This window comes from Pedobacter westerhofensis, assembly GCF_900182595.1.
Taxonomy (GTDB): Bacteria; Bacteroidota; Bacteroidia; order Sphingobacteriales; family Sphingobacteriaceae; genus Pedobacter; species Pedobacter westerhofensis.
This window is the reverse complement of sequence record NZ_FXTN01000003.1, coordinates 115,343-230,685: the sequence shown is the minus strand read 5'-3', so window position 1 is coordinate 230,685 and position 115,343 is coordinate 115,343. Positions and strand designations below refer to the sequence as shown.

Sequence of the window (115,343 nt, the reverse complement as noted above, 5' to 3'; positions counted from 1 at the left end):
AAGAGAAATCATACTTTATCATGGAGCTGCCTGTGTACAGGATGCCGCGCTGGAAAAACGTGCTGTATACCATGTATGAGAAATCCAAAACTTTTGTATTTGAAGCCGGTAAAGTAATTATTGCCATATCGATTGTTTTATGGGTGCTGGCAAGCTATGGCCCTTCTGATAAATTCCAGGCAATAGAGAAAAAATATGCGCAGATCGAAAGCCGGCAGGACAGTGCCAGGGTAAGTACGCTGGAAAGAGATAAATCTGCTGAAAAGCTGGAAAATTCTTATGCGGGTATACTGGGGCATACGATTGAACCTGTAATCAGGCCCCTGGGTTTTGACTGGAAGATAGGGATTGCACTGATTACCTCTTTTGCGGCACGTGAAGCCTTTGTAGGAACAATGGCTACAATTTATAGTGTAGACGGCGGTGCGGATAATGAAGGCACGATAAGGGATAAAATGCGGGTTGCTGTAGATGCAAATACCGGGCTCCCTTTGTTTACCTTTGCTACAGGATTTTCACTAATGCTGTTTTATGCTTTTGCGATGCAGTGTATGAGTACGGTGGCCGTAGTATACCGTGAGACAAAATCATGGAAATGGCCGCTGATCCAGACGGCTTACATGACGGTAATGGCCTATGTTGCCAGTTTAATCGCCTACCAGATTTTAAAGTAAATCCTTATCTTAGGACTGTGGAAAAAGTAAATGTTTTAGCACAGTATATGCCTCCTGAAGCTGCTCCGGTAATTGCTAAATGGATTGACTACTTTCAGTGCGAATTTAAGATTTCTAAAAGCAGGGCTACCAAACTGGGGGACTATAGACACCCCTTTAAGCAACTGGGGCATAAAATATCAGTCAACAATAATCTGAATACCTATGCCTTTCTGGTGACCACGGTCCATGAGTTTGCACATTTGCTTACCTGGAACGATCACCGCAATAAGGTGAAACCACATGGGGAAGAATGGAAGGTCAACTTTAAAAGAATGATGAAGCCTTTTCTCGAAAAACAGGTTTTCCCTGCGGATCTTGAGCTGGCAATCACCAGCTATCTGAATAATCCTTCTGCCTCCAGCTGTACTGATCTTAAATTATCACGGGCGTTGAAACGCTACGATATGCTGGCAGATCATACGCGTCTGGAAGAAATCCCGCGCCATAGTGTTTTTAGCATTAAGGATGGCCGCAGATTTAAAAAGGGTGAACAATTGAGAAAGCGCTTCAGGTGCGAGTGCCTGGATAATGGCAATATCTATCTTTTTAGTCCGCTGGCAGAAGTGCTTGTACTGTCTACCGGTACATAAATCGCCTCTTTATCTTTAATTGTCCATCTTAAACTCAGTTTCTCATCTTTAAATACGGCAGGGTAGTTAAGCAGGCTGTCGATAAAAGCATCTCTGGTGTTTACGAGCAGACTGGCTTTATAGTTACTGGGCCCTTTACTCTTGAGGAAGATGTAATGTGCATCGGGATAAGTTGTAATATTATCAAACACCATTTCAAATTTGTCCGTACCAGCGATGGCATCATCCATGCTTTTGATATCGCCTGCATAATCTTCTTCAGGATATTTGTTTTCGGCAGGCTGAATCAGAAGGTAAGGAAGTTTGGATAGCGCTTCGCCGGAGCTGGCTGTACGGCTATCCATTTTGAAGGTTACATTGTTACGCAGGTAGCTGCGGATATTCTTGTAGACTTCTACACCTTCGTTCATGATCTTATCCTGTTCTTTGACCAGAATGAGGCTGTCGTTTTTAAAATAGTAACTTTTGACACTATTACTGATACTGCCGTTTGCTGTGTAGGTTTTGTATAATTTACCGTCACCATAAGTACTGTACTTTTCTGCATACACGGACAAATCGCCGGAAAGATAGATCAGGCTGAATTGTTTTTTGTAATTGCTTAATGTTCTGTCGATTGTGGCGGAGTAATTCAGGATGGATTTATCCGTCATTCCCGTAGCTCCTTCTTCTCCGGGCAGCGCAGCCTGAGGGTGGTCCGATTTAAAGTAATTACAACTGTAAAGTGTAAGCAGTAAAATTACTGAACATAAAAATCGGATCGTCTTCATAGGTTTCTGGTGAATGGTTTGATTAGCGATCAGGCTATTATCGTGCCAATGAAGACCTTAGTAAGCCAATAATTTTTGAATGGTCTGGTGGAGCCTGCTTTTGGCAAGAAACTGGTCTTCGAGTGCCTTGCTCATCGGGATGGCGGTATCCAGGCTTGCACAGCGCATCACAGGAGCGTCCAGCTGGCTAAAGCAGTTTTCTCCTATCCAGGCAGATATTTCTGCCCCAAAACCACTGCTGAGGGTATCTTCATGTAAAATAAGGATCCTTCCGTTTTTTTTGACAGCCTCTGCAACTGTGGTTTTATCCCAGGGCTGCAAACTGCAGAGATCTATCAGTGTAGCGGATAACTCGGGATGTGCGGCAAGATAGTCCAGTGCCCAGTGAACGCCCATGCCATAAGTAATGATGCTGAACTGCTCGCCCTGTTTCAATACATTGGCTTTACCGATTTCCACGGTATAATATCCGGTAGGTACCTGCCCGCTGATATTTCTGTACAGGTACTTGTGCTCAAAATATAAAACCGGATTTGGGTCTTCCAGTGCTGCAAGCATCAGTCCTTTGGCATCGAAAGGAAAAGCCGGATAAACGATTTTGAGCCCGGGAGTTTTGGTAAACCAGGCTTCGTTGCTCTGCGAATGGAAAGGTCCTGCGCCCGTTCCTGCTCCGGTGGGCATTCTGATGACCACATCGGCCTTTTCTCCCCATCGGTAATGGGTTTTTGCGAGGTTGTTTACGATCTGGTTGAAGCCGCAGGTAACGAAATCTGCAAACTGCATTTCTATCACGGCCTTATATCCATTAATAGACAGGCCAAGGCCGGCGCCTACAATGGCAGATTCACAGATCGGTGTATTCCTGACCCTTGCTTTTCCAAATTCGTCTGAAAAACCCTGTGTGATTTTAAAGGCGCCGCCATATTCGGCAATATCCTGGCCCATTAGAACAAGGTTGTCATACTTTCGCATTCCTGTTCTTAAGCCATCGCTGATGGCATCGAGGTAGCGCATCTTTGTACTTACCCTTGATGCGGTAATCACTTTCTGGTGATGTGCGGCGTACATATCTGCTACTTCTTCTTCAGCATCAGCTACCGGATCTGCATCGTTAAAGGCGATCTCTACTTCCTGATCGATTTCGGTCTTAATCCCGGCCCTGATTCTCTGAATGGATTCTGTAGTCAGTAGTTGCTCGTTGAGCAGATAATCTTCAAAGTTCTGCAGCGGATCTTTGAGCTGCCATTCTTCGAGCAGTTCTGCCGGGACATATTTTGTTCCTGAAGCTTCTTCATGTCCCCTCATTCTAAAGGTAAGACATTCTACCAGCACTGGTCTGGGGTTTGTTCTTATTGTTTGTGCGAGCCGGGAAATGGTATCCAGTACTTCGAGTACGTTGTTGCCATCGATCTGCAAGCCTTCAATACCGTATCCGATGGCCTTGTCGCTGAGCTTTTCACATTTAAACTGTTCGGCAACTGGTGTCGACAGGCCATAGCCATTATTTTCTATCAGGAAGATTACGGGTAAATTCCATACCGCAGCTATATTTATGGCTTCGTGGAAGTCGCCCTCACTGGTAGCTCCTTCTCCGGTAAAGACAAGGGTAACGTTCTCTTTTCCGGCGATCAGATCGGCCAGTGCAATTCCGTCCGCAATGGCCATTTGAGGCCCCAGATGGGAGATCATCCCAATGATCCGGTGTTCCTGCGAGCCAAAGTGGAAAGACCTGTCGCGTCCCCTGGTAAAACCCGTAGTTTTGCCCTGCCATTGCGCCATCAGCTTCCGTAGCGGGATTTTTCTGGAGGTGAATACGCCCAGGTTGCGGTGCATTGGAAGTATATATTCATCGTCTTTCATTGCCAGGGTGGCACCTACAGCAATGGCTTCCTGGCCAATTCCGGAGAACCATTTTCCGATGCGCCCCTGCCTCAGCAGAATCAGCATTTTTTCCTCGACCATCCTGGGATAGAGCAGTTCCTTATATATGGATAATAAGGCGCTATTACTTTTTTCTCTGCGGTCGAACTGCATAAAACTAGAGCTGAGTTTTATTTTTCTGCTTTTCCTGCCATTGTGCGGCAAAAGATTTGTCGGCTATCTCTGGCATGGCGCGGTACTTGCCCCACATTTTTTTGAAGAAGAATTTGAGAAAGAAATTTTTGAGTTTTCCTCCCACCATATCCATTCTTGCCCGTTTAGACATACCAGTGTTCCACACTTTCCAGCCGATATCTTCAACTTTTGTATTTTCATGCTGGGCTGCGGCATCACGCCTGTTCAGCAGGAGCATTTTATGAATATCTATTTTGACAGGGCATACTTCAGAGCATTTTCCGCAGAGACTGGAGGCATAGCTGAGGTGCTTAAATTCCTTCATTCCCTGCAGATGAGGGGTAATGATTGAACCGATTGGCCCGCTATAGGTTGTGTTATAGGTATGTCCGCCAATGTTTTTATAGACCGGGCATGCGTTTAAACATGCGCCACATCTGATGCAATAGAGACCCTGGCGCTGATCTTTCTGGGCAAGCAGGTTGGTACGTCCGTTATCCAGCAGGATCACATACATTTCTTCAGGCCCGTCGGTTTCATGCGGCTGTCTTGGCCCGCTGAGGATCGTATTGTATACTGTTAAATTCTGACCGGTTCCGTGGCTTGCCAGGAGTGGCCAGAACAGATCCAGATCTGCCATAGAGGGAATGATCTTCTCAATCCCTACAATGGCAATATGTATTTTTGGAAAGGTGGTACTGAGCCTTGCATTGCCTTCATTTTCTGTAAGGGCAATACTGCCGGTATCGGCAATCAGGAAATTGCCTCCGGTAATACCGATATCGGCTGTCAGGTATTTTTCGCGCAGCAGTTCCCTTGCTTTTTGGGTAAGCTGCTGTGGTGTATAGTCTATGGGCGTACCAAATTTCTCATGGAAAAGCTTTGCAATATCTTCCTTTGTGAGGTGCATTGCAGGGGTAACGATATGATAGGGGGCCTGTCCCAGCAGCTGTACGATAAATTCGCCCAGATCGCTTTCCAGGGAAGTAATGTTGTTCTCTTCAAGAAACTCATTCAAATGAATCTCTTCTGTGGTCATCGATTTGGATTTAATGACCGTTTTGCCACCGCTTTTATTGATGATGTTCAATATTTCGCGTTGTGCTTCTTCTGTATCATTAGCCCAGATCACTTTGCCGCCACGGCGCTGAAAGTTCGCCTCAAATTCCGGTAAGAATTTGTCCAGGTTCTCCATCACTCTCCATTTGATTGTATGCGCCTTTTTTTTTGAGTTTTCTAAATTCTCAAATTTTGTTAAGCCCCTTGCAACCGCATCATTGTATTTCCCAATATTGTGGTTGATGGTGTCACGGTGATCCAAATCAAATGCCTTCTCATCTGCCTTTACCAAAAACTCCTCAGCAATCTTTGTCATTTTCAAATATAATTAAATACGTTTACAGGTAAACAAAAAAACCTGCCGGTTGGGGCAGGTTTTTTATTGTTTTAAGTGTAATTTTTATTTTTTGGCTGTGCCATCATCATTTTTATCAACTACAGGGCGTTTTGCTCCGTTAGCAAGTTCCCATGCGGTGTAATAAACCAATTGCGCACGTTTGCTGAGCAGGTCGAAATTGATCTTGCTGACTTCATCTCCGGGCTGGTGATAGTCTTCATGGACGCCACTGAAGTAAAAGATCACAGGGATACCGTGTTTGGCAAAGTTGTAATGGTCAGAACGGTAATAAAACTGGTTTGGATCAGTACGGTTGTTGTATTTCATATCCAGGTTCATTTTGATATTGTCCTCATTCGCCTTGATGCCTGTAGCATTCAGGTCAGAGCTCAGCATATCCGAACCAATGATATAGATATATTCAGGGTTGTCTTTATGAGCTTCATCTACGCGCCCGATCATATCGATGTTCAGGTCGGTAATCGTTTTTGCCAATGGGAAGACCGGATGCTCAGAATACCATTCAGAACCCAGCAATCCTTTTTCTTCGCCAACTACCGTCATAAACAGAATACTTCTTTTGGGGCCCTTACCTGCTTTTTTTGCTTTAACAAAGGCATCGGCGATCAGCAGCACACCAGTGGTGCCTGAACCGTCGTCATCTGCACCATTGTTTACTTTATCCGTGCCGGATGTAGTCAGGCCAATATGGTCGTAATGGCCGGTAACTACCAGGATTTCATCTTTTAAAACAGGATCTGACCCTTCAAGAAAGCCCAGTACGTTTTCTGCCCTTACCTTAACTTCAGCTTTTGAGGCACTGCCTGAGACTGCAACTTTGATCAGCTGTGAAGCTGGTTTAACAGCAGAAACGATCTTTTCCTGTAAAGCCGCAACGGTGGTCCCTGCAGCTTTCAGCAGTTCATTTGCAGTTGCTGTGGTTACCCTGATGGATGCCAACGTTTTCGTGCCCTGCATTTTTGCGGTATTTTCTGCATTTTTCAGCATAGGCTGACCTGCACCGCTGTAGTTCGCTTTCATTTCTTCAGTGATCTGATCAAGACTCGGATCGATTTGTATCACTGCAAGTGCTTTGTGCGCGGCCAGATACTGGATCTTCGCCTGTTGGGCCGCCATCATCTTTCTTCTGGAAGCACGGTCTGCCGGAGCAGGGCTTCCGCCTTTGATTGTAGGGTCTCCGTTGGCAAATAACAGGACTACTTTTCCTGCTACGTCTATTCCTTCAAAATCATTATAGCCCTGCTGGTCTAATCCATAACCTGCAAAAACGATATCGCTGGTATTGAAATTAAAACCGTCCAAGGTTACTGTTGAGGAAGAAATCACAAAGTCTTTTCCGTATTGCTTAGGCTGGCCGTTGATGGAAAACTTCATCCCGCTCAGGTTATAGGTCACCATGTCTATCGGCTGAAAATAACCGCCGTTGACCGGACCTTTCAGGCCCTGGCTTTTGAAATAGTTTTTGATATAGTCGGCTGCCATCCAGGCGCCTTTTTTACCGGTTTCCCTGCCTTCATATTCATCAGAGGCCAGAACAGACAAATGTTTGTAGGCATTTTCTTTATTGATGGATACACTGAATTTTTCTGCGGTGTTTTTTTGGGCAGCACAACTGAGGCATAGCAATAAAGCTAAGCTGGTGCTTAAAAATTGTTTCTTCATTCTTAGTATTTGATAGGTTATTCGGGTAAATCAGGCATTAGGGTTAGTTCATATTAGTTTGGTGCTTTGCTTGTGCCGTAAAGCTCTCTGTTCTTTTTACGTTCAATGTAAGCTGAGATATAGATACTCAGTTCAAATAAAAGGTACAGCGGGAAAGCAACTACCGTCATCGTGATCACATCAGGCGTAGGAGTTACAATGGCGGCAATGATCAGAATAATTACAATTGCATAACGGCGGCTTGACCGCATGAATTTTGGCGTCATCACCCCAAAAATTGACAGAATGTAAATGATTACCGGCAGTTCAAAGATGATACCCGTTCCAATGGTCAGGGTAGCAATTGAAGAAAGATACGAATCAATGGTAAATGTGTTTTCGATCATCGGGCTCACTGAAAAACCTGTCAGGAAATTTACTGAAAGTGCGCAGACAATAAAATAGCCAAACAGCACGCCCAGGAAAAACAGCAGTGAGGCAAAGAAGACAAATCCACGTGCAGATTTTCTTTCCTTCTCATGCAGTGCAGGTTTGATAAACAACCACAGTTCAAATAATAGGTAGGGGATACCGAAGACAATACCGGCCATTACACATGAATTGATCTGCAGGGTAAACTGACCGGCCATTTCGGTATTGATGATCTTTCCTTTAATTTCGGTAATACAGAAGTCGGCACCCAGTGAAGGGAACCTTGCCGCCAGTTTGCACATCATTCTGTAAGTCCAGAAATCAGGGCTTTTGGGCCCCATGATAATGGTATTAAACAGAAAGTCATAGTAATAAAAAGCCAGACTTGTGAAAATTACAATCGCCAATAAAGCACGCAGCAGGTGTTTTCTCAGTACATCAATATGGTCAAAAAAGGACATTTCGGCTTCTAAACTCTTTCCTTTATTCTTAACGGCCTCTATAAGGTCCTGCGCTCTATTATCACTCATGAATTCGATTTGTAAACAAACAAAAATACCATTCTATTTAATTTAGAATGGTATTTACGTTAAATATAATAATTAGATCTTTTTATTCAGTAAAAACAAAAGTTTCCATGAATTTTGTGGTGAAGTTTCCTGCCCTGAAGTTAGGATCTTTCATCAGTTTCAAGTGGAAAGGAATTGTAGTTTTTACACCTTCGATCACAAATTCGCTTAATGCACGCTCCATGGTACTGATGGCTTCTTCGCGTGTTTGGGCAGTACAGATCAGTTTAGCGATCATTGAATCGTAGTTTGAAGGAATCTGATAGCCTGCATATACGTGCGTATCAACCCTTACACCATGACCGCCCGGAGAATGGAAGTTAGTGATCTTTCCCGGAGAAGGCCTGAAGTTGTTATATGGATCTTCTGCGTTGATCCTGCATTCGATAGCGTGCAAATTAGGGAAGTAATTCTTTCCTGAGATCGGAACGCCCGAAGCTACTTTTATTTGTTCTTTGATTAAATCGTAGTTGATGATCTCTTCTGTTACCGGGTGTTCTACCTGGATACGTGTGTTCATCTCCATGAAATAGAAATTGCGGTGTTTATCTACCAGGAATTCTATTGTTCCTGCACCTTCATAAGATACTGCTGTGGCACCTTTAATGGCTGCTTCACCCATACGGTCTCTCAGTTCCGGAGTCATGAAAGGAGATGGAGCCTCTTCAACCAGTTTCTGATGGCGGCGCTGAATAGAACAGTCGCGTTCAGATAAATGGCATGCTTTACCATACTGGTCGCCAATAATCTGGATCTCGATATGTCTTGGATCTTCAATATATTTTTCGAGATAAAGTCCGTCGTTACCAAATGCAGCACCAGACTCCTGTCTTGCGCTATCCCAGGCATTTTCAAAATCTTCATCTTTCCAAACTACACGCATTCCGCGGCCACCACCACCGGCAGTAGCTTTAAGGATTACAGGGTAACCTATTCCATTAGCCAGTACGATACCTTCTTTTACGCTTTCCAGTAATCCTTCGGATCCCGGAACAATAGGTACGCCTGCTTTTTTCATCGTTTCTTTGGCAGATGCTTTATCACCCATTGAGTTGATCTGCTCAGGGGTAGCGCCAATGAATTTGATCCCATAATCTCTGCATACTGAAGAGAATTTTGCATTCTCAGACAGGAATCCGTAACCCGGATGAATCGCATCAGCATTGGTTAATTCAGCGGCAGATATAATATTGGGGATACTGAGATAAGAATCTTTACTCGGAGGCGGCCCTATACAAACAGCTTCATCCGCGAAACGAACATGTAGACTTTCCCTATCTGCAGTAGAGTAAACAGCGACAGTTTTGATGCCCATTTCTTTACAGGTACGAATAATACGCAAAGCAATTTCGCCCCTGTTGGCAATTAATATTTTTTTAAACATATAATTGATAAGATGATAATTTGCTAAAAGCAAATATTACATAGGTTCTACTAAAAATAATGGTTGGTCGTATTCTACCGGAGAAGAGTTGTCTACCAGTACTTTAACTATTCTTCCAGAAACTTCACTTTCAATTTCGTTGAATAACTTCATGGCCTCAATGATACAGATCACCTTGCCTACAGATATTTCATCACCAACATTTGCAAATGATGGTTTATCAGGGCTTGCCGACCGGTAAAATGTTCCGATCATTGGTGATTTAACTGTGATATATTTTGAAGTATCATCTGCGGCTTCTGCTACCGGAGCTGCATTTGCTGTAACAGCAGCAGGCTGTGCAGCCGGTGCTCCTGCCAGCACCTGTGGTGCAACAGCGGGTACAGTAGTATTTATAACTGTAGGGGCCTGATTGGTTTTGATGGTGATTTTGAAGTCTTTTTGTTCAATTGCAACTTCATTGACGCCCGAACGAGAAACAAATTTAATGAGTTCCTGAATTTGTTTGATATCCATTTTTTGGTATTTTGTTGAAAAGATTCCTGTCTTATAAAGACTCTAAGTTAATATTTTATTACGTATAAATTAGTACGCCCATTTAATGTAAACAGCACCCCAGGTAAAACCGCCTCCAAAAGCAGCGAGCACAATATTGTCGCCTTTTTTGAGCTTGCTTTCCCATTCCCATAAACATAGCGGGATGGTGCCGTTAGTGGTATTTCCGTAACGTTCAATATTGATCATTACCTTTTCTGATCCCACGCCCATTCTTGCGGCGGTAGCATCGATAATTCTTTTGTTGGCCTGATGAGGCACCAGCCATGCCACATCATCAGCAGTAAGTTCATTCCTGTCCATAATTTCGGCAGCAACATCGGCCATGTTGGTTACGGCAAATTTAAATACTGTTTTGCCTTCCTGGAAAACGAAATGTTCTTTGTTATCCACGGTCTCATGTGAGGCAGGTTTGACTGAGCCTCCTGCTTTCTGGTTCAGAAACTGTCTGCCGGCACCATCTGATTTCAGGATGGCATCCATGATGCCATTGCCTTCTTCGTTTGGTTCGAGCAGTACTGCACCGCAGCCATCACCAAAGATAATGCAGGTAGTCCTGTCTGTATAGTCGATGATCGACGACATTTTATCGCCTCCAACTACAAGTACTTTTTTATGTTTTCCGGATTCGATGAACTGTGAACCGGTAGTAAGTCCGTAAATAAATCCTGAACAGGCTGCCTGAAGATCAAAGCCCCATGCGTTTTTAGCACCGATTTTGTCTCCAAGGATATTTGCTGTAGCCGGGAATGGCATATCAGGGGTTGTAGTACAAAAAATGATCAGGTCGATTTCTTCAGCGCTGATACCGCGTTTTTTGAGCAGGCCATTTACAGCATGCACGGCCATATCAGAGGTTCCAAGACCTTCACCCTTTAAGATTCTTCGCTCTTTAATACCCGTTCGGGATATGATCCATTCGTCTGTTGTATCTACAAGTGATTCTAATTCTTTGTTAGACAGTACATAATCGGGAACATAACCTTGAACCGCAGTAATAGCAGCGTGAATTTTATTCATTTTTATCTTAATTTATTTAAAAGCAGCCTGTATTTTTTCTACCAGGCCAGTAGTTATCATTTCCCTGGCCTGCAGCACCATGTTCTTCACCGCTTTGGGTGTTGAGATACCGTGGCCAATAATAACAGGTGCATTTACACCAAGTACAGGACTTCCTCCATGATTTTCATAATTGAACCTGTCGAAGAATTCATCTTTAAGGCCTTTCTGGATAGTCATCACATAAAACGATTCTGCAAGTTTAAGCATAATATTTCCAGTGAAGCCATCACAGACAATAACGTCGGCTTTTTCGTTGAACAGATCACGTCCTTCAATGTTTCCGATAAAGTTAAACTGCTTGCATTCTTTCATTAGGGGGAACGTAGCCAGGCTAAGCATATTTCCTTTTTCATCTTCTTCACCAATATTGATCAGTCCGACTTTAGGGTTGTTGATATGCATTACATTTTCGGCATATAAGCTGCCAACAATACCAAACTGCACCAAAACATCTGGTTTACAGTCTGCATTAGCGCCTACGTCGAGCATCAGGCCGGTTCCGCCGTTCAGTTTAGGAACAAGGGTACAAAGGCTTGGCCTGATAATTCCGGGTACAGTTTTTACGCTGAATACCGCGCCAACCATCATCGCTCCCGAATTACCGGCACCGATAAAGGCATCAATTTCTCCTTTTTTCAACATGGAGAAACCTACAGAAATACTGGAATTTGGTTTTTGGGTAATTGCTCTGGTAGGGTGTTCGCCCATACCAATTACTTCATCGGTATGAATGTATTCAAAGTGATCGGCATTGAAGCCTTGTTCAGCAAGTATGGGCTTAATCTGCTGAGTATCGCCAATAAGCACCAAATGCTCGTTTGGCGATAAGAGTTCATGAGCTGCTATTGCTCCCAAAACGTTAGCTTTGGGAGCATAGTCTCCGCCCATTATATCGAGACCTATTTTCATAGTAAAAAATCAGTTTGTGAGTAAAGCGTTATTGCCTTTTTTTCCAAGCGCCTAAGTTAAACTTAAACACGCTGAAAACACAAACAATTTCTCAGTAAAATTAACCTATTGAGGTATTTTCAATAACCAATTTACCGTTGTAGTATAAGTTACCGTCAACGTTGTATGCATGGTGAGGAACGTGGATTGCACCAGTAGTTTGACAAGTAGCGAAAGAAGGAGCTACCGCTTTATAGTGTGTTCTTCTTTTATCTCTTCTGCTTTTAGAGATCTTGCGTTTAGGATGTGCCATTGCTGATTTATTATTTTAAATTATTATTTTAATTTTCGTAGCGCTTCCCAGCGTGGGTCGTCACTTATTGTTTTTTCTTCTTGCTGTTGAGATGGTGAAGACAGGCTTTCCAGTCTATCGATCATCTCCTGATCGCACTTCTGGCCTTCTACGCCATTCTGCTCACAGATCTTAATATAGGGTACTGATACGGTAATCAATTCATATAGAATCTCAGATATATCAATACTGCTTTCCTTTTTGTTCAGCATGATGATCTCCAGATCATCACTCTCCAAATCATCCTCAGCAAACTTAACGATCTGCCTTTCGGAAACATCCATCGGAGAATCAAATTCCGCTAAACATTTGTCGCAATCCAGTTTTATCGTTCCGGCAATGTGAATCATCAGAATCAGCATTGTCTCCTGCTTGTCCAGCTCCACATCTACTTTAAGCTCTCCTTTTTTTACTAAAGAGTACTCAAATGCGTCAAAAAAGCTGTTATCAATCTCAAAATCAAATTGATGCTTGCCAATTTTTAAGCCTGTAAACGGGATTGAACATTGTTTTAAAGGTTTCAATTGTAACAAAATTTTAGCCCGCAAATGTATGAATTAATTTGGGATATCTAAAATGTTTTACAAATATTATTAAAGGTTAATTTGCATCATCTTTAACATCGGCTGCAGTTTCAATAATTTTACCCCCGCTTCTTAACTGATTGCTTAACAGAGATTCCTGCTCGCGCCTGTGATTTACGATATGTGTTGCGGCGAAAACTGCTTCAATAAATGAAGAAGGGTCTGCCACATTTTTCCCGGCAATATCATATCCGGTACCATGGTCTGGCGAGGTACGGACGAATTTCATTCCGGCAGTATAGTTTACACCATTTCCAAAGGCGATGGTTTTGAAAGGGACCAGTCCCTGATCGTGGTACATCGCTAAAACAGCATCAAACTGTTTGTAGCTGCCTTTGCCGAAAAATCCGTCAGCCGGATAAGGGCCAAAGCAGATCACGCCTTTGTCAAACGCTTCCTGTATGGCCGGCATGATGATATCCTGTTCCTCTGTCCCCAGTAAACCATTATCGCCCGCGTGCGGGTTAAGGCCCAGGACTGCGATTTTTGGTTTCTCAATCCAAAAGTCTTTTTTAAGGCTCTCGTTGATCATGACCAGTTTTTTGACGATCTTTTCTTTGGTGATGCTCTGTGCAACTTCAGTGATCGGGATATGCCCGGTAACTACACCAACCCGGATATCCTCACTCACCAGAAACATCAGTACGTCTGACGCGCCGCTGCGTTCCTGCAGGTATTCTGTATGTCCGGGAAAATGAAAGGTGTCTGACTGTATGTTATGTTTATTGATCGGTGCGGTAACCAAAGCATCTATATTTCCGTTAACGAGATCTTCAGTAGCTTTTTCCAGTGATAACAGTGCATATTTTCCGCCGGTAGGTGTGGATACGCCGAGTTCAATTTTCACATCTTCTTCCCAGCAGTTGATCATATTTGCTTTTTTCGGATTTGCATCCGCTGCGCTGTTGATTACGTTGAAAGTGAAATCCCCCAAACCAAGGGCTTTTCTATGATAGGATGCTACTTTGGTATGTCCATAAACGATAGGGGTACAATAATCGAGAATGCTCTGATTGGCCAGGGTTTTAAGAATAACTTCCAAACCAATGCCATTGACGTCGCCTATACTGATACCTATTTTGATTTTATTGCTCATGCTCAAATAAAAATTTAGCGCAAAATACAGAAAAATCATCAGGATATTGTTATTTCATGGGTCATATGTCCTGTTGCTTGTCCAGGATCATCCACCGCTGCTGTTAAAAGATACCTATGTCCGCATGAATTTTCTATGTGACTTTTCGGGGTAGTGCTGCGGAAGCATTGGGCTGAATTCTGCTTCAGAAGGCTTTGCAAGCCCGATTACTGCGCTGCGACTGCGCTATATATCGAAAAATAGCGCAGTCGCAGCGCATTTATATGCCTTTCATAGCGCAGCAATATGAAACTTCCCTGCTTCCTGCATACTCAGGTAAAGCTGATACGGTAATTTGTTTTCATTTGGTAAGCTTACTGCTGTTTGCGGTTATTGTTAAGCAATTAGTCGTAAAACTTTAGTTATTTTGCAGCAATGATCACGGCGGTTGCCGTTTTCAGTAGATAAGAAGGATAGCATATGAGTTTGGTAAGGGCGAAAAAACATTTAGGACAACACTTTTTGACCGACAGGAAGATTGCGGAAAAGATTGTGAACGGCCTTATTCATACCGATCAGTACCGTCAGGTGCTGGAAGTGGGCCCGGGAATGGGAATCCTGTCTGATATCCTGTTGGAAAGGGAAAACCTGGAGACTTTCATGATTGATATAGATACAGAATCTTATCATTTCCTGAATGAAAAGTATCCGCAGATGGGCAGCAGGCTGATTAACGGCGATTTCCTGAAGATGGATCTTACGGCGGTTTTCCCCGGCAAGTTTGCCATTATCGGAAACTTCCCCTATAATATATCGTCACAGATTTTATTTAAAGTACTTGAACACCGCGACAATGTCGTGGAGATGGTGGGTATGTTCCAGAAAGAAGTGGCAGAACGCTGCGCTTCGAAATCGGGAACAAAGGAGTATGGTATATTAAGTGTCCTGATCCAGGCTTATTATGATATAGAGTATTTGTTCACCGTAAAACCGGGAACTTTTAATCCGCCGCCTAAAGTAAATTCGGGCGTGATCAGGTTAAGCAGGAATAAGGTTGAAACGCTGCCATGCGATGAGAAATTATTCTGGACGGTAGTAAAAGCGGGATTTAACCAGCGCAGAAAAACACTGCGCAATGCTTTGTCCGGCGTATTGCCGAAAGCGAAAATGGACGACCATATATTTTTTGAAAAACGCGCTGAACAACTCAGTGTGCAGGATTTTATTACCCTCACGCAGCATGTAGCTGAACGCGCAAAAATAACTATAACAACAGATGAAGGGTAAAATTTTAATTGTTGACGACCTGCATCCTGCATTTAAGGAACGGGCCGAACAACTCGGGTATGAAGTTGATGACCTTCCCAAAATTACAAGAGCAGAAACACTGGCGGCAATTGCCGGATATGATGGTATTGCCGTACGCACCAAGTTCAGGATTGATAAAGAACTGATGGATGCCGCTCCGGGGCTTCAATTTGTTGCAAGGGCGGGAGCAGGACTTGATAATATAGATGAAGATTATGCCAATGAAAAAGGTATCCTGCTGATCAATGCCCCTGAAGGAAACAGGGATGCTTTAGGTGAGCATGCGGTTGCACTATTACTATCGCTGATCAATAATCTCCGCAGGGCAGATACAGAGATCAGGAACGGTACCTGGGACCGTGAGGGAAACCGTGGCTGGGAGCTGAAGGGAAAAACGGTAGGTATCATTGGCTACGGTTTTATGGGCAGCAGCTTTGCGCAGAAACTTTCGGGATTCGGTGTAAGGGTAATTGCCTATGATAAATACAAAACTGGTTTTTCTGATGCTTATGTACAGGAATGCAGTATGGAAGAGATCGTAAAACATAGTGATGTTCTGAGTTTACATATTCCATTAACCGCAGAAACCAGGCAGATGGTGGATGAGGAGTATTTGTACCATTTTAAAAAGAAGATATTTTTTATTAATACTGCGAGGGGCGAAATCGTGAACACCAAAGCGGTTCTGGGCGCATTGTCATCAGGCAGGATCATGGGCGCAGGACTTGATGTCCTGGAAGCGGAGAAATTCCCTAACCTTGCTGAACAAAGTTGGTATGAAGAGCTGAAAACTTCTGCAAAAGTAATCCTTACACCACATATCGGCGGCTGGACTTTCGATTCTTACCGAAAGATTTCTGAGGTGCTTGCTGATAAACTGGAGCGATTGTAAAAGAACCATGTCAATGAGAAATATTATGCAGAATATTTCTCATTGATGCTTTCAAGAATCGCTGGTGTCAAAGTTTCATCCGCATATAACCTGATCAACTGGCTTGTATCTGTAAATGTATCAAAGCTTAATTGCAGTGCAATTACCAATTCTTCGAAGCGGCTGTCAGCGATAGTGGTTTCGTTTATCCATGAAGAAAGGGCCGGCTGCCCATCATCAAACTCTGTCTGGATAATTCTTATCCCCCTGCTACCATCAAGTACTGAAGTAAAAATAGGATTTCCATCAAGAATTTCTTTCCCGTTTCCATATTGATTGTTGACGTATGCTGTAGCGGGCAAACCAGTCAGATCAGTGAATGTATGTTTCCAAAAATCTTTTAAATCAGAGTAGTTTTGCGGATCCTCCACAAAACTACCAATAGCTAATACTTCCATCAGATTTTTCATTTTTATTCTTTTATAAATGCTATTCCTAAATGAACCTCCAAATCCAATCTTTCGCTGAAATTTTTAGGAAAGGACTTGATGAGCGGTTTTCCCATATTTTAGATATTAACGCCTCCATTTTCCCTGGCTGCTATAATAAATCGCCTGCATCTGGCAAAGCCCTTTGATCTTATCCTGGCATCGTTAATACTTAAACGCCCATTTAAATTATTCAATAATTCCATTCCTGTGATAGCCAGCAGCGGCGATTCCTGCGCCCAGCTGTTGGAATCCTCCAGGTTTTTACCCTGTACCTGAAAACGTCCTCTATGATTCATATTCGTTTTTGTTTTAAGTAAAATTATACCGGTAAAATTAATACTTAAATATCTTAAATAAAAACAATAATTAAAAATTATGAAAATAATACATTGATTTGTGAATATAACGTATTTTCTATACGAAAAAAGCCATCTCAAAATGAATAAGATGGCTTTTTAAAAAAAAAATTGGATCCTATTTTTTCCAGTCGTTATTTGCCGGGGTAGCATCCATATAAATACCTCCGTCAATCATGATTGCAGCTACTGCTTTTTGTGCACTGAACTGGACTGACACAGCTTTCTGATTGGCTTTCCAGACTGCCGGCGTCTGATGGATCAGCTGTTTAGTTCCGTCGGTATAAGTTACCTTTACATCAAAAGGTATCGCAAAACCGCCAATGTTGTTCAGCGCAACTGAATATTCATCACCCTTAATAGATACTTTATCAATGGCAAGATCAATATAATTATTGCTAAAGAACCAGTTGTTCCAGTACCAGTTAAGGTCCTGACCGGATGCATCGTTAATCGAGTTAAAGAAATCCCATGGGATAGGGTGTTTTCCGTTCCAGCGGTCCATGTACACACGCAGGTATTTTTTGAAAGCCTCGTCACCAAACATATCTTTTAAGCCAAGGTAAGCCAGCGAGGGTTTTACATAGGCATTATTACCGGTAGCCAGTGTGGTAGGTGTTATTACCGGAAGTTCTTCCTCCGTGTTTTTGCTGGCAATCCACCTTTTTACCCTGAACTGTTTATAGTTCTCTGCAGCCTTTTCTTTTCCCAGCTGGTCACATGCGATCAGGTACTCCAGTGTAGTCGCCCAGCCTTCGTCCATATAGGCATAACGCGTTTCGTTGATCCCCATATAAAAAGGAAAATAAGTATGTGCGATCTCGTGGTTCATCACAAACTGGCTGAATTCCATATCAGGAGTGGTAGAATCATTGACCATCATCGGGTACTCCATATCAGCAAAACCCTGTACTACCGTCATTTTTGAGAAAGGATAGGGTACGCCCGGCCAGTTCAGCGAGAACCAGTTCAGTGCAAGCTTAGACCACTCCACACCATGTGTAAAATCTGTAGCCTTTGAGTCGTAAGCCGATTGTACACTTGATCTTCTTTTTGTTTTAGGATCAACGATCACGCTTCCTGCATCCCATATATAATGGTTGCTCAGCGCAAAAGTAACGTCGGTGATATGATCGGCTGTGAATTTCCAGGTATTCCAGGCATTTTGTTTGGTTACTTCGCCGTTGGCCATTTCGCTGGCGTTTGCCATAGAAATCACCTCATCACTGGTCAGCGATTTCTTTAAGCGCTGCGCAATTTTTGGCTGCAGCACTTCATCTGGATTTTTAAGGTCGCCGGTCGCCCAAACCACATAGTTTTTTGGCGCCGTTACGCTAAACTGATAGTCATTGAAATCGTTATAAAATTCTGCCCTGTCTGTATGGGGGATCATATCCCATCCATTGTAGTCATCATATACCGAGATCCTTGGAAAGGAATAGGCAACAAAATATGTTGTGCTGTCCAGTTGTCCTTCCCTGCCACTTTCCTTAGAAAGCGGGTAGCTCCAGCCGATTTTAACTCTTGCAGTTTCGCCGGGCTGGATTGCCTTTTTTAGTTTAACCAGTCCGATTGTTCCCCAGTCTTTGGCATCTATTGCGTAGGAATCAGCACCGATCACAAATGAACTGATACTGAGTCCGCTGGTAAGGAAGTCCGCGCCGGCATATCCCGAGCGGGGAGCTTCTGGTTTATGGATATTATTTACAAACCTGACAGCGATCTGGCGCAGTGTATCAGGACTGTTATTGGTATATTCTATTGTCTCTGTTCCTTTTACAAGTTTGTCAACCGGGGTTACCGTAAGGGCCATATTATATTTACCCTTATTCTGCCAGTAGCGTTTTCCGGGTTTTCCATCAGCCGAACGCGTACCTTTCTCGAAGGCAGCTTTGATATTTCTCGGCATGTACAGTTGTTGTGCCTGAGCGGTCATGGTAAATAACATACCTATGACAGCCAGTCTAAAAATTTTGGGGTGCATAAAGATTAATCAATTAGTTGCACCAAAAGTAAAGGTTTTAAGTTCTTTCTAAACAATTCAAATCAAAAGATTTGCTTTTATAAGAATTGCCTGTTATCTTCGTTTTAATTGAAGCAAGACTATGTGGGCTTAAACTGCCGATGTAGTCTTGTTTGTATTTTAAAGGAAGTTATAAATAATAAATTAAGCTATGACAGAGGTAACATACTACACTCAGGAAGGATTGGATAAGCTAAAGGAAGAAGTACATTACTTGACGACAACAGGGAGACAACTGATCTCTAAGGCTATAGCTGAAGCAAGAGATAAAGGTGATCTTTCAGAGAATGCAGAATATGATGCTGCCAAAGAAGCACAGGGGCTGCATGAGGCGAAAATATCAAAATTGAAGGCTACTTTAGCTTCGGCGAGACTGATTGATGAATCAAAACTGGACACATCAAAAGTGCTCGCGTTATCTATCGTTAAAATCAAAAACGTTAAAAACGGGGCTACCATGACCTATCAGCTGGTTGCTGAAACAGAGGCGGATATGAAAATAGGCAAAATATCTGTAAAATCACCGATTGCCCAGGGATTACTAGGTAAATCTGTTGGCGACAAGGCCGAGATTGAAGTTCCTGCGGGAAAGATAGAGTTCGAAATATTAGAAATAAGCAGATAAACAACAGGATATGGCAAGTATATTTTCAAAAATCATAGACGGGGAAATTCCCGCACATGTAGTTGCAGAAACCACAGAATTCCTGGCCTTTCTGGATATTAATCCGCTGACGATGGGCCACGTGCTGGTGATCCCGAAGAAAGAAGTTGATTATATATTTGATATGGATGACGAAAGTTATTTCGGGCTCACGCTGTTTGCCAAGATTGTATCGGCAGGAGTCAAGAAAGCATTTCCGTGTATTAAAGTTGGAATGGCTGTAATAGGCCTTGAAGTTCCTCATGCGCATATCCATCTGATTCCGCTGAATACAATGGACGACATCAATTTTAGCCGGCCAAAGTTGCATCCTACAGAGGAAGAGCTTGCAGAAGCGGCACTAAAGATCAAAGCACAGTTATAATTAACTGTGCTACTTTAATTTTTCATTATTCCTGTGCCTGTCGGCATCTCTGATACTTTTCTTTACAAGATTTTTTTCCAATGCTTCGGTCAGGTTGATTCCTGTCTGGTTGGCCAGGCAGATCAGTACGAACATTACATCTGCCATCTCATCTCCTAGGTCTACCTGCTCATCACTTTTTTTGAAAGACTGTTCGCCGTAGCGGCGTGACATGATGCGGGCTACTTCGCCTACTTCTTCCATTAAGATTGCGGTATTGGTTAACTCATTAAAATAGCGGATGCCGGTGGTGTTGATCCAGCGGTCTACCGTTTCCTGTGCTTCCTGTATCGTCATTACTATTCCTTGTTTTTTGTGTCTATGATGATGGTTACGGGGCCATCGTTGAGCAAGCTGATTTTCATATCTGCTCCAAATATCCCGGTTTGTACCGGTTTGCCAAGCAGCATATCCAGCTGACTGATCATTGCTTCGTATAATGGTATAGCCTTTTCAGGCCGCGCTGCCCTGGTAAAACCGGGCCTGTTTCCCTTTTTAGTAGCAGCGTAGAGTGTGAACTGACTGATCAGTAGGATGTTTCCGTCAATATCTGGCAGGGATTTGTTCATCAGCCCCTGTTCATCAGCAAAGATCCTGAGGTTAACGATCTTGGCTGCCAGCCATTCCAGATCTTCCTGCTCGTCGCTGTCTTCAATGCCAAGCAGTACCATCAGGCCGGCTGAGATCTGGCCTGTAATCTGGTCTTCTACTGTGCAGCTGGCCTGTGTTACTCTCTGGATGACAGCTCTCATTATGCCCTTGTTTCATTACCGTGAAAGATACTGAGGTAACTTTCATACCGGCTCAGTTCAATTTCATCATTTTCTATGGCCTTTAAAACCGCGCATCCCGGTTCGTTGATATGTCTGCAATTGTGAAATTTACAGAGGTGCATCAGGTCCCGCATTTCGCGGAAATAATGGCCCAGTTCTTCCGGTTTGATATCGTAGATTCCCAGTTCCCTGATGCCCGGCGTGTCAATCAGGTAACCGCCAAAGGGAAGGGTGTGCATTTCGGCGAAGGTAGTAGTATGCTGTCCTTTGTCGCTCGATTCAGAAATTTCTCCGGTTTTGATACTTCTGCCGGGTAAAAGCGCATTGATCAGGCTGGATTTGCCCACTCCGGAATGGCCGGAGAATAAAGTTGTCTGATCTTTCAGGAGCCCTTCTATTACAGGAACATTTGTACCTTCCAGTGCCGACACCGTATAGCAGGGATAGTTCAGCTTTTCATAGATGCTTTTGTACTCTGCCAGGACTTCGAGTCCCTCGTCACTGAACAGGTCGAGCTTGTTAAAGATCAGCGTGGCCGGGATGCGGTAGGCCTCGGCTGTAACCAGGAAACGGTCTATAAATCCCAGCGATGTACGCGGGGAAACCAGCGTCACCACCAGAAAAGCCTGATCCAGGTTGGCCGCAATAATCTGTGCCTGCTTGGACAGGTTGATAGATTTCCTGATAATATAGTTTTTGCGTTCATGAAGTTTAAAAATGACCCCATTATCTGAATTGGGTTCCATTTCAAATTCTACCTGATCGCCCACGGCAACAGGGTTAGTGGTCTGGATACCTTTGATCCTGAATTTTCCTTTAATCCTGCAGTCGTAGTCCTGGCCATCCTCGCCATGCACCTGATACCAGCTTCCTGTTGATTTTATTACTAATCCTTGCATATTTACAGGGTAAAGGTAAGGAAAAAAGTAGAGGCTGTTTTTGTGAATATGTCTTTTCAGTACCAGTGTTGCTTAAAGGATTTAGCGGCGTAACATTATTTTTTTTTGAATTCCTTGTTATTTAGAAAAATATAACTTTACTTTATGGCGCAGCAATAACTAAATAGTATTTGCTGTTAAAATATGAAATCAAATATTACAATTACATCCATTATTATTACCACCACCGGCGAGCCCGGAGGCAGGTGAGCTAATGGTATAAAGAAAACATAAATAACCATAGAAAGCGCCTTCCTCTAAACGGAAGGCGCTTTTTTTTTAAATTTAAATATGATGAATATTCTAAAATTCGGAGGTACTTCAGTAGGTTCAGCAGAGGGCATCCGTACCCTGATCAGTATACTGAAGAAGGGAGATCAGGAAGATTATCCTGTAGTTGTGCTCTCGGCGATGAGCGGCGTGACCAATCTGCTGCAGCTGATGGCGGAGAAAGCACTTTTAGCAGAGGAATATACCAGCGAACTGAAACAAATTGAGGAAAAACACTTCCAGGTAGTTCGTGAGCTTTTGCCTGCATCAGCACAAAACCCGGTGTTTACGAGGTTGAAAATATACTTTAATGAGCTGGAGGATATCCTGCAGTCGGTATATACGCTCCAGGAACTGAGCGCACAAACAAGAGATTCGATCCTGAGTTTTGGAGAGCGCTGCTCTACCTTTATGATCAGCCATATTGCTAAACAGGATTTTCCTGCGGCCCTGGCTGTTGATGGCTCTGAACTAATTAAAACAGACAATAATTACGGACAGGCAAAAGTAAATACACCATTGACAGAAATGCTGATCCAGGATTTCTACGCAGCCAACCCGGGCAAACTGTTATTTGTAACCGGCTATATCGCGAGCAACAGCGAAGGCAGGATCACTACACTTGGGCGTGGTGGCAGTGATTTTACTGCAGCAATCTGGGGCTCTGCCTTAAATGTAAAACAGATAGAGATCTGGACGGATGTAGACGGGATGCTGACTGCCGATCCAAGGATCGTTGAAAAGGCATTCTCGCTGTCTGAACTCAGCTATACAGAGGCGATGGAACTCTCCTACTTTGGTGCCAAGGTGATCTATCCGCCAACGATGATCCCTGCATTTTTAAAGAAAATCCCTATTGTGATCAAAAACACCTTCAATACAGGATTTGAAGGTACATATATCCGCCATGGGGCAGATTCTTCGGATCTGCCGATCAAAGGAATTTCATCAATTGATGAAATCAGTATCCTGAACCTTTCTGGCAGCGGAATGGTGGGAAAAGCTGGTTTTAGCGGCCGCCTGTTCTCGCTGTTGTCAAGGGAGCAGATCAATGTAGTGCTGATCACCCAGTCTTCATCGGAGCACAGCATTACCTTTGCTGTGAAGCCAGACGATGCGCTGAAAGCACTGGCGATCATCAGCAAGGAGTTTGAACTGGAACTGCATGCCAAGAAACTGGAATACCCGCAGGTAGAAAACGGATTGTCTGTACTGGCAATCGTAGGGGAGAACATGAAACATACTCCGGGTATGTCTGGCAAGTTATTTCATGCACTGGGCAGAAATGGTGTGAATGTGAGAGCAATTGCACAGGGTTCTTCAGAATATAATATTTCGGTGATCCTGTCGAAAAACGATTTGTCAAAAGCAGTAAATGCTGTACACGATGCGTTTTTTGCAGACCTGAAAAAAACACTGCATATCTTTTGCCTGGGAACAGGAAATATCGGTAAAACTTTGTTCCGCCAGCTTCTGAACCAGAGCCCCTTACTGGCTAAAAATAACGATCTGGAAGTGAAAGTAATGGGTATCAGCAACTCGCGCCAGATGAGCATGAGCAGTGCCGGATTTGATCTTTCTAACTGGGAAGAAGAGATGCTGGTAAATGCTGAGCCCGCAGACCTGAAAGAATTTGTAAAACAGATGAAGGCGATGAACCTGCCGAACTGTGTGTTTGTGGATAACACGGCCAGCCCTAATCCGGTAGATTATTACCAGGAGATCCTGGAATCCAGCATTTCGGTAGTTACCTGTAATAAAATAGGCAACTCTGGTGAGTATAGCCAGTACAGTGCATACAAAGCGGCAGCGCGTACTTACGGTGTTGATTTTCATTATGAAACCAACGTGGGGGCCGGACTGCCGATTATCCGTACGCTGAAGGACCTGATGATGAGCGGCGATAACATCGCGAGCATTGAAGCGATATTGTCTGGCACAATATCTTATATCTTCAATAATTTTAAAGATGAGGTAAAATTCCACGAGATCGTGAAATCGGCTCAGGAAATGGGATATACCGAACCTGATCCGCGTGACGATTTGAATGGAAAGGATTTTATGCGCAAGATGCTGATCCTGGCGAGAGATGCAGGATATCCCTTAGAGGAGTCTGATATACAAATAGAAAGCATGCTGCCTCCGGCCTGTATGGCGGCTGCAACCGTGGCTGATTTTTACCAGGAGCTGGAGAACAATACTGCATACTTTGAAAACCTGAAAAATACGGCCGCGGCCAATGGTAAAGTGCTGAGATATATCGGCAAGCTGGAGGCCGGCAAAGTGGCGATCACCTTGCAGATGGTAGATGATTCCCATCCTTTTTATATGTTATCCGGCAGTGATAATATTATTTCCTTTATCACGGACCGTTACAAAGACCGTCCGTTAGTAGTTAAAGGACCAGGTGCCGGTGCAGAAGTAACTGCAGCAGGTGTATTCGCAGATATAATAAATGTAGGTAAAAGATGAGATCGTCAGTAAAAGTTTTTGCGCCAGCTACAGTTGCCAACGTAGTTTGCGGGTTTGATGTGTTAGGGTTTGCGGTGAATGAGCCGGGTGATGAAGTGATCATGCGTGTAACAGATACTCCGGGCGTAGTGATCTCAAAAATCACCGGTGATGAAGGCCGCCTGCCGCTGAATCCGGCAAAAAATACAGTGAGTGCAAGTGTGCAGGATTACCTGAAGCACATTGGGCGTACGGATATGGGAATAGATATAGAACTGCATAAAAAGATGCCGATTGGCAGCGGGCTGGGCTCCAGTTCTGCAAGTACGGTAGCGGGGCTTTTTGCAATTAATACATTGTTTGATAACCAGCTTAGCGCAAAAGAACTTGTTCCCTTTGCAATGAAAGGCGAGGAGCTGGCCTGCGGATACGGGCATGCGGATAATGTGGCGCCGGCATTACTGGGAGGTTTTGTCCTGATCAGAAGCTATGAGCCATTGGATGTGATCAGCCTGCCTTTCCCTGAGGAGATGTATGCTGCGATTGTTTATCCTGAAGTAGATGTGCCTACAAAAGATGCACGGCAGATGATACGCTCCAAGGTTTTTCTGAAAGATGCAGTGAAACAATGGGGCAATGTAGCAGGTCTTGTAACAGGTCTGTTTACGAAAGATTACGATCTGATTGGCCGTAGTATGGTTGACGGACTGGTAGAGCCTACGCGTTCTATCCTGATCCCTGATTTTTACAAGATGAGAAGCATCGCTATGGAAATGGGTGCCATCAGTTTTGGAATCTCAGGTTCGGGGCCCTCTGTTTTTGCCTTAACGAAAGACGAAGCTACCGGGCACGCGATCACACAGGCATTGCAGAAACAATTGAAATCTATTCAGATCAACAGTCTGTCATTTGTATCATCGGTAAACAAAAAAGGCCCGGTTATACTGGATTAACAAATATTAAAATGAAATTATATAGTACCAACAACCACGACCTTGAAGTAGATTTTCAGTCTGCTGTTTTTAACAGTATGCCACAGGACAAAGGCTTGTATATGCCAACAGAAATTCCTGTGCTGGACGAAGAGTTTTTGAATAACCTGGATCAATATACCCTGCCGGAGATTGCTTATAAAGTAGCATCGGCATTGCTGCATGATGATATTCCTGCGGACGACCTGAAAGCACTGATCGATGATGCGATCAATTTCCCTGCTCCTGCAAAAAAACTGAACGAAGAAACCTATGTGCTGGAATTGTTTCACGGTCCATCTTTGGCTTTTAAAGATTTTGGTGCCAGGTTTATGAGCAGGGTTATGGCTTATTTTCTGAAAGACGGAGAGCAGATGCTGGATGTGCTGGTAGCTACATCAGGTGATACAGGTGGTGCGGTAGCACTGGGCTTTCTGGGCGTACCTAATACGCGTGTGACGATCTTGTACCCTAAAGGAAAAGTTAGTGAGATCCAGGAGCTGCAGCTGTGCAGCAACGGGCAAAATATCCGCGCGATAGAGATCGACGGAACGTTTGATGACTGCCAGGCGCTGGTGAAACAGGCATTTGCTGACGATGAGCTGAACGCTAAAATGAGGCTGACTTCTGCAAACTCTATCAATATATCGAGACTGATCCCTCAGACGTTTTATTATTTCAATGCGGTTGCACAACTGTACAGGGAAGATAAAAGAGAAATTGTATTTTCTGTACCGAGCGGAAACTTTGGAAACATCGCTGCAGGATTACTGGCCTGGAAAATGGGCTTACCGGTAAAACAGTTTATTGCTGCGACCAACGCCAATGATACTGTTCCGCGTTTCCTGGAAACAGGCGTGTACGAAACCCGTCCGTCTGTACAAACGTATGCCAATGCAATGGATGTGGGCGCACCAAGCAACTGGGTGAGGATCATGGAGCTGTTTAAACAGGATACGGTGAAACTGAAAGAGCTGGTAAAGAGCTACCGATATACTGATGATGATACGGTAAAGGCGATCACCGATATTTATGAGCAATTTAATTATGTGGCCTGTCCGCATACGGCAATTGCCTGGCTGGCGGTTGAGGCTTTTAAGGCTGAATACCCGTCTGCCGAAGATACTTTTGTATTTTTATCCACGGCCCATGCCTGCAAGTTCCCGGATATATTTTCTGAGGAGATGGCGGCACAGGTTAATGCGCCGGAGCAGCTGGAAGAATTGAAGAAGAAAGCAAAATCGGCTACCCATATGAATGTAGATTTCGAAGCCTTTAAAGCATTTTTATTGCAGGAGGTTTAATCGTAATTGAAGATTTTACATAGTAAGGGTAATGGCTGGGAGATTTATTCTCTCTGCTGATACCGTTTACTGAATCTTTCTAAAACGCATAATGGCGATATCCCCCATCATGAAATTGAGGGTGGTATCGCCAGTAATGGTATATTTATTTACTTTTTTCAGTGTCTCAAAAAATACGGCCTCTCCTTCACCCGGACAGGCCATTTTTGTAGTTACCAGTGGCTCATTGAAATTGATGGAAGAATCATCTGCCAGAAGCTTGCCCGAAAAAGAATTACAGCTGCTGTTTCCGCTGATCCTTTTGTCAGAAAGGTTGAAAACCATCTGCGGCTTTTGTCCCGGGTAAAGCCCGTTAAAAGCAATCCGGGGCCCCGAGATATAATTCAGTTCCCAGGTTCCTCCCAGTTTAGACAGATCAGAACTTGCCTCTACAGTGTTTTTTAGTGCATTACATGATGATAATGTAACTATAGCAAGCATGATCATTGTCGTCTTTTTCATAACGTTTCCTTTTGTAGAATCGAAATGTACAAAGAATCTGCCAAATTCATCCGGAAAAAGATAATAAGACCTGAATATTAGAAAACGGCCTTTGCGATTCTTTTGGTTGGCTCAGGATTGCTCATGGTATAAAAGTGGAGCACAGGGGCGCCAAGCTGTATCAGCTCTTTACATTGTTCGATCATCCATTCAATCCCTACTTCCTTTACATCCTTCTCATTTTTACAGGCCTGTACAGCTTCGGTAAGGTTTTCCGGAAGGTCAAGATGGAAGATCTTTGGCAGGCTGATCAGTTGTTTGGAAGAAGTAATTGGCTTAAGACCGGGAATGATGGGCACATTTATACCGTTTGCCCTGCATTGATCTACAAATTCCGAATATTTCGAATTATCGAAGAACATCTGTGTGACGATAAATTCAGCACCCATATCCACCTTTTGCTTTAAATATTTAAAGTCGGTTTTTAAGTTAGGCGCTTCAAAGTGTTTTTCAGGATATCCGGCCACGCCGATACAAAAATCGGTCTGAAAGGCGTCGTGATCTTCAAACAGGTATTTGCCTTTATTCATATTCGCTACCTGCTCCAGCAGATCAGTAGCATAGGCATGTCCGCCTGGTGTAGGTATAAATCCCGAATCCGCATGTCTTGCGTCGCCGCGTAATACCAGTACATTATCGATACCCAGAAACTGGAGGTCGATCAGTGCATTTTCAGTTTCTTCTTTGGTAAATCCTCCGCAGATCAGGTGCGGTACAGCATCTACTTTGTACCTGTTCATAATGGCAGCACAAATGGCTACCGTTCCCGGACGTTTACGGTAAGAAACTTTTTCCAGCAGGCCACTGGCATGCTGCTTATAGATATAATCTTCCCTGTGATAGGTCACATCAATAAAAGGGGGATTGAATTCCATTAAAGGATCAATGGCATCATAAATATCGGTAATGCTTTTTCCCTTAACAGGTGGCAGCAATTCAAAAGAAAAGAGGGTTTTGCCCGCGGCATTGTTAATGTGTTCGGTGATCTTCATTCTTAGGTTTAATAAGCTAAATTTGGGCTAAGCCATCTTTCTGTATCTTCAAGAGACATGTTCTTTCTGCGGGCATATTCTTCTACCTGATCTTTAGTAATCTTGCCCAGGCCGAAATATCTGGACTGAGGGTGGGCAAAATAGAATCCGCTTACAGCCGCGGTGGGATACATTGCAAAACTCTCTGTGAGGTGCAGGCCGGTTTGGTTTTCTGCATCGAGGATGTTAAACAGTGTTTCTTTTTCTGTATGGTCAGGACAAGCCGGGTATCCGGGAGCAGGACGTATACCTGCATATTCTTCCTTGATCAGTTCGTCAGCAGTAAGACGCTCATCTTTGGCGTAGCCCCAGTATTCTGTGCGCACCAGCTCATGCATTCTTTCTGCAAAGGCTTCTGCCAGGCGGTCTGCCAGGGCTTTGGCCATGATACTGTTATAATCATCGTACACGGCTTCGAACTCGGCTACCAGCTCATCACAACCAATACCGGTAGTAACGGCGAAACCACCAAAATAATCCTGTACGCCGCCATCTTTTGGCGCAACAAAATCGGACAATGCGTAGTAAGGCTGTCCTGCAACTTTTTCCGCCTGCTGGCGAAGGGTATGGATCGTTACCGGTTTGCCATCCACTTCGAGCAGGATATCATCGCCAACCGAATTTGCCGGCCAGAAACCGATTACCCCATTTGCGGAAAGCAGCTTTTCGTCTACAATCCTTTTTAGCAGTATCTGGGCATCATCAAATAATTTTTTAGCTTCATCACCGATTTTTTTATCAGCAAAAATTCTTGGGTAACTGCCGCCCATCTCCCAGGTATGGAAAAAGGGTGTCCAGTCTATATAAGGCACCAGCTCTTCCAGAGGGTAGTTGGTGAATGTTTTTGTTCCTAAAAATGCCGGCGCCGGAGCAACCTGTTCAGGGTCGATCTGGAACCTGTCGGTTCTTGCTTCTTCAATGGTCTTAAAGCGTTTGTCTGATCTTTTATTTAAATGTGCTTCTCTAGCTTTATCGTATTCCTGTCTGATGTTGCCGATATAGGCATCGCGGGTTTCCGGGTTCATCAGTGTGCTGCAGACAGACACACTTCTCGAAGCATCCAGTACATGGATTGCCGGACCGGAGTAATTTGGGGCAATCTTTACAGCTGCATGGATCCGGGAAGTTGTTGCTCCGCCGATCAGCAGGGGAATAGTAAAACCTTCGCGTTCCATTTCCTTTGCAAAATGCACCATCTCATCCAGTGAAGGGGTAATCAAACCGCTTAAACCGATAATGTCAGCATTGATCTCTTTCGCTTTTTTAATAATCTCCTGAGCGGGCACCATTACACCCATATCAACGATCTCAAAGTTATTACAGGCCAGTACCACACCTACAATGTTTTTTCCGATGTCATGCACGTCACCTTTTACCGTGGCCATTAAAACCCTTCCAGCGGAAGAGCTTTGGTCGCCATCCGGATTGTCCAGTTTTTCCTGTTCAATAAATGGAAGCAGGTAAGCCACCGCCTTCTTCATTACCCTGGCCGATTTTACCACTTGGGGAAGGAACATTTTTCCTGCACCAAAAAGATCACCTACAATGTTCATTCCGTCCATCAACGGGCCTTCGATCACATGGATCGGGCGGTCGTACTGTTGTCTGGCTTCTTCTACGTCATCATCAAGGTATTCAATGATTCCTTTAACGAGAGAGTGGGAGAGACGGGATTCTACGGATTCTTTTCTCCATTCTTCATCCTTTACCAGTTCCTTTCCTTTCGATTTTACAGTTTCGGCAAAATCTACCAGGCGTTCTGTGGCATCATCCCTGCGGTTGAGCAGTACATCTTCCACTCTTTCGAGCAGTTCAGCAGGTATGGCCTCATATACTTCGAGCATCCCTGCATTAACGATACCCATATCCAGGCCGGCTTTAATGGCATGGTAAAGGAATGCAGAGTGCATGGCCTCGCGTACAGTATTATTCCCTCTGAAAGAGAATGAAATATTGGAAACCCCACCACTTACTTTTGCATAAGGGAGGTTTTCTTTAATCCATCTAGCGGCATTGATAAAATCAACCGCATAATTGTTATGTTCTTCTAAACCCGTGGCAACTGTTAAAATGTTGGGGTCGAAAATAATATCCTCGGCAGGAAATCCGATTTCATCAACCAGTATATCATAAGAGCGCTTACAAATTTCTTTACGTCGTTCAAAGTTATCTGCCTGTCCCTGTTCATCAAAAGCCATTACAACAACAGCGGCACCAAAATTCATGATCTTGCGGGCGCTTTCGCGGAACTTATCTTCGCCTTCTTTAAGGGAAATTGAATTCACGATACCTTTTCCCTGCAAACATTTCAGTCCGTTCTCAATTACGCTCCACTTAGAAGAGTCTACCATGATCGGCAGTTTTGAGATATCCGGTTCTGAAGCAATCAGGTTAAGGAACTTTGTCATTGCGGCCTCGGAATCAAGCATCCCTTCGTCCATGTTCACATCGATCACCTGTGCACCACCTTCAACCTGCTGGCGGGCTACCGCAAGGGCAGCTTCATAATCGCCACTCAGGATCAGTTTCGAGAATTTAGGGGATCCGGTGATGTTGGTTCTTTCGCCAATGTTGACGAACATGCTTTCGGGAGTAATGGTTACGGGTTCTAAACCGCTCAGGCGCATGTATCGGGGAAGTTCGGGTATTTTTCTTGGGCTTATATTTTTTGCTTTGGCAGCGATTGCGGCAATATGATCTGGCGTAGTACCACAACAACCACCTACAATATTCACAAATCCGTGCGTAATGAAATCCTCAACAAGGACCGCAGTCTCATCCGGCATTTCATCATAAGCGCCAAATTCATTGGGCAGGCCGGCATTGGGATAGGCTGAAACATAACAGCCGGCTTTGGCTGAAAGTTCTTCTATATGGGGCCTCATATCTTTGGCGCCCAGGGCACAATTGAAACCGATGCTCAGCGGTTTTGCGTGGATAACAGAGTTTAAAAAGGCTTCTGCTGTTTGTCCGGATAGCGTTCTTCCCGAGGCATCAGTAATGGTGCCGGAGATCATGATCTCTATTTTTCTGCCAATAACCTCTTCATATTGTTTGATTGCAAATATTGCTGCTTTTGCATTCAGTGTATCGAAAATGGTTTCGATCATGAGCAGATCTGCTCCGCCATCAATCAGTCCCCTGATCTGCTGGTAATACGCGTCTGCAAGTTCATCAAATGTAAGGGCCCTGAAACCGGGGTCGTTCACATCAGGTGAAATAGAGAGCGTACGGTTAGTTGGGCCTACGGCACCGGCAACGAAACAAACGCGGCCGGGATGTGCTGCCATGAACTCGTTAATGGCTTCTTTTGCAATTTTGGCGCCTTCAAAGCTCATCTCATAATCCAGTTCTTCCATCTGGTAATCTGCCAGGGAAATGCGCTGCGTGCTGAAGGTATTGGTTTCAATAATATCAGTACCAGCTTTGAGGTATTCTGTATGTATGGCTTTGATGATATCAGGGCGGGTAATGTTGAGCAGGTCGTTATTTCCTTTAACATCACATGGGTGATTTTTAAAACGCTCTCCCCTGAAGTCTTCTTCAGTAAGGACATAGCGCTGTATCATTGTGCCCATCGCACCGTCAATAATTAAAATTCGTTTTTCGAGCTCTTCTCTTATGTTCATTATCAGGGGTAATCATTGCCATTTCTGTATGATCGCTGCTCTTTGGAAACAACTTCATTCAGGAATTAAATAAACAGGCTTAATCAGAATTCCGGCATCGGATCGAATTACTTATCTTTCAGGAGCAGGCTTAACTGCTCTAGTAGAATGTAGCACCTTGTAAGCACAGGTTGCTAAGACTTCGCAGGGTCTAATCCCTCCGTCTTTCTTTATAAGCGTGTGCAAAAATGCAACAAAGAAAAATGAATTCCAAAAAATGCGGGGCTAAACACAATAAAATTGCAATGAAAAGAAGAGGGCTGACGATAATTCGCCAGCCCTCTTCTAAATTCCATTTTTTTTTGAAATTATTTTCTTCCTCCAAATATCCTTAACAGGAACAGGAAGATATTGATAAAGTCGAGATACAAGGACAATGCGCCCATGATCGCCAATTTTTTGGAATCATCAGCGGCGATGGTGTCGCCGTTCTCTTCGATACCAGCACCAATACGTTTTAATTTTTGTACATCATATGCTGTGAGGGCAGTAAAGATCGCTACGCCAACGAAGCTCATTACGTAGTCGAAACCAGAGCTTTTCAGGAACATATTCACTACACTGGCAATCACTAAACCAATTACCCCAACCATCAGTATTGGTCCGAATTTGCTCAGGTCGGTATCAGTAGTATAGCCAAGAACAGCCATTAAACCAAAAATACCTGCTGCTGCGGCAAAACATCCGATCACAGATCCTGAAGTGTAGATTAACAGGATGAAACTTAAACTTACGCCTGTAAGCAGTGAATACAGGATAAAAGTACCTAGTAAGGCGCCGTACGAAAGTTTGCTTAGTCCGGCACTCATTAAAAGTACCAATCCTATCGGAGCAAACATAGCTACATAGCCTAAAATTGACAATTTACCAGTTTCCTGACTAAGCAGGTAACCCAGCATTTCAGGAGTATTAGCCATATATACGGCAGCAAGTGTAGAGATGCCCAGTGCGACGAACATCCATAAAAACACGCTTGCAAAGAATTTTTTTGCAACAGTCCCTGTCTGGTTCTCTACAAAAACTGATTTTTCTGACCAGTTATAATTATTGTTGTTATCCATTTTTTTAAAATTTAAATTAAATATACGGGTAATATGCTACATGCAAAATTTATGCCCCTAGTCTTTTTGTCAGAATTTCTTCAACTTTATGGAAGAACTGGAGAGGTTTGAGTGTTCTCCATGCCAAATCGTCCAGCTGCCCGCCAAAATTGATATAGTAGTCAATATTGCTGCTCCTGAATTCTTCGATCACATGCGGGTTAAAATTGATGCCAGTGATCCATCCGTCCTCTACATCCTGGAACCATTCTTCATAATAGCTGTCTTCCGAAGAATGAAAGTTAAGGATATTTTCGCCGATCAGAATAAATTTGTTGATACCTTCATCGATCATCAGCTCAAGGATTTCTCTTTTCAGCAGCATAATATCATTTGAAATGGCGTCGTTCCATTCACCAATGAACTCAATGATCGCATAGTTATGATCATAATCCACAAAGAGGACTTTGATATAGAGTGTGCTGGAGCCAAAATCGTCCCATTGCGGGTGGATCAGGTAGTTATATAATTGTTTATCGAAATAAAACTCCGAATATTCCGTGTTAAAAAATGGAGAACGGGGGTCTTCTGCGGCTATGTAATCGTCCCGCCAGCGGTAATATGGTTCTATCTCGTGCATAAGGGCTACTATTTAGTGCTGGCTTCAACTGCTTTTCTGACACTGCCATAGCGGATCAGCAGATCTTCTGCTTTCTGATAATCGATGTTCAGCTCGTCCATGACCATCTGTGTACCTCTGTCTACCAGCTTATGATTGGTTAACTGCATATCCACCATTTTATTGCCCTTCACACGTCCCAGTTTGATCATCACGGTGGTACTCAGCATATTCAAAACCAACTTTTGAGCGGTGCCCGATTTCATACGGGTAGATCCTGTTAAAAATTCTGGACCTACTACTACTTCTACAGGGAAATCACTTGCTGCGGCAATAGGCCCCCCTTCATTGCAAACAATACATCCTGTTAAAATTCCATTTTCCCGGGCTTTTAATAAGCCGCCGATGACATAGGGGGTAGTGCCTGAGGCTGCAAGGCCAATGAGGCTGTCTTTTGAATTGATATCAAATTCCTGCAGGTCAATCCAGGCCTGCAATTCATCGTCTTCGGCATTTTCCACTGCGCGTCTGATTGCTGTATCGCCGCCGGCAATAATACCCACTACCTCGTCAAAGGGAACACCAAAAGTGGGCGGGCATTCAGAGGCATCTACCACACCCAGCCGGCCACTTGTTCCTGCACCGATATAAAATAGCCTGCCACCGCTTTTCATTCTTTCAGTAACAGCTATAGAAAGCTTTTCTATTTGAGGGATAGATTTCTCTACAGCCATAGGCACAGTTTTGTCCTCATTATTGATGCCTTTAAGAATGTCAAGCACTTCCATCTGGTCTATATCGTTGTACTTTGACTCTTGTTCGGTTACACGTATCATAGTTTGTGTTGTTTTTTACGTATCTGTAAGTAGATATAATTTGTTAAAAATCGTCAATTTCTTTGGAATGGTAAAATCTGAATGATTTTTATCATCAAAGGCTCTATCGGACAAATGAGACAACATCATAAAAAAGATGAAACAATAATAAATCTGGAGTCGTTTAGATAGTTAATTGACAGTGTAATTTTATAACTTTGTACAATTGCTCATACATGAAACCTACCACCCGAAAAAATTTGCTCATTGCGCTTACCTATTCTGTTACTTTAATAGGTGGGATGTTCCTGGGCTACAAGTTTTTAAAGGACCAGGGCTTCACTTTTCAGCGTAATGTTCAGTTTGCAGACAATAATTCGGAGAAAGTTGATGAAATCATCAACCTGATCAACAGAAATTATGTAGATGAGATTGATGCTGATACACTGAGCCATCTTGAAATTGACAGCCTGCTGCACCAGCTGGACCCTCACAGTGTTTACCTTCCTCCGGTTAAGCTTACTGATCAGTCAGAAATGCTTGAAGGAAACTTTGAAGGTATCGGAATAGAATATTATATTCTGAAAGATACACTATTGGTTATCAATGTATTTAAAGACGGCCCTGCGGCTTCATCGGGTTTAAAGCTAGGGGATAAGATCATCAGGATAGACAGCATGTATGTGAGCGGCAAGCATTTGCCGAGAGCGCAAATGATGGGCAGGATTAAAGGCAGAAAAGGAACATCGGTACAACTGCTGGTGCTTCATCCCGGTGCCAGTCACCCGGTACCGATGACTGTAAAACGCGGGCGTGTGAGTGTGAGCAGCATTGATGCCGCTTATATGATCAATACCGACGCCGGGTACATCCGCATCAGTGAGTTCGGTGCAAATACGGACAAAGATTTTGTAGAGTCTGTAAAGACGCTGAAACAGGAAGGAATGAAAAAGCTGATCCTTGACCTCAGGGACAACGGCGGAGGGTACCTCACCGCAGCTACTGGCCTGGCCAACCAAATTCTTCCGGAAAACAAACTTATTGTATATACCGAAGGAAAGCACGAGCCGCGCACCGATTATATCGCTACCGGCGGAGGTGAGTTTGAGGATGGCAAACTTGCAGTGCTCATTAACGAGAATTCTGCTTCTGCCAGTGAGATCCTTGCCGGCGCGGTACAGGACCTGGACAGGGGGGTAATCATTGGACGCCGTTCTTTTGGAAAAGGCCTGGTGCAGGAACAGTTTCCTTTCGGAGATGGCTCTGCATTAAACTTAACCATTGCAAGGTATTATACGCCTTTAGGGCGCAGTATTCAGAAATCATATAAAAGAGGATATACGGCCTATCAGAATGAAATAGAAGACCGTTTCAATGATGGGGAGCTGACCGAAAAACCACTGGCATCAAGAGACAGCTTACAGAAGAACCTTGCATTCATCACCGGTTCAGGAAAGCGTGTTTTTGCCGGAGGCGGCATACAACCTGATATCTATGTGAAAATGGATACCGTGGGGATCAATAAGTTTTACAGCTTACTGATGGATAAAAAGGTAATGTTCGACTATGTGTTTGATGTACTGGCGAACCGCTATACGGCGGCCTATCTGGAGCAAAACCTGAATACCTTTACAATCAGTGATGCCGATTACCGGGATTTTGTAAAGTATGTGCAATCCAAAAACATTGTGATAGACAATAAGCAGCTGGTTGCTTCTAAACCTGTAGTTTACAATGATCTTAAAGCATTGCTTTATAAATATCATCTGGGGGATGCAGGTTATTACCGGGCGCTGAACCTGAATGACAATATGATCAAGCAGGCTCTTACGAGCCTGCAGTAATCTTATTTCTGTCTGAAGTAAATCTGGATTGGTACGCCATTGAAGTCAAAATTCTCACGCAGTTTATTCTCGATAAAGCGTTTATAGGGCTCCTTGATATACTGCGGAAGATTACAGAAGAAAGCAAACATCGGTGATGTTGCATTGATCTGGGTAACATATTTAACCTTGATATATTTCCCTTTCAATGCCGGCGGAGGATAGTTCTCAATGATTGGGAGCATCACATCGTTCAGTTTTGAAGTCGGGATTTTTTTACCTCTGTTTTTATATACTTCCAGTGCAGTTTCTACGGCTTTGAAAATACGTTGTTTGCTGATTACGGAGGTAAAAACGATCGGCACATCTGTGAATGGCTGAAGTTTCTGACGGATCTGCTCTTCAAAAGCTTTCATCGTCTTGTTATCTTTCTCTACCAGGTCCCATTTGTTAACCAGGATAACGATACCTTTTTTGTTTTTCTCTGCAAGGTGGAAAATGTTAACATCCTGCGACTCCAGGCCTTCCATTGCGTCCAGCATCAGGATCACTACGTCAGCCTCTTCAAGAGCCTTGATGGTACGCATAACCGAATAAAATTCGATGTTCTCTTTTACTTTGGTCTTTTTACGCAAACCTGCAGTATCGATAAACATGAACTCGTGGCCAAACTGATTGTAATGGATATGAATGGAATCACGTGTAGTGCCGGCAATCGGGGTAACGATATTTCTTTCCTGACCCATCAGGGCATTGATTAATGAAGACTTACCTACGTTAGGTCTTCCTACAATGGTTAGTTTTGGTAATCCGTTATCTTCGATTACAACATCTTCAAAGTGAGAGATCACTTCGTCGAGAAGGTCGCCTGTACCAGAACCTGTCATGGAAGAGATCGAATAAATCTCTCCTAATCCAAAGCCATAAAATACGGCGGCATCATTTTCCAGCGAAGTATTGTCTACTTTATTGACAACGATAAAAACCGGTTTTTTGCTTCTGCGCAAAATTTGTGCGATTTCATCATCAAGATCTGTGATTCCGGTGATTACATCCACCATAAACAGGATTACTGATGCTTCTTCGATAGCAATGACTACCTGTTCGCGGATGGCTGCTTCAAAAACATCTTCAGAATTTGCAACATATCCACCGGTATCGATCACTGTAAATTGTTTGTCAGTCCACTCCGCAACGCCATAATGACGATCACGCGTAACACCGCTGAAATCATCCACAATAGCTTTACGACTCTCAGTTAAGCGGTTAAAAAGGGTAGATTTGCCTACGTTTGGTCTTCCGACGATTGCTATAATATTAGCCATGTGTTGTGAATTGTATTAATTATTAAGGGGTTGCAAAGGTAGGTTTAATTTTCGTACCCGAAACTTTTTAAATAGTTCTTTTTACTTCTCCAGTCTGGAATCACTTTTACGAAGGTTTCCAGGAACACTTTCTGGTTCAGGAAACGTTCTACATCCTTGCGTGCTTCCGTTCCTACTTTTTTCAGCATGGAGCCCCCCTTGCCAATCAGAATGTTCTTTTGTGAATCGCGCTCTACAATGATTTCTGCACTTATCCTGGTAATTTTTTCTTCTTCCTTGAATGAAGTAATTACCACTTCGGTACTGTAAGGGATTTCTTTCTGATAGTTATTAAAGATTTTTTCCCTGATGATCTCAGAAACAAAGAAACGCTGGGTTTTATCTGTCAATTCCTCTTTATCATAATATGCCGGATGTTCAGGTAGGTTTTCAAGGACCTTTTCCAGAATGCCGTCAAGGTTGTACTTGTGCAGCGCGGAAATTGCATAAATGTGCATAGGCTTTAAGAGTTCCTGCCAGTAGGCCTGTTTCTCATCTACCTGTTCCTGGGTAGCGCCATCAATTTTATTGATGAGGACGATCATTGGGATGGTACTGTTGATGATCTTCTCCAGTACATCATTTTCATCATGCTGTTCATTTACGTCTGTAACGAACAGGATCAGGTCGGCATCGCTCAGTGCACCTTTTACAAAATTCATCATTGAATCCTGCAGGCCGTAGCGTGGTTTTATGATCCCCGGAGTGTCAGAAAAAACGATCTGGTAATTTTCTTCATTCACAATTCCCAGAATACGGTGACGTGTAGTTTGGGCCTTTGGAGTGATGATCGATAGTTTTTCCCCTACCAGGGCATTCATTAAGGTAGATTTACCAACATTTGGCTTACCTATTATGCTTACAAAACCTGCTTTATGCGACATTGAATATTTTTTAAAATAAATTTGCATTGCAAAGAAACGAAATATATCTTTGCAGACCAATTTAAAACAAAGGAAGATTGATTCTTTCACCGTTTAAGGTTGATATAAAGTGCGGGGTGGAGCAGTTGGTAGCTCGTCGGGCTCATAACCCGAAGGTCATCAGTTCGAGTCTGGTCCCCGCTACCTGGAGAAGCAGCATCTGCAAAGATGAGTCGCTTTGAAAAGGCCCGTTCGTCTACCGGTTAGGACGCCAGATTTTCATTCTGGAAATAGGGGTTCGATTCCCCTACGGGCTACACAGAAACGCTAGTTGCACGCTAGCGTTTCTTATTAAAGGCATAGTGCGGGGTGGAGCAGTTGGTAGCTCGTCGGGCTCATAACCCGAAGGTCATCAGTTCGAGTCTGGTCCCCGCTACCTGGAGAAGCGTTTAACTTGCGAAGGTTAAACGCTTTAATCTAATGGCCCGTTCGTCTAGGGGTGAGGACGCCAGATTTTCATTCTGGTAACAGGGGTTCGATTCCCCTACGGGCTACTAAAACCGAAGGGTGGAAGGCCAAAAAAATATAGTGCGGGGTGGAGCAGTTGGTAGCTCGTCGGGCTCATAACCCGAAGGTCATCAGTTCGAGTCTGGTCCCCGCTACCTGGAGAAGCAGCATTTGCAAAGATGAGTCGCTTTGAAAAGGCCCGTTCGTCTACCGGTTAGGACGCCAGATTTTCATTCTGGAAATAGGGGTTCGATTCCCCTACGGGCTACAAACCCGCTTTACATCAGTAAGGCGGGTTTTTTTATGCTTTATTTTGGCGTTCGCCTTTCTGCGAATGATGCACAATGATCCAACAGCCTGTTAATATAAAATTGTCAAAACAAGTGTAATTAAATATTATTTTAATTACACTTGTTTTATATTACGGATAATCAGCCGGGGTATAAAGCAAAAAACTCATACTACTATTATATGCGTATCAACACATCAACTCTGAAGAACTTTCAAAAAACTTTTTATGTCTGGATGCTCCTGGGAATATCCATGCAGGCCAATGCACAGGTGAACAGGGCACCCTCGTATCCTTTGATTACACATAATACTTATTTCAGCATCTGGTCATCAACAGATGATCTTTCGGCATCAACTACTAACCACTGGACCGGCGCCAGTCAGTCGCTGATTGGTATGATTAACGTTGACGGACAGGTTTATCGCTTTCTGGGCAAAGACCCGCAATATTACAAATCGATCCTGCCGGCATCTGATGAGATTTCATATGAGGTAAAGTATACTGAAACCAAGCCATCAGGTGACTGGACTGCCGTTAATTTTACTGCGTCCGACTGGAAACAGGGGAAATCTCCAGTGGGCAACAGTAAAGGCAACGATAAAACATTATGGGAAAGCAGGGATATCTGGTTGAGGCGTGAATTTGAGATCGGGGATGTGAGCAAGCTGGGTGATTTGCTGCTGAAGATTTCTCATGACGATGATGCTGAATTATACCTGAATGGCGAGCAAGTTTATGCAAAACAGGGAGTGGCTAATGATATTTATGTTAAACTGCAAAATAAAGGCCTGCTGAAGCAGGGGCATAATGTGTTCTCCATGCATGTTGTGAATACCGGCGGCGGTGCCCGTGCTGACATAGGTATATCAGAAAAGGAACAGGATGTTGAGCACCAAAACATTAAGACGGCAAAACAGCAGAGTGTAACGGTTACGCCAACACAGACACGCTATAGTTTTAAATGCGGTGATGTGGACCTAAAGCTAACTTTCACATCGCCTTTGCTTTTAAATGATTTGGAACTGCTTTCAAGACCGGTTTCATATATCACTTATGCCGCCAGGAGCAATGATAAAAAGACGCATGAGGTTAAGGTTTTCTTTGGGGCTTCCAGCGATCTGGCGGTAAATAAACCTGCTCAGCCGGTTAAGGCGCAAATGTATGCAGTGGGTTCATTAAACGTTTTGAAGGTTGGTACTACAGAACAGCCTGTTTTGCAGAAGAACGGAGATGATGTGCGTATCGACTGGGGCTATCTGCATGTGGCTGTTCCTGCCGGATATCATGCCAGACAATATGTTTCGGGCCAGGTGCAGGCGATTGGTTCGTTTACCGGCGGTCCTGCCACTCCTTCGGTGCTGAAAGGCACAAGACTGAGCCTGAACACGGTGATTCCTTTTGGAAAGGTTGGAGCCGCTGAAGTCACAAAATTCATGGAAATCGGATATGAGAACATCTATGCGGTACAATATTTTAAAACCAATTTAAGGCCATGGTGGAACAATTCTGGTAAAAACAATTTTGGTTCGCTGCTGGCAAAAGCTGCGGTTGAATATCGCCAGGTGATGGGCAAGTGTTCTGCGTTTGATGCAAAAATGTACAGGGATGCACTGGCATCCGGCGGAAAGGAATACGCTGCACTTTGTGCGCTTACCTATCGCCAGGGTATTGCCGCTCATGAACTGGTGAAAAGCCCGCAGGGCGAAATCCTGTGGCTATCGAAGGAAAACTTTAGCGGTGGATTTATCAATACGGTAGATGTTACTTACCCTTCTGCTCCTTTATATCTGCTTTACAACTATCGTCTGCTGGAAGGAATGCTCAACGGCATCTTTTACTTTACTGAAAGCGGGATTTTTAAACAGAAATATGCTGCACATGACTTGGGTACTTATCCGCTTGCCAATGGCCAGACTTACGGAGAGGGGATGCCGGTAGAAGAATCGGGTAATATGATTATCCTCACCGCCGCTATTGCCAAAGTTGAGGGAAATGCAAATTATGCCAGGAAACACTGGAAAACACTTAGCCAGTGGGTGAACTATTTAACAGATGAAGGATTTGATCCGGCCAATCAGTTGTGTACAGATGATTTTGCCGGCCATTTGGCCCGCAATGCCAACTTATCTATGAAGGCCATTGTTGGAATAGCCTGTTATGCAAGCCTGGCACAGCAGCTTGGGGATATGAAGACCGCAGATAAGTATAATGCCATTGCACATACCATGGTAAAAAAATGGATGGACCTTGCTGATGATGGCGACCATTATACGCTGACCTTTGAAAATAAGGGCAGCTGGAGCCAAAAATATAATCTGGTATGGGATAAGGTACTTCATTTAGAGCTGTTCCCTAAATCGGTTTACGAAAAGGAAATCAATTATTATCTTACCAGACAAAACGAATATGGATTGCCCCTGGACAGCCGTAAAACGTATACTAAGTCTGACTGGATATTGTGGACTGCCGGATTAACCGATGATCCGGAAAAGTTCAGAAAACTGATCGCTCCAGTTTATCGCTATTCACAGGAAACGCCAACCCGTGTTCCTTTGAGCGACTGGCATGAAACTACCAATGGAAAACAAGTTGGGTTCCAGGCCAGAAGTGTTGTAGGCGGGTATTTTATGAAAATGTTAAAAGACAGTTTATCCGGGCCGAAATAATAGGGTGACCCAAGTATATAGCCTATAGCTATTCTGTTCTTTAGAAAAATCAAAACCGCAGGTTTAATGCTTCGTAGATATTTGTCAGTTTGAAAAATCAATAAATCTATCCTGCTATCAAACTTTTGTGCGCTTTTCTTTTAGTGATCTCATCCTTTCTACCGGTAGATAAAAATCTGCCGGTAACTAAAGTAGACCTTGAAAAATATGCGGGTACCTTGTACTCTTTACATTCTATACCCAGTTTATCTGGCCTGTTAAGGTTGATTATTGGGTGATTGAACCTGCATCTGATTATTCTTATGTAGTGGTTGGCCATCCTGAGCATAAATTTTTGTTTATCATGAGCAGGACCCGGAAAATACCAAAAAAAACTTATGATGACATTGTAGAGCGGTGCAGGGCAAAAGGTTATGAAGTGATGAAGCTCAGTTCACAGTTCAATGGAGAATAGCATTTTTTTTGTAAAATATTTTTGTAAATTCTAAATAAAATTGTCCCCTGAGGGAATGGTAAATTTGTACAATGCGCGCTTCTTTCGATGAGCGATGAAGATCTCTTTTTTCTTTCTGTTTTGTGGGTTAAAATGATTAACTGATAAATATTTTACCACTTATGGCTATGGACGCTCATCAGATTTGTTTCTTGAAAATCTATACGATATTGCTTATTAGGTTGATTTAAGAAATAAATGATCTTCGTCACTCTATGTATTTTATCTGTGGACAATATTGTATCTCTTAATTTAAAATTATAATATTTGGAAAATATTATAATAATATGGCTAAGATATGCGTCTACATTGGCCTTCTTTTGATTTCAAGTCAACTCCAGGCTCAGCAGTTCGGGCTGTTCAACACGAACACATTATTTGATGCTTTTGAAAACCCTGCACAAAGGGCATTTACATCGGACGATTCCAGGCAGTATGCCTCTAATTTCTTGTTTCCCACAGGCGGTTTTAATACCAGCAACAGAGGGGATGCCAGTTATACCTTACAGCGGAAACTCAATGACGGGTTTATTGACACAAAGAATATCCCTGTTGGTATGAACAACCGCAATAAATTGTATGGTGGTTCCAATGTTTACCTGCTGACTTTCCGGATGAGCCCTTTTTATCAGAATAATAAAGAACTGGGATTTTCCTGGCAAATAAGGTCTGATGCATATGCCAATTATACCAATGAAACTCTGGTTGCGCTGAGGAACTACGGCAGGTTCAGTACTTCAAAGGATGATCTTTTCAATGGTGATGGATATGGCCAGTCGTACCATCAGTTTAGCGCAAATTACCGTGTGGATTATGGCGATGGCATAGCTGTTGGACTGAAAGTGGGGGTGCTCAGCGGGATTACGTACAACAATGCGGATGTTACACAGTCGGGTTTAACCGTGTCACCGGATCATTTATCAGTAAGGCTAACCGGTAAATATAAAGCGAGCTTTCTTCTTACTGAAGAGCTGGACCGGAATACGCTGTTGCCAGATTTTAAAAACCCCGGTTTATCAGTTAGCCTGGGGACTACCTACAGATCTGCCTCTGATGTCTTTATCATGGCCAATCTTAAAGATCTGGGCTTTATCCGATGGAACAAAAATTCAAGCTCTGTGGTGTTGAATAATGACCTGATCGTTTTAAATGCAGGGACTGCGGCCAATTCAAAAGAGCTGCAGCGCAAAGTTGTAGACCTGCTTAAGCTCAAAAATCAGCGCGGGGCTTTTTATACGGCAACGAATGCAAAAGTTGATTTCCTGATTTCAAAAACGTATAATTTTTACACTCCCGATCTCATTATTTCCAAGAACCTGTTCTATAATGGTGCAGATGTGGTCCTAGTAAATAATTTTAAGGTAGAGGAGTTTACCATCAGTGTAACCCCCGCTTTTAACATGAACCAGTTCCTTTTATTTGGTGTACAGGGTTTGTACCAGACTGCAAATTTTGAACTGTTTGCCGGTACTGACAACCTGTTGAAGTCTGCCGTTATTTTTAATGATGCTTCCTATTCGCCAAAAGGCGTAATTGGCGCTTCGCTTTATTTGGGAGTAGGTATCAAATTTGGTCATAATGCAGAACGCCGGTAATCTTTGTTACAGCTCAACGTAAATACGGCTCTGTGGTTAAATGATAAAAATTCTTGATACTTTTGACAGAGCGTAATCTCAATTGTACTTAGGTTTTAACATTTAAATAAGCAATGGGCGAAATTAAACGGCAGCGGGTTACAAGAGCGGATGGAAAGGCCATTAACCTGGTTCAGAGAAGAGGACACTTATCTTATTGCTATAACGCCTGCTGCTGCGGAAGAACGGACAGGGGCTTTAGTGCAGTGCCCGTAGATTTGTACAAAAGTGAATGGCTGCGCCGTAAATTGCGCAATGTGGTACACATGACCAAAGGCGGCTGTTTGGGGCCGTGTACACTTGCAAATGTGGTTACCCTACTCTTTGACGGCCACTCAATATGGTTCCATTCGGTGAACAGCGACTGGCAGGTAACAGCGATATTTGACTACATAGAAAGTATGGTGGAAGCTGATGGTTATCTGGTACCGCCGTCAGAACTTAGTGAAAATGTTTTTCAGTTTTATACCTGGAAAGGTGCTGAGGTTCCCTCTATCTCCGGTCCCGCAGACCAGGCAAAGGAAGGGATTGTATTTCTGTCTCATGCAGATACAGACCTGCTTAGCCTGCAGCGTTCCCTGCAGTTTCTTCCCGAAGATTTCCCGCAGACGCTGGGGATCAACCTGCTGGCGGTGAAGAGCGAAGCCCATATGGCACAGCTGCTGGACAGGGAAATTGCAGCTGCAAAAATCATTATCCTCAGAATACTTGGACGCCCGAGCAGCATTCCCGGCTTTAGTGAACTGGTCAGCCGGGTGAAAAAACAAGGGCAGCACCTGATCCTTGTAAGCGGTACCAGTGATTTTAACCCTGAATATGCTGCAGTATCTACTGTGCCGCCAGATGTATTACAGGAGACACTGAACTATCTTGACGCGGGAGGGCAGGTGAATATGCTTTCCTTGCTGCAATTCCTTTCTGACCGTCTGTTAATGACCGGATTTGGCTTTGATGCGCCTGTTATATTGCCACAGCATGGGATTTATCATCCTGATCTGCCTGAGGATGCAAGCTTTGAAGACTGGCAGCAGCGCAGCAATGCGGCCTGGGCAACAGTGGGGCTTACATTTTACCGCGCGCATTACATGAGCGGAAATACTTCTTTTATTGATGCCATGATCAGGTCACTGGAGGACAGAAGTCTCAACGTGCTACCGGTTTATACGGCATCATTAAAGGCCCTGGATAAAGAAACAGGATGGCCTGCTGCTTTTCAGTTTTTCAGCATCCAAAATAAAGTGATTATTGATGTCCTGATCAATACGGTTTCTTTTGCCATGCAGGATGGAAACGCGGTAATACAGGGCGAAAACATATTGAGTAAACTGGATGTCCCGATTTTGCAGGCGATTACCAGTGGTATGGGCCGCGGTTCCTGGGACGCATCCAGCAGGGGACTCAATCCCCTGGATACAGCAATGAATGTGGCTATTCCTGAATTTGACGGCAGGATCATTACAGTGCCGGTTTCATTTAAAGAGAAGGGAAAAGATGCCAATGGATATGAACCTGTTGATGACAGGATAGACCGGGTGACGGGTCTGGCCGTACGTTTTGCCCGCTTGAAACATCTGCCTAACCGGGCAAAAAAGGTGGCTTTTGTATTTACCAATTCAAGTACCAAGGCCTCACAGATCGGCAATGCCGTAGGGCTTGATGCACCTGAATCTTTGATAATGATGTTAAAAGCGATGCAGGCAGAAGGTTATCTGATCGATGGTCTTCCTGGTTCCGGAACTGAGCTGATACACGATCTGGTTAACAGGTGTTCTTATGATGAAACTTATCTTACGCCGCAGCAGTTGGAAAATGCGGTTGGTCAGGTGTCGTTTGCCCAATATGCAGCTTGGTTTAGTGAATTACCTTCAGCATTGCAGCAAAAAATAGAAAAACAATGGGGGCCAGCTCCCGGAAAATCATATATACACGGTGATCATATTGCCTTTGCCGGCCTTGAGTTTGGCAATGCTATGGTTGCCCTCCAGCCTCCGCGCGGTTATGGGATGGATCCCGATGCGATCTATCATCAGCCCGACCTGGCGCCCACGCATCACTACCATGCCTTTTACAAATGGCTGCGGAATGACTGGGGCGCTGATGCGATTGTCCATGTGGGCAAGCATGGTACGCTGGAGTGGCTGCCAGGGAAAAGTATTGGCCTCTCGGAGAACTGTTTTCCGGATGCTTTCCTGGCAGACCTGCCGCTTTTTTATCCTTTTATCATCAATGACCCCGGTGAGGGCTCACAGGCTAAACGGCGTGCACATGCCATTGTGGTTGATCACCTTACGCCGGCCATGACATCGGCCGACAGCTATGGCGAACTGGCCATGCTTACCCAGCTGGTAGATGAATACTATCAGGTGGAAACACTGGACCCCTCAAAGCTCCCCTTATTGCAGCACCAGATCTGGAACCTGATCAAACAGACAAATCTGGATAAGGATTTAGCCGTTATGCTGCAGCGCGACCATGGTGACCACAAACATGAATGGGATGATGAGATGACCCCTGAGGGTATTCCTGTCAGCATCACCGAAATGGACGGTAAGGATATTGCGCATTTAATAGAGGATATCGACGGATATTTGTGTGAGCTGGGCGCGGCCCAGATACGCAACGGGCTCCATACGCTTGGTCAGGCCCCGTCCGGAACGGCGTTAACCGATATGCTGGCTTCGCTTACGCGGCTTTCAAATATTGGTGTTCCCGGGCTGCCTCCTGAGATTGCTGCCCTGTTTGGCTTTGATCTCAATGACCTGCTGGACAGGAAGGGGCAGCGATTGCTTAGCGTGCCCGAAAACTTTGTGCTGCTGGCCGGACGACCGGTGGTAACTGCTGCGGATGCGCTGGAAGTTATTGAAGAATTGGGCAAGCACCTGCTGCAGCTATTGTATAAATATCACTTCAACGGTGATGCTGTGCTGAAGGTTTTTCAGGAAACCTTTGGTAAAACAACGGAAGAATGTACTGGCATACTGAATGTGCTGACCTATGTCTGTGCGCATTTAATGCCTGATCTGTCGCAAACTTACGACGAGATCAGCAATCTGCTGCATGGCTTGTCTGGTGGGTACATCCCGGCAGGACCAAGTGGTGCACCTACACGGGGTATGGCACATATTTTACCCACAGGGCGCAATTTTTATAGTGTAGATCCGCGTGCACTGCCATCGCAGGCAGCCTGGCAGGTAGGGCAGCAGCTGGCAAATGAGGTACTGGAACGTCACTTAAAAGAAAAAGGGTTTTATCCCGAAAGTGTTGCGATCAGTATCTGGGGTACCAGTGCAATGCGCACGCAGGGCGATGATGTGGCAGAAATTTTAGCTTTAATGGGCGTAAAACCCATATGGCAGCCTGAAAGCAGGAGGGTAGTTGGATTGGAACTGATCCCGGCGGAAGAACTTAAACGTCCGCGGATTGATGTAACCACGCGTATCAGCGGTTTCTTCAGGGATGCCTTTCCTCACCTGGTTGACCTGATTGATGATGCCGTACAGATGGTGATCGCTGCAGAAGCGGAGCCTGAAGAAAGTAATTTTGTACGAAAACACTATATAAAAGATCTGGCAGCGCTTGAGGCAGAGGATCTCTCCCTGGAACAGGCAGAAGAAAAAGCTGCCTACCGGATCTTTGGTTCGCCTCCGGGCAGCTACGGCGCAGGGATCCTGGAACTGGTACAGGAACGGAACTGGCACTCTGATGCTGATTTCGCTGCCACCTACATCAACTGGGGCGGGTATGCCTATGGCAAAAACGTAAATGGTGTTGATGCCAGAGAAGAATTTAAAAAGAGACTGGCAACTGTAGAAGTTGCCCTGCATAACCAGGATAACAGGGAACATGATATTTTTGACAGTGATGATTACCTGCAGTTCCATGGGGGGATGATCGCTTCGATCCGGAGCCTCACCGGCAAGCAGCCCAAAAGTTATTTTGGGGATACGCAGAATCCGGACAGGGCCACGGTAAGGGACCTGAAAGAAGAGGTATTGCGTGTTTTCCGCTCAAGGGTAGTCAATCCCAAATGGCTGGAAAGTATTCAAAAACATGGATACAAGGGTGGTCTGGAGTTGACAACAACTGTGGATTACATATTTGGGTACGATGCAACTGCTCAGGTGGTGGACGACTGGATGTACCAGCAGCTGGCTGAAACCTATGCCCTGGATAAGGGAATACAGGAGTTTTTTGCTAAAAATAATCCCTGGGCTTTACATTCGATTACTGAAAGATTGCTGGAAGCCGTGCAGCGCGGGATGTGGGAGGCTCCGGCGGAAACACTTGAAGCGCTAAAGGAGCTATACCTGCAGAGCGAAACATTATTGGAAGAACGAAACGAGATTTAAGATATGATTTATCCATTTACAGCGATTGTAGGGCAGGAAAAACTTAAAAAAGCATTGCTGTTATGCGCAATTAACCCGAGGATTGGCGGTCTGCTGATACAGGGGGATAAGGGCACGGCAAAGAGTACTGCTGCCCGTGCCCTTGCAGAGGTAGTACCTAAGATTACAAAAACAGAAAACTGCCGTTTCAATTGTGCTGCGGAGTACCCGCTGGATATCTGTGAAGTTTGCCGCCAGGCAGAAAGGACCTTACATCAGGTACAGGTTCCGTTTATCAATTTACCAATTGGTGCCACGGAAGAAAGGGTGATTGGCAGTCTGGACCTGGAAGGCATCCTGGCAGAGAAGAAAAAGAAGTTTCAGCCAGGCCTGCTGGCAGCAGTTCATCAGGGAATCCTTTATATTGATGAGGTGAATTTACTGCCGGACCATCTGGTGGATGTATTGCTGGATGTTGCCGCGATGGGCGAAAACATTATCGAGAGGGAAGGCCTTTCACTGAGCCACCCTTCGCGTTTTACATTAATTGGGACGATGAACCCTGAAGAAGGACAGTTGCGCCCGCAGTTTCTGGACAGGTTTGGCCTGATGGTAATGGTTGAGGCACCCACTGATGTACAGGAGCGGACTGAGGTAGTCCGTCGCAGGATTGCTTATGAAAATGATGCAGTATCTTTTGCAGAACAATGGGAGCTGAGCCAGGATGCTTTACTGCACAGGCTTCTGCAGGCAAAACAATTGCTTCCCGCAGTGCATCTCCAGGATGAACTCCTGACGCTGATCAGTGAATACACTACTGAGCTGGGCGTGAAAAGCCTCCGGGCGGATATTGTGATGTACAAAACTGCCATTACCCTGGCTGCACTGGATCAGCGGACTGAAGTTACTGCCGAAGATGTGAAGGAAGCTGCGGAACTGGCTTTGGCACATCGCAGCAGGAAAAGCCATACACAGCCGGCACCATCCCCGCAGAAGCAGTCGCGTAACGACCAGCCAAACCCGGATAATGCCGACCAGCAGCAACCGGCCAATGAAAGCTCAGCAGAAAAACAAAATAGCCAGCAATTGCAGGCAAATGGCAGGGACGGCGAAGAGAGTGGAAAGCCAAAGGATGATGAACAAGTCTTTGGCGCCGGTACGCCGATTATTCTGCCTCCTGTACCGGGACTGAACGACAGGTCTGAACTACCAGGTAAACGCAGTGTGGCGCCCGATACAAAAAGAGGCGCTTATATCCGTGCAATTCCTGTTCAAAACGGATCAGAAGTTGCAATCGACGCAACGGTAATCCATGCCTTACACCGAAATCCTGCTGATCTGGATATTACCATGACCGATTTTCAGCAGAAGCAGCGCAAGGGCAAAATGAGTAACCTGATCCTTTTTGTAGTAGATGCTTCGGGATCAATGGCGGCGGGCAAAAGAATGGAAGCTGTAAAGGGAACAGTGCTGAATCTGCTGAGGGATGCTTACCAGAAGAGAGATACTGTTGGGGTGATCGCTTTTCGTGGTATAGCAGCAGAAGTATTGCTTCATCCAACCCAAAGTATCGCGCTTGCAGAAGAGGCAATGAAAAGCCTCCCTACCGGCGGCCGTACACCATTGCCCCATGCCCTGGAAATGGCAATGAACCTGTTGGATCAGTTCAGTAAGTCTTATCATCCTATCCTGATCATCCTCACAGACGGGAAGGCAAATGTAGCCCTGGAGGCCGAAGGAGATCCATGGAGTCAAAGTATTGAAGTGGCTGCCCGGCTAAGGAATGCCAATATTCAGTCGCTGATCTTAAATACAGAATCAAATTTTTTTAACCTCCATAAGGCCGAAGAACTGGCGCAGGCTATGGGTGCACAATATGTATCACTCAATGAGATCTCGCATGAAAGCCTTACACCGGTGGTAAACCAGTTGCTGTAACACAGGCTTGTCCTGTTAGAAAATATCGTATGTTAGAAGACCTGTTAAAATTAAGACGTGATACCCGGCATTTTACAAATGAGCCTGTGCCTGACAGTGTTTTGCAGAAAGCGCTCATGGCCGGTCATATGGCTCCTTCAGTGGGCTTAACTGATGCTACACGGTACTACATCATCCGGTCTGGCGAGGTCAAACTGGCCGTAAAACATCTTTTTGATAACTACAGTCGCAAGGCTGAACAGCTGATCGAAACAGATGATCAGAAATCTGCCTATCGGGCCCTGAAACTTGAAGGTATTACCGATGCGCCGATAGGCTTGGTGGTTTGTTATGACCGCTCTGTATTAAATGAATTTACCATCGGCACTATTGCCACTAACGATACGATCAGGTCAAGCGCGGTCTGCGCAATACAAAATATCTGGCTTTCTTTAACAGAACAAGGCTATTCCATGGGCTGGGTCTCCATCTTAAATTATCATCAGTTTAAGAAGATCCTGAACTTACCTGATGAGATTGAGCCGTTGGGTTATTTCTGTGTGGGCAAACCTGCAACAGATTATGAAAAGCAGCCGATGTTGCAGCAGCTGGGCTGGAAAAATAAATCTGAACTGCCCGCAGTGGCTGAAATCGATTCATTATCCGGCGCTGCATCTGTTGAAAGCAGCACTATTGTGCCAGCGGATCATCAAAACGTATCGGCGCAACTGAGCGCCGCTATTGATGGCAAAACAAAGCCGCTGGGATCATTGGGCATGCTTGAAGACCTTGCTTTGCAAATCGGTACTGTCCTTGGAACTTTGAGTCCGCAGATTACCGATCCCCAGCTCGTTGTTTTTGCCGCTGACCATGGGATTGCCCATCATGGTGTAAGTGCCTATCCGCAGGAAGTGACACGGCAGATGGTGAACAACTTTCTGGATGGCGGAGCGGCAATCAATGTTTTTTGCCGTCAGCATCAGATCGCTCTAAAGGTGGTAGATGCCGGTGTGAATTATGATTTTGCTCCAAATGCAGACCTGATTGTTCATAAGATAGCTAAGGGTACACAGTCGTTTTTATATGCTGCGGCAATGTCTGCCGCTGAACTGGAACTTTGTTTACAAAAGGGGGCAGAGGTGGTTGCAGAGGTTCAGAAAGGAGGGAGCAATACGATTGGGTTTGGAGAAATGGGGATTGGCAATACTTCCAGTGCTTCTGTGCTGATGCACTTACTGTGCGGGCTTCCTCTGCAGGATTGTGTAGGGAAAGGTACCGGTGTGAACGCGGCACAATTGCAGAAAAAACAGGAAATCTTACAACTGGCTATCAGCCGTTACCAGGGCAGCCATGAAGTTAAACACCTGATGGCACATTTTGGTGGGTTTGAGATGATGCAGATTGCCGGCGCTATGCTTGAAGCTAAAAAGAGGAATCTGCTGATCCTTGTTGATGGATTTATTTGCACCGTTGCTTACCTCTGTGCTTTTAAGCTGGACCCTGAATTGCAAAGGAACGCTATTTTTTGTCATCAGAGCGACGAACAGGGGCACCGGCTGTTACTTGAACAGCTCAATGCCAAAGCATTATTGAAACTGGATTTGCGCCTGGGTGAAGGAACCGGTTGTGCTTTAGCCTTTCCATTGCTGAAAAGTGCGGTAGATTTTCTGAATGATATGGCCAGTTTTGAAAGTGCCGAGGTGAGCACCGGAGCAGTTTAAACTGACAGGCTAGCCAAACAGAAGTTTTTCTATAGCTGCTGCCCGGTTTCCAAAATAAAAATGGAGATAACTGGCAAGGACCTGATCCGTTTTAAACACGGGGGTCTGCAGGGCTTCGTCTCTCGCATTCCAGACCTGAATGTCTTGCTCCTGCGGAGGTATTTCGGTAAAATGGGAATAGTGAAATTCATGTCCGCGGAGCTCTGTCCCGCCGATAAGCATCCGCTTGTAACCCAGCGATAGTTTTTTCTGCTGCATGCTTGTGGATACATCTAAAATTCCGGTCATTGGAAATTGCCTTCCCTCTTCATCAGCAATATATTGGCCCAGGTACATCATGCCGCCACATTCTGCGAGAAACTTTCCGCCATGCTCATAATAACTGACCAGCTGCTGCTTCAGCGCGGTATTTGCTGACAGGGTGCCAAGATGCAATTCGGGATAACCACCCGGAAGATAAATGAGGTCTGCTGCGGGGAGTACCGTGTCTTTTAAGGGACTGAAGTAGCTTACCTGCCCTAAGCCGGCTAATATGCGGATGTTTTCGGCATAGAGGAAGTTAAAGGCCTCATCCCGTGCAATCAGAATTTTTCTCTGGCCTTTAGCGATCAGCGGAAGGGGGAAACTGGAAGGAAAAAACGGGGCGGCAGTAATGCGCATCAGTTCGTCCAGATCGATATGTTTCTGGATGTGTTCGGCCGCCTGTTCAATAATAACTTCATGATCGATTTCTGAGCCTGTTTTTAAACCCAGATGTCTGGAAGGAATCTGCATCCCCTCATTTTTGGGCAAAAATCCAAGGGCTCTTATCCCTACGTCTTCTGCTGCGGCTTTAAGCAGCTGGTAGTGCGACTCGCGTTCCACAAAATTAAAGATCACACCTGCGATATGTATATCCTTTCGCAGGAGCTTAAATCCCAGCAGGAGTGCAGCCACAGAATAGGCCATTGCTTTGGCATTAACGATGAGCACAACAGGAATGTTCAGGAAGCCCGCAAGATCGGCACTGCTGCCTTCCATCTTCACTGAACCGTCAAAAAGCCCCATTACACCTTCTGTAATCAGTACATCGGCATCATTTCCATAAGCATTATAAACGCTGCTGATATGTGCATCGTCCATCATAAAACGATCCAGGTTAATCCCTGTTTTTCCCGAAGCTATGGTATGAAGTTTTGGATCCAGGTAATCCGGCCCGCATTTAAAAGACTGTATGGCCAATCTGCGGTTGTGTAATGCCCGGATGATGCCCAGTGTAACGGTGGTTTTACCGGCACCGCTGTGCGGAGCTGCAATTAAGAACTGAGGTTTCATTTGCCTGCAGGAAGAGCCCCCGCCAGTTTAAGGAAATGATCTAAAAATACATCCATACGGTGTGCATATTTCTCATCGTTGATTTTCCCTTCCTTAAATAAATTCTGTACTTCCGGAGTAATCAGGTATTCAGGAGAAAGTAAGCCATTCACTTTGATCACGTAATGCTGCAGGTTTTTGACAGCGTTGATGCCGCCTAAAACGCCATTGGATACAGCTACAATTCCGAATACCTTGTGTACATAGGGCTTGTAAAAGTAGTCCATCGCGTTTTTTAATGCACCGGGATAACTGCCGTTATGTTCGGGCGAAACAATAATAAAAGCATCCGTCTGATCAAGATTTGCTTTTACCGTCTTTAATGAGTCGCCGGGATTGGGATGTTCTTCAAAGGTATAATCCAGCAGCGGGAAAGCAGCTGTTTTAATATCCCAAAGCCAGTTGGACAAGCCCAGTTTGCTCAACCGCTCCTGTACTTCAAGTGCTACCTGGTGCGATTGTCTTTCAGGTCTTGCACTTCCGGAAATGATAGCTATATTCATATCAGCCAAATATAACGGGATCTGGCTAAGGAATGAAATAATTCATTAAACAGCAAGTTTCGGGTAGGTACCCATATTTTTCCGCTGTATTTTTGCTGCTGAAACAATGATGATATGAAAACTCAGGAAGAAACAAATTTCGGGCGCATTGCCACAGCAATTCATTATATCAATACGAATTTCAGAACGCAGCCAGGACTGGATGAGATCGCGGAACAGGTAAATATGAGCCCTTTTCACTTTCAGCGGCTGTTTACAGAATGGGCAGGCGTAAGCCCTAAGAAATTTCTGCAGTACCTTACGCTTGCCTATGCAAAAAGAATGCTGAAAGATAGCCAGGCTACGCTGTTTGAGACTGCTTTCGAAAGCGGTCTTTCCGGAACAGGAAGGTTGCATGACCTTTTTGTCAACATCGAAGGAATGACTCCCGGCGAATATAAAAACGGAGGAGAACAGCTGCGCATTAATTATAGTTTTGCTGATACCGTTTTCGGGATAACTTTAGTGGCCTCAACTATTAAGGGTGTATGTTATATCGCTTTCACTGATGATCCGGAGGCAGAACTTACCTTACTAAAAGCAAGATTTCCAAATGCACAGTACCTGCAGCAGACAGATGTATTTCAGCAGGATGTGCTGCATATTTTTACACAAAACTGGTCGCAGCCCAATCGGGTTAAGCTGCATTTGAAAGGAACGGATTTTCAGTTAAAAGTATGGGAAACGCTGCTGAAGATTCCTGTGGGCAGGCTCAGCACCTACGGCTCGATAGCCAAATCCATTGGCCTGCCTTCGGCATCCAGAGCCGTTGGAACGGCTGTAGGAGCAAACCCGGTCGCTTTTCTTATCCCTTGCCACCGGGTGATCCAGTCAACCGGTGTATTTGGCCAGTACCGCTGGGGCAGTATCCGCAAACAGGCGATGATAGGCTGGGAAGCAGCGCAGGCAGAGAACAATTTCATATTACCCAATACTCAGCTACAGGATGGACTTATTTAATACCACGGAAGCCACTAATCTATTGCCATATGATGGCGAGAGTTATTACTACGGACATATATTGTCAGCTGCCGAAGCGCAGTATTACCTGGAAAAACTGCTCGATAACATTGCCTGGAAGAATGACGAGGCCGTGATCTTTGGCAAGCATATCATTACCAAAAGGAAAGCGGCCTGGTATGGTGACACTGCTTTTTCCTATACGTATTCCAATATTACCAAACAGGCACTGGAATGGACACCTGAACTGCTGGCCCTTAAAAAACTGACAGAAAAGATCACGGGCACAAAATTCAATTCCTGTCTGCTCAACCTGTATCATGATGGCAATGAAGGGATGGCCTGGCACAGTGATGATGAAAAATCGCTGGGAAAAAACACCAGTATTGCCTCACTGAGTTTTGGTGCTGAGCGAAAGTTTGCCTTTAGACACAGGGAAACCAAACACACCCTTTCGCTGATCCTGGAAAGTGGGAGTTTGCTGGTCATGAAAGGCGCCACGCAGAGCAACTGGCTGCATCAGCTGCCAAAAACCACCAAAGTTACCCGGCCCAGGATTAACCTGACCTTCAGGACAATGATTTAAGCCACACAAAATTGCTCTGATCATTGTTATCTTTACAGTTCATACCCGATACTGCAGATGATAGATGTTTCCGAAAAGAGTTTTTTAGGTGCGGCCAAAGGCAAGATTATCACAGGTTTTGTACTCGCTTTCTTTGCCCTTTTTCTGGCCTGGGCAGTAAGTAAGATCGCATTCAATGAAATGCTGGATACAGTGGATACGATTTCTACGCCTAATGCGAAATTACGTTTGGTAAACCAGGTTTCAAGAAAAGTGGCGAGCCTGGACCAGCAGCAAAGAACCACTGCTTTTAACTCTCCGGGGAAGTACAGCGGCTTTTTAAAGGATTCAAGGCAGCTCAGGATATTGCTCGATTCACTTGGTGGCATGTACCTGAACGACCCGGTGCAGCTGAACAGGATCAAGTCCATTGAAAAACTATTGGTTGCCAGGGACAAGCAGTTTGTAAACTACCTGAAAGTCCGCGAAGGACTGGTCAACAATAAGTCTTTTACAGATGAAGTGCAAAAGCTGAATGAAATGGTAAACAGGCCGCCCCAGCAGCAGGACAGTACAATTGTTACAACCGAGAAAAAAACGTCTACCGTTACCATACTCCCAGTTGATGAATCCAAACGCAAGGGTTTTCTCAGCAGGATTTTCAGTAAAAAGAACGATTCCCCGGAGCAAAACAAATCCTATCAGGTTACTAATGAAGAGAAGATCAAAAGAGATACCATTGCCTTATCAGGCGAAACAATCATTGCGAAGGGGCTTGAAAAATCGCTCCGCAGCATTGCCAGCGAACAACGGTTACGGAGCGCCAGGTTCCTGGACAGGGAAGCTGTACTTGCCAATGCTAATAATGCACTGACAAGGCAAATGCTTGATATCCTGAGAAAAGTAGAAAGTGAAGTGGTGGCCCAGATCGAACAAAATGGTATCCAGGCCAAAGCCGTGGTCAACACTGGTATTACCCGGATCAGTTGGATCATGATTGGCTTTTTCCTGCTCACGATTATCCTGTTATACCTGATTCTGACGGATATTACCAGGAGCAATCTATACAGAAAGGAACTTGAAGCTGCACGTGATGAAGCAGAATATCATGGCATGGCAAAACAAAGGTTCCTGTCCAATATGAGCCATGAAATCAGGACCCCGCTGCAGTCGATCATCGGTTACGCGGAGATCATCAGGAACCAGGAGCACCCCCAGCACAAAGATATTGAAGCCATCTTTCATTCTTCTGAACACCTGCTTCAGATTGTAAATGAAATACTGGACTACAACCGTATTATTTCAGGAAAATTCACTTTTCAGCGAAAACCTTTTAATATCAAAGATTTGCTGGAAGAAGTAGTTTCGGTAATGAAACCGCAGGCAGAACAAAAACAGCTGAGTATGCGTACCGCTATTGAGCTGCATGGCATAGAATTTATCGAAGGTGATGCTTTCCGGTTAAAACAGATCCTGTATAACCTGCTCAGCAATGCGGTAAAATTTACCCAGAAAGGCGAGGTTGTTTTAACTGTTTATTACAAGCGCCAGCTTGGCAATCTGCATTTTACATTCATGGTGAAAGATACCGGAATAGGGTTTACCGAAGAAGAGAGCCACAGGATCTTCAATGAATTTGAACAGATTGACTCCGCCGACAAAGAGGTGATCAATAAGGCGGGGGCAGGTTTGGGACTAACCATCATTAAATCACTTGTTGAAAATCAGGACGGCCGGATCTATGTAAAAAGCAAGGCAGGAGCGGGCAGCACATTTACTGTTTATCTTACATTTAAGGTAGCCGATGCCCTGCAGGTAGAGAAGGTACTTCCGGTACCGGCAAAAAAATTGAGCACTACGGATAAAGTATGGGTGGTAGACGATGATCAGCTGATCCTCGATCTTTGCGAGATTATCTTTAGCAAGAAACAAATTCCTCATCTCTGTTTTAATTCGCCGGCAGCGGTACTGGCTGCAGAATGGGACCCCTCAGTAAAATACATGCTGATGGATATGCGGATGCCCGAAATCTCGGGCACAGAGCTGTGCCATTTGATGAGGGAGAGAATACCAGCAGATATGAAGATTTATGCGATGACGGCGCAGGTGTTGCCTGAAGAACTGGAAGCTGTGCTTGGACAGGGATTTGATGGCCTGATCATGAAGCCTTTCAGGGAAAATGATCTTCTTGCTGTTTTCAGTATAGATGACATCGCAGCGGGAGAACTGGATACGCCTGTGGAAAAACCTGTTGACCCGGGTATTGAACTAGACACTTCGATAGTGGAAGAACTGGATACGCCTGTGGAAAAACCTCTTGACCCGGGTATTGAGCTGGATACTTCGATAGTGGAAAAAATGACCTTTGGTGATGAGGAGCTCCTGTTGAATATACTGAACCGGTTTAAGGAAGATTGTGAGCATGATGCGGAGGAACTGGAGCAGGGCATCCTGCTGAATGATCTCCCAATGGCAAGACTGATTGTTCACCGCATTGCAGGCAGAACAGCACAGATGGGCTCAGCCAAATTAGCCGCGGAATTCAGGCTGATGGAAATTGAACTTGCCGCATCAGAAGTAATTACAGACAGCCATCGTGAAAAACTAAAAAGCTGCATCAGCAGACTTGGCCAGCTCATGCAGCTGGTTAATCTGAAAATCGGATGAAAATAGAAATTGATTTTATTCGATTTCGTAGCGTTCCATTTTCGAATACAATGTTTTTCTGTCAATATTCAGCAATTTAGCTGCCTTGGATTTATTATATTTTACTTTGATCAGGGTTTCTATGATCAGTGTTTTCTCATTGCTTTCATTGATCGCTTTCAGATCTGATCCGGTTGGTTTCGGTGCCTGTTTAATGGCAAGGATCATTTCATCGGGAAGGGATTCTAAACCAGCCGTATCTGCAGGAGTTAACAATACCATCCTTTTGATCACATTTTTCAGTTCGCGCAGGTTACCTGGCCAATCGTAATTTAGAAGCAGGTCTTTTACCGGCGCAGAAAGATGCTGAACATTCCTGTCCAGTTCTTCATTCGAAAGCCTGATAAAATGATCAATAAAAAGTTCCAGGTCCTTACCACGGTCGCGCAGTGCCGGAAGCAGGATTTTGAATTCGTTTAACCGGTGATAAAGATCTTCGCGGAATTCTCCGTTTTGAATGCTGTTCAGCAGGTCGTCATTTGTGGCTGTGATGATACGGACATTCACAGCAATTTTCTTTGTGCTGCCTACAGGCTGGATTACCCGTTCCTGCAAGGCTCTCAATAACTTTACCTGCACCTCGTAGCTCAGGTTACCTACCTCATCCAGGAATAACGTGCCCCCCTCGGCGGCTTCAAACTGTCCTTTTTTGTCGTTTACGGCACCTGTAAATGCTCCCTTTACGTGTCCAAAAAGTTCACTTGCGGCCAGGTCCCGTGACAGTGCGCCGCAATCGATTGCCACAAAAGGCTTTGCGCTGCGTTTGCTCTGGGCATGAAGGGTACGGGCGGCATATTCCTTGCCGGTCCCACTTTCACCCTGGATAATAACGGACATATCTGTAGGGGCTACAAGATCTATATGTGCATATAACTTATCTGCCGTTGTACTTTTACCTTTAATAAAGTCGGCATGCTCAACAGTAGCTTTTTTTCCGCTCTCCGTTTTTTTCTCCAGTGCGCCTCCGATGATCATTAACAATTCATCCGGATTAACGGGTTTGGTGATATAATCAATTGCGCCAAGCTGAATTGATTTAACGGCAGTACGCACATCATTGAAACTGGTCATGATAACCACGGGATAATTGAATCCTTTTTCCCTTATATGTGACAGGACTTCCAGGCCGGTACCATCGGGCAGCCGGTAGTCTACCAGTAAGAGATCAAAGGTGTCCTGTGCTAATATTTTAAAAGAATTTTTGACGTCATGAACGATAAATGGCTGATGGCCATGCTTTTTAAGAAAGCCCTCTAACAGCTGTGAGAAAGTTAGATCATCTTCAATAATAAGTATTTTCGCCATAGGTATCTGCTTTGATATAATGGCAAAAATACGAAAGCCGGAGGATTTCCGGCTTTAATATCGTCATATTTTGTGTTTAGTTGTATTTATTGGATGATGGCACCCTCTTTACTTAACTGTAAATAGGCAATGTCGTTTCCTTTTTTAACATCTACCTGGTAAAAGGTAGACTGGTCCGCTTTGGTGATCAGGAATGCAGTTGTTGGCGTCCATTCTTTATAGGCATTGGCCTTCAAAGTGGTTTTTACTGCCTCAGGCAATTCTTCCAGTTTAACAGGAACTTTATTCGCAGTACTATCTGATGCCAGGCTGATCGTTAAGGGTGTTCTGATTTCATTTGCTTTAACTGTTGATACGCCTGCGAATGCTACTATAGCGGCTGATAAAATGAAATTTTTCATGTTGTGCTGTATTTTTTAATAATTATTGTTTCAATTCCATTTGAATAGGATTGAAAACAATGCCACTGTTTGATTTTTTTTTTACTGGTCTTTAAATCAATGATTTGTACTTTATATGGCTGGTTCAATATGTCCAGTTTCTCCACAATATGCCCCGGGCAGTAGCAATCTGTCAGAAACAAAATGAACGAGCAAGCGTTATATAGCTATCTATTCATATACAAACGAAACTATGACTTATAAAGAACTCCTGTATGACCTGGCAGACAGGACTGCAGAAACTTACAGCTCTTATTTAGAATCCAAAGTGTCTTCGCTGGTTGACCCTCAGGGTTTGCCTGAAAGAACGGAACAGCACAGGGCTGAATATGAAAGGCTTGAAAAAAAGCTGATCGCTTTACTGGCAACCGTTAAAAATGAAGATTCTGCGGATGCTGAAGCTCCCGATGATTTCTATGAAGATTTCATCAAAGAATAATTTTACAGATCAGGTTAAGGTATACTATTCCGGGGATTAAATTCAGTTTCATCTCCGGAAGTATTGATAAGTAAATCATTAGCATTTATCATTACCTAAATCTTTTCTTAGCTTTGCATCCAATATGTTGTCTAAGAAAACAAAATATGCCATTAAAGCACTGGTGGCTTTAGGCAAAAACGTAGAAAACCCTCCAATGCAGATCGTAAGGTTGGCAGAACAGGAGATGATACCCAGGAAATTTCTGGAACAGATATTATTAGACCTCCGCAACGCCGGCTATCTGTATAGCAAAAAAGGCGCTGGCGGGGGGTATAGCCTCAACAAAAATGCTGCTGATATCTATCTGGCGGATATTTTACGGATCACCGATGGCCCGATCGCTATGGTTCCATGTGCAAGTTTAAAATTCTACCGCAAATGCGATGAATGCCACGACGAGAAAACCTGCGGAATAAGAAAAACATTTATTGACGTAAGAGACGCTACCTTACAGGTGCTTTCCAGGACATCCGTGGCCGACGTAATTGCACGCGAAAATACAGACGACCTGCTGGTATAATAACTACTCTTTCATAACCGGATAAATTTATTTTAAAATAAAGACTACTTATTCAATAGACTTTGTATATTTGTATTGCTAACACACATACGAACCCTTAAAATTTCGGTTATGATTTTAAACAAAACAAAAAGCAGCGTCCAGGAACCACGTATTACATTGGTTGGAGCTGGTCCCGGAGATCCTGATTTAATTAGTCTTAAAGGAGTAAAGGCACTAAACACAGCCGATGTGGTATTGTATGATGCTTTGGTAAACGGTGCTTTATTAAACCACGCACCTGAACATGCGATCAGGATTTTTGTTGGCCGTTCAGACGATGAGTCTTTCTCACAGGACGCTGTTAATAAATTAATGATTGATTACGCGTTAAATTATGGGCATGTAGTCCGCTTAAAAAGCGGCGATCCTTTTGTTTTTGCGCGAGGATTTGAAGAAGTTGACTTTGCAGAGTCCTATAGCATACAAACTGAAATTATACCTGGTATTTCCAGTGCAACCGGGGTACCTGGCCTTCATAAAATACCAATGATCTATGGAGATCTGAGCGAAAGCTTCTGGGTGCTTTCTGGCACAAATGCTAAAGGAGAGATCTCTCCAGATCTTAAAGGGGCGGCGAAATCCAATGCAACAATTGTTGTTCTGATGGGAATAGAAAGGATCAGAGAAATTGCAGCAATCTTTATAGCAGAAGGAAAAGACAGGCTTCCTGTTGCAGTGATTGAGAATGGGTCCAGTAAAAACGAGAATATCATTGTAGGCGTAGTGGATACGATTGCAGAACTGATTGAGGATCATAAAATTTCATCTCCGGCACTGCTGGTACTTGGTGATGTGGTTTCGCTTCATCCTTCTTTTGCCAGGATCAGAGATTTTTATGCTGTTCTTTCTGAAGAATATTAAAAACATTACATCATAAACTTATCAAAAAAGCCGGGTAAATACCTGGCTTTTTTACTTTACAATTAGGCCCAAACTATTATCTTTGGTGTATTACGTCGCCCCTGGTACCTTTATATGTCCTTTTTTCGTGCGTTTTCCCTTTGTTTTTTTCTGACATACAGTTCTCAGCTCCTTTACGGCTTCCAGCAACCCGGGAATTCAACCTTACCCGGAAAAGATATTCAGGCATATGAAAAACTGATCATCCATTACAGGTATGACCAGCCTGATTCAGCCTTGTATTTTGTCCGCCTCGGGATGAAGCTTGCCAAACAGACAAATGATGAAGAAGGTACAGCAAAAATGCTGAACCAGATGGGGATGATAGATGATAACTCCGGAAATGCAGAATCTTCGAGACAACATTACCTGGAGGCACTTGAAATCTACAAAAGGCTCCACAACCACAAGGGAATAATTAAAGAGAACATACGCCTTGGGGTAGTAGAAAATAGGAAAGGAAATTCAACGGGTGCCCTGACGTATTTTTTGCAGGCCTTAAAGATCAGTGAAAAGAACAATGATAAAAACGGCGTCATGGAGTCTTATATCACACTGGGAGAAGTGTATGCCAACAGGCATAACTATCAGCGTGCAATCTCCTACTACCAGAAAGCAGAGGCTATAGGAATACAACTTCCATTTTCGAGCTTAAAGTTAAACGCTTACCTCAATTTTGGCGCTGCCTACAGGGAAACAGGTGATCTGTCCAAAGCCATCTTTTATTTTGAAAAGGGCATTTCGCAAAGTGATTATCCCGAGATGATGGGTTTGAACATTTCCCTCACCAACGGACTTGCACAGGTATATGCGAAATCTGGTGCCACGGCAAAGGCAATTGAGCTTCAGAAAGGAGCGCTGCAAAAGTCGAGAAACATTAAGAATAGTATCCGGGAGTTTCAAAGCCTGATGGCTCTTGCAGAAAGTTATGGGGCAGCTGATCCTAAATTGTCATTGAGTTACCAGCAGCAGGCACTGGCCCTTGCGCAAAAAAAACTGGCCAATAAACAGGTCCTTGAAGCTTTGGCGCATATTGCGGTACTACATGAGAAAACCGGTAATTATAAAGCAGCTTATGAGGCGAGATCAAAACAGTACCGTATTGCCGACAGCTCTTACTTTAAGGACATCTCTGTAAAAATATCCAATCTGCAGGCGCAATACGAACTCAGCAAATCGGAGGCTAAAGTTCAGCAACTGAAATTTCTAAACAATGAACAACTGCTGGAAAAGAGAATATTAACATGGATTATCTTTGGCAGTATAACGCTGTTGCTGATCCTTGGGGCATACTTCTTTAAGATCAGAAACCTAAATCGTTTAATGAACAAGGCTAATGCAGACCTTGTTCAGTCAAACACGGTTAAAGACAAGCTTTTCTCTATTCTGGGGCATGACCTCAGGGGGCCGCTGACTTCGATTCTTAACCTTTTAGGACTTGTAAATAAGGGCTGGCTTACTGAAGAAGAAAAAACGGCTATGCTCGCCAAACTGGAATTACAATGCAACGCCTCATTGGAGACGCTTAACTTGCTGTTACGCTGGGGACAAATGCAGTTGAAAGGGATTATGATCAATCGGGCCCGGGTGAGCCCCGCCAAGAAGATCAATAGAAACCTGTTACTTTTGAAGGAAGCCGCAGCATTAAAATCAATCTCTATTGACCAGAATGTGGAGCCGGATCTTTGGGTTTTTTGTGATGCCGATCATTTGGATTTCATAGTCCGTAATCTTTTGTCAAATGCCATAAAGTTCACTCCTGAAGGAGGGAAAATCTGTGTCTCAGTAAAGGAGTATGAGGATAGCCAGGTGATTGTGGAGGTAAAGGATACCGGCGTGGGTATAGAGCTTTCGCGGTTAGAATCTATATTTAGTGTGAACAACGTGAGCACTACAGGCACGAATAATGAAAAAGGTACAAGCCTGGGACTGGTTATATGCAGGGAATTTGTGACAGCCAATGAAGGCAGGATCTGGGCGGAGAGCAAAGCAGGGGAGGGTTCATCTTTCTTTTTCGTCCTAAAAGCGAAATAGTTAATGAAAACAACTAATTTTAAAAATTAACGTTTAAAAACTAATTTACTAAATATTATATGAATAAACTGACAAATAAAATCGTGTTGAAGAGCGCCTTAAGTATCATCTTCATTGCAGGATTTGGTTTCCAATCATTTGCACAGAAAAAAAACTGGCAAAACCTGGATCTGAAAAAGGACAGTGTTTTTGGAATAGATACTGAAAAAGCATACGCCGAATTATTAAAGGGCAAGAAATCTAGTACCGTTGTAGTGGGCGTGCTGGACGGTGGCGTAGATATCAATCATGAAGATCTTAAACGTATCATTTGGGTAAACAAGAAAGAGAAAGCGGGCAATGGTAAGGATGATGACAAAAACGGATACATAGATGATGTTAACGGATGGAACTTTTTAGGTTCGTCCAAGGGTTCAGTAAACCAGGAAACACTGGAGCTTACACGCATCCTGCGTAGGGATAAGGCTAAATTTGAAAATGTGACTGCTGCGACGGTAACACCAGCAGACTCTGCTGCATTTAATCAATACCTGAAAGCAAAAATTGATTATGAGAAACAAACTGATGAGGCAAAAAATGCTGTGGCAAACATTGGCGGACTAAAAAAAGTCCTCGATGCCATGGTGAAAAAAATGGGCAAGGAAAAGCCAGAGCGTGCCGATTTTCAGAACTTCAAGCCAGAAACTGCTATGGAAGACCGCCTGAAAGGAATTATGGTTTCCCAGTTGCAGAACAGCACTTTTGAGGCTTTTTACAATTCACAGATCGTTAAAGGCCTGGAGCATTATCAGGATCAGCTGGACTATAACCTGAACCTTGATTTTGATCCGAGACCTGAACTGGTTGGTGATAACTATGCTGACAGTAAACAAACAAATTATGGAAGCAACGACGTTAAAGGACCAGATGCCAGTCACGGTACTCACGTTGCCGGGATTATTGGTGCCGACCGTACCAATACGATAGGTATACAGGGTGTGGCCGACAATGTGCTGATCATGGGTGTGCGTGCTGTGCCTAATGGTGACGAGCGGGATAAAGATGTGGCCAACACGATACGTTATGCTGTGGCAAACGGTGCTAAAGTGGTCAATATGAGCTTTGGCAAAGCTTATTCCTGGGATAAAAAGACAGTGGATGAAGCTGTGAAGTATGCGGTATCTAAGGATGTGCTGCTGGTACAGGCTGCCGGTAATGATAACAAAAACCTGGATGTAGAAAAAAGCTTCCCCAGCCGTGTTTACGAAGATGGCAGTATTGCTTCTTCCTATATTGTAGTAGGCGCTTCGGGCCCTGCAGATGATAAAACGCTGAAAGCGGATTTTTCCAATTATGGTAAAACCACTGTAGATGTATTTGCTCCCGGTGTGCAGATTTACTCGACAGTGCCCGACAATAAATATGAAGCATATAATGGTACAAGTATGGCTTCACCTGTTGTAGCAGGACTGGCCGCACTGATCAGATCTTACTATCCCAAATTATCTGCCGTGCAGGTAAAAGAAATCATTCTGAAGTCGGTTGTAAAAGTAAATCACAATGTAGATATCGAAGGGGAGGAAGGAACAGCACCACAGTCTGTGCCATTTGCTGATCTTTGTATTACCGGCGGTATTGTCAATGCTTACGAAGCCTTAAAATTAGCAGCTACCTACAAGTAGCGGAAATAATTGATCCCCCGCGCATGACGATGAGAATGATCAACCATCATGCTACGGGATATTTCTAAAAAAAAGAAAAAGGTGATTCCAATGCTTCCTGCCGCTCAGGTGCGCAAGAGGGCTTGGAATCACCTTCGTCTTAAAACAACTGTCTTGAGACCTGTTGGTCATCAAGCAGGCAAAGCTTCTCATACTTGTATTCATTTACCAGATCATAATTTTCAAGATCCGTATAGATCGATATCAGCAGGTTGAACATAAACATTGCATTCAGGACTACTTCATTTCTTTTGAACAGCAATAAACAGTCCTTGGCATAATCAATTGCAAGCGAATACTCCTTTCTGTAATATGCCTGTTCTGCCTGGAACATGGTCAAAAGCGATTCCTGATATTTTGTTAAATACGAATGGGTCTTGCCCGATAAATGTACCATGATATTCTCTATTTGGTCTGTTTTCCTTCCAGGATATAATTTGGCACCATAAATTCCGTATAAACTCAGGATATAGAGATCAAAACTGCTTTTCCTCTTAATTTCTTTGGGATGCAAGCTTACGATATTCTCAATAATATGCCGTGCAGACTGGGCGTCTCCAAGAAAGATGTTAACAAGTAACATCAATACATAAGTTACTCCCTCACGGGTCTCCATCTGCTGATTTTCTTTTATCAGAAAGGGGTTATTTCCTTTTTTAAACTCATCAATTTGCGCAAGAAGATCCTGATGTATGAGTGGCTCACCGTTCAGCTTAGCCAGGATGATCTCCAGAATATCTGCGGGATTTATCATCCATTTACTGCTGTCCAGTGGTGCCAGCTTTTTGATGATGTCCCTCATCCCTTCTTTGTCCAGCCTGATAATTTCCATCACTCCCAAAATTGAATAATACATCAGCAAATGCTCATCGTTTCGTGCAATTTCTACCAGTGCAACAATAGCTTCGGGATAGCAGGAGTCGATAAAATCAAGGTTAATCAGTTTAGAAATGATAATGTCATGGAATTTGTCCTCTTCCAGGATTCCAAGGATCTCATTGTTGTATTTAGACCTGTATTTGATTTCTTCAGCAATGAACAGAATGATATAATTGGTCTCATAGCTGTTCAGGTTTAATTTGAATAATGATTTAAGTGAACGGAAATTACCTGTTTTAATTAAAAAACGTGTTGCCCACTGCAGGAGCTGGAACCTCACCTGGTTGTAATCATACTCCTCGTTGATATAATTGAAGAATTCTTTATTGATCTGCAGGTGGAATTTCTCCAGGATCTCTACGAACAGGAAATATTCGAACATGTGGGGATGCAAAAATCGCACATATTCTTTGGGATGAGCATCTTCAGATCTTTTTTCCTCCATCAGTATCCCATCAGCAAGCAATTCCATATAGGCGTTTCTGAATGCGGAAAGCTCTGCGATAAGGGAGTCCTTCTCAACGGAGTTGGAGGTCTTGCCGTAACCGGTAAGCTGGATGATTTTTTTAAGAAAAAGGATCTTTTCAGTGTAATAGTTTGAACGGTAGATCTTTTCCTGGATAAACCGGGAGACCAGTTCATAGAAGGTGATATTGGTATAGTAGTTGAAATCCGGATCTTCTTCCTTCAGCTGATAATATAGCTGGATGTGAAAAGGGAATTTCAACTGTGCCTTTAATCTGGGGTTGATTTCTTTTTTATCGAGATAATTGATCTTTGAAATAATAATCTCTACCTCTTTTTCCGATAAAGGCGGTACATTGGAAAGTTCATGTAGGTTAAAATAGTTCCCGGGGAACCATTTGGCTTTCAGGAATGAAGAATGCCGCATACGGTCGTAAAACCTGGTCCATGTGGTGGACCGCATGGACATTACCAGTTTAATATTCCTGCAGTCTTCCAGTGAACAGATCAGGTTAATGATGCTGTCATATAAGATAGTTTTGTCTTCTTTCTTCATCATCAATTCTGAAAAGCCGTCGATAACAAGAAAAAATTTACCATCGTTTCTTGCCTGTATATGATTAATATATTGCAGTACATTTTCATCTGTCTCTATTTGCATCTGTAATTTTAGCTTTTCCTCGATGTGCAGGTGCATAGTGTCCTTCTTAAAAAAGGTGCTGGCCTGTATAAACAACACGGATGAATTTTTGTAAGATGCATTGGGCTTGTAAAATAGGTTTTCGATCAGGTGACTGAGCAATATTGTTTTCCCGTAACCCGGTTGTGAAACAAAGGAAGTAAAGATGAAATCGCCATTAAAAAACTCAACAAAGTCATGTTCAGCAAATTTTCTGCTAATGGTCAAATCGTAAGGAATACCAGAGCGGTTCCTTATTGTCTTTAGCGTAAAAATTGTAATTACATCTGCTTTTTTCTTGATAACGTCCCATTCGGCAGGAAAACTGATACTTGTTATATTAGTCTTATTGTGGTTGGCACTAACATTTTCAACATACTCAGCTAATGTAGTTAGCGTAAAAGTAGAAAATTTATGTTTTACTGTCGCAAATCCAAACAGTCTTTTGATTGTAGTTTCACTAACATTTTTATTCAGGCGCTTACTGATCTCAATTGAAATAATCTTACAATCTGCTGGCGTAATAAAACGAATACCAAGTTTTGAGAGGATCTTACCCTTGAGTTCATCCAGCCGATTATTATATTCCATAGTACTTTTATATTCAGGATATTTTTATAAATAGCTAATTCCAACAGTAATAATATACAATATAACACATATACGTCATAAATGAACAGAATGGTTTGAAATAAAACCTTGATCAAATGTAAGTTTTAAGCGACAAAGGGGGTTGTAGCTAGACTAAATCCTTATAGCTGGCATTTTCTATATAAGAAATTCAAAATGAACAGAATGAACACATTCAGTGAATGAACAGTCCTGACACAATGAATAATTTGAACGGGTAAAGAGAAGGTTGTGATACTTAAAATTGCATTAAGTATTAAAGTTAACCTCTAAAATTTCCTGGAATGAAATTTACTTCTACTCTTAAAATTACGAAAAACTTTTTCTTTTTGATTTTGAACCTAATAGTACTAACGCTATCTAGTTCAAATTCTTATGCCCAGACTAAAAATTATGCAGAAGTAACTCCTTCAATTGGGACCGTTGCCTATTATTTAGTGTTGGGTACTCCAACTACGGGTTCTTCGTCAAATGCCGGGTCCATAACCAGTCCCGGGAATGCAGCTTCTGGGGCTTCCACTACTCCAGCCACGCTGAACGCAAATTATGCAAATGTGCTGGGACTGACTGCTGGAGAGGGAGAAGCTTACATTCAGCTAAAATATGGAGCTGCGGTGGCCGCCGGTAAAACAACCTATATACCTTTTGACACACCAACAATAACTGGGGTGAACCTGGACTTGCTTAACCTGGTGGGAGATCTCACCGGGCTTTTTAGCAAAAATCTGGTCAGGGTGGATGCCTACAGTGATGCAACCTCTGCAAGTGACGGGACTAAGATTGCCGATGCAAGCGTAACCAATACTATTGTAAGAGATGCTGCAGGCAGAAACTATTTTGCCGTGACTTCTTCCACTGCATACAATTCCGTACGGGTAAGATTACGTTATACCAGTAATTTACTCGGACTGTCACTGGGATCAAGCATACATTTAAATGTATATACTGCTTTTAACCATGCGGCAGACAATTGTGGAAGTCCTCTTTATACTAATCTGGGCGAAGCTACAGGGCTTAACGTATCTCTTACTACTGCGTTAGCGAATCCGGAACGCGCGATTGACGGTAATGCAACTACCTTTTCACAATTACAGGCAGGTTTAGTTGGCCTCGGCTCGGCTGTTTCACAAACTGTTTATCTGAACGGACTGTCAGGAACCGGAGATGTTGCCAAGGTAATGCTTTCACAACCGGGAACTGTTTTAAGCGTTAACTTATTAGGAACAATTACCCTGCAGGCATTTAATGGAAATACTGCCGTGGGAGGCGTTCAGTCGGCCAGCAATCTGCTCAACCTGCAGCTGCTTACCGGAACCGGCAACGATAACATATTCCCGGTATATTTTACGCCCGGGGCACCATTTGACAGGATAAAGATTACGGTTAATAATACGCTGGCTGTGGGGGGGAACATTCTTTCCGGAGGCCTCAAAATCCACGAAGTACAGCGCACAGTTACCAAGCCAGTATTTGCCGGAACCACCGGAAGTGGTACTCTTTCCATCTGCGGGGGCAGCACGCTCAGCCTCAGCGGCCAGAACCTAAATCCTGCCTATACCTACAACTTTTATAAAAAAGCAAATAACGTAACTACACAGGTTGCTGCTGCGAATGCCGGTACTTATACAGAAACAGGACTTGCAGCAGGAACGTATACCTATTATATATCTGCACAGAAATCGGGTTGTACCGGAGAGTCTGACAGGGACAGCTTAATTGTTACTGTAAAACCAACTTTGCTATTCCCAACTGCAGCTTTAACAAATGCTTCGGTGGGCAGGGCATATTCCAAACAGGTAACTGCTGCAACAGGCGGAACACCGGGATATACTTACGGACTTGCCGCAGGCAGTACTTTGCCTGCAGGATTGACTATTTCTCCTGCCGGTCTGATCACGGGTACACCAACAGTTGCCGGTTCAGTAACTTTCATCCTGATGGTTACCGACAGTTTTGGCTGTAACACTGTCAGCAGTTTTACCCTTAACGTAACTCCGGCGCTCGTTTTACCACCAGCTACCTTACCAACTGGAACGGTGGGAACGGCTTATACTCCAACTTTGCTTCCGGCTCCATCAGGCGGTACCACACCTTATATATATACAGCAGCAAATATGCCTCCCGGATTAGCGATCAATCCCACTACAGGGGAGATCACTGGTACACCAACACTTTCAGGAACATTTACTTTCCCTGTAACGCTAACTGACGCTGATGGCAACGCTGTAAGCACCAATTTTACGATCCTCGTGAGAGATCCGCTGGCGCTTGCACCGGCAACTTTATCAGATGGTACTGCAGGCAAAGTTTATCCCACACAGATTATTCCTTCAGCAACCGGAGGAAGCGGTGTATATACTTATTCTGCTACAAATGTACCAGCAGGTCTTTCCTTTAACCCTGCGACCAGGGAAATCACAGGCAGCCCAACTCAAACCGGGACATTTACTTTTCCGGTAACCGTAACTGACAACGAAGGACGTACAGCTACTGCTAATTATACGATTACTGTTAAGGATCCTTTGGTACTGGCTACGATTGCGCTGCCAAACGGAACGGTAGGTGTAAATTATCCTGCACAAACTATTCCTGCGGCAAGCGGTGGAACAGGGCCATATACTTATGTAGCAGCCAATGTGCCTCCGGGTCTCATTTTTGATCCGCTGACCAGGCAGATCACAGGAACACCTACACAGTCGGGTACTTTTACGATTTCTGTAACTGTGACCGATGCTGCAGGTACCTCTTTAACAACTCCTTATACCCTTACTGTAAACGGAACCCTTGCGCTTGCGCCGGCGACCCTGGCTGACGGAAAAGTTGGAGCCAGCTATACCTCGGCAGCCATGCCGGCTGTAACAGGCGGAACTGCTCCATATAGCTATACAATGACCAGCCTGCCTGCCGGCTTAAGCTTTAACCCTGTAACCCGTGTGATCTCAGGAACTCCCGGAGTTGGAGGGAATTTTACGGTAACCATGAAGGTTACTGATAACGGCGGGGCATCTACCAGTACTGATTATGCGCTACGGGTGATTGTACCTGATCCTATTGTTTCAGGGACTACCATCTGTAGCGGCAGCACTGCTACACTCACAGTCGCCAATCCGGTTACCGGCGTGACTTATAATTTTTATTCTGCCACAGGAAATACTCCTTTGGCCAGCGGAACCAGCTATAGCACTGTGGCCTTAACGCAAACAACTACCTTTTATGCAGAAGGTGTTTCCGGAACAGGAGCAAGTGCACGTATCCCTGTGACGATTACGGTAAATCCGGCACCGGAGCCACCAACAGTGCTGACGAATAATTTAACGATCAGCAGCGGACAAACAGCGGTGCTGCAGGCAACAGCTGATGCCAATTCTACGATCTTCTGGTATACTACTCCAACAGGAGGCGTTGCTGCAGGATCAGGTTCGTCATTTACTACTCCTGCATTAACGGCAACAACAACCTATTACGCTGGAACAGTAAACAGTTCCGGATGTTCAAGCCTCACAAGAGTGCCTGTTTTGATAACAGTGATCAGCATTCCTGCCAATCCAAACTGTAACGCCGCCACTTCGCAGCAAAGCAACATTACAGGATTACTCTGCTTACTTTGTGCAATCGAAAATCCCGGTAATTCTACTGATGCCGATTTAAATAATTATACAGAGATCAGGCTTACCGCAGGTGTGGCTGCCACAGCTTATCAGCGTTTGATTTTCCAAAGAACTGGCCTGGCCACAGACAGTATCCGTCTGGATCTGGAAACACCTGTTGGACTTGCAGATTTTGGAGTCCTTGGCGGCATAACCATCAATGTGATGAACGGCAATACTGTAGTAAGAAGCTATCCTTTAAATGGTTCACTGGTTAACCTGGGCTTGCTCGGAGGAAACAGGTTTAAAGCCACGGTGCTTGCTACCGTTGCATATGACAGGGTAGAAGTAAGTTACAATCCACTGGTATCTGCAATCACAAGCCTGCGTATCTACGGTGCCCAGGTGATCCTTCCTAATCCAACCCTGGTGTCGGGAAATCAAACCATTTGCTCAGGAACGAGTGCCACTTTAACTGCTACTGCGCTGGGAGGCACTACGCTTACATGGTACGATGCTCCAACAGCCGGAAACGTTCTGGCCAGCGGAGGTACTTATCCTACTCCAACATTAACAGCTACTACTACTTATTATATAGAGGTCAGCAGTAATGGTTGTGCCAATCCTGCAAGGGTTCCGGTCACTGTAACCGTTACTCCGGCTGTGTCTACCCCTGTGCTGGCAACAGTAGCCCCGGTTTGCTCAGGTGCAACCGGTGTACTTTCTGTAGATAATCCGCAAGCAGGCATAACCTACAGATGGTATTCCACTGCAACAGGCGGTACAGCTGTATTTACCGGAGAAACTTTCGTTACTCCGGCATTAACGGCAAACACCACCTATTACCTCGAGGCATCCAACGGCAACTGTACATCGGCCACACGTGTTGCTGCTGCAATTGTAGTTAACCCACGTCCGGTACTGCCACAGGTTCAGGCTTCTGCAACAACAGTGAAACAGGGTCAGTTGGCTACCCTCACTGCAACTTCTTCAGAATCCAATGTTACCTTTAACTGGTATACTACTGCTGACGGGACTACTCCTGTATTTACCGGCGCATCATATACCACTCCGCCGCTGTTTGCAACTACTACTTTTTATGTAGTATCTGTATCTGCTTCGGGATGTGCATCTTCTGCAAGAGTTCAGCAAACCATTAATGTAAATGGAAGCGGAACACCAGTTCCGGTTCTGTGCGAACTTCCGGTAAGTCAAACCAGCGGTGTTGCAGGTACGCTTTCACTGCTGGCAAGGGTAAACAATCCCGGCCTTGCAATTGACGGTGATCAGCAAACGGCCTCTACGCTTTCTATACCGGTAGGCCTCAATGCCTCCGTATTTCAGAAAGTGAATTTTACAGGTTTATCAAACGCTGGTGATACCGTGCGTATCCGATTAACGGCAACCGACCAGTTATTATCGCTTTCATTGTTATCTGGTATTACCATTACTACTTATCAGGGTACAACCAGCAACAATGACGGTGTTGCACTCAATAACGGATTAATCAATCTTCAATTGTTAAACGGCGGTGCAGAAGCTCTGATCAGCCTAGTACCAACAGCACAGTTTGATGCTGCTGAGGTAAGGCTGGGCTCAGGAATTCTAGGAGCGCTGTCTGCTGTAAACTTTAACTATGCAAGAAGGATAACTATAGCACCGACTGTAGCATCCGCAAATGTGACTGCATGTTTAAATGCTACACCTACGCTGACAGTTACCAATCCACAGGCTGGTATTACCTATAACTGGTACACTACTGCCACGGGCGGTACACCGGTATTTACCGGAGAGAACTTTGTGGTTCCGGCAGTAACGGCAGACATTCAGTATTATGTAGAAGCTACCAGAAATGGTTGCGGAGGCTCAAGAACAGCAGTAAATATCACTGTTATCCCTGCACCTTTGGTACCTTCGTTGCTTTCTGCAACAGAACAGACCTGTCAAAATGCAAACCTGGTGTTGCAGGTACAGAATCCGCAGGCAGGTTTTACCTACCAATGGTACGAGGGCAGTACGTTAATTCCGGGTGCTACAGGTTCTTCGTACAGCATCACAAACATACAAACCAGTGCTACATACAGTGTGGAGGCAATTAACAGTTGCGGAACAGTATCGGCTAGAGCTACGGTAACCGTTACTGTAGGATCGCTGACTGCACCTGTACTTAATCCTACAGCAATAACCATTAATTCCGGTGAACAAACGATACTTAATGCCAGTTCATCTACCTCTGATCTGGTGTATACCTGGTATGCTACTGATCCTGCGCAACCCGGAGCAGTAGCAGTTTCTGCACCAACAAATGGTGCAAACGGAACATTCATTACGCCAAACTTAACTACTACTACCACTTATTATGTGACTGCACAAAGCAGCGCAGTAGGGGGATGTATATCTCCTGCCGCCAGTGTAGTGGTTACTGTAAAACCGATATCAACAAATCCGGGTTCTGTTCCTTGTGAACCGGCCATTAGCCAGACCGTAAGCAGCGGAGGTACCTTGTCTGTCAATGCCAATGTATCTAATCCCGGTTTTGCAGTTGATGATGACGTGGAAACAAGTTCTTCACTGTTCATTCCATTTGGTGTCAACAGCTATGTTGCCCAAAAAGTAAACTTCAGTGGTTTATCACAGGTAGGTGATACAGTAAGGCTGCGCCTGACTTCTCCATCAGGAAGGCTTTCAGCAAGCATCGGTTCAAGCATCACTTTAACAACACACAATGGCACCACCAGCAATGGTGATGAAAGAACGATCATCAGTTCTGGTATCAACCTGCAAATATCTGGTAACGGAACAGACGCGACCATTGATTTTGTGCCTGCACAGGTATATGACGGTGTTGAACTGAAACTCAACTCAGGCCTGTTGGGAGCACTCAGCGGACTGAACCTGAATTATGCAAGGAGAATTATCCTGGCACCAACACCTGCAGTTGCAAATGTTACTGTTTGTGAAGGCAGCCAGGCTACGCTTGCAGTGGCTAATCCACCAGCTGGAATTACCTACAAATGGTATGACAGCGGGCTTGCGCTGCTGGCAAGTACAAATACTTACCAGACACCTGCAACGTTACCAGCGGGCATTTATACCTATTATGTATCGGCTAACAGAAATGGCTGCGAAAGCGCGAAGGTACCAGTCATCGTAACGGTTCTTGGTATACCTGCAGCGCCCGTACCTTCAGCTTCAAACCCAACTACTACCTGCTTGAATACTCCGGTTACCCTCAGTGTAAATCAGGTTGCCGGTGTAAGCTACAACTGGTACGATGCAGCCACAGGCGGAAACCTGCTCGCTTCCAATACCAGTTCTTACACTACTTCTGGAATGCTGGCGGTAGGTACTACCAACTTCTATGTAAAAGCAGTTAACAGTAACGCTTGTACAAATACATCAGCAAGAACACAAGTATCGATCACCATCAGACCCAATGCTACAGACGCTGATCTGTCAGTTGCCGTTGCAGACAATACGTTCTGCGCTGGTGCTTCAACTACGCTGACTGCCAGCAGCACTACAGTAACTAATCCAGTGTTTACCTGGTACAGCGATGCGGCACTGCTCAATCCGGTGTTCAGTGGTGCAACTTTCAATATTGCTTCAATTTCAGCCGCTACCACTTATTATGTAACAGTAAGGGGCGATGATAAATGTGAAAGCACAACGGGAAAACCAGTAACACTGACAGTTAAGCCATCCGCTACGGCTGCTGATATTGATATTTCGGGCATCCCTGCCAGTCTTTGTTCTGGTACTGCAGTGACCTTAACTGCGAGCAGCAGCACGGTTACCAATCCTGTATTTACCTGGTATACCGATGCAGCATTAACCAATGCGGTATTTACCGGACCTGTATATACTACAGCTGCCCTAACCGGAAACACTAATTTCTATGTGACTGTACAGGGATCTGACAGATGCCCTAATACTTCTGCCAACGCAAAAGTGATACAGTTAACAGTAAATCCGCCGGCTGTGGCTGCAGACATCAACATCAATGGTGTACCTGCTACCGTTTGTTCGGGATCGGGCGCGGCATTAACTGCCAGCAGTACCACCGTGATCAATCCGGTATTTACATGGTATACGGATGCTGCCCTGACCAATGCCGTATTTACAGGTGCAGTTTATAACACACCATCCATTACTGCAAATACAACCTATTACGTGACCATTCGCGGAGATAATAAATGTGAGAACATTTCGGGCACGGGTAAAGTGGTTCTAGTAACTGTGAACCCTGCCCTTGTATTTACCGGGGCTGCATTGCCTACAGGTACAGTACCTGTTCCTTATGTAAGCCAGATCAATGCTGCAACAGGCGGAATGCCGGGATATAGCTATATTGTAGCATCCGGCAATACACTGCCGCCGGGACTGTCATTATCTGCTGCCGGTCAGTTATTTGGCCTGCCAACCGTTGCCGGTAATTATACCTTCGCTATTACCGCTTCTGATAGCAGGGGCTGTAATGCAACTGCTACCTTCACGATCAGTATCGGAAGTATCGGTCTGATGACGCTGCCGCCGGCTACCCTCCATGATGGAATCGTTGATGCACCTTATGCTCCTGAAACACTGCCTGCGCCAGTTGGCGGAACAGGGCCATACACTTATGTGGCTACCAATGTTCCTCCTGGATTTAACTTTGATACAAACACAAGGATACTTTCGGGAACACCTACGCTGGGAGGAACCTTTACTTTCACCGTTACTGTGACAGATGCCAACGGTTTAACAGCCAGCACTATTTATACAGTAGTTGTAAATGTAACTGCACCAGTGGTAGCAAATGCTGAAAGCTGCAACGGAACCAGTGCTGTATTAACCGTAAGCAATCCAACTCCAAATGTAAGTTACAACTGGTACGCATCTGCATCTGGCGGAGCGATACTTGGTACGGGAACAACCTTCCAGACCCCTGCGATTGCGGCCACAACTACCTTTTATGCGGAAGGAGTTTCGGTTACTGCAAGAAGTACCAGGACAGCAGTTACCGTAACGGTTAAGCCAAGTGCTACAGCTGCCGATGTAACCGTCACCGGAATACCGGCGACTGTTTGTTCGGGATCAGGTGTGACGCTTACTGCCAGCAGTACAACCGTAACCAATCCTGTCTTTACCTGGTATACTGATGTGGCCTTAACCAACGCAGTGTTTACCGGCGACACTTATCAGATTCCATCCCTGACAGCAAACACAAACTATTTCGTGAGCGTACGAGGGGATAATAAATGTGAGAATGAACCTGGATCAGGTAAGGCAGTAGCATTAAGTGTAAACCCTGCAATCAGTTTCACTGGCACTACCCTTAGTACTGCAAACACTTCTACCGCGTATTCTGTACAAATTAACCCTGCAACGGGTGGTACACCGGGATATACGTACAATTTGCCAGCAGGAACCACTTTGCCTGCAGGAATTTCACTATCTGCAACAGGTGTGATCTCTGGGACCCCTACGGTGCCGGGTACATATACCTTTGCTCTGATGGTTACCGATAGCGGAGGCTGTACTGCAAATGCCAATTTTAACTTAACGATCAACGGCACGGCAGCCAATCCTATGATGCTTCCCCCTGCCAACCTGCCAAACGGAGAAGTGGGAACACTATATACTCCTCAGGTGTTACCTGCCGTAACCGGCGGAACAGGACCTTTCACCTATGTGGCCACTAACCTGCCTCCGGGACTGGTATTTGATCCACTGACCAGGGAGATCAGCGGAACCCCAACGCTTGGCGGTACATTTACTTTCACCGTTACCGTTACAGACGCCACCGGTGCAACAGCTACTTCAAATTACACCGTAATAGTTACCGTTCCGGCTCCTGTTGTTCTAAATGCAGCCAGCTGTGGCGGAACAACTGTGACATTAACAGTACAAAACCCTTTAGCAGATGTAACCTATAACTGGTACAATACCGCATCCGGCGGAACGGCAATTGCTCAGGGAACAAGCTTCCAGACACCAGTGGTAACTGCCAATACCATCTATTATGCCGAAGGATCATCAGGTACTGCGGTGAGTTCAAGAACTCCTGTAAATGTGAACCTGGGATCTAAAGCAACAAGCGCTGATATCATTATTACAGGTGAACCTGCGGCGGCGATATGTTCCGGATCTGCGGTAAGCTTAACTGCCGGTAGTACTACGGTGACCAATCCTGTATTTACCTGGTATACTGATGCCGCATTAGCTACCGCAGTATTCACCGGGCCGACGTATACGATTCCTTCGATTACGGCAAGGGCTACCTACTATGTAACCGTACGCGGTGATAATCAGTGTGAGAACGCAGCCGGAACGGCACGTGTGGTTACCTTAACTGTTAATCCTGCAATGAGCTTCAATACTTCGGTATTGCCTGCCGCAACAAACGGCACCGCTTATGTGGCAAGGATCAATGAGGCAACAGGCGGTACACCGGGATATACCTACACACTGGCATCAGGCAGCAGCTTACCTGCAGGTCTGTCTCTGTCGCCTACAGGTATCATCTCAGGAACACCAACGGTTTCCGGAAGTTATAATTTCTCTATTACTGCATCAGATACCAAAGGTTGTAATGCAACAGCTGCTTTCTCTCTGAGCGTAGGCGCCGTTAGCACAACACCATTGTCATTACCACCGGCTACCCTGCCTGACGGATTGGTAGGCACACCATATGTTCCGCAAACATTGCCTGCAGCAGTAGGAGGTACTGGACCGTTTACTTACACAGCTGTCAACCTGCCTCCGGGATTAACGTTTAACCCGGCAACACGTGAAATTACAGGAACCCCAACACTGGGCGGTACCTATAGCATCACAGTGACTGTCACAGATGGTACAGGTGCAACCGCAACAGCTACCTATGTGGTGCTGATCAAAGTGCCAAATCCAATCGTATTCAGCGCACAAAGCTGTGATGGCATCAGTACTACACTGACAGTATCTAACCCGATTGCCAATGTGACCTATAACTGGTATGCAACGGCAACAGGCGGAAATATACTGGCTACCGGTACAAGCTTCCAGACGCCTGCACTTACTACCAGCACAAGCTACTATGTAGAAGGCGTTTCCGGCACTGCAGTAAGCAACAGGACACTGGGTAATGTTGTTATACTTGCCAAACTGGCTGCTCCGGTAGTCACCAGGCAGTCGAGCACATTCACCAGCATTACCTTTGGCTGGAGCGCAGTAACAGGTGCAGCAAGCTATGAAGTTTCTTCAAATGGCGGAACTACCTGGGAAGATCCAAGTTTTGGCAGTGGCGGTCTCAGCCACCTGGCGTTTGGCCTGCAGTCTAACGAGGCGGTAACGCTGATGGTGAGAGCTAAGGGAACATCTGCCTGCCAGACCAGTGATTCAGGAAGTTTCACCGGCAGGGCCAACAATGGTTCTGGCTCAGAGTCAGATACAAACCAGATATTTATCCCCAATACTTTTACACCAAATGGAGATGGAAACAATGATGTGTTCTACGTCTATGGAAACGCAGTAGTAAATGCTGCAATGCGCATCTATGACCAGTGGGGGCACGTAGTATTTATTTCTCAGCAGATGCAGAATGGATGGGACGGAACATATCGAGGACAGCCACAGCCAAATGGAGTTTATGTATATATTATCGATGTAATAATGAAAGATGGTACCCAGATAATGAGAAAGGGAACTGTAACAATTTTAAAATAAGATCAATTAACCTGATATCAAGAACATGAAGAAACTTATAAAAATCATCTCATTTGGCTTGTTCTGCGTACTGTGCGCTACAAGAGTTAATGCACAGATTGATCCTCACTTTTCACAATATTACTCTAATCCCTTATGGCTAAATCCCGGTCTTACCGGAGTTATTAATGGTGATTACAGAGTTGTTTTAAATGCAAAAGAACAATGGAGCTCTATTTCTAACTCATATTTAACAGCCGCTGCTTCTTTCGACATAGCCCCAACAAAAAACCTATCTTTTGGTGGTATGGTTCTGAACCAGGGAGCGGGCGAACTTAGTTACAGCTATTTGAATGCTCTGGCCTCAGCTGCGTATCGTATCCGATTTGGACAGGTAGGGCTAAATATTATAAACTTTGGTATACAAGCTGGAGTTATTAACAAGAGCTTTGACCCTTCAAAGATTACCACGGGAAGCCAGTTTAATGCCGGCTCAGGATATGATATGGCATTTCCTTCCAACGAAACATTTACTTCATCTAACACACTCGCTCCTGATGTCAATGTAGGTGCTATGTATTTTGATGCCAATGAGAACAAAAATGTGAATATTTTTCTAGGAATGAGTGGTAACCACCTGACCAAGCCGGTGGATCATTTCCTGGGGAATAATGTGAGAATACCCATTCGCGTAACGGCACATGGAGGAGCGCGTATAAAAGTCAGTGATGCGCTGGACTTGACACCAAATGGACTGTATATGAGACAAGGTACGGCCAGAGAAATCTCCGCCGGAGCATATGCTCAATTTTATGTTAATCCGGACACTGATTTGCTTTTTGGTTCAAATTACAGGCATGAAGACGCTTCAATCGTTTACATTGGTGTACATCTGAAAAACATTGCCTTTGGCGCGAGTTACGATTTTAATACATCTAGCCTCAGCCGTGCCACAGGCAGTAAAGGAGGATTGGAATTGTCCGTTTCATTTACCAGCCGCAAGGGAATTGCAGGGCCCAACTTTTTTTGTCCACGATTATAATCCCGCACCTTATGAAACCGCTTAAAATAATGCTTTTACTGTGCCTGCTTAGTTTTGGGATAAAAGCACAGACCACATACGTTTCCAATAACAAGAAAATAGCCGACCTCTATTTTAAAAATAAAGAGTATTATGCGGCTGCAGAATATTACAAGAGGGCATTGCAAATATCAAAAGACACCATTGGATTTGTAGTACCCTATGCTTTTGAGAGTAAAATGAAGGAAGAGAGCCCGAAACTCGCAGAATATGAATACTGCGTTTTTCAGCTGGCAACTTCACTGAGGTTGTACAAAGACTTCAGGGCGGCTGAAGCCTGGTATGCACTGGCAAGAAACTTTCCGGAGCCCAAATATGTGCTCAGCTCGTTCTACTACGCCGAATGCCTGCGCTCTAACCAGAAGTTTACAGAAGCTATTCCGGCTTTTAAAGAATTTCTTGACAAGTATAAAACTGCCGATACGTATACGGATAAGGCTAAAATTGAGGTTGCTTCCTGTAATTTTGCACTCTATGAGATGCGCTATCCCCGCCTCTACAAATTCAGTAAGCTCTTTAACCAGATTAACGAAAAAGGTTCTAATTACACGCCGCTGCAACTCAATAATAATTTCTATTTTACTTCCTCACGACCGGTGGTAACCGGCAAGGGAGGAAAGGACGAAGTGCTGGAAGACAAACAAACCAAATCCAAAGTAGTTAAAAAGGAAAGCCCTTATATCAATGCCATCTATGAAGCATCAGGTGATCCTCAGGCTACTGCAACTTCGGTTAAAAGAATAGGTGCGGTAGAAACCGGAAAAGAGTTTGCAGCCCCGGCTTTTCATCCAAACGGCAGGATCATGTACCTCACCAGCTGGACTGCAAAAGGGAACAGGAGAATCTATGAAGTGAATATCTCGCAGGGCAACGGTGGTACCTGGTCGGCCCCCAAAGAACTGGGCGCAGAGGTCAATATCAATGGATTTAATTCCATGCAGCCTTTTGTTACCAGAGATGGCAAATATCTTGTTTTCTCCTCAGACAGGCCGGGAGGGTTGGGTAAATATGATCTATGGTATTGTATATTAAGGTCGGATGGCTCAATGGGCCAGGCGATCAATATGGGCAGTACCATCAATACGAAAGAGGATGAAGAAGCTCCTTATTACAATTTTAAAACCAAAAAGTTATTATACAGCAGTGCAGGGAAAGTAGGCATAGGCGGACTGGATTTCTATGAGAGCGCAGGTGATTTTGCAAGCTGGACAGAGCCGAGAAACCTTGGCTATCCCTTTAACTCTTCAAAAGATGATGCCTATTTTACGCCTTTAAACGATAACGATACTGAAGGATATATCAGTTCAGACCGGGAATCTGTCTGCTGCCTGGAGATCTTCCATGTGAAAAAGGAATTTATCACGGTACAAGGTACGATACTGGATTGTCAGACAGATAAACCACTAAATGGTGCGGTGGTTACCCTGAGTGATTCTTCCGAAGAGTTCAGAATGACAGTAGGCCGAGATGGAAAGTACCTCTTCAGGGTAAATTCTAACCGCGCGCTGAAGATCACTGCCGAAAAAAATGATTACCTGAAAAAGATGATCAGTTACAATTATGACGAGCTGGCCAAGGCAGATACACTCGTTAACCCAAAAATATGTCTCAAAGCTTTTTCTATTGGCGTACCTATAGTGTTGAAAGACATTTTGTACGATTTTAACAGTGCTGAACTCAATCCTGCCTCAGAGAAGCAACTGGATCAGTTATATACCCTGCTCACCGATAATCCAACGATGGAGATTGAACTGAGTGCCCATACGGATAATGTGGGAACAAAAAACTATAACCTCAACCTGTCAGATAAACGTGCTCATTCCTGCGTAAACTATCTGATCACTAAAGGAATTGCACCTGAAAGGTTAAAAAGCAAGGGATATGGCTTTAGTAAACCTGTGGCGCCTAACCAGTTCCCCAATGGGAAAGATAACTTCCTGGGACGCCAGCAAAACAGGAGAACAGAGTTCAAGGTCACCAAAATATAATGGAGTTGACAGGTGCAGGACCTGCTGCTGATCTCAGTTCCTGCATCATCAGTCAGGTGGCAAGCGGCTTTTGCACAAATCCAGGTTTAAAGCAGCTTCTCGATCTTTTTTAACATGACAGCCATTTCGAAAGGTTTCTCCAGGTAGTCGGAAGAGTGCAAACTCTCCCTCATGACATAATCCTCAGTAAAGCCGCCAGAAGTTAAGATTACCGGGAGATGTGCCGTCGTCTCCCGCGTTCTTATCTCCTTAAAGATTGCCCTGCCATCCATACCATCTAGTTTGATGTCCATCAGGATCAGGTCAGGTTTAAACTCTTCAATGATTTTGAAAATCGGCCTGCCCGTCATCAGGGGGAAAACCCTGTAATTATTCTCTTCTAATATTAACTGCACAACCTCCAGCAAATCCGGATCGTCATCCACAACAAGTATTCTATTCATGATTCGACACCTGCTGAACAACTTTAGTGCCGTGATTGGAGAAAAGAAATGATACTTTTGTATTAGATACCCCTAAAAACTATATGCAGTTAAAAGACCAGATCGAAGCGATAGCTAATACCTTACTTTCCAGTTTTATACCTAAAGATCCTGCTGAAAAGTCATTGTCATTTCATTTTACCCTTCCTCCAGATTCCAGTTACAAAGTATTTTTTGAAAAGGATACGCAAGCAAAATGGCAGTTTATACGGTATGAGGATGCTAAAAGGTAAGGAGGTTCCTGTAACAGGAGCTTTTTAATATTCCCGCAGTGTTTGTGAATTTTTAAGGCGTTTTTTTTAAAAGGAATAGTAATTGCATAATTATGCAGAATTGAGAAGAACTAAACGTAACTAACGCACATCTTGGAAAACACTTTTGGGCGGAATATAATCCCGCAAAATGAACAGCAGCGTCTGGAGAACCTAAAAAAGTACAATATATTATATACAGAGTCTGAGTCAGCCTTTGACGAACTGGCAGCTTATACTGCAGCTGTGTTTGATATGCCGATCGCGATGATCAATTTTGTTGATAAAGATAACGTATGGACAAAGGCGATACAGGAAGGCGAGCATCACTATAAAGTGGAAAGAGGCTCCAGTTTATGCGCTCTGGCCATTTTAAAGGATGAAGTTACCGTTTTTGAAAATGCATTGAAGGAACGTTGTTTACTGGCCAATCCTTACGTGGCTGCAGAAAACGGCCTGCGGTTTTATGCAGCCGCACCCATTGGCACTACAGAGGGTTACAATATCGGAGTAATTTGTATCATAGACCGCCAACCCCGGGAATTTGGGCTGGAGGATCAGGCAGTACTTGAAAGTATTGCCCGCATGGTAGAGCTGGAAATAGAAAAACGGATCCATGGTTAAATCTGCTATTTAGTGCAGATGAATTTTTTTGTATACGATTTGTTCCCCGCCTTAACCACAATAAAATAGATTCCGGCTGCACATTCAGAAATATTTATCTGATGCTGGTATATACCTATAAATCCGGCTTTGTTATCCTGATACAATACCTGCCCTGAGAAACTGACAAGCTTTACCTGTACGGTAGTTGTCTCAGGAATATTAAAACCAATATTGATTTCATTTTTTGCTGGAACCGGATAGATGATCATATTTAGTTCTTCGCTGCGGATACCGGCCACGGTATAATCAGTCATGCCGCTAATTCCTGTTAAAATGACAGAGTATGGCTGCGGTCCGCGTTTAAGCACTCCTTTGTGAGAAACTTTAAACCGGTATACTGCTCCCGCTACAGGGTTGCTGATGAAAACCTGCTCTACATTATCTCTGATATTATCGCCCTTCGTGGCTGCGGCGGCGGGATTGTCCGGGTTGAGTATCCATGGCTGATAAGTTTCTGCATTCTGAACAGCCCGCAGGTCCAGATCGTTGATCAGCCTGGGCGTTTTATTATTCAGCCCGTTTACCGAACTGATGGCTACAGCTTCGGGATCTGTCCAGCAGATTGTCCCTTTCAGGGGCCCTGTTCCGGCAGCGGTTACTTCCAGAAACTGCTGGTCTCCCTGGTATAAGATATTTTCGGCAATTTTAGATTTGGTACTATTATCCAGTATGGCCTGTGCTGCGGCCTCCATATTGAGTAGCCCCCATCCATAACTATAATCCGGGCCTTCCGCTGTTCCGGCGTCTGTTGCTGTTGCGATCGCTAAAGCCTTTAGTGTAGCCGCCCGCATAAAATTACCTCCGTTTTTCTGGCTGTATAATTCCTGTAGCAGGATGAGCGAACCGCTTACATTTGGGGTAGACATAGAGGTGCCCGATAAAGCCGTGTAGCTGTTGTTGCCCGCATTGCTTGTTGAGGTTACCCTCACCCCGTCTGCTACCAGATCGGGCTTGATCCTTCCGTCGTCTGTTGGGCCCCAGCTGCTGAAGGCAGTCAGCCTGATGTTTGCCGCAGTATAGGGGCCGCTGGCAAGCGGGTTAATGGCTCCGATAGTCAGGATGTTCTTTGCGGTACCGTAAGTAGAAATGTTATCATAGCCGTCATTACTGCTGATCCCCTGCGGACGCGGACCGGCATTGGCCATTACCCTGCTGGCATTCAGCCGGTAATAGGTTTCGCCAACAGCAGGGCCGGTTACTGTCCGGCTGTTGCCTGCTGATTTCACAGGCAGATAATATGGTGCATTGTAACAGATCTTGTCCCATTCTGAAGATTCGGTATCATAATACCCAAATTTGTAATCTTCATTTTCTCCCGGCGCCCCCAGGAACTCCCATCGTTCTGGTGTAACGCTGGTATTTTGGGACCAGCCGGCGGCGGTTCCATAAGAATGGTTGGAAATCAGCAGTGTTGCAGCATTTGCAGACATCTCGGGGGTATCATTGTCGAAATTAAAAACGTATAGCCTGGGCAGCCCATAAGCCATCCCTCTGGCAATACCGTTGATACCTGCAGCCATTATTGTTCCTGCAACATGTGTGGAATGGACAGCTGTAGTACTGGTCTTATCCCTGATTTCGATCCTCCCTCCTGCAAATTCAACATGGCTGGCCAGAACACCGTCACTGTCCCAAAGTGCTACTTTACCAGCAGAAATGGTACTGCCATTTAGAGAGAGCCCCAGGCCCCCGCCTGCGTATACTTTATCAGTGCGGGTAGTGCCGGCTGCAATCACATTATTTGTGGTTGTGTAGTAAACCGGTAAACCATTGTCATCCGTACGCTGCAGCCTGAATACATTTCCACTGCGGTCAGTCCCCGCAGTTGGCCAGCCTTTTTCTTTCGCCAAAGCGAAAGCATTTTCTCTGTTCACACTGGCAATATCAAGTAATACAGCACCGTTTTTTTTTAAGAATGCAGAATTTGTTACATTGGGCCTGATGATATCCTGGGCGCATAGGATGAGAATGTTTAGCCCGGCAAAACAGAGAATAGAGAATCCAAACTTTGTAAAGCTGCAATAATTAATCATAAATGGCTGATAATTTGCATGAACAATGATTCGGTGTACTTTCAAATTTAACTTTAATAACTATACAATGAAATTTTATAAAGCTTTTTTATGTGCTGCAGCACTCCTTGCCGCTGCGGCGTGTACGGTAAGAAACACACAACAGGCAGGCCTGAAAGAAGGGATTTCTGGACAGGTTACTTTCGCTGAAGGAAATATGATGCCGGGGCCCGGACAAAAACAGACCCCAAGGGGAGTGAAAAGAACGGTATATATTTATGACGCCGCTACTGCTGCTGATGCCGAGGGAGCAGCACCTTTATATACGGCGGTGCGTACCAGGTTAGTGGCAACAGTGAAGAGCGATACTGCAGGTCATTATTCCTGCAAACTTAAACCCGGAAGGTACTCTGTGCTGACCGGAGAAGAGGACGGGAAACTCTTTTCTTCCCTATCAAATGAAAAAGGAGAACTCAGCCCTGCCGAAGTTCTCCCGAATGAAGTACTGACATACAATATCTTGGTTAATTACAAGGCCGTATATTAGTAATAATTGTTTAATGAGGTCTGCAGCAAGTTATGCTCAGATTGTAATGCCTTCTTTTTTAAGGATATAATTGAAGATCCCTTCGATAGGTTTCTGCAATACCTTGCCCACACGAATCCCGTTTCTTTCGCATACACGCTTCAGGATATCCTGATAGTAGAAAGAAATGGATCCTACAAAATGGCAGGCAATGGTTTGATAGTCTTTAAAATCTTTGATATTGATGTTAATGAATTCCTGGAAACCGTCTTCCAGTACCTGCAGGATATAAGGATGTTCTCTGTTTTCATACATAAAACGGCTAAATCCTGCCAGATAAGTATTTGGCAGCGGGCGCTGGTATACATTAGTGATCACAGTTTCTTTGTCGATGTCATAATCGCGTGCAAAAAGAGTTCTGAGGTCTTCCGGCATTTGGTTATACAAATAAGAAGTGATCATCTTTCTTCCAAAGAATGTTCCTGATCCTTCATCACCAAGAATGTAGCCCAGCCCGTAATTACTGTCATATGTAGCCGTTCCATCAAAATAGGAAACGTTAGAGCCCGTACCTAAAATGCAGATCAAACCTTTCTCGTCACCACAGGTAGCATAGGCAGAACCGATCAGATCATTTTCAACACTGATAAAAGCCTTTGGGAAGAAGAGCGATAAACCATTTGAAATTACTTCATGTTTGTCTGGTGTAGAACAGCCTGCACCGTAAAAATAGATCTCTTTCACTTCTTCAGCAAACTCAGCCAGCATTTGTACCTTTGACAGGACCTTATAAATATCCTGCGCATTTAAAAAATAAGGGTTGATACCCTGTGTGTTGAAACTAATCGTTTTCCCGGAGTTGTACCCTAACCAATCAGTTTTGGTCGACCCGCTATCTGCTACTAAAATCATATACAAAAGTAACGACTTTATTGAACTTTTAATGTGCCGCTAACCTCTTTAAGATTGATTTCTGTCAGTTTAGCCTGATACTGTGCATCCAGAAAACGGATGATCGCATCAATGGAGTTTCTTTGCGCTTCACGCAATTCCAGCGGACTGATACTTCCCAGCCGGTATTTTTCAAAAGTGATTTCCAGATTTTCTTTAGCCAGGTCTACATTGCCGGTTTCCACTTTCAGCAAGTCAAGATTGGTGAGGTAATTCTGATAGGTTGATATCAGCAGGGCTTTTACATCCTGCTTTGTTTTTTCAAGCGTAAGTGCTGAGCTGCTGATCTCTACCTTTGCATTTCGCTCATTCTGGCGCTGCAGAAATCCGTTAAAAACATTGATGTCGGCCGTCAGTCCATAGGTAAATCCTTTGGCGCGCTGTGTGGTGGTAAATCCTGTGGGACTGTTACTTTGCGAATATTGATAACCTCCGTTAAGGCCTACAACCGGGTAACGCTGACCTTTTACTGCTTTCAGGTTCAGGTCTGCCAGTCTTTTGCTGATCATCGCATACTGCAGGTCGGGATTCATCTCCATCGTCAGCGCTTCCAGATCAGCGAGCTTGAGGTTGCTTTCAATGTCTACTTTTTCATCTACGGCGAAGGTGATATTCAGGTCTCTGGCCATCCACTGGTTCAGCGTGATTTTTGACGTATTTAACAGGTTCTTTTGCTGAAGATAAGTTGTAGTATCAGTATTGTAATCCACTTTTGCGGTTACCACATCCAGTTTGGATCCTCTTCCGATCTGTAGTTTGTTCTCGGCTATGACCACCCTGAGGCGGGAAATTTTCATTGCACTGTCGGTAGCACGCACTAGCTTCTGCTGTCTTACCACAGCATAGTATGACGATACAACATTCGATATCGTACTTAAAATCGTTGATTTGGCATTGGCTTCACCTTGTTTCTGCAGTTCCTTAAGGCGGGCATAATTGGTAAACATCTGCAAACCGTCAAAAATTGTCCAGTCCAGTGCCGCGCCATAACTCATATTCGTATTACGAACACCGTCGGCATTTACCTGTGCACCGGTAGAGCGTGTTTGCCTGGTATTTTGCCTGCTCCCCCCATCACTAAAGGTACCTCCCAGTGTTGGCAGCATACCAGCGTTTCCCAGATTAGCGTTGTTTTTGGCTATAGTAATCTGGTTTGCCACCAGTCGGATATCGTAGTTGTTCTTTAACGCAGTGCTGATGGCCTCTTCAAGGCGAAGCGTGTCTTGTCCCTTCACCATTTGTGTACAGCAGGAAATCAATACGGCTAACGAATAAAATAAATGTTTGTTCATTTGTCTGTAATTTAGGCTGTAGCAGTTTCTTCAGCCAATGCTGCTTCAAGAGATCTTTCCAGTTCAGTATTTGCTTTATGTTCTTTAGACCAGTAGGAATAGATGGAAGGGATCACGAAAAGTGTAAGTACCAGGGAGAATGTTGTTCCGCCCACGATCACGATACCCATACCCATCCGGCTTTTTGCAGCAGCACCCAGGGCCATAGCAATAGGCAATGCGCCGATGGCGATAGCCAGACTGGTCATCAAGATTGGTCTCAAGCGTGAAACCGAGGCTTCTCTGATGGCGTCATGTACATTTTTCCCTTCTTCTTTCAACTGATTTGCAAACTCCACGATCAGGATACCGTTTTTAGTTACCAGTCCGATCAGCATAATCGTACCGATCTGGCTGAATATATTCCAGCTCTGTCCAAATAACCAAAGCGATAAAAAGGCTCCCGCAACGGCCATTGGTACGGTAAGAATGATAATTACAGGATCTTTGAAACTCTCAAACTGTGCTGAAAGGATCAGGTAGACCAGCAATAATGCCAGGCCGAAGGCAAACAGGGTATTGGAAGAACTTTCTTTAAAATCCCGGGATTCACCACTGAGGTCGGTAGAGAATGTTTCGTCCAGAACTTTTGCACTAATCCTGTCCATGGCTTCAATTCCGTCACCAATACTTTTGCCAGGTGATAAACCGGCAGATACTGTAGCTGCTGTAAAACGGTTATTTCTGAATAACTGGGGCGGACTGCTTTCTTCCTTTGCAGAAACAAGGTTATCAATCTGGATCAGCTCTCCCTTATCACTACGTACATACACAGAACTGAGGTCCAGCGGGTCCTTACGGTTGCCGCGGTCAAACTGGCCGATTACCTGGTACTGTTTCCCGTTCATAAAAAAGTAGGAGAAACGCTGACCACTGAGGCCCAGCTGCAGCGTTTGTGCAATAGCAGAAACCGAAACACCCAGGTTTTTGGCCTTGTCACGATCAATAGTCAGATTGATCTCCGGTTTGTTGAACTTGAGATTTACATCTGAAACTGTAAATGTAGGATCTTTGCTTACCTCATCCATAAACAGCGGGACTTTCTCTCTTAGCTTTTCAAAGTTTTGTGCCTGGATGATATAACTGATGGGTAAACCCCCGCGCCGGCCTACGGAGATCGTTGGCTGTTGGGTGACTACAACTTTTCCTTCGGAATATTTCTTAGTGATCCTGGTCAGCTGCGCGGCAATCTCCTCCTGAGAGCGCCCGCGTTCATCCGGAGGGGTAAGCCCCATCCTGATAATCCCGCTGTTGACGGAGCCTGAACCCCCAAAACTTGGTGAACTGATGGTGATCAGTACGGCTTTCTCAGGAACAGAATCCTGGATCATCTTGCTGATCTTCATCATAAATGCATCCGTATAATCAAATGATGATCCTTCAGGCGTAGTGATATTCATATTGATCAGGCTCCTGTCGTCATATGGCGCTGTTTCTTTTGGCAGGATCTTCCAGAACAATACAATCAGGCCTACGCAGACCACGATAATGGGAATAGCCAGCCATTTCTTATTCAGGAATTTATCCAGGTTCTCCGCATAGTTATCGTTAAGCGCCACAAAGTAAGGCTCAGACCAGTTGTAAAAGCGTGATTTGGTATGCCCGGTGCTTTTCATCAGGTAGGCATTCAGCATTGGTGTAAGCGTCAGCGATACAAATGCCGAAATCAGCACGGCAGCGCCAATAACAATCCCGAACTCCCGGAACAACCGCCCGACAAACCCCTGCAGGAATACTACCGGTAAAAATACCGCGGCAAGGGTAATGGAGATGGAGATAACCGCAAAAAAGATCTCATTCGAACCCTTGATGGCTGCTTCAAAGGGAGAATAACCTTCCTCTACCTTTTTAAAGATATTCTCTGTGACCACGATCCCGTCATCTACTACCAGACCTGTTGCAAGTACGATAGCCAGTAAGCTGAGTACGTTGATGGAAAATCCACAGACGTACATGATAAAGAATGTGAATACCAGTGATACCGGAATATCAATCAAAGGCCGAACAGCAATTGCCCAGTCGCGGAAAAACAGGTAAATGATAATAATTACGAGTACAAGTGACAAAATGATTGTTTCCGCAACCTCTGTCACAGAGGTTTTGATAAATCTGCTGTTATCCAGTGATATGTTTAACTGCATATCCTTTGGAATATCTTTCTTCAGCTGCTCAAACCTTTTGTCAAATTCCTTGGAAATCTCCAGGTAATTTGCTCCAGGCAATGGAATCAGTGCCACGGACACCATCGGCCTTGCCGACTCCCTCAATATAGTTTCTTCATTTTCAGGACCAAGCTCTGCATAACCTACATCTTTGAGTTTGATAACATTGTTCACATCATTTTTCAGGATCAGGTTGTTGAACTGCTCTTCATTGGTGAGTTTTCCGAGGGTTTTCACGGTGAGCTCAGTACTGGCACCTGTGATCTTACCGGAAGGAAGCTCCACATTTTCGTTATCCAGAGCCGTTACGATATCCTGTGAAGTCAGGCCATAAGCCGCAAGTTTGTTCGGGTCTATACGGATACGCATAGAATATTTTTTCTGTCCCTGGATCTGCACACCACTTACACCTGCAATGGTCTGGATCCGCTCTGCGATTACGTTTTCAGCGTAATCACTCAGTTCAAGCGCATTTCTTTTATCGCTCTGCACCGTCATGGTAATGATCGGGTCTGAATTGGCATCCGCTTTACTCACTACAGGGTTTCCATCGATATCCTTGGGTAAGCTCCTTGCAGCCTGCGACACTTTATCGCGCACATCATTTGCGGCCTCCTCAATATTCTTATCAAGGTTAAACTCAATGGTAATGTTACTGCTTCCCTGGTTACTGGATGAGGTCATGTTCCTGATCCCGTCAATTCCGTTAATGGATTTCTCCAGTGGCTCCGTAATTTGGGACTCAATGATATCTGAATTGGCTCCGGGATACGAGGTACGTACAGACACTACTGTCGGATCTATATTCGGGAATTCCCTGACACCAAGAAAGGTGTACCCGATTACTCCAAAGAGCAGGATCATCAGGTTCATCACTATTGCAAGAACAGGTCTTTTTATACTGGTGGTTGATATACTCATTTTGGTATGTTTATTATTTAACCACAGATACTTTTACTGGTGCATCCTCTTTAAGGCTCATTGCACCCGTAGTTAATACGGTATCACCTGACGCCAGCCCAGAAGTAATCACAATGCTCTCTTCGGTACGCGTACCGGAATGAACCTCAACCTGTTTGGCCTTTCCATTTTTGCTGATAAATACAGTTTTACCTTTCAATACAGGAATGATAGCTTCATTGGGAACAAGAATTGCATCTTCTACATTGCTGAGTACAAGCGACACCTTGGCGAATGAACCGGGGAGCAGTTCATTGTTGCTGTTTTGTGCCAGTGCTTTGATCTGCAGCGTCCTGGTTTGGGCATTGATGCCTGGTTCAATAGCAAAAACTTTCCCGGTATAAATCTGACTTGAGGCGTCCGTCCGAAAGGTAATGCTTGAATTCATTTTGATCTGCCCCATGTATTTCTCAGGCACGGAGAAATTAATTTTTACAGGGTTGGTGTTTAGCAGATTTGCAATAACTGTTGTTGGCGTAATATATACGCCCACAGAGATTGAACGCAGTCCGATTTTTCCACTGAAAGGTGCGATAATCGAAGTTTTTGCCAGCTGTGCCCGGATCAGTTGCCCCTGTGCTTTCAGTGACTTCAGATCTGCAAGTGCAGCATCATATTCTTCCTGGCTGATCGCGCCTTTCGCAAGCAGCTGTTTCGCACGGTTTTCATTGCTGGCCGATAGATTTTGTTTGGTAAGTGCTTCCTGTAACTGCGCCTGAATGTCACGGTCGTTGATTTTTACGAGTACGCTTCCTTTGGTCACAGTACTGCCTTCTTTAAAAAAGATCCCCGTCACCAATCCTGATACCTCGCTCTGCAGGGCAACAGATTCATTGGCTTCGATCGTTCCTGTTACATCGAGGTTGGTAGCGAATGAAGCTGGTTTGATGATAATGCCGTTTACAGCGAAACTTTGTGTTTTGCCACCTTTTGCACCAGCTCCGGCAGCCGGGCCTTCCAGCTTCTTGTTAGCAGCGATACGGTGATAAACAAGATAAACAATCCCTACAAAAAGAAGGGTATAAACGACGTATTTCAGTTTCATATAAGGTTATGGGAGCGGTTAAGTGAAAACAAAAATATTCAAATTAGTTCTCGAACGCTACTTGTATTAAGGATGTTACAGCTAAATCATTATTTTAACCATCATCACATTACAGATGTTCTAAATTTGCCCAAAAAAAATATATGAATATCAAAAAATTGGCAATGATGTTAATGATTTGCGGCCTTCCCTTTCTGGCTGCCAAGTCACAGGTTAAAATTAGTTATGTGGTAAGCTTCAAAGAGCCGCAAACCCACTATGCTGAAATTGAAATGAACGTTTCGGGCCTGTCTAAACCATATGTCGATGTTAAAATGCCTGTCTGGACACCAGGATCATACCTGATCAGGGAATTTGCTAAAAATGTAGAGGATGTTTCAGCAACAGCAGGTAATACGTCCCTGAAAGTGGAAAAGGTGAAAAAGAATACCTGGAGGATATACAGCAATAAATCAAATTCCCTGAAAATCAATTACAGTGTATATTCATTCGAAGTGTCGGTACGTACGCCGTTTGTTGATGCCAGTCATGCTTTCATATTTCCTACCGGAGTATTCATGTACCCGGATAACCAGCTGTCTGCATCCAGTACCGTAAAGATTATCCCTTTTAAAGGCTGGGAAAAGGTTTCTACCGGTTTGGAGCCTGTAGCCGGGCAACCTTTTACTTATATGGCAAAAAACTTTGATATCCTGTTTGACAGCCCTATAGAAGTTGGTAATCAGGAAATTTTCGAGTTTATGGCAGCAGGTGTAAAGCATACCGTTGCAATGTATGGTGGCGGTAAGTATGATCCGGAACGCCTGAAGGTAGATATGCCAAAGATCGTGGAGGAGGCTACAGCCTTGTACGGAGAAAATCCAAATCAGCACTATACTTTCATCGTCCACAACTTGTCAAAAGGCAGCGGCGGACTGGAACATTTAAATTCAACTGTGCTTGGTGTGGCCAGAGACAGTTATGCTACTGACGCCGGTTATAAAAGCTTTTTAGGCCTGGTAGCACATGAATACCATCACTTATGGAATGTAAAGCGCCTGCGACCTGTTGCTCTTGGTCCTTTTGATTATGAGAATGAAAACTATACAACCAATTTATGGATCGCCGAAGGATTTACTTCTTACTATGAAAATAAATTTATGCTTCGCGCAGGATACCGTTCTCCCGACGAGTTTGCAGGATCTTTAATCAATAAGGTTGCCAACATCATCAATACACCGGGATCGAAAGTTGAATCTGCGGCGGCATCCAGTTTTGATGCCTGGATTAAATACTACAGGCCAAACGAGAACTCAAACAACTCAACTGTGTCTTATTACAACAAGGGCGAGGTGATCGGGCTGTTACTGGATCTCGAAATTATCAATGCTACAAAAAGTGTAAAAAGTCTGGATGATGTGATGAAAGCAATGTACCTGCAATGTAAAGCGAAGGGCAGGGGATATACCGATGCCGAGTTTAAAGCGATGGCAGAGCAGATCAGCGGGATTAGCCTTAACGATTTTTGGGAAAAGTACGTAAATGGTGTTTACCCTATTGAATATGCGAAGTATTTTGGATATGCCGGTATAAAGGTTCAGAATGAGAATGAAGGAAAGAATTTACCTTATCTGGGTATTGCTACCCGTGCATCGGACGGACATGTGAGTATCATTGCTGTTTCACGCGATTCTGGTGCCTGGAAAGACGGCCTGAATGTGAATGATGAGGTAATCAGTATAGATGGTGCTGATGCTGAACCAAATGTGAACGGTATGGGAGTCCTGGCAGGCAAAAAGGTTGGTGATGTGATTACGGTTAAGATCAAACGCGATTTCCTGGATAAGGAAATCAAGGTTACACTGAGAGCGAATCCTAATGTGAGCCTGGTTCCATCCATACCCGAAGGTGTTACTGAAGGTCAGCGCAATGTGCTGAAGAAGTGGATGTCGCTGAAGTAGCTTTTGACCTGCCGTATTACAAACCTTCCTGCATTGGATAACCCTAAAAAAAGAGCACCTCTCCATCATATTTTCCACTGCATTTCAGCAGCAGGCAGCATTGATGGAGAGGTGCTCTTTTTTTGAAGCCAGAAATTATCCGGCTATGCGATCTTTGATTAGAAAGTAAAACGCAGCGAAAGTCCTACTCCCGATGCATCAAAGTCAGTATCAGGAGCCAGCTGAATTGCAGGTTTCCAGTCTAAGGACAAGTTGATCGGCGCATCTCTGAATTTATAGTCTAAACCCAGTACACCGTCTACAGAAAGATAAAGATCGCTTGAGTTGTAAGGTCCGTATTCATATTTTACAGAACCAATACTTGCACCGCCACCATAATACCAGTTCAGGCCGGGAGCATCGGTAACAGGAAGATATACTTCATACAAACCTGTAACCCTAAAATATTTATAGTTGTTATTAGATCTGAAGTTGGCAATGAGGTCCAGCATTTTGTTTTCACCAAGTGTGGTTTTGAAAGTTACACCGTTAGCGGCGCCGAAACGACCACCGATGGCATTGTCATAGCCCTGAGCTTTTGAAGTAGAATGGATCGCGAGTGTAGCGATGAACGCTAAACAAAGTATAGTAAATACTTTTTTCATATGTTTTGATAAGTTTGTTTATGATTTTCTTCTTAACAATTATTATGCCGTCTGTCTTTATACGGTAATATTTTTTGATAATAAAACAATCTCAGATATATAAATTAGCGTTACTGACGGAGGTTTTTTACAGCTGTGGCTGATTACCTGAAAGAAATTATTTCTCAGTTGAAATTGGTTTCATTACACTGATTTATTTATTAGATTTGATATAATCCCTGCACCCCGGATCAGTTTCTGCCTGAAAACTCAGGTGGGTTCCGGTGCATGATAACCGATATAAATCTAAATGTATGCCCGAAACCATAACAAGAGTATTTGATCTTCTCAAATACAATTTAGAGAAATTTCCGAAAGATGAATTCATCAGCGGCAAGATCAAAGGGGTGTGGAAGAAATACAGCACACATGAATTTTGTGATACCGCAGATCGCCTCAGCAGAGGTTTAATTAGGCTAGGTGCGGGTAAAGGTTCTCGGATAGCCGTGATGTCACATAACAGGCCGGAATGGAATATCACTGATTTTGCCATTACGCAGATTGGTGCATACCAGGTTCCGCTTTATCCAACTTTGCCTGAACACGATATCAAATTTATACTTGAAGATGCCGAAGTAAGCATTCTTTTTGTTTCTGATGAAGTTCTCTGCCAAAAAGTGAAATCAGTAATCAGCAGCATGACGATGCCGGTTAAAGTCTTCACTTTTGAAGATGTTGCCGGAGCGGAAAACTGGATGGAGCTCCTGAATGACGGTGCCGCCAATGCAGGAACCGACCTGGAACCTTACCGGGCTGCGGTAGATACCGGCGATATACTGACACTGATTTATACTTCAGGTACAACAGGAACGCCAAAGGGTGTCATGTTAACACATGCCAACCTGATTATGAATTTTAAGAATTCTGCTATACTGTTACCTCCCGGGGTTAAAAAGGGCCTTAGTTTTTTACCCTTATGCCATGTTTATGAACGCATGATTATCTATCTGTATATCTACAGCGATGTTGCTGTTTATTATGCGGAAAGTATGGAGACGATTGTTGCGGATATCCAGTTTGTAAAGCCCAATGTCTTTTGCACCGTTCCAAGATTACTTGAAAAAGTGTATGATAAGATTATGGAGAAGGGGAAAGCACTTACCGGGCTGAAAAAAAAGATTTTCTTCTGGGCGCTTGCACTGGGTGAGCAGTTTGAAACAGAGAAAGACTGGTTTTATCATTTTAAATTGAGTATCGCAAGAAAGCTGGTCTTCGTCAAATGGAGAGAAGCCCTTGGAGGGGAGATTGTGATCATTGTATCCGGGGGCGCTGCGTTGAATCCACGCCTGACCCGTATTTTCTGGGCAGCCGGCCTATGCGTAATCGAGGGCTACGGACTAACAGAAACCTCTCCCGTTATCAGTTCAAACTACCTTGATAAGATTATGTTCGGTACTGTGGGACACCCTATCGCTGGTGTAGAGGTGAAGATTGCAGAAGATGGAGAGGTACTTACAAGAGGAGCTCATGTGATGAAGGGTTATTATAAGAGAGATGATCTCACTGCTGAAACCATCGACGCGGAAGGCTGGTTCCACACCGGTGATATCGGGGAACTGGTGGGAGACGGATTTCTGAAGATTACCGACCGGAAGAAAGAGATCTTCAAAACCGCCGGCGGTAAATATATCGCACCACAGATCCTCGAGAATAAGTATAAGGAATCTACGCTGATCGAGCAAATCATGGTGCTCGGAGAGAACCGTAAGTTTCCGTCCGCACTGATCGTTCCAAATTTTGCAGCTTTAAAACTGTGGTGTGAACACAAAGGGATCACTTATACATCCAAAGAAGAGATCATCAGGGACCCTCAGGTGATTGAAAAGTTTAATCAGGAAATTATCAATGGCTCTGTCGAATTTGGTAAATGGGAACAGGTAAAGCGTTTTGTCTTGCTGGCTAAAGAATGGAGTATTGAAGGCGGTGAATTTAGCCCTAAATTAAGTTTAAAGCGTAAAGTAATATTGGAGAAGAATAAGGATGTCATTGAAAAGCTTTATAAAGATGCAGAAGATTATAAGCATTAAAGTTCAAGGGCTATGAACCCAGATGATAATCTATCATTTAATTTTGCTATTAGGTTTACTGTTTAATTTTAAAGAAATGTAGTTCAGTAAGTTACAATTGAATCAGTTTTTAAAATCGATGGTATCAATCGTTTGAACATGACCGCACTCCGTCCTAGATTGTAAGGTCAGACCTAACTGGATTTAAGCTGGGAAATACGTGGCGGTCTGGTATGTTTTATTGTTTTTATGTCACGGCGTTTTCCGCGAATTTAAAGGGGGTCTTGCCTGGGGTAAGTCCACAGAAGTACCGCTATACCACCACGTGAACACCGTTAAAAATAACTAGTTGGTTTTTAGCAGTGTTCACGTGATGGTATTGTAGTGTTGCCGCGGAGTTACCCAAAGCGAAGTCCGAACAAAAGGCGATGAAAGTTGAGTAAAAGATAACCACTGCCCCAATTTCAGAATAACAAAAAAAGTATGGATTGTATGCCTGACTTTTGTTTGATTCTTCCTATTTCAATATGATAGTGAAATTAGTAGTGGCGAAATGCTGAAAGAGATTGCCTTTATCAGTATAGGCAACTTGTATTCTGTTTTGATATCAATCATGTACTGTTCAGTATTACTGCTCCGTTGTAACGCTAATTTATTGCCCCTGGTAGGGGGTTGGAAGCGCTCAAGCGCTTCCAACCCCCTACCAGGGGCAATCGACCCCCCTCTCAATGCCCTTAAAAGACAAAGCAGTATACGTTCAGTATAAAACTTGTCCCATACTTATATCAGTAGCGGTTACTGAAGATCCTACAGTTTATACATAGAGAAAGATGAATGAAAATTATTAAACACAATTAATCCGTTCAGCTATTTCTGTCTATCATTCCGAGCATGTGACAATGAATCTTTTAGTGATCTATACTACAGTAAAATGTGTAAAAATGCGCTGGATGGGCGATTAGGCAGTATTTTTTAACTTGGTACAGATATTGCGTACTTCAGGAAAAAATACGGGAACCAAATTAACTTTAGACTCATATTATGAAACAACAATTATTAAAATGTCTGCCGGTAGCATTAGCTGCCTTATTTATTGGTGGTGCTGCACAAGCGCAAACAGCAGCAGCTACTTCGGCTTCACAGCAGTTCAGTACCTGGTCTGTGGGTGTAAACGCTGGTGTACTTTCTCCAATCTCTCCACTTGGTGGGAAAAACGATTTCTCTAACTGGAAGTCGAGTTTAGGATATGGTTTGTACGTTAAGAAACAATTTACTCCATATTTCTCCCTGAAGTTAGACGGAATCAGAGGTAAACTGAAAGGCGATAACTCAGAGCCTTATGACAGTGGTACAGCTGTTACTGGCGGAAACACGGCTTATGAAACTGATCTTTCCTATGCAGGAACTTTAAGTGCACAGGTAAATATGTTTAACATCGACCTGTTCAAAAAACAGGATGTTCTGCAATTATATGTTTCAGCTGGTGCAGGTTTAGCAGGTTACAAACCTACAGTAACTTCTGCTGGTGGTGTTACTGCTGATTATGCTGACGGAAAAACGATCAGTGAACTGGTTATCCCTGTTGGATTAGGTGCTAAATTCAGAGTATCTGAAAATATCAACTTTGATTTGGGATGGTCTGTTTACTTTGTTGATGGTGATAACCTTGATGGTACTTACCGTAACAACAACAGTGATAAATTCAACTATGCACATGCTGGTTTAGAATTTGCACTGGGCAAAGGAAAACAACTTGCTTACTACAACCCGGTAGCAGCTTCTTACGACGAAGCTGTACAGGCTAAACAACTTGCTGGTTCACTAAAAAGTGATTTAGATAACCAAAAAGCTGAAAATGCTAAACTGAGATCTGAAATGGATGACCTGTTGAAAGATTCAGACGGTGACGGTGTTGCAGATAAACTGGATAAATGTCCTGGTACACCAAGCGGTACTGTAGTTGATGGTGGTGGATGTCCTTTAGTACAGCCTAAACCTATTGAAAAAGTAATTATCACTGAAGAAGACCGTCGTGTGGTGAGAGATGCGATTAAAAACTTAGAGTTTGACTTAGGTAAAGCTACAATCAGATCTAAATCTTTCCCAACACTTAACCGTGTTGCTAATCTTTTAGTTAAGAAAAGCTTCAGTCTGAAATTAGCAGGTCACACTGATAATACAGGTTCGGATGAATTGAACATGAGATTATCTAAAGACAGAGCTGAATCAGTTAAAGCTTACCTGGTTTCACAAGGTGTAAATGCATCAAGAGTTGAGGCTACAGGTTATGGCGAAACACAACCAATTGCAACCAACAAAACTGCAGCTGGACGTCAGAAAAACAGACGTGTAGAATTTACTTTATACTAGTAGATCTTTAAGCCTATACAGCCGCCGGAGTTCATCTCCGGCGGCTTTTTTTTGCTCTTTTTTTTCCTTGCATTCAAAGATAATATTCTTTAGCTTTGTTATGCAAGCATAGTATTTAATGAGACACGAAGAAACGATAGACTATTTATTGAAGGTAGTTTGGCAGAATATGTCGAATACCTATAACCAGATTGCTTCAGGCTTTGGGATCACTCAAGCTATTGGATATGTGCTGATTAATATTGATAAGGAAGGCACAGCAGTTTCGCAGCTGGCGGGTTTACTAGGGGTTAAAGCCACCAGCCTCTCGCGCATACTGAGCAGTATGGAAGAGAGCGGACTGATCTACAGGGAAGCCGTGCCATCAGACAAAAGATCCGTGAAGGTGTTCCTTACTGATTATGGCAGGGAGAAAAGGCAGCTCGCCAAAGGTGTGGTACGCTCCTTTAATGAGTACCTCAATACCCACCTGACCGCTCAGGAAAAAGAAGGTGTCATTCATACCCTGCAAAAATTGAATAAACTCACTTTAGCATATACTGTAACTACAGAAAACGATGAACAAAAAGATAAATAAAGTAGCTGTACTGGGTTCCGGAATTATGGGCTCCCGTATTGCTTGTCACTTTGCGAATATAGGAGTAGAGGTATTATTGTTAGATATTGCCCCCGGGGACCTTCTTCCCGAGGAGCAGGCAAAGGGATTGACACCAGATAACCATGCTGTAAAAAACCGTATTGTTAACAATGCTTTGCAGAATGCAATAAAAACTAATCCTTCGCCAGTATACAGCAAAAAAACAATTGCGAAGATCAGTACTGGGAATTTCGGTGATGATATGGCAAAAATTGCAGGTGCCGACTGGATCATAGAGGTAGTGGTAGAAAACCTGGATATCAAGAAAAAGGTATTTGAGCAGGTGGAGCAATTCCGCAAGCCAGGAACTTTAATTACTTCCAATACATCCGGGATTCCTATTCACCTGATGGCAGAAGGCAGATCAGAGGATTTTAAAGCCAATTTCTGTGGTACACACTTTTTTAATCCGCCCCGTTATCTTCGTTTGCTGGAAATCATACCTACCCCGGATACCCGGCCGGAGAATGTTGATTTTCTGATGCATTATGGCGATAAGTTTCTGGGCAAAACTACTGTATTGTGTAAAGACACCCCTGCCTTTATTGCCAACAGGGTTGGGGTATATTCGATTATGGCTTTGCTGCATCTGGTAGAAAAGCTTGATCTGACAGTAGAGGAGATCGATAAATTTACCGGTCCTGCATTGGGAAGGCCTAAGTCTGCTACCTTCCGTACTTCGGATGTGGTAGGATTAGATACCATGATCAGGGTAGCCAAGGGATTATATGATAACTGCCCTGATGATAAAGCACATGATTTATTTAAACTTCCTGCTTACGTCCTGAAGATGGAAGAAAATAAATGGCTCGGTGATAAAACCCAACAGGGTTTCTATAAAAAAACAAAAACCGCAGATGGCAGTACGGAGATCCTTGCACTGGATTTAAAGACCCTGGAATACCGGCCACAGGAAAAAATAAAATCAGCTACGCTGGAACTAACAAAGCCGATCGAAAATGTAAGGGACAGAATGAAAATTTTTGCTGCGGGCAAAGACAAAGCGGCAGAAGTTTTCAGGCATTCTTTTTTTGGACTGTTTGAATATGTATCAGATCGCATTCCAGAGATTTCGGACGAACTGTTCAGGATCGATGATGCGATGCGTGCCGGGTTTGGCTGGGACCTTGGTCCCTTTGAAGTGTGGGACGCTGTAGGCATCGCGGAATCAATCGAAGGAATGAAAGCGTATGAGAATGAAGCAGCAACCTGGGTCCATGAGATGCTTGCTGCAGGACATACTTCGTTTTATAAAGTAGAGAGCGGAATTAAAAAATATTACGATATCCCTTCAAAAAGTTATCTGCCTGTGCCGGGCGCAGGTGAATTTATTATCCTGGATAATATTCGGGCTGCCAAAACGGTGTGGAAAAATTCTGGTGCCTCGATTATAGATCTTGGCGATGGGATCCTGAACGTGGAGTTTCATTCCAAGATGAATACGATTGGCGGCGATACATTGCAGGCTATTAATAAGGCTATAGACCTTGCAGAGAAAGAATACAGAGGACTGGTGATCGGTAACGACGGTGCCAATTTCTCTGCAGGTGCAAATGTAGGAATGATCTTTATGATGGCTGTAGAGCAGGACTGGGACGAACTGAATATGGCCGTGAGATCTTTTCAGAATACATCGATGAGGATCAGGTATTCATCTATACCCGTAGTTGTAGCACCGCATAATCTTGCGCTGGGCGGCGGTTGTGAATTTAGTTTGCATGCCGACCACGTACAATTAAATGCAGAAACCTATATGGGACTGGTTGAGTTTGGCGTTGGGCTGATCCCGGGCGGAGGTGGTTCCAAAGAATTTGCCTTACGCGCCTCGGATGAATATAAGGAAGATCAGATCGTTCAGAATGTATTAAAGGATCGTTTCCTTACGGTAGCGATGGCTAAGGTTTCTACTTCGGCAGAAGAGGCCTTTGAACTGGGTTACCTTCAAAAAGATAAATATTCAATATCCATGAACCGGAGCAGGCTCATTGCAGATGCCAAGGCGAAAGCAATTGAACTGGCCGATGCGGGTTATACCAAGCCTGTACCGCGCAAAGATATCAGGGTATTGGGTAAACAGGGACTGGGAATCGTTTACGCAGGAGCAAATACGATGTATTCGGGTAAATATATCTCGGAACATGATAAAAAAATCTCGGAGAAACTAGGTTATGTGATGTGCGGTGGCGACCTGTCTGCTCCAACCGAGGTGACTGAACAGTACCTGCTGGACCTGGAGAGGGAGGTTTTTCTGTCGCTCTGCGGAGAAAGAAAAACGCTGGAGCGCATTCAGAGTATTGTAACCAAGGGCAAACCTTTACGTAACTAATTCATCATTATAATTAGAAAAAAAATCATGCAGGAAGCATATATCATAGCAGGTTTACGTACAGTGGTGGGCAAAGCGCCCCGTGGCGTATTTCGTTTTACCAGGGCCGATGATCTGGCGGCAGAGGTAATCAGACAATTGGTAGACCAGGTACCCAACCTGGATAAGGAGCAAATAGATGATGTGATTGTAGGGAATGCCACGCCGGAGGCAGAGCAGGGCCTGAACATCGGAAGAATGATCTCGCTGATGGGACTGGATACAGATAAGGTTCCGGGAGTAACGGTGAACAGGTATTGCGCATCCGGACTGGATACAATCGCTACTGCGGTGGCGAAGATTAAAAGCGGCATGGCCGATGTGATTATTGCCGGAGGAGTGGAAGTGATGTCGGGTATGCCATTTGGTGGCTGGAAAATAGTGCCTAATGCGGATGTAGCAAAGAAAAACCCTGATTGGTATTGGGGAATGGGGCTTACGGCAGAGGCTGTAGCCACAGAATATAAGGTGAGCCGTGAAGACCAGGATGAGTTTGCCTACAAATCTCATATGAAGGCCATTGAGGCGATCAAAAACGGTCATCTCAAAGCTGGGATCGCGCCAGTTACAGTAACTGAAAATTATCTGGATGCTGCAATGAAGAAAAAGACAAGAACTTATGTGGTAGATACCGATGAAGGGCCGCGTGAAGATACAAGTCCTGATAAACTGGCGAAGCTGAAACCTGTGTTTGCTGCAGGCGGCAGCATCACCGCAGGTAATTCATCGCAGACTTCTGACGGAGCCGCATTTGTACTGGTGGTTTCAGAAAGTAAATTAAAGGAACTGGGCGTTGACCCGATTGCAAAGCTGGTAGGTTATGGTGTAGTGGGCGTACCTCCAAGGATTATGGGGATCGGACCGATTGATGCGATCCCGCTTGCGCTGAAAAGAGCAGGTTTGAAACTGGAACAGATGGACCTGGTTGAGCTGAATGAAGCTTTTGCTTCTCAGTCGCTGGCCGTGATCAGAGCCCTGGACCTTAACACAGAAAAACTGAATGTAAACGGTGGAGCAATCGCTCTCGGCCATCCCCTGGGATGTACCGGTGCCAAACTGACCGTACAATTATTTAATGAGCTGAAACGCCGGGAGGGAAAATATGGAATGGTAACGATGTGTGTGGGCAGCGGACAGGGCGCTGCCGGTATTTTTGAAATGCTTTAAACTGGACTGAGTCTTTGAATCAAAATGAACTAACCTAAATATAAAATTGATATGGATACTACAGATAAAATAACAGCAAAGGGTGGCGAATTCCTGATCAGGGAGACCTCATTCCGGGATGTATTTATTCCTGAAGAATTTGATGAAGAACAGCAGATGATCGCACAGACCTGCCGGGATTTCCTAAACTCAGAAGTTTACCCTAATCTGGATAGGATCGATCATCAGGAAGAAGGCCTGATGCAGTCGCTTATGACCAAGGCCGGTGAACTGGGAATTCTGGGTGTTTCTATCCCTGAAGAATTTGGCGGATTTGGAAAGAATTTCAATACTTCGATGCTGGTGGCCGATGTCATCGGGGCAGGGCACTCCTTCGCGGTAGCCCTATCAGCCCATACAGGAATTGGTACTTTACCTATCCTGTATTATGGGGACGATGCTCAGAAAGAAAAATATATCCCGAAACTGGGAACCGGAGAATGGAAAGCCGCTTATTGTCTGACAGAACCTAATTCAGGCTCTGACGCCAATTCGGCCAGAACAAAAGCAAAGTTATCCGAAGATGGTACGCATTATCTGATCAACGGTCAGAAGATGTGGATCACCAATGGCGGTTTTGCGGATATATTTATTGTTTTTGCCAAAATTGACGATGATAAAAACTTGACGGCTTTTATCGTGGAACGTGATTTCGGAGGAATTACAATGAACCCCGAAGAACATAAAATGGGGATCAAGGGTTCCTCCACACGCCAGGTGTTCTTTAATGACTGCCCTGTGCCGGCAGAGAATATGCTTTCTGAGCGCCAGAACGGTTTTAAGATTGCTGTGAATATCTTAAACATCGGCAGGATTAAACTGGCAGCAGCAGCTGTGGGTGCATCAAGACATGTGATCAGTACCGCTGTTAATTATGCGAATGAGAGGATCCAGTTTGAGCGTCCGATTTCAAAATATGGTGCTATCCGGTATAAACTGGCAGAAATGGCTACTAAAGTATATGCTGTGGAATCTGCGAACTATCGTGCCGGTCAGAATATCGATGATGCTTATGAAGCTCTGGTTGCCGGCGGAATGGAAAACAGTAAAGCCAAGCTGAAATCTACCGAACAATTTGCAGTGGAATGTGCGATACTCAAAGTTTGGGGTTCTGAAGCATTGGATTATGTGGCAGATGAGGGTGTCCAGATTTACGGAGGTATGGGTTTTTCTGCCGAGGCACCAATGGACCGTGCTTACCGTGATGCACGGATCAACAGAATTTTTGAGGGAACAAATGAGATCAACAGGCTGCTGACAGTAGACATGATGCTGAAAAGGGCTATGAAAGGTGAGCTGGACCTGATGACGCCTGCTACTGCTGTAGCGGCAGAGCTGATGTCTATTCCCGATTTTGGTGAAGAGGATGACACTTTGTTTGCTGCGGAAAAGAAAATCATTACTAATTTGAAAAAGGCAACGCTTATGGTGGCTGGAGCCGCGGTGCAGAAACTGATGCTCAGTCTTTCGAAGGAACAGGAGATCCTGATGAATATTGCGGACATGGCGAGTTATGTTTATGTGGCAGAATCAGTATTGCTAAGAACAGAAAAACTGGTTAACCTGAAGGGTGCTGAAGCCTGCGAAGGGCAATTGAACATGATGCGGATTTATTTGGTAGAGGCGGTTGATGCGTCCCAGAAGGCAGGGAAAGAAGCTTTATGGGCTTTTGCAGAGGGAGATGAGCAGCGTATGATGCTGGTAGGGTTGAAAAGATTTACCAAAATGGAACCATTTAATGTGAAAAATGCACGCCAGCAGGTGGCACAGCAGCTAATCGCTGCGAATAAATATTGTTTTTAGTACAGATCAGTTTAAGGAAAGATCATACTTTTCCTGTAAAAGTTCTTTCTTAAGATCCGGTAAAGCCCGGTGTTTGTAATGTTCAGGAAAGTTTTTTGAATCCGGGAGTATTGCAAACCCCGGGTTTTTCGTTTTGTATTTGTTAAAATTGGTTAAATATTGTACCATCCCCAATAAAAGACTATTTTTGTGCAATATGTTAAAAATTAGGAATCTGTTGCTTGTTGTTCTAGCTTCATGTTTGTACATGGCCTGTAAAACGGATCCATTGTATGACAAGGAGGCGCAACTTCCTTCAGATCTCGCAAAAATCACGCACTATCTTGATAGTACAAAACAAACTGCAGATTTTAAGAAGGATCCGAGGGGATTCTACTACCAGGTTATTAACATAGGACCTGATACTGGAAAAACAGCGCTGCCTGATGACAGTATACGTGTACATTATATTGGCAGAACATTTCCCGAGGGCACTTTATTTGATTCTACCGCAACCAGCATCGATGACACTGTAGCTACCAAACTGAAGCTTGCTGATGCTATCGAAGGGTGGCAGAAGGGGATTCCGCTGATAAAGGTCGGAGGGCGGATCAGGTTGCTGATCCCTGCAGCCCTGGGTTACCAGAACCGGAGAATAAGCACAATATTACTGCCCAATACAAACCTTGATTTTGACATCAGATTAATTCCTTTACACACAAAAAAAGTTCCAACAACACCATAAATAATGCTTAAAAAGTTTTCAGGATATATCCTAGCCTTAGCTGGCCTAACCATCATTTTTACCTCTTGTAAAAAGGATTATGAATCCATACAGAGTACAGACAATGCGAAAATTACAGATTACATCACAAAAAATAATCTGACCAGTAGCATGATACTGGACTCCGCAAAAACAGGATATTACTATCAGATACTGACTCAGGGGACAGGAAATGTGTTAAAGAACACAGACTCTATACTTTATACTGGTACGATTAAAGGCCTTGAAAATGGTGTTACTTATCTTTCTACAGGTAGTTACTACAATCTGGGTACTTTTGTGGGATATACCAACTCGCTGAGCTATAATAGCGCCGCTTATAATATTCCTGCGATTCGTGATGTGATGCTGAAACTGAAACGTGGGGGTTCTGCAAGGATACTACTTCCTTCTCATCTTGCCTTTGGCAGAAATGGGACTGGGGATGTTCCTTCTAATCAGAATATTGATTTAACAATAACAACGTACCCAGATACTACACAGGCACAGCTTGATGACAGGCTGATACAGGCTTTTGTGACAAGCAAAGGTTTAAGTATGACTAAAGATCCTTCAGGAATTTGGTACAGTATTTCGGCCGTTGGAAGCGGGACATATCCAATTACGGCCAATTCTGGTATTCAGATAGCCTATACAGGTCGTTTGACTGATGGAACGGTTTTTGATTCAAGTACTGACAATGGAAGCGCAGCAGATATTACTGGTTTTATACCTGCATTTAGCAAGTTACTTCCCGGAAAGTTAGAAAAGGGTGGGAAAATCCGGATGATCATACCTTCTAGACTTGGTTATTCAACAACAGGTAACGGGGTTGCCGTTCCTGGAAATGCGATTTTAGATTTCGACTTAGAAATTTTGTCCGTTACACAATAAATAAAGCCTGGCGGATTAACCCGCCAAAGCTTCTTTAAATACTTTGAGAATCCTTTCTCTTGCAAAAGCATGCTCAACTATAGGTTGTACATGCTTTTCTGTTTTATACTCAGGCGCCCAGTGGTAGATGTACTTATTCTTAGGATCAAATTTCTTTGCCTGCAGCTCGGGATTAAACACCCTGAAATAGGGTGCTGCATCATTGCCACAGCCGCAGGCCCATTGCCATCCTCCCACATTGCTGGCCATTTCGTAATCCAGTAACTTCTCTGCAAAGTAAGCTTCGCCCCAGCGCCAGTCGATCAGCAGATGTTTCGTTAAAAAACTACCTACGATCATTCTGACCCTGTTGTGCATATAGCCAATCTGATTCAGTTGGTTCATCCCGGCATCAACAATAGGATATCCGGTTTTACCATTTTTCCAGGCTTCAAATTCCTTTTCATCATTGCGCCATCTGATATTATCATATGCCGGTTTAAATGACTTGGTTGCCACCTGTGGAAAATGCCAAAGGATCATCATATAGAAATCCCTCCAGGCTAGCTCCGAAAGCCATTTGTTTGCTTTGGCATCCTGCGCAGTGGAAGCAGCATCCCTGATGCTTACAGTTCCAAACCTGAGATGCAGGCCAATCCTTGTAGTCGCATCATCTCCGGGATAATCCCTTCGTTCTTCATATTCAGCAAGTTTTCTTTCAAAATCCGCAGAAGGAAATTCCTGATCAGATTTCTCAAAGCCCAGGGAAGATAAGGATGGAAAAGCCAGGGGATCCGTTTGGAATAAGTTCTTCAGATACTTCTCAACAGGATATGCCTTCAGATAAAAACCATTCAGTTTGAGCATCCACTGGCGGAAATATGGGGTGAAAACAGTATAAGGCTTGCCATCTGCTTTCACCACCTCGTCCTTTTCAAAGATCACCTGATCTTTGTAAGTATGCAGGGCGATGTCTTCAGAGCGCAGGAATTCAGCAAGGCTATCATCCCGCTCTGCAGCATAAGGTTCGTAATCATGATTGGTATACACATTTTTAACGGTATATTCTTTTAACAGGGATGACCAGGCTTGTTCAGGTGTACCGTGTTTAATCAGTAGCGAAGATCCCTTCTTTTGCAATTTATTTTCAATCTCCTGTAGCTGCTGGTAAATAAAGGTTACCCGCGCATCCTTTTTATCATGCAGGTCATCTAGTATGTTTTTATCAAATATAAACAGCAGTAATACAGGAAACTCTCCTTTTAATGCGTGATATAATGCGGCGTTATCATTTAATCTTAAATCTCTTCTCAGCCAGCAAATGTTAATCTCTTTGTTCATGAACTATAAATATCGGATAAAGCATCTTCAAGACGGATGTAGCTGAAGGTAAATCCTGTGCTTAATAATTTTTGTGCGGAAGTGTTGGTGCTGTTAAGTACTACAGCACTCATTTCTCCCAGGATGAGTTTCATCACGCTCTCTGGTACAGCAATCGGCCATACCGGTCTGTGCAGTTGTTTTGCAATGGCTTTAGTCAGCATTTTGTTCGTTACAGGAAAAGCTGCGCAGGCATTGTAAACCCCTTCTAAAGACTTATCCTTTACAGCGTGTATATAAATCCGGGTCATGTCCTGATGATGTATCCATGGAATCCATTGTTTACCTGTTCCAAGCGGAGCACCAACAAAGAATTTTATGGGTACAGACATCTGTGGTAATGCCCCGTCATCCTTACTCAGCACTATCCCTGTGCGAATTTTAACAACCCTGAGCCCAAGTTCCTTTCCTTCGTCGGCAGCCTTTTCCCATTTGGTACAGCATTCTGCCATAAAATCAGTTCCTGCAGGGCTGGTTTCTGTGAGGATTTCGTCGTCCCGCTGTCCATAGTAACCTACCGCAGCTGCGGAGATAAAATTCTTTACCTGATTGCTGTGTTCAGCCAAGGTTTTAAATAATAAGCGGGCAGACAATACCCGGCTGTTGATGAGTTCTTTTTTACGTTTTTCAGTCCACTTCTCTTTGGCAATACCTTCACCGGCCAGATGGATAATAGTGTCTACATCTTTCAGGCAACTGGCATCAATCGTCCCTTTGTTGACGTCCCACAGGAAAACCTGAACATTATCGATCTCTGTAAGCTTCCTGGTAAGTACGGATACCTGATATCCGGATTCCAATAGGGCCCGGACCAATTCTTTTCCAAGCATGCCTGTGGCACCCGTGATTAAAATACGCTCATTCATAATTTATATACCTCGATAATCTGATTTTGGTTTTAAATCTGTGTTTTTTATAGAAGTATTTGTTTTGCTTATGTAAATATTACTATCGGTATTAGTTGTTAGGATAAAAATGCTATATTTTTGATCCTTATTACTGAAAATTTAGTATTATCAGTATAAAGCCTGCATAAGATTGCATCAAGCTGGATTTTGAGCGCTCGTGTCTTAAAAAACAGATCTACACTGCGTCTAAATAAATCTTGTGCAAAATCAGAAACATTAGCTGCCTTAGGCTGTTGGAGATAAAATCATGAAAGAGAAGAAGATACTCGTTTGGTTTAGAAATGATCTGCGTTTACATGACAATGAAATGTTGGTGGAAGCAATCGCGAAGTCAGACAGTATTCTACCCGTATACTTTTTTGATCCGGCACATTTCGAATACAACGCAGAAGGGAAAATCAAAGAAGGGAACAGCAGGGTTCAGTTCCTGATCGAGAGTGTATCTGCGCTGCGGGAATCTTTGAAGAAAATAGGCGGTAATCTACTGGTGGTGAATGGAAGCCCCGAAGAACATATGCCTGCGCTGGTAGAGCAATATGAAATTGCAGAAGTTTATCATCACCGCGAGGTGGCCACCAAAGAGACTACAGTTTCTTCCAATGTGGAAGACCTGCTCTGGAAACTAAAAGTTAACCTGAAGCATTTCATTGGCCATACGCTTTACAACAAAGAAGATCTTCCTTTCCCGATTAAAGACATTCCTGATATTTTTGCGCAATTTAAAAAGAAGACAGAGCGAGATGCAATTGTAAAAGCATGTTTTCTATCCCCTGAAGTGATCAGCCTGGTTGAGGTTGATTCCTGGGGCGAGCTGCCGGATTATGAGGCGGTATCCACTGGTCCCCTTGGCGGAGAAGAAAGTGGGATTGCTCACTTAAACGATTTGTTTAGCGAAGGAGCGGAGATTTATGCCAGGATCAACAGCCGGACAAATGCAGATAAACATGTTTATTCCTCAAAATTATCACCATGGCTGGCCTTAGGTTGTCTCTCGCCAAGAAAGGTGTACTGGGCAGTGAAGGATGCAGAGCGAAAATTTGGTACAAATGGTAATTTTAGCCATCTGATCCTTGGGCTGCTGTGGCGCGATTACTTTAGGTTCATGTTTAAGAAACATACCCTGCATTATTTTACAGACATTGTTACTGATATAGAAAGCCCTTCGGATGCAGGGCAGTCCGAGATAAATCTGCAGGCATGGAAAGACGGTAACACCGGGCACGGACTGGTGGATAAATATATGAATGATCTCAATGTATCAGGTTTTATTCCTCACGCAGGACGGCTGATCGTGGCTACTTTCCTGATCTATGTACTGAAATTAAACTGGCTGGACGGGGCGAGCTACTTTGAACAAAAGCTGATCGACTATTCTCCGGCAAGCAACTGGGGCAACTGGGCAAACGTAGCTATGGGAGGGAAAGACCCGCGTTCGAAAAACACTTTTGATCTGGATAAACAAATTAAAATGCTGGACCTGGAGATTTATGCTCCTTCCTAAAATATCAGGGCATATTTAGCATGGGATTGAAAAGTTTTTTATTATGTTAGACAAAAATAAAAGAAGGAACAATTTTGTTTAATAGCTGTTAACGAAGAAAGTGAAAAAATTTTCAATCAGTGACATCGAAGGCCTTATAGGTATTAAAGCGCACACGATCAGAGCGTGGGAAGCGAGGTACAATCTGGTACCGCCAAAAAGAACACCAACGAATATCAGGTTTTATGATGAAGATGATCTGAAACTGCTGCTCAATATTGTTACACTCAATGAAAAGGGCTATAAGATCAGTAGGATCGCCAAGATGACAAAGGAGCAGATTGCTGAAATGGTCATGCAGTTTCAGTCCGACTTTAACAATGACACTGTACAGGTACTCCGTCTGTCTGATGCGACACTTCATTATGATGAAGTTGCTTTTGCAGAAATCCTTTCAGGATGTATCGAGGAATTCGGGCTCACAAAAACCATGGACCTGGTGCTTTTTCCTTTCATGAAGAAAGTTGGGATGCTGTGGCAGACCGGTGCAATAGACCCCTCACAGGAGCATTTTGCTTCTAACCTGATCCGCGACAGAATCATTGTCGAGATCGATAAAATTGAAAAACCTGTTAAAGAAAACCCTAAAAGATTTTTATTATTCCTGCCCGAAGCAGAAATGCATGAAACCGGACTGCTTTTTGCGAGGTACCTGCTGAAAAGCTGTGGAATGGATACACTTTACCTGGGACAGGAAATTCCATACAGTGATGTGAAAAAAGTCATTGTTTCCTACAAGCCAGACTACGCTTTTATTGTTCTTACTTCATTGAACCTGGGAAAAGATATCAACAAAATAATTGGAAAAGTGATGGAGCATGTGAATGTTCCTTTACTGGTTGCAGGAAGTTTAATATCGGAATTTGATATTCTTGTAGACAATCGCCTTACACCACTGAAAAACGTTTGTGACATCACAGATTTTCTTGAAGAATTATGACCGTTTTACGCGGTAAAATCCTAATTTTGCCATACTTATATCAATTCATAAACAATGGATAATTTATCTTATCTCAACGGCGCAAATGCCGAATACATCGATTCTATCTATCAAACTTATAAAGAGGACCCTAACGCTGTCGAATTTGGCTGGCAAAAGTTTTTTGAGGGTTTTGATTTCGGAAGGGGAGCAGAAGGCGGACAAGTTAGTGAAGTTGCTCCTGAGCAATTTTTAAAGGAAGTGAATGTGCTGAACATGATCAATGGCTATCGTCAGCGCGGTCACCTGTTTACGCATACCAATCCTGTAAGGGAAAGACGTCAGCATTTGCCTACGCTGGATATTGAAAACTTTGGGTTATCTGAGGCCGACCTGGACACGCCATTTAATTCTGGTGTAGAACTGGGCATCGGTACGGCCAAACTTCGTGATATCATTGCCTTTCTTCAAAAGACTTACTGCAGGTCTATCGGTGCGGAATACAAATTTGTACGTACCCCGGAGGTATTGGGCTGGATTGAAAATAAGATGGAAAGTGTGCAGAACACGCCAAACTTTTCAATCGAGGAAAAAAGAAGAATCCTAAAAAAACTGAATGAGGCGGTAAGCTTTGAAAATTTCCTTGGCACCAAGTTCCTTGGGCAGAAAAGATTTTCACTGGAAGGTGCAGAAGCATTGATACCTGCCCTCGATTCGGTAATTGAGAAAGGTGCAGCATTGGGTATTGAAGAATTTGTGATCGGTATGGCACATAGGGGACGTTTGAATGTTCTCGCCAATATCATGCAAAAAACCTATAAGGATATATTCGCGGAATTTGAAGGTAAAGGCTACAGCGCAGAATCCCCGTTTGGAGGAGATGTGAAATACCACCTGGGCTACTCTACTGATGTAACTACAGAAACCGGTAAAAACGTCCACCTGAGTTTATGCCCTAACCCGTCCCATCTGGAAACAGTAAATGGTGTGGTAGAAGGGATGACCCGTTCTAAAATTGATTTTAAGTACGAAGGTGACAATTCGCGTATTGCCCCTATCCTTATCCATGGTGATGCTTCGGTAGCTGGTCAGGGTATTGTTTATGAGGTGATCCAGATGGCTGGCCTTGATGGCTACAAAACTGGTGGCACAATTCACCTGGTGATCAATAACCAGATTGGCTTTACAACTAACTACAAAGACGGGCGTACCAGTACGTATTGTACGGATATTGCAAAGGTAACGCTTTCTCCAGTGTTCCATGTGAACGGGGATGATGTTGAAGCTTTGGTATATGCCATTAACCTGGCAATGGAATACCGTCAGAAATATAAAAACGATGTATTCATTGATATCCTGTGTTACCGCAGATTTGGACACAATGAATCAGATGAACCTAAATTTACACAGCCGCTTTTGTATAAAACCATCGAGCAGCATGCTAACCCCAGGGATATCTATATTCAGCAGTTAATTACTGAAGGTAAAATGGAAGCCAGTCTTGCAAAAGAGATGGAAGTTGAGTTCCGTGGTATCCTGCAGGAAAGACTGAATGAAGCCAAAGAAATTACTTCTACCTACCAGACGGTGAAATTTGCCGGCGCATGGGCTGATATGAGAATTGCAGGTGCTGAGGATTTTGTGACTTCGCCGGATACTTCTGTGAAGAAATCTACTTTGCTGGAGATTGCGAAAAGGATCAGTACATTACCGGCTGATAAAAAGTTCTTCAAGAAAATTGAGAAACTTTTTGCCGACAGGAATAAAATGGCTACCTCTACACAGGTGTTTGACTGGGCAATGGGTGAGCAAATGGCTTATGCTTCATTGCTTCAGGAAGGAAAAAGAGTACGCTTAAGCGGACAGGATGTTGAGCGTGGTACATTCTCGCACCGTCATGCTGTTTTAACCCTCGAAGATTCAGAAGAGGAATATATCCCGTTGTGCAACCTTTCAGATCAGCAAGCCCCTTTTGATATTTATAACTCTCACTTATCTGAGTACGGTGTACTTGGGTTTGAATATGGTTATGCAATGGCCAATCCAAACGCACTAACGATATGGGAAGCTCAGTTTGGTGATTTCTTTAACGGAGCACAGATTGTGGTTGACCAGTATATTGCGAGTGCAGAAACTAAATGGCAGCGTGAAAACGGACTGGTCATGTTATTGCCACACGGTTATGAGGGACAGGGACCTGAGCATTCATCTGCAAGGATTGAACGCTTTATGGAACTGTGTGCTGATTACAACATGCAGGTAACAAACTGTACTACACCGGCTAACTTCTTCCATGCGATCCGCCGCCAGTTTAAACGTGATTTCAGAAAACCACTGATCGTGTTTACCCCAAAAAGTTTATTGCGCCACCCTGCGTGCGTATCGCCACTGGCCGATTTTACCGATGGTAAATTCAAAGAGGTGATTGATGATGCCAATGTAAAAGCGAATAACGTGAAAAGAGTATTGTTCTGCAGTGGCAAGATTTATTACGAACTGCTGGAAAAACAACAGAAAGAAGAGATTAAAAATGTAGCAATCGTACGTGTTGAGCAATTGTATCCTACACCTCTTGCGCAGATGGAAGCTGTGTATAAAGGCTATAAGAATGCTACTGAAGCTGTTTGGGTTCAGGAAGAACCTGAGAACATGGGTGCATGGCCTTATTTGCTACGTAAAACACGGAAAACTGCATTTTCGGATATTGAGGTAATCTCAAGAAAAGAAAGCAGCAGTACTGCTACCGGATTTGCAAAACAACATGCAGATCAGCAGGCTTTTATTTTAGCCAAGGCTTTTGAAATGAATATTACTGAAGCGGATAAGAAA

Annotated in this window: 82 protein-coding genes, 6 tRNA genes and 1 riboswitch (2 of these 89 running past the window's edge); of the genes, 48 read left to right on the top strand and 40 right to left on the bottom strand. The window is 44.0% G+C overall.

Annotated features, from left to right (window positions below; all coding sequences use genetic code 11):
* On the top strand, window positions 1–674 hold the end of the coding sequence (feoB, locus tag FN831_RS06410) for a ferrous iron transport protein B (RefSeq protein WP_142527385.1). 1,441 nt of this gene lie to the left of the window's left edge; the window shows 674 of its 2,115 coding nt (coding positions 1,442–2,115); its start codon lies off the left edge, out of view; the stop codon is at window positions 672–674.
* A 17-nt stretch (window positions 675–691) separates the two neighbouring features.
* Window positions 692–1,306 (top strand): SprT-like domain-containing protein, encoded by a 615-nt coding sequence (locus FN831_RS06405; RefSeq protein ID WP_246101381.1) that lies wholly within the window; start codon window positions 692–694, stop codon window positions 1,304–1,306.
* On the opposite strand, the gene FN831_RS06400 is transcribed toward FN831_RS06405, so the two are convergent.
* The 12 genes from FN831_RS06400 to pdxA all read right to left on the bottom strand — a co-directional run bounded on the left by FN831_RS06400 (window position 1,255) and on the right by pdxA (window position 14,111).
* Window positions 1,255–2,076, bottom strand: coding sequence for a hypothetical protein (locus FN831_RS06400; protein WP_142527384.1), 822 nt, complete (start codon window positions 2,074–2,076; stop codon window positions 1,255–1,257). The two genes, FN831_RS06405 and FN831_RS06400, sit on opposite strands and share 52 nt — an antisense overlap.
* A 57-nt stretch (window positions 2,077–2,133) precedes the next feature.
* Entirely contained in the window at window positions 2,134–4,110 is a 1,977-nt protein-coding gene (locus tag FN831_RS06395) for an alpha-ketoacid dehydrogenase subunit alpha/beta (protein WP_142527383.1), read from the bottom strand.
* A gap of 4 nt (window positions 4,111–4,114) precedes the next feature.
* On the bottom strand, window positions 4,115–5,506 hold the full coding sequence (locus tag FN831_RS06390) for a LutB/LldF family L-lactate oxidation iron-sulfur protein (RefSeq protein WP_142527382.1): 1,392 nt from the start codon (window positions 5,504–5,506) through the stop codon (window positions 4,115–4,117).
* A gap of 84 nt (window positions 5,507–5,590) precedes the next feature.
* Entirely contained in the window at window positions 5,591–7,210 is a 1,620-nt protein-coding gene (locus tag FN831_RS06385) for a M28 family peptidase (RefSeq protein WP_142527381.1), read from the bottom strand.
* Window positions 7,211–7,263: 53 nt separating this feature from the next.
* Window positions 7,264–8,151, bottom strand: coding sequence for a twin-arginine translocase subunit TatC (gene tatC, locus FN831_RS06380; RefSeq protein WP_142527380.1), 888 nt, complete (start codon window positions 8,149–8,151; stop codon window positions 7,264–7,266).
* An 82-nt stretch (window positions 8,152–8,233) separates the two neighbouring features.
* On the bottom strand, window positions 8,234–9,574 hold the full coding sequence (accC, locus tag FN831_RS06375) for an acetyl-CoA carboxylase biotin carboxylase subunit (RefSeq protein ID WP_142527379.1): 1,341 nt from the start codon (window positions 9,572–9,574) through the stop codon (window positions 8,234–8,236).
* A gap of 36 nt (window positions 9,575–9,610) precedes the next feature.
* Window positions 9,611–10,090, bottom strand: coding sequence for an acetyl-CoA carboxylase biotin carboxyl carrier protein (gene accB, locus FN831_RS06370; protein WP_142527378.1), 480 nt, complete (start codon window positions 10,088–10,090; stop codon window positions 9,611–9,613).
* A gap of 69 nt (window positions 10,091–10,159) precedes the next feature.
* Complete coding sequence (locus FN831_RS06365) at window positions 10,160–11,149, bottom strand: beta-ketoacyl-ACP synthase III (RefSeq protein ID WP_142527377.1); 990 nt, start codon at window positions 11,147–11,149, stop codon at window positions 10,160–10,162.
* A gap of 12 nt (window positions 11,150–11,161) precedes the next feature.
* Entirely contained in the window at window positions 11,162–12,100 is a 939-nt protein-coding gene (plsX, locus tag FN831_RS06360) for a phosphate acyltransferase PlsX (protein WP_142527376.1), read from the bottom strand.
* A 100-nt stretch (window positions 12,101–12,200) separates the two neighbouring features.
* Entirely contained in the window at window positions 12,201–12,392 is a 192-nt protein-coding gene (gene rpmF / locus FN831_RS06355; RefSeq protein ID WP_142527375.1) for a 50S ribosomal protein L32, read from the bottom strand.
* A gap of 23 nt (window positions 12,393–12,415) precedes the next feature.
* Window positions 12,416–12,955, bottom strand: a complete 540-nt coding sequence (locus tag FN831_RS06350; RefSeq protein ID WP_142527374.1) for a YceD family protein — start codon at window positions 12,953–12,955, stop codon at window positions 12,416–12,418.
* 76 nt (window positions 12,956–13,031) lie between these two features.
* Window positions 13,032–14,111, bottom strand: coding sequence for a 4-hydroxythreonine-4-phosphate dehydrogenase PdxA (gene pdxA, locus FN831_RS06345; RefSeq protein ID WP_142527373.1), 1,080 nt, complete (start codon window positions 14,109–14,111; stop codon window positions 13,032–13,034).
* Between the two features lie 459 nt (window positions 14,112–14,570).
* Here pdxA and rsmA point away from each other — a divergent pair, with 459 nt between their 5' ends.
* Both rsmA and FN831_RS06335 read left to right on the top strand, forming a co-directional pair.
* Window positions 14,571–15,377 (top strand): 16S rRNA (adenine(1518)-N(6)/adenine(1519)-N(6))-dimethyltransferase RsmA, encoded by an 807-nt coding sequence (gene rsmA, locus FN831_RS06340; protein WP_142527372.1) that lies wholly within the window; start codon window positions 14,571–14,573, stop codon window positions 15,375–15,377.
* On the top strand, window positions 15,367–16,290 hold the full coding sequence (locus tag FN831_RS06335) for a 2-hydroxyacid dehydrogenase (RefSeq protein ID WP_142527371.1): 924 nt from the start codon (window positions 15,367–15,369) through the stop codon (window positions 16,288–16,290). Before rsmA ends, FN831_RS06335 begins: the two co-directional genes overlap by 11 nt.
* A gap of 23 nt (window positions 16,291–16,313) precedes the next feature.
* On the opposite strand, the gene FN831_RS06330 is transcribed toward FN831_RS06335, so the two are convergent.
* From FN831_RS06330 to FN831_RS06320, 3 genes are all read right to left on the bottom strand, one after another.
* A complete protein-coding gene (locus FN831_RS06330; protein WP_142527370.1) occupies window positions 16,314–16,739 on the bottom strand; it encodes a hypothetical protein in 426 nt (141 codons plus the stop codon).
* A gap of 98 nt (window positions 16,740–16,837) precedes the next feature.
* Window positions 16,838–17,056: a hypothetical protein gene (locus FN831_RS06325; protein ID WP_142527369.1), complete on the bottom strand. Its 219-nt coding sequence runs from the start codon at window positions 17,054–17,056 to the stop codon at window positions 16,838–16,840.
* Between the two features lie 178 nt (window positions 17,057–17,234).
* Window positions 17,235–19,100 carry a M1 family metallopeptidase gene (locus FN831_RS06320; RefSeq protein WP_142527368.1) on the bottom strand — a complete coding sequence of 622 codons (1,866 nt, stop codon included), beginning with the start codon at window positions 19,098–19,100 and terminating at the stop codon, window positions 17,235–17,237.
* Between the two features lie 190 nt (window positions 19,101–19,290).
* Here FN831_RS06320 and greA point away from each other — a divergent pair, with 190 nt between their 5' ends.
* Window positions 19,291–19,764: a transcription elongation factor GreA gene (gene greA / locus FN831_RS06315; RefSeq protein ID WP_142527367.1), complete on the top strand. Its 474-nt coding sequence runs from the start codon at window positions 19,291–19,293 to the stop codon at window positions 19,762–19,764.
* A 10-nt stretch (window positions 19,765–19,774) separates the two neighbouring features.
* The gene (locus tag FN831_RS06310) at window positions 19,775–20,167 is read left to right on the top strand and encodes an HIT family protein (RefSeq protein ID WP_142527366.1); all 393 of its coding nucleotides are present in this window, start codon (window positions 19,775–19,777) and stop codon (window positions 20,165–20,167) included.
* Window positions 20,168–20,176: 9 nt separating this feature from the next.
* Here the strand turns inward: FN831_RS06310 and FN831_RS06305 are convergent, their stop codons facing one another.
* The 3 genes from FN831_RS06305 to rsgA are packed head-to-tail and all read right to left on the bottom strand — an operon-like array spanning window position 20,177 to window position 21,878.
* A complete protein-coding gene (locus FN831_RS06305) occupies window positions 20,177–20,503 on the bottom strand; it encodes a nucleotide pyrophosphohydrolase (RefSeq protein ID WP_142527365.1) in 327 nt (108 codons plus the stop codon).
* A gap of 2 nt (window positions 20,504–20,505) precedes the next feature.
* A complete protein-coding gene (dtd, locus tag FN831_RS06300) occupies window positions 20,506–20,958 on the bottom strand; it encodes a D-aminoacyl-tRNA deacylase (RefSeq protein ID WP_142527364.1) in 453 nt (150 codons plus the stop codon).
* Window positions 20,958–21,878 carry a ribosome small subunit-dependent GTPase A gene (gene rsgA, locus FN831_RS06295; protein ID WP_142527363.1) on the bottom strand — a complete coding sequence of 307 codons (921 nt, stop codon included), beginning with the start codon at window positions 21,876–21,878 and terminating at the stop codon, window positions 20,958–20,960. Before rsgA ends, dtd begins: the two co-directional genes overlap by 1 nt.
* 333 nt (window positions 21,879–22,211) lie before the next feature.
* On the opposite strand from rsgA, the gene thrA reads away from it, so the two are divergent.
* The 3 genes from thrA to thrC are packed head-to-tail and all read left to right on the top strand — an operon-like array spanning window position 22,212 to window position 26,913.
* Window positions 22,212–24,659 carry a bifunctional aspartate kinase/homoserine dehydrogenase I gene (thrA, locus tag FN831_RS06290; RefSeq protein ID WP_142527707.1) on the top strand — a complete coding sequence of 816 codons (2,448 nt, stop codon included), beginning with the start codon at window positions 22,212–22,214 and terminating at the stop codon, window positions 24,657–24,659.
* Window positions 24,656–25,591, top strand: coding sequence for a homoserine kinase (locus tag FN831_RS06285; RefSeq protein ID WP_142527362.1), 936 nt, complete (start codon window positions 24,656–24,658; stop codon window positions 25,589–25,591). Before thrA ends, FN831_RS06285 begins: the two co-directional genes overlap by 4 nt.
* An 11-nt stretch (window positions 25,592–25,602) precedes the next feature.
* On the top strand, window positions 25,603–26,913 hold the full coding sequence (gene thrC / locus FN831_RS06280) for a threonine synthase (RefSeq protein ID WP_142527361.1): 1,311 nt from the start codon (window positions 25,603–25,605) through the stop codon (window positions 26,911–26,913).
* Window positions 26,914–26,979: 66 nt separating this feature from the next.
* On the opposite strand, the gene FN831_RS06275 is transcribed toward thrC, so the two are convergent.
* The 6 genes from FN831_RS06275 to murQ all read right to left on the bottom strand — a co-directional run bounded on the left by FN831_RS06275 (window position 26,980) and on the right by murQ (window position 34,647).
* Window positions 26,980–27,414 carry an META domain-containing protein gene (locus FN831_RS06275; protein WP_142527360.1) on the bottom strand — a complete coding sequence of 145 codons (435 nt, stop codon included), beginning with the start codon at window positions 27,412–27,414 and terminating at the stop codon, window positions 26,980–26,982.
* 77 nt (window positions 27,415–27,491) lie between these two features.
* A complete protein-coding gene (metF, locus tag FN831_RS06270; RefSeq protein WP_142527359.1) occupies window positions 27,492–28,445 on the bottom strand; it encodes a methylenetetrahydrofolate reductase [NAD(P)H] in 954 nt (317 codons plus the stop codon).
* Between the two features lie 8 nt (window positions 28,446–28,453).
* The gene (metH, locus tag FN831_RS06265) at window positions 28,454–32,113 is read right to left on the bottom strand and encodes a methionine synthase (RefSeq protein ID WP_142527358.1); all 3,660 of its coding nucleotides are present in this window, start codon (window positions 32,111–32,113) and stop codon (window positions 28,454–28,456) included.
* A gap of 108 nt (window positions 32,114–32,221) precedes the next feature.
* Window positions 32,222–32,331: riboswitch (SAM riboswitch) on the bottom strand.
* 129 nt (window positions 32,332–32,460) lie between these two features.
* Window positions 32,461–33,213, bottom strand: a complete 753-nt coding sequence (locus tag FN831_RS06260) for a Bax inhibitor-1/YccA family protein (RefSeq protein WP_142527357.1) — start codon at window positions 33,211–33,213, stop codon at window positions 32,461–32,463.
* 49 nt (window positions 33,214–33,262) lie between these two features.
* On the bottom strand, window positions 33,263–33,832 hold the full coding sequence (locus FN831_RS06255) for a hypothetical protein (protein ID WP_142527356.1): 570 nt from the start codon (window positions 33,830–33,832) through the stop codon (window positions 33,263–33,265).
* An 8-nt stretch (window positions 33,833–33,840) separates the two neighbouring features.
* Complete coding sequence (murQ, locus tag FN831_RS06250; RefSeq protein ID WP_142527355.1) at window positions 33,841–34,647, bottom strand: N-acetylmuramic acid 6-phosphate etherase; 807 nt, start codon at window positions 34,645–34,647, stop codon at window positions 33,841–33,843.
* Window positions 34,648–34,862: 215 nt separating this feature from the next.
* On the opposite strand from murQ, the gene FN831_RS06245 reads away from it, so the two are divergent.
* Entirely contained in the window at window positions 34,863–36,470 is a 1,608-nt protein-coding gene (locus FN831_RS06245; RefSeq protein WP_142527354.1) for a S41 family peptidase, read from the top strand.
* 2 nt (window positions 36,471–36,472) lie between these two features.
* Here FN831_RS06245 and der read toward each other — a convergent pair whose 3' ends face one another.
* Together der and era are read right to left on the bottom strand one after the other, a co-directional pair.
* Window positions 36,473–37,774 carry a ribosome biogenesis GTPase Der gene (der, locus tag FN831_RS06240; protein WP_142527353.1) on the bottom strand — a complete coding sequence of 434 codons (1,302 nt, stop codon included), beginning with the start codon at window positions 37,772–37,774 and terminating at the stop codon, window positions 36,473–36,475.
* Window positions 37,775–37,818: 44 nt separating this feature from the next.
* On the bottom strand, window positions 37,819–38,697 hold the full coding sequence (gene era, locus FN831_RS06235; protein ID WP_142527352.1) for a GTPase Era: 879 nt from the start codon (window positions 38,695–38,697) through the stop codon (window positions 37,819–37,821).
* 110 nt (window positions 38,698–38,807) lie between these two features.
* On the opposite strand from era, the gene FN831_RS06230 reads away from it, so the two are divergent.
* The 12 genes from FN831_RS06230 to cobT all read left to right on the top strand — a co-directional run bounded on the left by FN831_RS06230 (window position 38,808) and on the right by cobT (window position 52,234).
* Window positions 38,808–38,880, top strand: a tRNA-Met gene (locus tag FN831_RS06230).
* Between the two features lie 41 nt (window positions 38,881–38,921).
* Window positions 38,922–38,993, top strand: a tRNA-Glu gene (locus FN831_RS06225).
* A gap of 46 nt (window positions 38,994–39,039) precedes the next feature.
* Window positions 39,040–39,112, top strand: a tRNA-Met gene (locus tag FN831_RS06220).
* A 46-nt stretch (window positions 39,113–39,158) separates the two neighbouring features.
* Window positions 39,159–39,230: transfer RNA gene (locus FN831_RS06215), tRNA-Glu, on the top strand.
* 35 nt (window positions 39,231–39,265) lie between these two features.
* Window positions 39,266–39,338: transfer RNA gene (locus tag FN831_RS06210), tRNA-Met, on the top strand.
* Between the two features lie 41 nt (window positions 39,339–39,379).
* Window positions 39,380–39,451: transfer RNA gene (locus FN831_RS06205), tRNA-Glu, on the top strand.
* A gap of 203 nt (window positions 39,452–39,654) precedes the next feature.
* Complete coding sequence (locus tag FN831_RS06200; RefSeq protein ID WP_246101379.1) at window positions 39,655–42,141, top strand: glutaminase family protein; 2,487 nt, start codon at window positions 39,655–39,657, stop codon at window positions 42,139–42,141.
* A gap of 274 nt (window positions 42,142–42,415) precedes the next feature.
* Window positions 42,416–42,595: a lipocalin family protein gene (locus FN831_RS06195; RefSeq protein WP_246101378.1), complete on the top strand. Its 180-nt coding sequence runs from the start codon at window positions 42,416–42,418 to the stop codon at window positions 42,593–42,595.
* Between the two features lie 326 nt (window positions 42,596–42,921).
* Window positions 42,922–44,229 carry a DUF5723 family protein gene (locus FN831_RS06190; RefSeq protein WP_142527350.1) on the top strand — a complete coding sequence of 436 codons (1,308 nt, stop codon included), beginning with the start codon at window positions 42,922–42,924 and terminating at the stop codon, window positions 44,227–44,229.
* A 113-nt stretch (window positions 44,230–44,342) separates the two neighbouring features.
* A complete protein-coding gene (cobN, locus tag FN831_RS06185; protein ID WP_142527349.1) occupies window positions 44,343–48,617 on the top strand; it encodes a cobaltochelatase subunit CobN in 4,275 nt (1,424 codons plus the stop codon).
* A 3-nt stretch (window positions 48,618–48,620) separates the two neighbouring features.
* Entirely contained in the window at window positions 48,621–50,534 is a 1,914-nt protein-coding gene (locus FN831_RS06180) for a magnesium chelatase subunit D family protein (protein ID WP_142527348.1), read from the top strand.
* Window positions 50,535–50,563: 29 nt separating this feature from the next.
* A complete protein-coding gene (cobT, locus tag FN831_RS06175) occupies window positions 50,564–52,234 on the top strand; it encodes a nicotinate-nucleotide--dimethylbenzimidazole phosphoribosyltransferase (protein ID WP_142527347.1) in 1,671 nt (556 codons plus the stop codon).
* Window positions 52,235–52,243: 9 nt separating this feature from the next.
* Here the strand turns inward: cobT and FN831_RS06170 are convergent, their stop codons facing one another.
* Both FN831_RS06170 and FN831_RS06165 read right to left on the bottom strand, forming a co-directional pair.
* Window positions 52,244–53,548: a cobyrinate a,c-diamide synthase gene (locus FN831_RS06170; RefSeq protein WP_142527346.1), complete on the bottom strand. Its 1,305-nt coding sequence runs from the start codon at window positions 53,546–53,548 to the stop codon at window positions 52,244–52,246.
* The gene (locus FN831_RS06165; protein WP_142527345.1) at window positions 53,545–54,090 is read right to left on the bottom strand and encodes an NADPH-dependent FMN reductase; all 546 of its coding nucleotides are present in this window, start codon (window positions 54,088–54,090) and stop codon (window positions 53,545–53,547) included. The genes FN831_RS06170 and FN831_RS06165 overlap by 4 nt, the downstream gene beginning before the upstream one ends.
* Window positions 54,091–54,204: 114 nt before the next feature.
* Here FN831_RS06165 and FN831_RS06160 point away from each other — a divergent pair, with 114 nt between their 5' ends.
* The 3 genes from FN831_RS06160 to FN831_RS06150 are packed head-to-tail and all read left to right on the top strand — an operon-like array spanning window position 54,205 to window position 58,321.
* Window positions 54,205–55,089 (top strand): bifunctional transcriptional activator/DNA repair enzyme AdaA, encoded by an 885-nt coding sequence (locus tag FN831_RS06160; protein WP_142527344.1) that lies wholly within the window; start codon window positions 54,205–54,207, stop codon window positions 55,087–55,089.
* Window positions 55,076–55,675 carry an alpha-ketoglutarate-dependent dioxygenase AlkB family protein gene (locus FN831_RS06155; RefSeq protein WP_142527343.1) on the top strand — a complete coding sequence of 200 codons (600 nt, stop codon included), beginning with the start codon at window positions 55,076–55,078 and terminating at the stop codon, window positions 55,673–55,675. The genes FN831_RS06160 and FN831_RS06155 overlap by 14 nt, the downstream gene beginning before the upstream one ends.
* A 57-nt stretch (window positions 55,676–55,732) precedes the next feature.
* Complete coding sequence (locus tag FN831_RS06150; RefSeq protein ID WP_142527342.1) at window positions 55,733–58,321, top strand: hybrid sensor histidine kinase/response regulator; 2,589 nt, start codon at window positions 55,733–55,735, stop codon at window positions 58,319–58,321.
* A gap of 15 nt (window positions 58,322–58,336) precedes the next feature.
* Here the strand turns inward: FN831_RS06150 and FN831_RS06145 are convergent, their stop codons facing one another.
* Entirely contained in the window at window positions 58,337–59,665 is a 1,329-nt protein-coding gene (locus FN831_RS06145; protein WP_142527341.1) for a sigma-54-dependent transcriptional regulator, read from the bottom strand.
* 86 nt (window positions 59,666–59,751) lie between these two features.
* Window positions 59,752–60,066 carry a hypothetical protein gene (locus FN831_RS06140; RefSeq protein WP_142527340.1) on the bottom strand — a complete coding sequence of 105 codons (315 nt, stop codon included), beginning with the start codon at window positions 60,064–60,066 and terminating at the stop codon, window positions 59,752–59,754.
* 232 nt (window positions 60,067–60,298) lie between these two features.
* Here FN831_RS06140 and FN831_RS06135 point away from each other — a divergent pair, with 232 nt between their 5' ends.
* The 5 genes from FN831_RS06135 to FN831_RS06115 all read left to right on the top strand — a co-directional run bounded on the left by FN831_RS06135 (window position 60,299) and on the right by FN831_RS06115 (window position 65,743).
* Window positions 60,299–60,544 (top strand): hypothetical protein, encoded by a 246-nt coding sequence (locus FN831_RS06135; protein ID WP_142527339.1) that lies wholly within the window; start codon window positions 60,299–60,301, stop codon window positions 60,542–60,544.
* Between the two features lie 124 nt (window positions 60,545–60,668).
* Complete coding sequence (locus tag FN831_RS06130; protein ID WP_142527338.1) at window positions 60,669–61,106, top strand: RrF2 family transcriptional regulator; 438 nt, start codon at window positions 60,669–60,671, stop codon at window positions 61,104–61,106.
* A 111-nt stretch (window positions 61,107–61,217) separates the two neighbouring features.
* Window positions 61,218–62,009: a uroporphyrinogen-III C-methyltransferase gene (gene cobA, locus FN831_RS06125; RefSeq protein ID WP_142527337.1), complete on the top strand. Its 792-nt coding sequence runs from the start codon at window positions 61,218–61,220 to the stop codon at window positions 62,007–62,009.
* Between the two features lie 114 nt (window positions 62,010–62,123).
* Window positions 62,124–64,082 carry a tetratricopeptide repeat-containing sensor histidine kinase gene (locus FN831_RS06120; protein WP_142527336.1) on the top strand — a complete coding sequence of 653 codons (1,959 nt, stop codon included), beginning with the start codon at window positions 62,124–62,126 and terminating at the stop codon, window positions 64,080–64,082.
* Window positions 64,083–64,141: 59 nt separating this feature from the next.
* Window positions 64,142–65,743 carry a S8 family peptidase gene (locus FN831_RS06115; RefSeq protein WP_142527335.1) on the top strand — a complete coding sequence of 534 codons (1,602 nt, stop codon included), beginning with the start codon at window positions 64,142–64,144 and terminating at the stop codon, window positions 65,741–65,743.
* A 139-nt stretch (window positions 65,744–65,882) separates the two neighbouring features.
* On the opposite strand, the gene FN831_RS06110 is transcribed toward FN831_RS06115, so the two are convergent.
* The gene (locus FN831_RS06110; RefSeq protein WP_142527334.1) at window positions 65,883–68,396 is read right to left on the bottom strand and encodes an NACHT domain-containing protein; all 2,514 of its coding nucleotides are present in this window, start codon (window positions 68,394–68,396) and stop codon (window positions 65,883–65,885) included.
* A 374-nt stretch (window positions 68,397–68,770) separates the two neighbouring features.
* Here FN831_RS06110 and FN831_RS06105 point away from each other — a divergent pair, with 374 nt between their 5' ends.
* The 3 genes from FN831_RS06105 to FN831_RS06095 are packed head-to-tail and all read left to right on the top strand — an operon-like array spanning window position 68,771 to window position 82,756.
* A complete protein-coding gene (locus FN831_RS06105; protein WP_185960400.1) occupies window positions 68,771–79,708 on the top strand; it encodes an Ig-like domain-containing protein in 10,938 nt (3,645 codons plus the stop codon).
* A gap of 25 nt (window positions 79,709–79,733) precedes the next feature.
* Window positions 79,734–80,729 (top strand): PorP/SprF family type IX secretion system membrane protein, encoded by a 996-nt coding sequence (locus FN831_RS06100; protein WP_142527332.1) that lies wholly within the window; start codon window positions 79,734–79,736, stop codon window positions 80,727–80,729.
* Between the two features lie 11 nt (window positions 80,730–80,740).
* Entirely contained in the window at window positions 80,741–82,756 is a 2,016-nt protein-coding gene (locus FN831_RS06095) for an OmpA family protein (RefSeq protein ID WP_142527331.1), read from the top strand.
* 86 nt (window positions 82,757–82,842) lie between these two features.
* Here the strand turns inward: FN831_RS06095 and FN831_RS06090 are convergent, their stop codons facing one another.
* The gene (locus FN831_RS06090; protein WP_142527330.1) at window positions 82,843–83,199 is read right to left on the bottom strand and encodes a response regulator; all 357 of its coding nucleotides are present in this window, start codon (window positions 83,197–83,199) and stop codon (window positions 82,843–82,845) included.
* A gap of 35 nt (window positions 83,200–83,234) precedes the next feature.
* On the opposite strand from FN831_RS06090, the gene FN831_RS06085 reads away from it, so the two are divergent.
* The gene (locus tag FN831_RS06085) at window positions 83,235–83,471 is read left to right on the top strand and encodes a hypothetical protein (RefSeq protein ID WP_142527329.1); all 237 of its coding nucleotides are present in this window, start codon (window positions 83,235–83,237) and stop codon (window positions 83,469–83,471) included.
* A gap of 132 nt (window positions 83,472–83,603) precedes the next feature.
* Window positions 83,604–84,113, top strand: a complete 510-nt coding sequence (locus tag FN831_RS06080; RefSeq protein WP_142527328.1) for a GAF domain-containing protein — start codon at window positions 83,604–83,606, stop codon at window positions 84,111–84,113.
* A 5-nt stretch (window positions 84,114–84,118) separates the two neighbouring features.
* Here the strand turns inward: FN831_RS06080 and FN831_RS06075 are convergent, their stop codons facing one another.
* On the bottom strand, window positions 84,119–86,188 hold the full coding sequence (locus FN831_RS06075) for a S8 family serine peptidase (protein WP_142527327.1): 2,070 nt from the start codon (window positions 86,186–86,188) through the stop codon (window positions 84,119–84,121).
* A 67-nt stretch (window positions 86,189–86,255) separates the two neighbouring features.
* On the opposite strand from FN831_RS06075, the gene FN831_RS06070 reads away from it, so the two are divergent.
* Complete coding sequence (locus tag FN831_RS06070; RefSeq protein ID WP_142527326.1) at window positions 86,256–86,714, top strand: carboxypeptidase regulatory-like domain-containing protein; 459 nt, start codon at window positions 86,256–86,258, stop codon at window positions 86,712–86,714.
* A 36-nt stretch (window positions 86,715–86,750) separates the two neighbouring features.
* Here the strand turns inward: FN831_RS06070 and FN831_RS06065 are convergent, their stop codons facing one another.
* Genes FN831_RS06065 through FN831_RS06050 form a run of 4 tightly spaced genes read right to left on the bottom strand, consistent with a single transcriptional unit; the run spans window position 86,751 to window position 93,142 of the window.
* Window positions 86,751–87,605 carry an N-acetylglucosamine kinase gene (locus FN831_RS06065; RefSeq protein ID WP_142527325.1) on the bottom strand — a complete coding sequence of 285 codons (855 nt, stop codon included), beginning with the start codon at window positions 87,603–87,605 and terminating at the stop codon, window positions 86,751–86,753.
* 17 nt (window positions 87,606–87,622) lie between these two features.
* On the bottom strand, window positions 87,623–88,936 hold the full coding sequence (locus FN831_RS06060) for a TolC family protein (protein ID WP_142527324.1): 1,314 nt from the start codon (window positions 88,934–88,936) through the stop codon (window positions 87,623–87,625).
* An 11-nt stretch (window positions 88,937–88,947) separates the two neighbouring features.
* Window positions 88,948–92,058, bottom strand: coding sequence for an efflux RND transporter permease subunit (locus FN831_RS06055; protein WP_142527323.1), 3,111 nt, complete (start codon window positions 92,056–92,058; stop codon window positions 88,948–88,950).
* Between the two features lie 13 nt (window positions 92,059–92,071).
* Window positions 92,072–93,142: an efflux RND transporter periplasmic adaptor subunit gene (locus tag FN831_RS06050; protein WP_142527322.1), complete on the bottom strand. Its 1,071-nt coding sequence runs from the start codon at window positions 93,140–93,142 to the stop codon at window positions 92,072–92,074.
* A gap of 143 nt (window positions 93,143–93,285) precedes the next feature.
* On the opposite strand from FN831_RS06050, the gene FN831_RS06045 reads away from it, so the two are divergent.
* Window positions 93,286–95,082 (top strand): M61 family metallopeptidase, encoded by a 1,797-nt coding sequence (locus tag FN831_RS06045; protein ID WP_246101376.1) that lies wholly within the window; start codon window positions 93,286–93,288, stop codon window positions 95,080–95,082.
* 158 nt (window positions 95,083–95,240) lie between these two features.
* On the opposite strand, the gene FN831_RS06040 is transcribed toward FN831_RS06045, so the two are convergent.
* On the bottom strand, window positions 95,241–95,726 hold the full coding sequence (locus tag FN831_RS06040) for a hypothetical protein (RefSeq protein ID WP_185960399.1): 486 nt from the start codon (window positions 95,724–95,726) through the stop codon (window positions 95,241–95,243).
* Between the two features lie 293 nt (window positions 95,727–96,019).
* On the opposite strand from FN831_RS06040, the gene FN831_RS06035 reads away from it, so the two are divergent.
* The 8 genes from FN831_RS06035 to FN831_RS06000 all read left to right on the top strand — a co-directional run bounded on the left by FN831_RS06035 (window position 96,020) and on the right by FN831_RS06000 (window position 107,788).
* Window positions 96,020–97,792, top strand: a complete 1,773-nt coding sequence (locus FN831_RS06035) for an AMP-dependent synthetase/ligase (protein ID WP_142527321.1) — start codon at window positions 96,020–96,022, stop codon at window positions 97,790–97,792.
* Window positions 97,793–98,812: 1,020 nt separating this feature from the next.
* Window positions 98,813–100,141 (top strand): DUF6089 family protein, encoded by a 1,329-nt coding sequence (locus FN831_RS06030; protein ID WP_142527320.1) that lies wholly within the window; start codon window positions 98,813–98,815, stop codon window positions 100,139–100,141.
* A 118-nt stretch (window positions 100,142–100,259) separates the two neighbouring features.
* Window positions 100,260–100,718, top strand: coding sequence for a MarR family winged helix-turn-helix transcriptional regulator (locus FN831_RS06025; protein ID WP_142527319.1), 459 nt, complete (start codon window positions 100,260–100,262; stop codon window positions 100,716–100,718).
* Window positions 100,699–103,104 (top strand): 3-hydroxyacyl-CoA dehydrogenase/enoyl-CoA hydratase family protein, encoded by a 2,406-nt coding sequence (locus tag FN831_RS06020; protein ID WP_142527318.1) that lies wholly within the window; start codon window positions 100,699–100,701, stop codon window positions 103,102–103,104. The genes FN831_RS06025 and FN831_RS06020 overlap by 20 nt, the downstream gene beginning before the upstream one ends.
* Window positions 103,105–103,131: 27 nt before the next feature.
* Window positions 103,132–104,310 carry an acetyl-CoA C-acyltransferase gene (locus FN831_RS06015; RefSeq protein ID WP_142527317.1) on the top strand — a complete coding sequence of 393 codons (1,179 nt, stop codon included), beginning with the start codon at window positions 103,132–103,134 and terminating at the stop codon, window positions 104,308–104,310.
* A gap of 51 nt (window positions 104,311–104,361) precedes the next feature.
* Entirely contained in the window at window positions 104,362–106,152 is a 1,791-nt protein-coding gene (locus tag FN831_RS06010; protein ID WP_142527316.1) for an acyl-CoA dehydrogenase family protein, read from the top strand.
* 247 nt (window positions 106,153–106,399) lie between these two features.
* Window positions 106,400–106,876 carry an FKBP-type peptidyl-prolyl cis-trans isomerase gene (locus FN831_RS06005; protein ID WP_185960398.1) on the top strand — a complete coding sequence of 159 codons (477 nt, stop codon included), beginning with the start codon at window positions 106,400–106,402 and terminating at the stop codon, window positions 106,874–106,876.
* A 3-nt stretch (window positions 106,877–106,879) separates the two neighbouring features.
* Window positions 106,880–107,788 carry an FKBP-type peptidyl-prolyl cis-trans isomerase gene (locus tag FN831_RS06000; RefSeq protein WP_142527314.1) on the top strand — a complete coding sequence of 303 codons (909 nt, stop codon included), beginning with the start codon at window positions 106,880–106,882 and terminating at the stop codon, window positions 107,786–107,788.
* Between the two features lie 15 nt (window positions 107,789–107,803).
* Here FN831_RS06000 and FN831_RS05995 read toward each other — a convergent pair whose 3' ends face one another.
* Together FN831_RS05995 and FN831_RS05990 are read right to left on the bottom strand one after the other, a co-directional pair.
* On the bottom strand, window positions 107,804–109,108 hold the full coding sequence (locus FN831_RS05995) for a cryptochrome/photolyase family protein (RefSeq protein WP_142527313.1): 1,305 nt from the start codon (window positions 109,106–109,108) through the stop codon (window positions 107,804–107,806).
* Window positions 109,105–110,013 (bottom strand): TIGR01777 family oxidoreductase, encoded by a 909-nt coding sequence (locus FN831_RS05990; RefSeq protein ID WP_142527312.1) that lies wholly within the window; start codon window positions 110,011–110,013, stop codon window positions 109,105–109,107. Before FN831_RS05990 ends, FN831_RS05995 begins: the two co-directional genes overlap by 4 nt.
* A gap of 289 nt (window positions 110,014–110,302) precedes the next feature.
* On the opposite strand from FN831_RS05990, the gene FN831_RS05985 reads away from it, so the two are divergent.
* The 3 genes from FN831_RS05985 to FN831_RS05975 all read left to right on the top strand — a co-directional run.
* The gene (locus FN831_RS05985; protein ID WP_142527311.1) at window positions 110,303–111,556 is read left to right on the top strand and encodes a DASH family cryptochrome; all 1,254 of its coding nucleotides are present in this window, start codon (window positions 110,303–110,305) and stop codon (window positions 111,554–111,556) included.
* A 100-nt stretch (window positions 111,557–111,656) separates the two neighbouring features.
* The gene (locus FN831_RS05980; RefSeq protein WP_246101374.1) at window positions 111,657–112,535 is read left to right on the top strand and encodes a MerR family transcriptional regulator; all 879 of its coding nucleotides are present in this window, start codon (window positions 111,657–111,659) and stop codon (window positions 112,533–112,535) included.
* Between the two features lie 54 nt (window positions 112,536–112,589).
* Window positions 112,590–115,343, top strand: partial view of a 2-oxoglutarate dehydrogenase E1 component gene (locus tag FN831_RS05975; protein WP_142527309.1) — the 5' portion only. The gene runs 42 nt beyond the window's last position; only the first 2,754 of its 2,796 coding nucleotides appear in the window; the start codon lies at window positions 112,590–112,592; its stop codon lies off the right edge, out of view.

Coding starts and splice junctions, on each gene's coding strand:
- FN831_RS06140 (WP_142527340.1), bottom strand. CDS start 60,066: ATGAAAAATTTCATTTTATCAGCCGCTATAGTAGCATTCGCAGGCGTA.
- FN831_RS06390 (WP_142527382.1), bottom strand. CDS start 5,506: ATGACAAAGATTGCTGAGGAGTTTTTGGTAAAGGCAGATGAGAAGGCA.
- der (WP_142527353.1), bottom strand. CDS start 37,774: ATGGCTAATATTATAGCAATCGTCGGAAGACCAAACGTAGGCAAATCT.
- FN831_RS06190 (WP_142527350.1), top strand. CDS start 42,922: ATGGCTAAGATATGCGTCTACATTGGCCTTCTTTTGATTTCAAGTCAA.
- FN831_RS06170 (WP_142527346.1), bottom strand. CDS start 53,548: ATGAAACCTCAGTTCTTAATTGCAGCTCCGCACAGCGGTGCCGGTAAA.
- FN831_RS06305 (WP_142527365.1), bottom strand. CDS start 20,503: ATGACGATACAGGAAGCACAGGAAACGGTAGACCGCTGGATCAACACC.
- rsmA (WP_142527372.1), top strand. CDS start 14,571: ATGAGTTTGGTAAGGGCGAAAAAACATTTAGGACAACACTTTTTGACC.
- FN831_RS06180 (WP_142527348.1), top strand. CDS start 48,621: ATGATTTATCCATTTACAGCGATTGTAGGGCAGGAAAAACTTAAAAAA.
- FN831_RS06335 (WP_142527371.1), top strand. CDS start 15,367: ATGAAGGGTAAAATTTTAATTGTTGACGACCTGCATCCTGCATTTAAG.
- FN831_RS06130 (WP_142527338.1), top strand. CDS start 60,669: ATGTTGTCTAAGAAAACAAAATATGCCATTAAAGCACTGGTGGCTTTA.
- FN831_RS06020 (WP_142527318.1), top strand. CDS start 100,699: ATGAACAAAAAGATAAATAAAGTAGCTGTACTGGGTTCCGGAATTATG.
- thrA (WP_142527707.1), top strand. CDS start 22,212: ATGAATATTCTAAAATTCGGAGGTACTTCAGTAGGTTCAGCAGAGGGC.
- FN831_RS06060 (WP_142527324.1), bottom strand. CDS start 88,936: ATGAACAAACATTTATTTTATTCGTTAGCCGTATTGATTTCCTGCTGT.
- FN831_RS06255 (WP_142527356.1), bottom strand. CDS start 33,832: ATGCACGAGATAGAACCATATTACCGCTGGCGGGACGATTACATAGCC.
- FN831_RS06145 (WP_142527341.1), bottom strand. CDS start 59,665: ATGGCGAAAATACTTATTATTGAAGATGATCTAACTTTCTCACAGCTG.
- FN831_RS06115 (WP_142527335.1), top strand. CDS start 64,142: ATGAATAAACTGACAAATAAAATCGTGTTGAAGAGCGCCTTAAGTATC.
- FN831_RS06015 (WP_142527317.1), top strand. CDS start 103,132: ATGCAGGAAGCATATATCATAGCAGGTTTACGTACAGTGGTGGGCAAA.
- FN831_RS05995 (WP_142527313.1), bottom strand. CDS start 109,108: ATGAACAAAGAGATTAACATTTGCTGGCTGAGAAGAGATTTAAGATTA.
- FN831_RS06260 (WP_142527357.1), bottom strand. CDS start 33,213: ATGGATAACAACAATAATTATAACTGGTCAGAAAAATCAGTTTTTGTA.
- FN831_RS06120 (WP_142527336.1), top strand. CDS start 62,124: ATGTCCTTTTTTCGTGCGTTTTCCCTTTGTTTTTTTCTGACATACAGT.
- FN831_RS06155 (WP_142527343.1), top strand. CDS start 55,076: ATGGACTTATTTAATACCACGGAAGCCACTAATCTATTGCCATATGAT.
- FN831_RS06050 (WP_142527322.1), bottom strand. CDS start 93,142: ATGAAACTGAAATACGTCGTTTATACCCTTCTTTTTGTAGGGATTGTT.
- rpmF (WP_142527375.1), bottom strand. CDS start 12,392: ATGGCACATCCTAAACGCAAGATCTCTAAAAGCAGAAGAGATAAAAGA.
- FN831_RS06320 (WP_142527368.1), bottom strand. CDS start 19,100: ATGCACCCCAAAATTTTTAGACTGGCTGTCATAGGTATGTTATTTACC.
- FN831_RS06110 (WP_142527334.1), bottom strand. CDS start 68,396: ATGGAATATAATAATCGGCTGGATGAACTCAAGGGTAAGATCCTCTCA.
- FN831_RS06200 (WP_246101379.1), top strand. CDS start 39,655: ATGCGTATCAACACATCAACTCTGAAGAACTTTCAAAAAACTTTTTAT.
- era (WP_142527352.1), bottom strand. CDS start 38,697: ATGTCGCATAAAGCAGGTTTTGTAAGCATAATAGGTAAGCCAAATGTT.
- dtd (WP_142527364.1), bottom strand. CDS start 20,958: ATGAGAGCTGTCATCCAGAGAGTAACACAGGCCAGCTGCACAGTAGAA.
- FN831_RS06055 (WP_142527323.1), bottom strand. CDS start 92,058: ATGAGTATATCAACCACCAGTATAAAAAGACCTGTTCTTGCAATAGTG.
- FN831_RS06385 (WP_142527381.1), bottom strand. CDS start 7,210: ATGAAGAAACAATTTTTAAGCACCAGCTTAGCTTTATTGCTATGCCTC.
- FN831_RS06095 (WP_142527331.1), top strand. CDS start 80,741: ATGAAACCGCTTAAAATAATGCTTTTACTGTGCCTGCTTAGTTTTGGG.
- FN831_RS06330 (WP_142527370.1), bottom strand. CDS start 16,739: ATGAAAAATCTGATGGAAGTATTAGCTATTGGTAGTTTTGTGGAGGAT.
- accB (WP_142527378.1), bottom strand. CDS start 10,090: ATGGATATCAAACAAATTCAGGAACTCATTAAATTTGTTTCTCGTTCG.
- FN831_RS06075 (WP_142527327.1), bottom strand. CDS start 86,188: ATGATTAATTATTGCAGCTTTACAAAGTTTGGATTCTCTATTCTCTGT.
- FN831_RS05990 (WP_142527312.1), bottom strand. CDS start 110,013: ATGAATGAGCGTATTTTAATCACGGGTGCCACAGGCATGCTTGGAAAA.
- FN831_RS06005 (WP_185960398.1), top strand. CDS start 106,400: ATGGCCTGTAAAACGGATCCATTGTATGACAAGGAGGCGCAACTTCCT.
- FN831_RS06395 (WP_142527383.1), bottom strand. CDS start 4,110: ATGCAGTTCGACCGCAGAGAAAAAAGTAATAGCGCCTTATTATCCATA.
- FN831_RS06040 (WP_185960399.1), bottom strand. CDS start 95,726: ATGAAAAAAGTATTTACTATACTTTGTTTAGCGTTCATCGCTACACTC.
- FN831_RS06165 (WP_142527345.1), bottom strand. CDS start 54,090: ATGAATATAGCTATCATTTCCGGAAGTGCAAGACCTGAAAGACAATCG.
- FN831_RS06030 (WP_142527320.1), top strand. CDS start 98,813: ATGAAACAACAATTATTAAAATGTCTGCCGGTAGCATTAGCTGCCTTA.
- FN831_RS06010 (WP_142527316.1), top strand. CDS start 104,362: ATGGATACTACAGATAAAATAACAGCAAAGGGTGGCGAATTCCTGATC.
- FN831_RS06135 (WP_142527339.1), top strand. CDS start 60,299: ATGACTTATAAAGAACTCCTGTATGACCTGGCAGACAGGACTGCAGAA.
- thrC (WP_142527361.1), top strand. CDS start 25,603: ATGAAATTATATAGTACCAACAACCACGACCTTGAAGTAGATTTTCAG.
- FN831_RS06000 (WP_142527314.1), top strand. CDS start 106,880: ATGCTTAAAAAGTTTTCAGGATATATCCTAGCCTTAGCTGGCCTAACC.
- FN831_RS06275 (WP_142527360.1), bottom strand. CDS start 27,414: ATGAAAAAGACGACAATGATCATGCTTGCTATAGTTACATTATCATCA.
- tatC (WP_142527380.1), bottom strand. CDS start 8,151: ATGAGTGATAATAGAGCGCAGGACCTTATAGAGGCCGTTAAGAATAAA.
- pdxA (WP_142527373.1), bottom strand. CDS start 14,111: ATGAGCAATAAAATCAAAATAGGTATCAGTATAGGCGACGTCAATGGC.
- FN831_RS06045 (WP_246101376.1), top strand. CDS start 93,286: ATGAATATCAAAAAATTGGCAATGATGTTAATGATTTGCGGCCTTCCC.
- metF (WP_142527359.1), bottom strand. CDS start 28,445: ATGAAGATCACCGAACACATTAACAATGCCGCGGGCAAAACCCTCTTT.
- FN831_RS05985 (WP_142527311.1), top strand. CDS start 110,303: ATGAAAGAGAAGAAGATACTCGTTTGGTTTAGAAATGATCTGCGTTTA.
- FN831_RS06160 (WP_142527344.1), top strand. CDS start 54,205: ATGAAAACTCAGGAAGAAACAAATTTCGGGCGCATTGCCACAGCAATT.
- FN831_RS06090 (WP_142527330.1), bottom strand. CDS start 83,199: ATGAATAGAATACTTGTTGTGGATGACGATCCGGATTTGCTGGAGGTT.
- plsX (WP_142527376.1), bottom strand. CDS start 12,100: ATGAAAATAGGTCTCGATATAATGGGCGGAGACTATGCTCCCAAAGCT.
- metH (WP_142527358.1), bottom strand. CDS start 32,113: ATGAACATAAGAGAAGAGCTCGAAAAACGAATTTTAATTATTGACGGT.
- FN831_RS06065 (WP_142527325.1), bottom strand. CDS start 87,605: ATGATTTTAGTAGCAGATAGCGGGTCGACCAAAACTGATTGGTTAGGG.
- FN831_RS06400 (WP_142527384.1), bottom strand. CDS start 2,076: ATGAAGACGATCCGATTTTTATGTTCAGTAATTTTACTGCTTACACTT.
- cobT (WP_142527347.1), top strand. CDS start 50,564: ATGTTAGAAGACCTGTTAAAATTAAGACGTGATACCCGGCATTTTACA.
- cobN (WP_142527349.1), top strand. CDS start 44,343: ATGGGCGAAATTAAACGGCAGCGGGTTACAAGAGCGGATGGAAAGGCC.
- rsgA (WP_142527363.1), bottom strand. CDS start 21,878: ATGCAAGGATTAGTAATAAAATCAACAGGAAGCTGGTATCAGGTGCAT.
- FN831_RS06285 (WP_142527362.1), top strand. CDS start 24,656: ATGAGATCGTCAGTAAAAGTTTTTGCGCCAGCTACAGTTGCCAACGTA.
- murQ (WP_142527355.1), bottom strand. CDS start 34,647: ATGATACGTGTAACCGAACAAGAGTCAAAGTACAACGATATAGACCAG.
- greA (WP_142527367.1), top strand. CDS start 19,291: ATGACAGAGGTAACATACTACACTCAGGAAGGATTGGATAAGCTAAAG.
- FN831_RS06150 (WP_142527342.1), top strand. CDS start 55,733: ATGATAGATGTTTCCGAAAAGAGTTTTTTAGGTGCGGCCAAAGGCAAG.
- cobA (WP_142527337.1), top strand. CDS start 61,218: ATGATTTTAAACAAAACAAAAAGCAGCGTCCAGGAACCACGTATTACA.
- accC (WP_142527379.1), bottom strand. CDS start 9,574: ATGTTTAAAAAAATATTAATTGCCAACAGGGGCGAAATTGCTTTGCGT.
- FN831_RS06025 (WP_142527319.1), top strand. CDS start 100,260: ATGAGACACGAAGAAACGATAGACTATTTATTGAAGGTAGTTTGGCAG.
- FN831_RS06365 (WP_142527377.1), bottom strand. CDS start 11,149: ATGAATAAAATTCACGCTGCTATTACTGCGGTTCAAGGTTATGTTCCC.
- FN831_RS06035 (WP_142527321.1), top strand. CDS start 96,020: ATGCCCGAAACCATAACAAGAGTATTTGATCTTCTCAAATACAATTTA.
- FN831_RS06100 (WP_142527332.1), top strand. CDS start 79,734: ATGAAGAAACTTATAAAAATCATCTCATTTGGCTTGTTCTGCGTACTG.
- FN831_RS06325 (WP_142527369.1), bottom strand. CDS start 17,056: ATGAATCATAGAGGACGTTTTCAGGTACAGGGTAAAAACCTGGAGGAT.
- FN831_RS06245 (WP_142527354.1), top strand. CDS start 34,863: ATGAAACCTACCACCCGAAAAAATTTGCTCATTGCGCTTACCTATTCT.
- FN831_RS06310 (WP_142527366.1), top strand. CDS start 19,775: ATGGCAAGTATATTTTCAAAAATCATAGACGGGGAAATTCCCGCACAT.
- FN831_RS06070 (WP_142527326.1), top strand. CDS start 86,256: ATGAAATTTTATAAAGCTTTTTTATGTGCTGCAGCACTCCTTGCCGCT.